The following is a 115,343-nucleotide window of genomic DNA, read 5'->3' on the forward strand; positions in this document are numbered from 1 at the left end:
TGCGATCCTCGACCCGGTCGCGCAGCACCTGCAGGCCATAGATCTCGCCGGCGAGGCTGGAGGCGATCGACGCCTGCGTCTTGTCGCCAAGCTCGGCAATCATCTTCGCCGATCCCGCCGTGTCCGCGTGGACCATCGGCACCAGGTTGAAATCATGAATGAGCCCGCGGCACTGCGAGAGCGCCTGTTCGTGGCTGTGCACAATCTTCACATCGCCAAGCGTCGCGCCCGGCACGCCGAGGAGCTGATGCTGGACGGGCTGGAAATGTTCGCCGATGATGTAAAGTCCGGATTCGGGAAGCAGATGGTGAATGTCCGCGACGCGCCCGCCGAGCGAATTCTCGATCGGGATCATTGCAAGCGCCGCATGCCCGTCGCGCACCATCGCCAGCGTGCCCGAAAATGTGTCGCACGGGGTCGCATCCATTTCCGGATATACCGTCATGCAGGACAGATGGCCATAGGCACCGGGGACCCCCTGAAAGGCAATACGATTGTCAGGATCAGTCTCGGACATTTTCAACTTCTCAAATTATCAGGAAACAAACATGCGGCGGATGCGCGCCAGATCTTCCGGAGTATCAACGCCAAGCGGCACCGTGTCAACGACAGCCGCATCAATTCTCATGCCGGCTTCGAGCGCGCGGAGCTGCTCCAGCCGCTCCCGCTGTTCGAGCGGTGCGGGCGGCAGCGACACGAATTTGGCGAGCGACGCGCGGCGATAGGCGTAGAGGCCGATATGGTGATAATGCGGCCCCGCGCCGCCCGGACTTTTCAGGCGGCTGAACCAGAGCGCGCGGCCGATTGTTGCGCCTTCGCCGAGCGAGACGACCGCCTTCACGGCATTTTCATCGTCAAGTTCCGCCGGATCGGTAATCACGGCGACGAGCGTTGAAATATCAACTGCGACATTTTGTAGCGGGCGAAAAATGGCGCCAACGGCCGCGGGATCGAGCGCCGGCAGATCGCCCTGGAGATTCACGATGGCATCGAAACTCCCGTCCGGATCAAACCGCTCGGCCGCTTCGAATACCCGGTCGGAGCCCGACGGGTGATCGGGGCGGGTCAGGATCGCCGTTCCGCCGGCGGCGCTCACCACGTCGGCAATTTCCTTTTCAGCACAAGCGACTATGACGGGACCGATGGCGGCCTCCTCGGCGCGGCGCAGGACCTGGACAATCATCGGCAGGCCGCCGATCTCGGCCAGCGGCTTGCCCGGCAGTCTGGTCGAGGCCATGCGGGCCGGAATGACGATCAGCGGTTTTTGCGGTGCAGATCCCATGATTTTGATCCAAAAGACGAATTTTCCGATGAAATGAGTATATACGTCTTGCGCCCGGCAGGACAAAGCAGTTAATTTCCGCTCGCAATTTTTTATTGCCGCTGGTAAGAGGTACCGCTAAGGATATAAAAAGCTGAGGGCAGCAATGAATAGTTTCGAAATAAACAAAATTATCGGTGCCGTTCTGGCGGGCGTTCTGATTATGCTGGTTATAAACGAGGTCGCCAAGCTGGCGGTGAGCCCGACCTATCCAGAATCTCCCGCTTATGCGATTGACACGAGCGCCTTTACTTCGACCGACGTTGCCGGCGGTGAGGAAGTGGATGCGGGCCCGTCTCTCGCAGCCCTGCTGGCCTCCGCCGACGCTGACCGCGGCGCGAACGCGTTCAAGAAATGCAGCACCTGCCATACGGCCGAAGAGGGCGGCGCCAACAAGACCGGCCCCAACCTTTATGGCATTCTGGATCGTGCCAAGGGCGCGGTTGACGGCTTCAGCTACTCGAGCGCGCTGCTGGAAAAGGGCGGTGAGTGGACGTATGAAAATCTCGATCACTTCATCGCCAAGCCGAGTGACTATATCAAGGGCACCAAGATGGCCTTCGCCGGTATCCGCAAGGCGGAAGAGCGGGCTGACCTGATTGTCTATCTCCGCACCCTCGGCAAGAGCGATGTCCCGCTGCCGACGGTCGAGGAAGAAACGCCGGCCGAAGCAACGGAAGGCGCAGAGACGCCGGCTGAAGGGGAACAGGAACCGGCTGCATCCAGCGAAGAACAGCCGACGAGCCAGTCCGACTGATGCATCGAGCGCGGAGTTCGCTCCGCGCGCCGCACCCCAGCTCAACAGACACACCGGATGGCACCCCGTCCGGTGTTTTTGTTCGCCCCGCCGCGCGAACTGCCCTCCACTTCACGGCTTTTTTTCTTGATGTCCCCCGGCAAACCGCCCATCTTGAAACACATATTCCGACAAGTGTATCGAGTGAGGATATTTATGGGTTTTCTGAAATCAGCCGCGTCGGCACTTCTGCTATTCAGCCTCACGTTTTCCGCTGCCAATGCCGCTGACGGGATCAAAACCATCAAAAGCCATGGATTGTCGCTGGCCGGCCCGCTGAAATACGGCCCTGATTTCTCGCATCTTGACTATGTGAACCCCGATGCGCCGAAAGGCGGCACCCTGCGTCTCTCGGCAGAAGGCGGCTTCGATAACCTCAATCCCTTTATTGCCCGCGGGCAGTCCGCCAACGGGCTCGGCCTTACCTTTGAAACGCTTCTCAGCCAGTCCTATGACGATCCAAGCGCTGAATACGGGCTCGTTGCCGAAAGCGTCGAGGTGGCGGAAGATCTCTCCTTCGCCATCTTCAATCTCCGCCCCGAAGCGCGTTTTCACGATGGCACGCCCATAACGCCGGAAGACCTGATTTTCAGCTTTGAGGCGGTCAAGGAGAAGGGAACGCCGCTTTTCCGCTACTATTATGCGGATGTGCAGTCGGCCGAAAAAATCGGTGATCACCGGATTAAATTCGTCTTCTCCGGCCCGCCCAATCGCGAATTGCCGCAGATCGTCGGCCAGCTTCTACCGGTGCTGTCGAAGGCGCATTTCGAGACACGCAATTTCGACGAGACCACGCTGTCGCCGATACTCAGCTCGGGCCCCTACCGCGTCAAACAGTTTGAAGCCAACCGCTACATCGAATTTGAGCGTGTGCCGGATTACTGGGGAGCGGATATCCCCATCAATAAAGGGCGCTATAATTTCGACACCATCCGCTATGATTTCTATCGCGACTCTGCGGTCCGGCTCGAGGCGTTCGCCGCCGGTGAATATGACTATCGCGCGGAAAACAGCGCCAAGAACTGGGCAACCGGCTATGACTTCCCCGCAGTCCGCGAAGGGCTTGTCATCCGCGAGGAGATCGACAATGAGCGCTCCGCCGGAATGCAGGGTTACGCCTTCAATCTCCGGCGGGAGAAATTTCAGGATCCCGCCGTGCGCGAAGCGCTCGGATATGCGTTCGACTTCGAATGGCTGAACAGGAACATCATGTTCGAGCAGTACAGCCGGACCAGCAGCTATTTTGAAAATTCGGTCATGGCGGCGGAAGGCGAGCCATCGGACGCCGAACTTGCGATACTGGAGCCCTATCGCGACCAGTTACCGCCGCGCGTCTTCGGACCGGCCTACAAAGCCCCGGTAAGCGACGGCTCGGGGCAGGATCGCGCCGCGCTTCGCACCGCGATGAAGATCCTTGAAGACGCGGGCTGGAAAGTGATTGACGGAAAACTCACCGATCCGAAAACGGGCCAGCCGCTCACGATCGAATTCCTGATGTATGATCCGAACGGACTGCGCATCACAGGGCCGTTCATCCGCAACCTGAAGAAACTCGGCATCGATGCCTCAACCCGCGTCGTCGACACCTCGCAATATACGGAACGCCTGCGCAATTACGATTTCGATATCACGACGGCGGTTTTCCCGCAGTCCATCAGTCCCGGGAACGAGCAGCGGGAGTTCTGGGGCAGCGCCGCCGGCAAGCGGCCCGGCAGCCGCAACGTCATGGGGATCGACAGCCCGGTCGTTGACGCGCTGATCGAAAATCTAATCGCGGCGCCGACCTATGAGGAACTCATTCCGGCCGTTCGCGCGCTCGACCGTGTGCTGACATGGAATTTCTATGTCATTCCGCAGTTCCATGCCGCCTATGACCGAATTGCCTATTGGAACAAGTTCGGGCATACCGATATCAATCCGTCGCAGGGGCCGGACATCATGAGCTGGTGGGTTGATCCGGAGAAGGAAGCAAATCTGCGCGCAGGACTGCAACGGCTGAAAGAAAAATAGTCGTCGGACGCCCGACAGAGAGGTGAGATGATAAAGGCCCTGCCCGCGCTTGTTGCGACATTTCTGCTCGTTACCATCGCCGCCTATGCCGAACCGCAGCCGAGCCACGGGTTTTCCGCCTTTGGCGAACTGAAATATGGCGCCGATTTTACGCATTTCGATTATGTCAATCCGCAGGCGCCGAAGGGTGGCACGATCAAGCTGCGCGATCTCGACAGCTTCGATACCGTCAATCCCTTTCTGCTGAAGGGCAATGCCGGCCTGCTCAACGGCGATCGCGGCGGCGATCTTTATTTCAACTTCACCTCGCTCATGACCCCGTCCTTCGATGAACCGGATGCCGTCTACGGCCTGCTCGCGAGAAGCGTGACCGTCGATCCGGACGGGCGATGGGCGGAGTTTCGCCTCCGCCCCGAAGCACGCTTTCATGACGAGAGTCCGATCACCGCTGAGGACGTTGCCTTCACCTTCAACCTGCTGAAGGAAGAGGGACATCCGCGCTATGCCCTCAACTTCCGCGACATCGTCGCCGCAAATGTCCTCGCGCCGGACCGTATCCGCTTCGAGTTTCGCGACGGCGCCCTGACCCGCGACCTGCCCGGAGTGGTCGGTACGATGCCTGTGCTGTCCAAAGCATCCTTCACAACCCGGCCCTTCAATGTGACGAGCATGACCCCGTTGCTCGGCTCCGGCCCGTACCGGCTCGCGCGGGTAGATCCCGGCCGCACCCTTGTTTACGAGCGCGTTCGAAACCACTGGGCGAAGGACCTTCCGGTCTCCCGGGGGCGGTTCAATTTCGATACCATCCAGGTCGACTACTACCGCGACCGCACGATTGCGCTCGAGGCGTTTTTCGCCGGCGAGTATGATTTTCGCGAGGAGTTCACCTCCCGCTCCTGGGCCACGGAATATGACGATAAGCCGGCGGTCAAAAACGGCTTCATCAAGCGCGATATTCTTCCCGATGCCAGCCTGACCGGAATGCAGGCGTTTTTCCTCAACACCCGCCGCGCGCCATTCGACAACATCAAGGCGCGTGAGGCGTTCGGGCTGCTTTTTGATTTCGAATGGACCAACCAGAATCTCTTTCATGGCCTTTATAAGCGCCTTGGCTCGGTGTTTGAGAACTCCGACCTGAAGGCGACGGGGCTTCCGGGCGCGGAGGAGCTTGCGCTTCTCGAACCTTATCGGGACATCCTGCCGGCGGCACTGTTCACGGAGGAGTTCACGCCCCCGAAGACGGACGGATCGGGCAATATGCGCAGCCAGATCCAAAAGGCGCTGGCGCTTTTTCGCGAGGCAGGCTGGACAATCTCCGGCAATCGCCTGGTTAACAATGAGGGCCAGCAGATGAGTGTCGAGTTCCTGCTCTATGAGCAAACTATGGCGCGCGTCATCAACCCCTACATCGCCAATCTGAAGCGCGCCGGCATCAATGCATCGATCCGCGTCATCGATGTCGCGAGCTGGCAGAACCGGGTGCGGGAGTTTGATTTCGACATTGTTATCCGCCGCGTCTCGCAGCCCGAGCTGCCGGGCGTCGAACAGCGCAACTGGTGGGGCTCCGCGGCGGCGGACGTCATCGGCGGCCTCAACATCGCCGGGGTCAAAAACCCCGTTGTTGATGCGCTGATCGAGAAAATTATCGAGGCCAAAACGCGCAGTGAGCACAGGTCCGCCGCGCGTGCGCTCGATCGCGTGCTGATGTGGAATTATTATTTTATTCCGCAATGGTACAAAAGCTCCCACTTCATTGCCTATTGGAATAAATTCGGCCGGCCGGATGCAGAGAAGCCGGGTTTTGACCGTGCGGTTCTGCAAAGCTGGTGGTATGATCCGGAGAAAGCCGAGGACCTTGCGAGACGGCAAGGAAAGTAGTTCGCATCTCGGACAGGGGGAAGTCGCCGTTGTTTGCCTATATATTGAGACGCATCCTGCTCATGGTACCGACTTTGTTCGGCATCATGGTTCTCAATTTTGTGGTTATCCAGTTCGCTCCGGGCGGGCCGATTGAGCAAATAATCGCGGAAATTCAAGGCACTGCAGTCAGCGCCACGGCCCGCATCGGCGGCAGCGGCGGCGGCGATACGGCAAGCGGCGCCGCGTCTTCATCCTTTGGTACGGAGAGCGCCTATCGCGGCGCGCAGGGGCTGGATCCCGAGTTCATCAAGCAGCTCGAGATCCAGTTCGGTTTCGACAAACCGGCGCATGAACGCTTCTTCCTGATGATGAAAAATTACCTGATGTTCGATTTCGGCAGCAGCTATTTCCGCGACGAGACGGTCGTCAATCTGGTGATCGAAAAGCTGCCGGTCTCCATTTCCATCGGGCTCTGGACGACGCTGCTGATCTATCTCATCTCCATCCCGCTCGGCATCGCCAAGGCGGTGCGCGACGGATCGAAATTCGATATCTGGACCAGCAGCCTCGTGATCGTCGGCAACGCCATCCCGAGCTTTCTCTTCGCCGTCGCGCTGATCGTGCTGTTCGCGGGGGGCTCCTATTTCAACTGGTTCCCGCTCCGCGGTCTCACGTCTGATAACTGGGAGGAGCTCAGCCTGATCGGCAAGATCCTCGATTATTTCTGGCATCTCGCCCTGCCGATCACGGCGCTTGTCATCGGCGGGTTCGCGGCGCTGACGCAGCTTACCAAGAACTCCTTCCTCGACCAGATCAGCCAGCAATATGTTTTGACCGCGCGCGCCAAAGGATTGAGCGAGCGGCGCGTCCTTTACGGGCATGTGTTCCGGAACGCCATGCTGATCGTTATCGCGGGCTTCCCGAGCGCCTTTATCGGCATCCTTTTCACCGGATCCTTGCTGATCGAGGTGATCTTCAGCCTCGACGGCCTTGGCCTGCTCGGTTTTGAAGCGGCGATCAACCGCGACTATCCGGTGATTTTTGCGACCGTCTATGTGTTCGCCCTGCTCGGGCTGATCATGAACCTGATCGGCGATCTCACCTACACGCTGGTCGATCCAAGGATCGACTTCGAAGCGCGGGAGGTGTAGCATGGCACTCTCTCCCATCAACCGGCGCAGATTGCAGAATTTCAAGGCCAACCGGCGCGGTTACTGGTCGATGATCCTGTTTGTGATCCTGTTCCTTCTCTCGCTTTGCGCCGAGCTCATCGCCAATGACAAGCCGCTTGTCGTCTCCTATGAGGACAAGCTCTATTTCCCGTTCGTTATCTCCTATCCCGAGACGACCTTTGGCGGCATCTTCGAGACGGAGACGGATTACCGCGACCCCTATGTTGTCGAGCTCATAAACGAGAAGGGCTGGCAGATCTGGCCGCTGATCCGCTACAGCTATAACACCATCAACTACAATCTGACATCGCCCGCCCCCTCACCGCCGGATGCGGAGAACTGGCTCGGCACCGACGATCAGGGGCGCGATGTACTCGCGCGCGTTATTTACGGCTATCGCATCTCGGTCGCGTTCGGCGTCATCCTGACCGTCATCAGCTCCATCATCGGCGTTGCGGCGGGCGCGGTGCAGGGATATTTCGGCGGCTGGGTCGATCTAATTTTCCAGCGCTTTCTGGAAATCTGGGGCGGGATGCCGAGCCTTTACATCCTGATCATCCTCGCCGCGCTGATCGAGCCGAGCTTCCTCATCCTGCTGTTTCTGCTGCTGCTCTTCAGCTGGCCGAGCCTTGTCGGCGTCGTGCGGGCGGAATTCCTACGCTCGCGCAATTTCGATTATGTGCGGGCGGCGCGGGCGCTTGGCGTGCGGGACAGCGTGATCATGTTCAAGCATCTCCTTCCGAACTCCATGGTCTCGGCGCTGACCTTCCTGCCCTTTATCCTGACGGGCTCGATCGTCAGCCTGACGTCGCTTGACTTTCTCGGCCTCGGCCTGCCGCCGGGCTCCCCCTCGCTTGGCGAGCTACTGGCGCAGGGCAAGGCCAACCTGCAGGCGCCGTGGCTCGGTATCACCGCCTTTCTCACCCTCTCCATCATGCTGACGCTTGCGTTCTTCATGCAGGAAGGCATTCGCGACGCCTTTGATCCAAGAAAGACGTTTCAGTAATGGCGCTTGTCACTGTTGAAAATCTCTGGGTGACCTTTCGCTCGAACGGCAAGGAGCTTCCCGCCGTCAAAGGCGTCTCGTTCGAGATCGAGAAGGGAGAGACGCTCGCGCTCGTCGGGGAGAGCGGCTCGGGCAAGTCCGTCACCGCCCTCAGCATCCTGCAGCTGCTGCCCTATCCGATGGCGAAGCACCCCGAAGGCTCGATCCGCATCAATGGCGTCGAGGTCATCGGCCGCTCGCAGAAAGAGATGCAGAAATTCCGCGGTAACAATGTCTCGATGATCTTTCAGGAGCCGATGACGTCCCTCAACCCGCTCCATACCATTGAGAAGCAGATCAACGAGACGCTCCGCATCCACAAGGGCATGAGTCAGAAGAAAGCGGCCGCGCGGGTGCGCGAGCTTCTGGAGCTGGTCGGGCTCGATAACATCGACGAGCGGCTGAACGCCTATCCGCACCAGCTTTCCGGCGGCCAGCGCCAGCGGGTGATGATCGCGATGGCGCTTGCGAACGAACCGGACCTTCTGATCGCCGATGAGCCGACGACCGCTCTCGACGTCACCATCCAGGCGCAGATCCTTGAGCTTTTGCAGGATCTGCAGCGGCGCCTCGGCATGGCGATCCTGCTGATCACCCATGATCTCGGCATCGTGCGCAAGATGGCGAAGAAAGTCTGCGTGATGACCGACGGCGAGATCGTCGAGGCCAACACGACCGAGGAGATATTCTTCCGACCGCGCCATCCCTACACGCGGATGCTGCTGGAGGCGGAGCCGAAGGGGCTGCCGCTTCGCAAGAACCACAGCGTTCCCGACCTTATGGTCTGCAAAAACCTGAAAGTGCATTTCCCGATCCGCAAGGGGCTGCTCCGCCGCACCGTCGATCATGTGCGGGCGGTCGATGACATCACACTGCACATAAAGCAGGGGCACACCGTCGGCATCGTCGGCGAGAGCGGATCGGGCAAATCGACCCTCGGCCTTGCGCTGCTCCGCCTCATCTCCTCAGAAGGCGAGATCTACTTCAACGGCCAGCCGATCCACACTTCAGGCTGGTCGGAGCTGCGCCCGCTCCGCAAGGAGATACAGATCGTCTTTCAGGATCCCTATTCGAGCCTCAGCCCGCGTCTTTCCGTCGGGCAGATCATCGAGGAGGGGCTGATCGTCCATGAGGGACGCGGCAACCGCATGGCGCGGCGCGACCGCATCTCCGATGTGCTGCAGGAGGTTGGCATCCCGCCCGAGGCGCAGGACCGTTACCCTCATGAATTTTCGGGCGGCCAGCGCCAGCGCATCGCCATCGCCCGCGCCCTTGTCCTGCAGCCGAAGTTTATCGTGCTGGATGAGCCGACGTCGGCGCTTGATATGTCGGTGCAGGCGCAGATCGTCAATCTGCTGCGTGATCTGCAGAACCGGCACAATCTCACCTATCTCTTTATCAGCCACGACCTCAAGGTCGTGCGCGCCCTCGCCGACAGCGTCATCGTTATGCGCAACGGGAAAATCGTCGAGCAGGGGCCGGCGGCGGAAATCTTTGACAATCCGGCGACAGACTATACAAAAGCTCTGATGAAGGCGGCGTTCGATCTGGAGGCGGCCGAACCCGGCGCGGTGAATAACTAGGCTAAAGGCGAGAGATAAAAAATAATATGGCCCTGCTGTTTAAAAGCAATATCGACCGCGCCGACTGGTGGCGGCGGGAACTTAATAAATATATCCCCGATCTCGAGGTGCGCATCTGGCCGGACATTGGCAATCCCGACGAGATCGAATTCGCGCTTTGCTGGAAGATGCCGCATGGGGAGCTTGCGAAGCTTAAAAATCTGCGCGCGGTCTATTCGCTCGGCGCCGGTGTCGATCACCTGCTTGCCGATCCGGATTTCCCGCGTCACCTGCCCTTCTCGCGCGTGATCGATCCGAACCTCACGGGCCGGATGACCGAATATGTCGTGCAGCATGTGCTCAATCACCACCGCTTCTGCCAAACCTATGATGCGCAGCAGCGGGACGGTGTCTGGAAGGAGCATTTCGCCCCCTTCGCCAGCGAGCGCAAAGTCGGCATCCTCGGGATGGGCGCGCTTGGCAGTGGATCGGCGAGAGCGCTGCATCTCCTCGGGTTTGACGTTGCCGGCTGGAGCAAGTCGCGAAAGAATATAGAAGGTGTCGAAAGCTTCTTCGGCGACGATCAACGGGACGCCTTCCTTGCCCGCACCGAAATTCTTGTCTGCCTGCTGCCGCTCACCCCGGAGACCGAGAATATCCTGAACCGCGACCTCTTCGCGAAACTGCCAAAGGGCGCCGCCATCATCAATGCCGGTCGCGGTCCGCATCTTGTGGATGAGGATCTGATCGAGGCTCTCGACAGCGGGCATCTCTCGGGCGCGACGCTCGATGTATTCCGTATCGAGCCGCTGCCGGCGGACCATCCCTTCTGGCGACACCCGAAAATCCGCATCACGCCGCATGTCGCGAGCATCTCCGACCCCGCGAGCGTCGCGAAGCTGGTCGCGGAGAATATCATCCGCACGAAAAACGGCGAGCCGTTGCTTAACGCCGTCGATCCCGAAAAGGGCTACTGAGCCGGCTCCTACCGCTCAGCGCCCGTAGCGGTCCCGGATCAGCGCGAACAGGGCGCGCAGCGCAAACGCCTCTCCCCCCACCGGGCGGCCGGGCCGGGCGCGATTGTTGTAGGCCATGATGTCGAAATGGACCCAGCTTTTCGCGTTCTCGACAAATTCCTTCAGGAACAGCCCCGCCGTGATCGCCCCTGCGAAACCGCCCGACCCCGAATTGTTGATATCGGCGAATTTGCTGTCCAGCATATGCCGGTAGTCCGACCAGAGCGGCAGGCGCCACACGGGGTCCTTCTCACGCTCGGCGTGAGCGGCAATCTCGGCGTAAAGGGCGTCATCATCGGTGAAGGTCGCGGCAATCTCCGTGCCGACCGCGACCCGCGCGGCGCCTGTCAGCGTCGCCATATCGATCAGCAGCTCCGGCGCCTCCTCATCGGCGGCGGCGAGCGCATCGGCAAGGATGAGACGCCCTTCCGCATCCGTATTGCCGATCTCCACCGTTTTGCCCTTGCGGCTCTGGAGGATGTCGCCAGGCCGATAGGCATTGCCGGAGATGGAGTTCTCAACTGCCGGAATAAGGACGCGGAGACGGACCGGCAAACCCGCATCCATGATCATATAGGCAAGGCCGAGGACCGTCGCCGCGCCGCCCATGTCCTTCTTCATCATCAGCATGCCCGATGACGGCTTGATATCGAGGCCGCCCGTATCAAAACAGACGCCCTTGCCGACGAGCGTCACCTTGGGCGCGGATTTGTCGCCCCAGGTGATGTCGATCAGACGCGGCGCATCGGCGGCGGCGCGCCCCACCGCATGCACCATCGGGAAGTGGTAGGTCAGGAGATCATCGCCGACAATATTTGTCTGCTCCGCTTCAAACTCACCCGCCACCTGCGAGGCCGCCGCCTCAAGGGCGGTCGGGCCGAGATCGCCCGCGGGGAGATTGATGAGATCGCGCACCATCATCACCGCCTTCACCGTACGGGCGACCATGGCGGCATCCGCGCCGAAAGGCAGCATAAGCGTGGCGAATTTTTTCTCGTTTTTCCGGAAGCGATCGAACATGTAGGTCGCAAGCGACCAGCCAATCGCGAGATCGGTTGCTTCTTTCGGCGAAAGATCGGCGCGGAGTGTGTAAAACCCGCCGGGCAGGCGCGCCGGCAATTCGGCGAGGCTCCAGATGTTCCAGTCCCCATCCTTGATGAAGAGAACCAGCCCGATGCCGCCCGTCGGGTCCGGCAGCAACAGGCTCTTCCCGCCCGATGCATCAAATTCCTGCGCCAAAATCCAGTTTCTTACCATCTCCGGCTGGCCCTCCAGCCAGCCCGAATAGGCTTTCTTTTCAATGACTATAAGGGGGATCGGCGGAACGTCAACTTCGGTCGCGATGAATGGGATCACGGTGCACTCCTTGGCTTTTGCCCGACCATAGCAAAGGCCCGAAACGCCGACAACCGCAATTGACGGGGACGGCGGCGGTCTGCTCGATATGGCGCGAAATCGCCCCGTCAGTCGTCGAGCAGGCCGATCTGCTTGTAATAAAGCGCCGCGCCCGGATGCAGCGGCACCGTCACGCCTTTCAGCGCCGTCTCGATGTGAATGAGCAGCCCCTTCACATGCCCGCTGTCGAGCAGATGTCTATTCTTCGGGTTCCAGAGCGCCTTGGTCAATTCATAGACCAGCTCATCCGTCGAATTTTCACTGACGATCCACTGCGTATTGACGGCGAGGGTCGGGGTGACGTCGATATCCTTATAGGCCCCTTCGGGAATCCGCGAGCGCGTATAATAGCCGGTCTTTTCGATAAGCTTTTCGGCGACTTTGCCATCGATGGGGACAAGGTCGACAATGTCAAGATCGGCGAGTTCCGTGACAGCGGTAACGGGATAGCCGGCAACGAGGAAAAACGCATCAAGCTCGCCGCCGAGCATCATGCTGACCGCCTTGTTGGGGTTCGCCATCACGGCCTTGATATCCTTCAGCCGCAGCCCGTATGCGTTGAGAATTTCAATGGCATTGACCCGCGTGCCCGAGCGTTCCCCGTCGATGGACACCCTCTTCCCCTTGAGATCGGCAACGCTCTTGATCCCGGCGCCCTTGCGGACAACAAGATGGATATCCTCTGGATAGAGATTGGCGATGACGCGGATATTTTGGATCGGCTTCTGCTTTGCATAGATGCCCGTGCCGTTATAGGCAGCGGCGACAATATCCGATTGCGCGAGCGCCGTCTCAAAAATCCCTTTCGAGACGCCGTTGATGTTGTCGACGGAGCCATGCGTTGTGACCGCGGTCGCGACGAGCCCTGGAACGCCGCAGGATCCGCCACTCTCGCACCTGCCGCTTCCGGGCGGACTTGAAATGACGGACGCGATCAGGGTGCCGATGGGATAATAGGTTCCCGCCGCCGACCCCGTTCCGATGCGCAGGAAAGCGATTCCTTGCGCCCCGACAACGCCAAGCATAACAATTGTTGCGACAGTGACAGCAAGCAGCAGGAAGGCTAATTTTCTTGCACGCACAAAAGACACCTTCACTCCCTCCTTTTGCCTGCCCGGCCTTTTTCTTAATAGTAGTCGTTAAATATCCGGAGCAAAGCCGAAACTGCAAAAATTGACATTCAAGCTACCGTGAGGCTGCGGCTTTGGGAACCGCGCCGCTGGGATGCCGGCGGCAAGGCGGCGCCCGTTTCGCGAAGGCGCGCCGCAACGTCTCGAATATCAAACACCAGGCCGGCGGAGCCATGCAGTTCCTGGCAGCCGCGATGGATGGCGTAGGGAAGCTGCGTGACCAGTTCCTGATCCTTGCTGCTGAGCGGCCCTTTTTCCACAAAGAGGCGGATCAGCAAGCCGTCCAGCGCCTCGCAAAGCGAGAGGATATGTTCATAACGCGACCCCTTGACCGCCTCCATCAGCGCCAGATTTCGCGTCCGCATCACGGTGACCACCTCCTTGCGCTCACTCGTCGATCCGCTCATCTCGGAGAGCAGGATAACGGCAGAGGAAAGCCGCATGACCTGTTCGGAGTAGATGGCTATTTTCCGCTCATTGACTGCATTGAGGGCAAGCCTGATCGCTTCAGGCGTGGCGGCAAGCTCGGGCATATCCTCGACCTTCGCCCGCAGCGAATTCGGCACGATCAGCGTTGGCGCGGTTGACGGCTTGCTGATGGAAGCGCGCCGGTCGGGTCCGATATAGTCCGCGGTCACGATAAACGGTTTGCGGGCGTTTACGAGATGACGAAGCCGCGCGAATATCTGGGCCCGCGACATCGGGCGGAGGATCAGATCATCCGCCCCTGCATTGATGACGTCGCGAACAACCTCCGGCCCGGTATTCCAGATGGAAAGGACGACGTTGACGAACGGGTCCTGCCCGACTTTACTATGCCGGAGATCACGGATGATATGCTGGGTATCGGCCTTAGAGCTTGCCGTTTCGGCAAGGACGAGGTCAAAGCTTTCCTCTTCGAGCTTGCGGACAAAGTCGGCTTCATCACCGGCGGCGATCACCGCGCCGAAGCCGATGTTCAAAAGCGCGCTTCTGATACTTTGCCGCATGGATGGTTCCGGGTCGAAAAGCAGAACCGTTGCGGGCCGGAACCGCGGATCAGCCATCAGGGTAGCCGGCTGTCGAAACCGGGGAGAAGCTCCTTGAGTCGCGCATGGATCCGCTTCGGATCCTCCGAGAATTGCAGACCGATCTTGTTGCCGCGCCGCCAGACGACATCGCAGCGGACAATGCCGAGTTGCGATGATTGCAACAGAAGGTTGTTTTTCTCAAAGAACAGCCCGTCCACATCGAGACGCGCACCGTTCGCCGAGATATCCCGTATGGTACCGCTGACTTCGCGTTCCTCCTCATGGATGCAGGCGTTGCCGCTTTCCGCGCGAATAGTCGCCAGCCATTCCACATCCACTCGCTGATAGCGGCGGTCCGCCGCAGAGCCTTCTAATCTGTAATCGTCTTCGAAATTAAGTGCTCTCAACATTCTCTTGATATCATTTGCAATAATCATTTTCGCCCTCTATCTCAGATGGCCCTTTTCCGCTCACTTGCAACACCTATTGCAAACCATAGGTTGAGCTAATCAGGAATCTCTTAAGAATTCGCGAATAAATAGAACAAATCTTACCAATCGCGACAGCGGGCATGGATCTCGGCATAGGATTGCGGCGTATCTATGATATCGTTTTCCCGGAGCCGAACCGCGTTGAACTCATTGAGAAGCGCTTCGAGCTCAAAGCGCAGCCGGTTGCCTATGGACTGGCCTGCGCGCTTGATATCGGTATGGTAGAATGGGCGGATCGCGGCGGCGCGCTCCGCAAGGTCCTTTTCGATTTTCGGAATATAGTCGCGGACAAGACGCTCGTTGATCCTGACATGTTCCATTTCATGCTCGAGGATGACGTTGTAGGCGCAGCTTCCCGGCCGGTATTTCCGCGCCACGTAAACATCGGTCGAGCGCGCCCCGAAAGTGAATTTCACGCGCTCAAGCCGGACGCATAACCGCCCGTCGCTTTCCTTCCGGTATCGCGTCTCGATCGCAATGCTCGGCCCGGTGAACGCATAGGTGAGACCCAGCAGACTGGCGCGGCGAAGCGAGCGGGAGTAGCCACTCTCCCGGGCGATTATTGCGATCTGGTCGGATGACTTGCTGTTGTCAATGCGGGGCGGCGCCATAATTCCTTCGACGTCCACGGCGGGCCGCACCCAGAAGGCGCCGCAGTCAGCATCCCTTTCTCCCGCTGCGGCCGGCATGGCGAGGAGGATGAGGCAAAGGGCGAAAAGCAAGATGCAGCATCGCGCGGCCCTCATTGGGCGGCTAGTCGAAGAGCGCATTGATCGCCTCCTCGCCGAACGCCGTCTCACTATCCGCTTCTGCCCGAGGCGGCGCCTTGTCCGGCGAATAGCCATTGATAATGGCGCCGGCCCGGTCAATCAGATGACGAATGGCGCGGCACTGCTCCGTGATTCTCTCCTCTGTAGCTTCGCGCCTTTGCGCCGCCGCTGCGGAAAAATGCCGCTGCAACGCCCGTATTTCGGTATCGAGGCCGCGTGTAATCTCATCGAAGGGGGCACGATATTCCGGCGGCGACAATGGATATGCGGCAATGGCAAGATCGCGATCGGCAAGACTGCTCTGGCGGAAATGATCGACATAGCAACGGGGTTGCCAGCCCAGGAAATCCTCCAGCATCTCGGGGACGTCGGTCACCATTTCAGCCAGCATCAATGCTTCATTGAAATGGTTCAGATAGTCGGTCGCGAGAAGCGTCCGTTCATTTACGTTGGTATTCCGGGCGCGGATCCGCAAGGCCTTCCGCGCACGTGTCGCACCATCCATCTTGCACCGCATTCCATTTCGCCAGCCGGGCTACGCCGGTCGGCCAAGTATCCCGTGATTTCATTAAGGAAGTGTTTGCGGGGGGTTCTTGGCCCTCTACGCCTGGCTTTGGAGACGAGATGCGCTTCAGATAATATCGTGGAACTTCTTCAGCAGCTCGATCAGCCGCGCGTGATTTTCCGCGCCAAGCCCGGCAATCACCTTCGCCTCTATCGCCCGCACCTTTTCTTCCAGCGCGGCAAGCTCGCACTCCCCTTTCTTGGTGAGGCTAACCGCGTAGGCCCGCTTGTCGCCCTCGACCGGCTCGCGCCGGATCAGGCCCTGCTTTTCAAACTTGTTGAGGACGGGGACAAGCGAGGAGCGGTCCAGCCCCGCCGCCTCGGCAATAGCGCTTTGCGTCCGGCCGGGATTTTCCTTGATAATCGCCATGACGGAATATTGCCCGGTCATGAGCTTTTTTCCCGCCGCCGTTGCAAAACTGCTTTGCGCGCGGAGCGTCGCTTTGCGCATATGAAAACCGACGACCCCATCGAGAGTTGTCATTCCCATCGCGGAAGCGGATGGCTTACCGGACTTTATCTTTTCTTCCGACATCTTGCAGCTACCGCCCCTTCGACAAGATAAAACAGACAGACGACGCTATTCGTCTGTCTGTTATAGTCATAGAGACCGCGCAAATACAAGAAAATGCTGGTTTATTGCGCTTTCGCTTCCCGTCGGCGGGCATGCAGGATCGGTTCGGTATAGCCGCTAGGCTGCATGCGTCCCTTGAAAATCAGATCTGAGGCCGCCTTGAAGGCGACCGACGTTTCAAAATTTCCGGCCATCGGCCGGTAGCGCGGATCACCCGCATTCTGCGCATCGACAACCGCCGCCATGCGCGTCAGGGTTTCCATGACCTGCTCTTCCGTGCAGATGCCATGATGCAACCAGTTCGCGATATGCTGGCTGGAAATACGCAGCGTCGCCCGATCCTCCATCAATCCGACGTTGTGGATATCCGGAACCTTGGAACAGCCAACCCCCTGATCGATCCAGCGCACCACATAGCCAAGGATACCTTGCGCGTTGTTATCAAGCTCGGCTGCGATTTCTGCCTCCGAGAGATTGCGCCCTTTAAGAAGCGGCGGCGTCAGGATGCTGTCAAGGCTCACCCGCGGGCGGGAGGCAAGCTCCTTCTGGCGGTCCTTTACCGAGATCTCGTGATAATGCAGCGCATGCAGCGTCGCCGCCGTCGGCGAGGGCACCCAGGCGCAGTTGGCGCCGGCTCGCGGATGGGCAATCTTCGCCGCCATCATCTTCGCCATTTCATCGGGCATCGCCCACATGCCCTTGCCGATCTGGGCGTGGCCGGGGAGCCCGACCTCAAGGCCGATATCGACGTTCCAGTCCTCGTAGGCGGCGATCCACGGCTCGCCCTTCGCATCTTCCTTGCGCATGAAGGGGCCGACTTCCATGCTGGTGTGGATTTCATCACCGGTGCGATCAAGGAAGCCCGTGTTGATGAAAAAGATCCGGTCCTTCACCGCGCGGATGCATTCCTTGAGATTGACGGTGGTGCGCCGCTCCTCATCCATCACGCCGACTTTGAGCGTATTTCGCGGCAGACCGAGGCCATCCTCGACGGCGGCGAACAGATCGTTGGTGAAGGCGACTTCCTCGGGCCCGTGCATCTTCGGCTTGACGATATAGACGCTGCCAGCGCGGCTGTTGCGGTAACGGCTCCGCCCTTTGAGGTCATGCATCGCGGCGGCGGTCGTCATCAGGGCATCGAGGATGCCTTCGGCAATTTCGTTGCCTTGCCCGTCCAGCACGGCGTCCGTCGTCATCAGGTGACCGACGTTGCGGACCAGCAGCAGGCTGCGCCCGTGTAGCGTGAACTCATTTCCGGCCGGATCGCGATAGGGACGGTCGCCGTTCAGGGTGCGCGTAATCGTCTCTCCGCCTTTTTCGAAGCGATCCTCAAGATCGCCCTTCATGAGGCCGAGCCAGTTACGATAGACGAGCGCCTTGTCGGCCGCATCGACCGCCGCCACCGAATCCTCGCAGTCCTGAATGGTGGAGAGAGCGGATTCAAGCACGATATCCTTGACGCCCGCCGGATGATCGCGACCGACGGGATGCGCAGGATCTATTTCGATCTCAATATGGAGGCCGTTTTTCCGCAGAAGGATCGCCCCCTTCGTCGCATCGCCGGTATAGCCTGCGAACTGCGCGGGATCGGCAAGGGTCGTCTCGGACCCGTTGCCAAGCGCGACAACAAGGCCCTTCCGCCCCGCCTCTTCCTTGAGGCGATAGGCCACGACATCCCGATGGCTGCCGGCGGCAAGCGGGACCGCGCGGTCGAGCACGTCAAAGCCATAGTCGATCACTTTCGCGCCGCGCACGGGGTTGTAGCTGCTGCCTTTTTCCGCGCCGTCCGTCTCAGGCAGGATATCGGCGCCATAAAGCGCATCATAGAGGCTGCCCCAGCGCGCATTCGCCGCATTCAGCGCATAGCGCGCGTTCATCACCGGAACGACAAGCTGCGGGCCGGCCACATCGGCGATTTCCGGATCGACATTGCTTGTCGTCACTTTAAACGCCGGCCCTTCGGGAACCAGATAGCCGATCTCTTCAAGAAACGCCCGGTACGCGGCGGCATCGTGCGGTTTGCCCCTCGCAGCAAGGTGCCATGCGTCGATTTTCTCCTGCAGGTCCGCACGCGTCTCCAGAAGGGCGCGATTGCGCGGCGCAAAAGTGGTGACCGTATCGGCGAGAAGTTTCCAGAATTTCTCCGCCGGGATATCAAGCCCCGGCAGCATGTCCTTTTCCACAAGATCGACAATTTCCGGCGCTACCTGAAGCCCGGCTTTCTTAACATATACAGCCATTCAATCTCTCACATTTCGGGAAACAGCAATTCAGCAGGCCTCGGCGCTGCTGGATCAATGCTGCCATATTGACATATGGCGCGTCCGGATTAAATTAAAATGGAATTAATTTCACAATATGGAAATCACGCACGTCAGGATCAGGATGCAATGAAAACTGCCACAAAGAGCAATGCACCGGCGCGCACGGGGCAGGTGCAATCACTGACGCGCGCCCTCTCAATCCTGAATGTGATTGCCGACAATCCGCCCGGCCTTTCGCTGACGGCAATCGCGCGCGCCCTCGGCCTTGCTCCGTCAACGGTTCACCGGCTGCTCACGACACTGCAGGAAGAGCGCTACGTGCAATATGACCGGGACAGCAGCCACTGGCAGATCGCCATGCGCGCGTTCGTTACCGGCAACGGGTTTCTTGTCTCGCGCGATCTTGCAAGCGTTGCCCGCCCCTATATGCGCCGCCTCATGGATTTGAGCGGCGAGACGGTGAACCTCGCCATCCCCGACGGCGGCAAGGCGATTTACCTCGCGCAGGTCGAGAGCCGCGAGATGATGCGCGTGTTCTCAAAACCAGGCAACAGCGTTCCGCTGCATTGCTCCGGCGTCGGCAAGGCGCTGCTGATGGGGATGTCCGACACAGAGATTGAGCGGATTGTCAGCGAACGGGGCCTTGCCAAACTGACCGAGCGCACGATTACGGACGCGGCACGGCTGCGCCAGGAGCTGATCGAGGCGCGCCGCCGCGGCTTTGTCCTCGACGATGAAGAGCATGCCATCGGCCTTCGCTGCGTCGCCGCCCTCATCTATGACGAGCATGCGGAACCTCTCGCCGGGCTTTCCATTTCCGGTCCGGCAGTCCGGATCTCGAAAGAGCGGATGAAAAAACTTGGCGAAATTACCCGCGGCATCGCGCGCGAAATAACCGCCGCGCTCGGCGGCCGGCTACCCGACGGCGCGGCGCCATGAATGGCTGCGCATTTCTCACGAACGGGCCGGCCTTCACGCTCCCTGCGGCTTCAAAAGGCCGCTAAGCGGGAGGGTCACCTCGTCCTTGACCACTTCCATGACAACGTAAGTGTGGGTCTGCTGCACGTGCGGCAGGCGGGAAATCCTGGTGCCGAGCAATTCCCGATAGGCCGCAATATCGCGCGTGCGCACTTTAAGAAGATAGTCAAAACCCCCCGCCATCATCATGCAGGACTGAATCTCCGGGACATCCTGAACGGCGGCGTTGAAGGCTTCGAGATCCGCCGCGGTGGTGCGTTCAAGCTGAACCTGCACCATCACCACATGCCCGGCGTCGATTGTCGCGGGATCGAGCGCGGCGAAATAGCCCCGGATCACGCCCGCTTTCTCGAGCCGCCTGACCCGCTCCGCACAGGGCGTCTTCGTCAGATGTACGCGCCTTGAAAGCTCGACCATGGAAATACGGCCGTTTTCCTGAATCTCCCGCAAAATGCGGAAATCTGTTCTATCCAACCCATGATCGACCATCCCAATTTCCTACCCTGAGCCCTATCGGAAGTTTCCGTCATCTAACCAAATTGCCGCAATCTTGCCCAGAAAATTCTAGTGTGGCGAATATATCTTCCGGGAATATGCGCGACATGAAATAGGTGCGGACGGGCCGGTAAGTTTTCGTTAGGATGATCCTGACGTCAATCGCCCTACCGACAGGATCCGAGATATGATGAGCCGTCGCTTCAGCGTCCCCTTTGGTCAGTTCTTTCACCTGCTGCTGATGACAGGTGCGCTGATATTATCACCTCTCGCGGCGCATGCCGGAGAGCCGGACTATGCAAGCTGGGATGATGTTGTCGCAGCGGCGAAAGGCGGCACGGTCAATTGGTTCATGTGGGGCGGCGCGGACAATATAAACGCCTATGTATCCGGATTTGTCGGGGCGGAGCTTAAGAAAAGATACGATATTACGCTCAATCGCATCGGCGTCAGCGATACCGCGGAAGCGGTTACTCTGGTGCTTGGCGAGAAGCAGGCGGGACGCGACCGGGACGGGTCGGTGGACATGATTTGGATCAATGGCGGCAATTTCCGCACCATGCGTGAGGGCGATCTGCTTTTTTGCGGTTACACCGATCTTTTGCCTAACAACCCGCTGATCGACTGGGATGATCCGTCCGTTGCCAATGATTTCGGCCTCCCCGTCAACGGCTGCGAAGTGCCGTGGAACCGGACGCAGTTTGCCTTCGCCTATGACAGCGCACGAACGACAAATCCGCCGCAAAGCATTGCCGCCCTGATCGACTGGGTGAAAGAGAACCCCGGGGAGTTCACTTATCCCGCCGCCAGTGACTTCAACGGCAGCGTTTTTATCCGCCATGTCTTTTATCATGCGGCGGGCGGGCCGGAAAAACTGCTCGGTGATTTCGACCAGGCGATCTTCGATGAGGTCGCGCCGAAGGCCTGGGAAATTCTCAACGGGATGAAACCCTATCTCTGGCGGCAGGGGACCACTTATCCGAACTCCATCGCCGCGCTCGCGCAGCTTTTCGCCAATCGCGAAGTCGCGCAATATTTCGACTATGATCCGGCGATCTTTGGCATCAATGTCGAAAATGGCATTTTCCCGGAAACGACCCGCTCCTACGGTCTTGAAGACGGGACCATCGGCAATACCAACTATGTCGCCATTCCCTATAACTCGCCCAACAAGGCGGCCGCGATGGTAACGGCCAATTTCCTGATTTCCTTTGACGCGCAGTATGAAAAGGCGAAAGCCGACGTCTGGGGCGCGGCGCCCGCGATCGACATCGAGCGGCTGGAGAGCGCGGAAAGGGAACGCATCAGCGCCCTGCCCCGCAATCCCGCCGTTGTCGCGCCGGAAATACTGGCGCGACATACGCTTCCCGAACTTCATCCCGACTGGATCAGCGCCATCGAAAAAGGCTGGCAGGAAAATGTTGCGAGATAGAATTGCCGCCTGCCCTGAGCTACCCTTTCCATACGGGCGAAAATTCGCCGGTTCGTGAAAGAGCGCGCCGTGGACCGCCTTAAAATATTCCTGATGCTGTCGCCGTCTCTTCTGGTAATTGGCGTCCTCTTTCTCGGCGGGCTTGCCGTTGGCGTCGCCGGCAGCCTTGGCTATATGCCGCTCATCGGCTTCCATGACTGGGGTTTCGATGCCTACCGCGAGATTTTTACCTCCGGGCCGTTTTATCACTCTTTCCTGCTGACGTTTCATATCGCCTTTACTTCAACGCTTCTCGCCTCGCTCCTTGCGATCGGTGCAGCGCTTCTCCTGCGGCAGAGTTTTCGCGGCCGCCGCATCATCCATTTTCTTTTTCAGATGAACCTCACGGTGCCGCATCTCGTCGGCGCCATCGGCATTCTCTATCTCTTCTCCCAGTCGGGCTTTTTCGCACGGCTTGCCTATGAGTTTCAGTTGATCGGACGGCCCGGCGACTTTCCCGCGCTTGTATATGACCCCTTCGCGCTTGGGATCATCCTTCAGTATGTGTGGAAGGAGGTGCCGTTTATCGGCCTGATCCTACTCGCCAATATGCAGACTTTGAGCGAGGATTATGAGGCGGTCGCCCGCTCGCTCGGGGCGAGCCGCTGGCAGAGCTTTCGCCATGTCCTGCTGCCGCTGCTGACGCCGGGCCTGCTCGCCGCCGGCATGATCGTCTTTGCCTTCACCTTCGGCGCCTATGAAATTCCCGCCCTGCTCGGGCAGAATTACCCGGCGGCCCTGCCGGTCCTTGCCTATCAGGCGTTTACCGAGCCCGATCTTGCCGCGCGGCCGACGGCGCTCGCGCTTGCGATGATTATCGCGGGGATGAGTGCGCTGATGATTTTCGGTTATGCGCGACTGACGCGCCACTACATGCGGGCCTGAGGCGATGGGGTCGCTGCGCGTTCAGAATAATCAATCAAAGGGACTTCCGCCTCTCGCCTGGTTGTCTGTCGCACTGCTGGTCTCATGGCTCGTGCTGCCGTTTATCCCGCTCGCGATCTGGTCGGTGAGCCGTAGCTGGTTTTTCCCCGATCTCCTGCCGGGCGCCTACAGCCTGCGTGCCTGGCGCTATGTGATCTCACCCGCATCGGACATGCTCCCGGCAATCGGCGTCACATCGCTTGTTGCGCTTGCCGTCACCTTCCTGTCCGCCCTGATCGGGGTGCCGGCCGGGCGGGCGCTCGGGCTGTACCGGTTTCGCGGCAAGGCTCTTGCCGAGCTTCTGATCCTCGCACCCCTTATTGTCCCCGGTATCGCCGTCGGTCTCGGCCTGCATGTGGTGTTCCTGAAAGCCGGTCTCGCGGGCACGATATCCGGCGTGGTGATCGCGCATCTCATCCCGGCCCTTCCCTACATGGTGCTGGTGATGGCCAGCGTCTTTTCCAACTACAACACAGCGATGGAAGCGCAGGCGCGCAGTCTCGGCGCAAGCAGATTTCAGACATTCCGGCATGTCACACTGCCCCTGATTCTTCCGGGGCTTCTGATCGGTGCCCTCTTCACGTTTCTGGTGTCCTGGAGCCAGTATATTCTGACGCTGCTGATCGGCGGCGGACGGGTTGTGACGCTGCCGCTCCTGCTGTTCAACTTTGCAAGCGCCGGACGCAACGACCTCACCGGCGCGATCGGCATAATCTATATTCTTCCAGGGCTTATATTGCTGGTATTTGTCTCCCGCCGCCTAAGTGGCCGAAATCGTTATCTTCCGGCAGCGGGGCAGATATGACGCAGCTCGAATTGCAAGATGTGAGCAAGATCTATCCGGGCGCGGCGCTCCCCGCCATCGATGGACTTTCCCTCTCCGTTGAGGAGGGCGCCTTGACCGCACTTGTCGGCCCGTCGGCATCGGGAAAATCGACAATCCTCAAAATGATTGCGGGGCTGATCGACCCCACCTCGGGGGATATTCGCCTGAGGGGACGCTCGATCGTCTCTCTCCCGCCCGACAAGCGCGATATCGTTCTCATCTTTCAGGAGCATCTCCTCTTCCCCCATCTCAATGTCGCGGAGAATATCGGGTTTGGTCTGCGCATGCGGCGGCAATCGCGCGCGGAGGTCGCGCGCGCCGTCGATGAGATGATGGATCTCCTTCGCCTAGGCGGCCTTGCGGTGCGCAAGCCGGCAGCGCTTTCCGGCGGACAGCAGCAGCGGGTCGCCCTGGCGCGCGCCCTTGTGCTGCGGCCGAAACTCCTGCTTCTCGATGAGCCTTTTGCCAATCTCGACGCCCCCTTGCGCATCGAGATGCAATCCCTTCTGAAATCGTTACAGCAGAGCACCGGAACGACGATGCTGTTCGTCACCCATGACCAGTCCGAAGCCGTTCGGCTTTGCAATTCCATTGCGCTTCTGATCGACGGGCGGCTGCGTCAGCACGGCCAGCCGGCGGACTTCTATGCCCGCCCGAACGACCGGGTGGTGGCGGAATTTTTCGGTGCGCGGAATTTTATCGCGGGGCATGTAACGGAGGGGCATTTTGACTGCGCCCTCGGCCGGCTGCAACTGCCGATGGATGCGCCGCCGGAGGGCCGCATCCTCACCATCCGGCCGGAAAATATTCTCATTAATACGCCGTCCGCCGCCGGGACCAGCGGGCGCGCGACAATCGACGATGTCGTTTTTCTCGGCGAGAAGGTGATGCTGCGCCTGAGATCCGGAGGGGTTTCGTTCGAGGCCTATGTTTCCCCTTTTTCGGCGCCTGCCCTGACCGTCGGCAGCGAGGTCGCGGTTCACTTCCCGCCCGAGGCGCTTTGGGTCCTTCCCTGACGCGGCGACACAAAAAAAGCCCCGGCAGTTGCAACCGCCGGGGCCAATATCAGTAGGCGCGTGGCTTACTTATAGTCGTACTTGCCGTCTTTCCATTCGTACCAGACATAGCCCGGCAGCGTTACGTCACCGACGTCATCAAACGACAGGTCGCCGAGAACGGTCTTGAAAGTGCCGGTGTTCAGCGCTTCAATCACTTTGTCCTCTTCGATCGACTTTGCCGCCGTCGCCGCCTGCGCCCAGGCCTGAATAGCAGCGTAGGTGTAAAGCACATAGCCTTCCGGCTCGATGCCCTTGGCGCGGAACTTCGCTACCAGCTCATCAACGCCCGGGTTCTTCCGCGGGTCCGGAGAGAAGGTCATCAGTGTGCCTTCACCGGCATCGCCCGTGATCGACCAGTATTCATCCGTGACCAGCGCATCGCCCGAGACGAGTTGCGTGCTCATGCCCTGATCGCGCATCTGGCGGACAATCAGGCCGGCTTCAGTGTGGTAGCCGCCGATATAGGCGATATCGATGCTTTCCTGCTTCATTTTTGAAACCAGCGCGGTGTAGTCCTTTTCACCGGCGGTATAGGCTTCATACATGGTTGCTTCGGCGCCATTCTTTTCCATTGCCGCCTTGGTTTCATCGGCAAGGCCCTTACCATAAGCGGTCTTGTCATGCAGGATGGCAACCTTCTTGCCAGCTTTTGCCTGCTCGGCGAGATATGCGCCGGCAACAATGCCCTGCTGATCGTCACGACCGCAGACGCGATAGACGTTATCGCCGCCTTCGTCGGTCAGCTTCGGGTTGGTGGAAGCCGGTGAGATCATGATGATCCCTTCTTCCGTATAGACGGCAGAGGCCGGAATGGACGAACCGGAGCAGAAATGTCCGGCCATAAACACGACACCTTTCGATGCCATCTGGTTGGCGACAGCGACCGCCTGCTTCGGATCGCAGGCGTCATCGCCGACTTCCAGTGTCAGCATCTCGCCATTGACGCCGCCAGCGGCGTTGATATCGGCCACCGCCTGCTCGGCGCCTGCCTTCATCTGCTGGCCGAAGCTGGCGTACTGGCCGGTCATCGGGCCTGCGGTCGCAATCGCAATATCCGCCCAGGCCGGCGCCGAGGTCATCATCATACCCAGTGATAATGCCGAGGCGGCAAATAGAAACTTTTTCATCTTCTCACTCCCAGTTGATTGAATATTAAACCTACCCTACTCTGGATTTCGCAATCTTATCAATATTTTATTTTTACGCTGATAGCGAATAGCCGGAAATATCATTCTCCTACGACTCTCTTCTCACGCCAGGAGAAAGGTCCCGCCCGCTCATAGAGCCAGCGATATTGTGTCACCATCTGACGCACCCGTGTCAAGCGGTAACCCAACAGCGAAAAGCCGATCAGGACAGCGGCATCGACCACATAATAGTGAACCGACAGCAGCGTGCCCCCAAAGAGCGCATAGTGGAAAAACCGGACGGCGCCGGCGAGCAGCAGCATGTAGAACATGAGTTTGCGGATCCTGTACCAGCTCATCGCGAGGGACCGGCCCGAGAGATAGGCGGCGCCGCCGCCGATAATGACCGTGACGAACAGGAAGGGCAGAAAGCTGTTTTCCCAAAGTATCCCCATCAGTTCCCTCCCCCTTCGAGATAGGCGGCGCGGACTTCTTCACTGGCGAGCAGCTCCTTGCCGGTCCCGCTCATGGTGATCCGGCCGTTGACCATGACATAGCCGCGGTGCGCCAGCCGGAGCGCGTGATAGGCATTCTGCTCAACCAGGAAAACGGTCAGCCCGTCCCTTTCGTTGAGTTCCTTGATCGCTTCGAAAATCTGTTTGACGACCAGCGGCGCGAGACCGAGAGAGGGCTCGTCAAGGAGCAGCAACCGTGGCCGCGCCATCAGCGCCCGCGCGATCGCCAGCATCTGCTGCTCCCCGCCCGAAAGCGTTCCGCCGCGCTGGTCCCGCCGCTCTTTCAGCCGCGGAAACAGCTCGAAGGCCCGATTCAGATCCTCGTCAAAAAATGCCGGATCCGAGGTCATGGCGCCCATGATCAGATTTTCGTAGACCGTCATCCGCGGGAAAATGCGGCGGCCCTCCGGCGACTGGGCAATATTGAGGCGAGTGATCTCATGCGTCGGCATCTTCGTGATCTCGGTTCCGTCAAAAACGATCTCACCGTCCGCCGCTCGCGGATCGCCGCATATGGTCATCATAAGCGTTGATTTGCCGGCGCCGTTGGCCCCGATCAACGTGACGATCTCGCCGCGGTTCACCTCGAGCGTTACGCCCCTGAGCGCCTGGATTTTACCGTAGAAGGTTTCGACCCCCTTCACTTCAAGGAGAGGTTGCGTGGTCATGACGATGTTCCCTCCTCGATCTCTTCAATCTCCTGTTCGACTTCGTCAACCTCCTCGTCGGGAACACCGAGGTAGGCGGCGATAACGCTGACGTCGTTGCGGATTTCCTCCGGCGTTCCGTCAGCGATTTTCTTGCCATAGTCGAGCACGACAATATGATCGGAAATTTCCATCACCACGTTCATGTCATGCTCGATCAAGAGAACGCCCGTGTCCTCTTCATTGCGAATGTACATCAGCAGCTTGTTCAGCTCCTCCGATTCGCGCGGGTTGAGGCCGGCTGCCGGCTCGTCGAGGCAGAGAAGTTTGGGCTTCGTACACATCGCCCGCGCAATTTCCAGCTTGCGCTGCTCCCCATAGGGCAGATCGCCCGCTGCGTCATCGGCGCGGTGCAGAAGGCCCGTATGCTCCATCCAGTATTTGGCCAGCTCCACCGCTTCCTTTTCCGCCCGCTTATAGCTGCCGAGGCCGAGGATGCCGCCGAACGTATAGTTGGAGGCCACCATCAAAGGGTTATGCTGCCCCACCATCAGATTCTCGAGCGCCGTCATCCCTCCAAACAGGCGAATATTCTGAAAGGTGCGGGCGACCCGGGCGTTTTGCGGAATACGGAAATCATCCATCCGTTCCAGAAGGAACTCATCGCCATTCTCATGACGTGCGGTGATACGTCCTTCCGTCGGCTTGTAAAAGCCGGTGATGCAGTTGAAAACGGTCGTCTTGCCGGCGCCGTTGGGGCCGATCAAGGCGGTAATATCGTTCCGCCCCGCCTCGAAGGAGAGATCGTCAACCGCCAGCAGGCCGCCAAAGCGCATGCTGAGATGTTCAACGGTAAGGACCGGGTTATCGGTGACATACGCCATCAGTGACCCTCCCCTTGTGCAACCATATCCGCCGAGACTTTCTTCTTCTCCTTAAGGAAAATCGAGGGCACCCGGCTGGAGATCAACCCGCGCGGGCGCCACACCATGATCATCACCATGGCAAGGCCGAAGATCAGCATGCGATACTGCTCCGCCTCACGGAACAGCTCGAAGCCGCCGATCATGACGACCGAGGCGACGACCACGCCGAGCTGCGAGCCCATGCCGCCCAGCACGACGATCGCCAGGATCAGGGCCGATTCGATGAAGGTGAAGCTCTCCGGCGAGACAAATCCCTGCCGCGTTGCGAAGAAGGACCCGGCGAAGCCCGCGAACATACCGCCGATGGCAAAGGCCGTCAGCTTGACCGAAGTGGTGTTGAGGCCAAGTGAGCGGCAGGCAATCTCATCTTCCCGCAAGGCTTCCCACGCCCGCCCGATCGGCAGCCGCCGCAGCCGGTGTGTCACCACGTTGGTGATCAGCGCGAGCGCGAGGATGAGGAAATAGAGAAAGATCATCCGATGTGACGACGAGAAGGCGAGCCCGAAGGTATCGGCGAACCCGCCTTCACCTCGCGTGAAGGGAATGCCGAAAAAGCTCGGCCGCGGAACGCCGGAGATGCCGTTCGGGCCGCCGGTGAACTGATACCAGTTCAGCAGCACGACGCGAATGATCTCACCGAACGCAAGCGTCACGATCGCAAGGTAATCACCGCGAAGGCGAAGCACCGGAAAGCCGAGAATGATCCCCCAGAACGCCGCGAGAATTCCCGCAAGCGGCAGGCACATCCAGAAGGACAAGCCGAAATACTGCGCGAGCAGCGCATAGGAATAGGCCCCGATCGCATAGAAGGCGACGTAACCAAGATCCAGCAGGCCCGCAAGGCCAACAACAATATTCAGCCCCCAGCCGAGCATGATGTAGGTCAGGATCAGAATACTGAGATCGAGAAAATATCGGTCCGTGGTCGGCAGGAACGGGAAAACCAGCGCCAGCAGAAGCAGGACGGGTCCGGCGAACCGGCCAAATTTCTCCCCGAACGCGCGAAGCGACTTCTTGACCCCGGCCGGCACCGTAACCGCCGCCTGACCGGGCGCCTTGCTCCAGAAGAATATCCACAGCAGCAGCCGCCCGAGGACGACGACAAGGATAACATAGAAGGCTGTGTCGAACCTGTAGCGCAACGAGAGCCCGCCGGCGGCGGAGACCGTTTCAAAGGCAATGGTGGAGCCGAAAATCCCGATCGCAATCAGCGTCGTGAAAAAGAGATCCTTGGCGATTTTCGGAACGTCGAAGCGACGTGCCGCGTGGGGCGCACTGTTTGTGACGACTGCCATCAGACTTTCTCCACCTCGGGTTTGCCCAGCAGCCCCTGAGGCAGGAAGATAAGCACGATCGCCAGCATCGAAAAGGCGGCGACATCCTTATATTCGACCGAGAAATAGGCCGACCAGAAAGTCTCGATCAGCCCGATCACCATGCCGCCGAGCATGGCCCCCGGAATCGATCCGATGCCACCAAGCACGGCGGCGGTGAAGGCCTTGATACCGGCAATAAAGCCGATAAAGAAGTCGATCACGCCGTAATAGAGCAGGAACATCAGGCCGGCGACGGCGGCGAGCGCCGCTCCCATCACGAAGGTCATCGAGATGGTCCTGTCAACATTGATGCCGAGCAGCGAAGCCATCTTGCGATCCTGCTCGCAGGCCCGCTGGGCGCGGCCGAGTGACGTCTTGGCGATCATCAGCGAAAAGATCGTCATCAGTACGACGGTCACCACGATGATGAGGATCTGCATATTGGAGATCTGCACGACGAAATCCCCGCCTTCGCCCGTCATCAGCGTGTATCCGTCCGAGATCAGCGGCTGCAGCGGCTTCACCCGCGCGCCCTGCGTGATCTGGATATAGTTTTGAAGCACAATGGAGATACCGATCGCGGTAATCAGCGGGGCGAGACGGAAAGAGCCACGCAGCGGCCGGTAGGCCATTCGTTCAGTAGTCCAACCGAATATCGAAGCGATCACCATCGCCGAAACCAGCGCCAGTATCAGCGCGAGAAAGATCACCCCTCCGCCTGCGGATATGGTAACGCCGAGCGCTGTCAGGACGATCAGCGCGATAAAGGAGCTCACCATGAAAATGTCACCATGGGCAAAGTTGATCATGCCAATGATGCCGTAAACCATCGTGTAGCCGATTGCGATCAGGCCATAGATGGCCCCCAGCGTGATTCCGTTTATCAGCTGCTGTAAAAAATACTCCATTATGTATGGTCCCTCCCACCGGACTGAATTCCTGCGAAAATACAAAACCCCTTATTATTGTCGTATCTTCGCAAAAGAGTTCATTGCGGGCTCCCGATCAACTCCCTCCTAAAAAGCGGACCGGAAAACCTGCTCGATTACCGTATGACAGAGATTTATTCGACGCAAGAGGGTTTAATATTAATTTGAATCATATCGATGGTATAATGGCTTAGTGTTTACACTCCGGTTACTTGGCAATCCGCGTCACGGCATCAGAATCAACCGGATGATAAAGCCGACAAGTGCTACGCTCGCAACGCCAAGAAGCCAAAGACCGACGAACCAGAGAAGCTGACGGACGCGCGTCGACATCAGTGATAGCCTCCGCCCTTGCTGACCTTGCCGCGGAAAACCCAGTAGCTGTAGGCGGTATAGGCGAGGATCGTCGGGATCAGAATAACCGCCCCGACCAGCAGGAAGGAAAGACTCGCATAGGGCGCCGCCGCCTCCCAGATGGTGATATCGGGCGGCACCATGCGCGGGAAAAAACTGATGCCGATGCCGATATAGCAGAGCAGAAAGATCCCTTGCGCGGCGAAGAAGGGGCGATAGGTATGGCCGCGGCGAAGGCCGGTAAAAAGAAGCGCGGCGCAAATCGCGAGCAGGAAGGGCACCAGCACGCTGAAGATGACGCGGGGGCCATCAAACCAGCGATGAAAATACTCAGGGTCGAGAAAGGGCGTCACAATGCTGACAACCCCGATAAGGGCGAGCGTTGCAATGCCCGCGACGGCGGCAAATTTTCGCATCCGCGCCTGCAATTCTCCCTCGGTCTTCATCACGAGCCATGTCGCACCGAGCAGCGCGTAGCCGATGACGAGGCAGCCGCCCGTCAGCACGGAGAAGGGCGACAGCCAGTCAAGCCGCCCGCCCGCATAGCTCCGATCGACAACATCTATGCCCTCGATCAGCGCGCCAAGGCAGACGCCTTGCGCAAACGCGGCCGTCACCGAGCCGAAAATAAACGACCGATCCCACCAGATTCTGTTGCTCTCACTCACCCGCCAGCGGAATTCGAAGGCGACACCACGGAAAATAAGCCCAAGCAGCATGATGATGAGGGGGATGTAAAGCGCCGGCAGAACGATCGAGTAGGCGAGCGGAAATACGGCCAGCAGGCCGCCGCCTCCCATGACCAGCCAGGTCTCGTTGCCGTCCCAGATCGGCGCAATGGAATTCATCATGTCGTCGCGATGGCCGGTCGCGGCCGGAGCGAAGGGAAAGAGGATCCCTATTCCAAGATCGAAGCCGTCGAGCGCGACATAGGCAAGAATGGCAAAGGCGATAATCGCGGCCCAGATGAGAGGTAAGTCGATGTCCATTCCGCTCCTCCCTTACTCAGTGTTGCTGCGGGTCAAAGGATGATGCCGCAGCGGTGATACCCATAAGGCGCTTCCAGTTTGCCGTTTCCGCATCCTCCGGAACCGACGGCGGCTTGTTCATCAGCCGCAGCATGTAATAGACGCCGGCGCCAAACAGGATGAAATAGACGGCGATGAAGGCAAGCAGGGTCGTTCCGACTTCGGCAGCGACAAGCGGCGATGCGCTCTCCGATGTTCGCAGCAAGCCGTAAACGGTCCAGGGTTGCCGCCCGACCTCCGTGGTGATCCAGCCGCAGAGCACAGCAATGAAGCCGAGCGGGCCTGATGCGACGACCGCCCGGGCGAGCCAGCGATCCTCGTAGAATCGGCGCTGATACCGCCGCAGAAGGCTCCAGCCGCCGATGCAGAGCATGATCAGGCCGGCGCCGACCATGATCCGGAACGACCAGAAGACAAGAAACGTATTGGGCCAGTCTTCTCGCGGAAAGGCCTCGAGCCCCTCAACCTCACCGTCCCAGCTATGGGTAAGGATCAGGGAGCCGAGGCGCGGCACCTCGATCGAATAAAGCGTCTCGGCGCGCTCATTGTCGGGGATACCGAACAGGATGAGCGGCGCGCCGGCGACCGACTTGTAATGTCCCTCAATCGCCGCGATCTTTGCCGGCTGGTGTTCAATCGTATTGAGGCCGTGCATATCGCCCGCAATAATCTGTATCGGCGTCACCAGCGCGGCCATCCACATGGCCATGGAAAACATCAGCCGCGCATTCCGGTCCGCGGCGTTTCTCAAGAGATGTACGGCGCCGACCGCACCGACGACAAAGGCCGTCGTCAGGTAAGCCGCAAGGACCATATGCACCAGGCGATACGGAAAGGACGGATTGAAAATTGCCGCGAACCAGTTATCGGGGGCATATTGTCCAACATCGTTGAGGACATATCCGGCCGGCGTCTGCATCCAGGAATTTCCCGCAAGGATCCAGAAGGCCGAGAAAAGCGTGCCGAGCGCGACCATCACGGTTGCAAAAAAATGCAGCCGTGGTCCCACCTTCTTCTGGCCGAACAGCATGATGCCGAGAAAACCCGATTCCAGAAAAAACGCCGTGAGCACCTCATAACCCATAAGCGGGCCGATGATCGGACCGGCCTTGTCGGAGAAAACCGACCAGTTGGTGCCGATCTGATACGCCATCACGATGCCCGAGACGACGCCCATGGCAAAGGCGACCGCGAAAATCACTTTCCAGTAATTGAAAAGCTCAAGATAGCGGGAATCTTTTTTCCACAGCCACATCCCCTCCAGTACGGCAAGGTAGCTCGCAAGGCCGATGGTGAAGGCCGGAAAAATGATGTGAAAGGAGATCGTGAAGGCGAATTGAAATCGCGCGAGGTCAAGAGCGCTGATATCAAACATGTCGCGTTCCCTTCACGATTTATGAACGATGGCGTTCATTAACATTGTAACATATACGCGGATGACAACTCCGTTTTGCGATAATTTCGCAAGAATCGGAGAAACGATGCGACGCCGCGCCATTGTAAAAGGGGAACTGATCGGCCGCAAAGCAATTTTTGCGGGCAAAGCGCGTCGCCCGTCAGCCCGTCTTGCGAATGGCCGATTTCCTGGTATCGGGGAGGTAACTGAGGAATGGCGGTCGGTGAGAGATTCGAACTCTCGAAGGGCTTGCACCCTTACCGGTTTTCGAGACCGGCGCATTCAACCACTCTGCCAACCGACCGCATATTCAGATCAGGTCTCGGGCCGCCTGAAGCGAGGGCCCGGCACCTGAGCTCTTTCGAAAAACGGCTTGTAGCGCAACGGATTTGGCGACGCAAGGAGAGAATGGGTTAAAAACTTCAAAATGGTCCCGGAATCATGTTGACTTCGCCCGACCCATAGATATATTGCGCCCTTCAATTAAGGTGCGCTGGAAATCGGTTCTGGCGGGCCATTCAACATGTTCGAAACGGATCAGCCATGTTTGCAGTGATCAAAACCGGCGGCAAGCAATATAAGGTCGCCAAAGACGATGTCATCAAGGTGGAACGCCTCGCGGGCGAAGCCGGCGACAGCATCCAGCTGGACCAGGTTCTGGCCATTACCGGCGATGACGGGGCGCTGACAGTCGGCGCGCCGGTCGTCGAAGGCGCCGTTGTTTCTGCAACCCTGCTGGAGCAGGCGCGGGCCGACAAGATCGTTGTCTTCAAAAAGAAGCGTCGCCAGAACTATCGCCGCAAGGCCGGTCACCGTCAGGACCTCACGGTTCTGAGAATCACCGACATTGCCGCGAAGGGCGAGAAGAAAGCTGCGCCGAAGAAGGCCGCAGCCAAGAAAACCGAGGAGTAATCTGAATGGCACATAAGAAAGCTGGCGGTTCATCCCGCAACGGTCGCGACTCGGCCGGTCGCCGCCTGGGCATCAAGAAATACGGTGGCGAGAAGGTTATTCCAGGCAACATCATTGTTCGCCAGCGCGGCACCAAGTGGCACCCGGGCGACAATGTTGGCATAGGCAAGGATCACACCATCTTCGCCGTTACCGAGGGTAATGTAAAATTTACCAGAAAAAGTGGCGGAAAGATCTATGTATCGGTAGAGCAGCAGGCCTGACGCCCGCCGAACACCGCTCAAAGATTTGAAGAAGGGGAATGGTCCGGGCCATTCCCCTTTTTTATTGGCTGGAGCATATTATCTCTTCGCCAATACTTTAGCATTAGGCAGTAAACGATGAAATTTCTCGACCAGGCAAAAGTCTATCTCCGCTCCGGCAACGGCGGTCCCGGCGCGGTGAGCTTCCGGCGCGAAAAATTCATCGAGTTCGGCGGCCCGAACGGCGGTGACGGCGGCCGCGGCGGCTCGGTCATTATCGAATGCGTCGACGGGCTCAACACCCTGATCGACTATCGCTATCAGCAGCATTTCAAGGCGAAGAACGGCGGTCACGGCATGGGGCGGGACCGGACGGGTGCGGCGGCGGCGGACGTGATCCTCAAGGTTCCCGTCGGCACGCAGGTGCTGGAGGAGGACAACGAGACGCTGATTGCCGACTTTACCGAGGTCGGCCAGCGTATGACGCTTTGCCGCGGCGGCGACGGCGGGCGCGGCAACAGCGCCTTCAAGACGGCGACCAACCGCGCGCCCCGGAAATTCGAGCCCGGCTGGCCGGGCGAGGAGCGCTGGGTATGGCTGCGCCTCAAGCTGATTGCCGGTGTCGGGCTTGTCGGCATGCCGAACGCCGGCAAATCGACCCTGCTCAGCGTGACGAGCCGTGCGAAGCCGAAAATCGCCGACTATCCCTTCACCACGCTGGTCCCGCAGCTTGGCGTCGTCGCCGTTGGCGAGCGGGAATTTGTGATGGCCGATATTCCGGGCCTGATCGAGGGCGCATCCGAAGGCGTCGGGCTTGGTCACCGTTTCCTCGGCCATGTCGAGCGGTGCCGCGTGCTTCTGCATCTGATCGACGCGACAGAGCCCGATGTCGTCGCCACTTACAAGACGATCCGGGGCGAGCTCGCGGCCTATGACGCAGATCTCGCGGCGAAACCCGAAGTTGTTGTGCTCAACAAGATGGATTCGGTCAGCGAGGATGAACTTGCCGAAAAAGTGGGTTCGCTGCAAAAAGTCACCGGCCGGCGCGTACATGTGATTTCCGCCGTCATCGGGGAGAATGTCCAGCCCCTCCTCTTCGATCTTTTGAAATATGTCGACAGGGGCAAGGCGGAAGAGCGCGCGGCGGAAGAAGAAGAACAAAGAAAAAAGTCGGGAGCAGAAGCTGAGACATGGCGTCCCTGATCAACAGATTTACCCGCGCAAAACGGGTCGTCGTCAAAATCGGCTCGGCGCTGCTCGTTGACAGCAGCACGGGCAGGCTTCGCCATGCATGGCTGAGCGCGCTTTCCGAGGATATCGCGAAAATGCGCGCGCGCGGCCAGGAAGTGCTGATCGTCTCGAGCGGGTCCATCGCCATGGGTCGCCATGTGCTCGGTCTCAAAAGCGGGCCGCTCCGGCTGGAGGAAAGCCAGGCGGCCGCCGCCGTCGGCCAGATCCAGCTCGCGCACGCCTATCAGGAGATCCTTGCGGTCCATGACATCCGCGTCGCGCAAATCCTGCTCACCCCCGGCGATACCGAGGAGCGTCGCCGCTACCTCAACGCCCGCAGCACCGTGAGCACGCTGCTCGCGCTCGGCGCTCTCCCGGTGGTCAATGAGAATGATACCGTCGCCACCAGCGAAATCCGCTATGGCGATAACGACCGGCTCGCCGCCCGCGTTGCGCAGATGATCTCCGCTGACTGCCTCATCCTGCTGAGCGACATTGATGGCCTCTATACGGCCGATCCGAAAGCCAACCCCGATGCGCGCTTTATCCGCGAGGTGACGACGCTGAACGCGGATATTTTCGGCATGGCCAGCAAGACAAAAACCGATGTTGGCCGGGGCGGCATGGAAACCAAGCTGAAAGCCGCCGAGATCGCCATGGCGGCGGGCTGCAACATGTTCATCACCAGCGGCACGGTGATGCGCCCCCTCACCTCCATGGAGAATGGCGCGAACTTCACCTGCTTCATCGCCCATGACACGCCGCGCTCGGCACGCAAGAAGTGGATCGCGGCGGGGCTCACGTCGAGCGGCCGCCTGACCATCGATGCCGGCGCCGAAAAGGCGCTCCGATCCGGCAAAAGCCTGCTCCCGGCGGGCGTCATGAAGGTGGAAGGTGATTTTCAGCGCGGTGATCTCGTGACCGTGGTCAATAGCGCCGCGTCCGAGCTCGGCCGCGGGCTTGTTGCCTACTCGTCGGAAGACGCGGCGCGGATCATCGGCCATAAAAGTGGTGAGATCGCAGAGATTCTCGGCTATTCTGGCCGCGACGAGATGATCCACCGCGACGAACTTGCTTTGAATCAACGGGAAAAAATCGGAAGTTAAGATGACTGCACAGCCTCAAATCAGCTCCGACGGCGATATCATCGCGATGATGGAAGACCTGGGCCGCCGTGCGCGCAGCGCCGCAAAAACCCTCGCTCTCGCCCCGGCGGCAGCAAAGAACGAGGCGCTGCGCGCGGCCGCCGCCGCGCTCCGCGCGCGCCGCGCCGACATTCTGGCCGCCAATGCGAAAGATCTTGCGGGCGGGCGCGCAAAAGGGCTTACGGCGGCGCTCCTCGACCGTCTCGAGCTCAATGATGCGCGGATCGAAGCCATGGCTGGCGGGCTTGAGGCCATCGCAGAACTCAATGATCCCGTCGGCGAGGTGATCGCAGAGTGGGAGCGTCCGAACGGACTTGCCATTTCGCGCGTTCGCGTGCCGCTCGGCGTTATCGGCATCATTTACGAATCCCGCCCCAATGTGACGGCGGACGCAGGCGGCCTCTGCCTGAAAGCGGGCAATGCCTGTATCCTCCGCGGCGGCTCGGAAAGCTATCATTCAAGCCGCGCCATCTGGTCCTGCCTGCAGGACGGGCTCAAGGCCGCCGGCCTGCCGGTCGATGCAATCCAGATGATCGAGACGACCGATCGCGCCGCTGTCGGCGCCCTTCTCGCCCTCTCTGATTATATCGATGTGATCGTCCCCCGCGGCGGACGCAGCCTGATCGAGCGGGTGCAGAAAGAAAGCCGGATCCCGGTTTTCTCCCATCTCGACGGGCTGGTGCATATATATATCGATAGCGCGGCGGATCCCGCCAAGGCGCGCGATGTGGTGTTCAACTCGAAAATGCGCCGGGTCAGCATCTGCGGCGCGCTTGAGACGCTGCTCGTCAACCGGTCGGTGGCAGGTGATCTGCTGCCGGGTATTCTGAATGACCTGATCGCCGCCGGATGCGAAATTCGCGGCGATGAAGGCGTCCGGAGCCTTGATGCCCGCGCCAAACTGGCAACTGAGGCCGATTGGCAGACGGAATATCTCGAACCTATCCTCGCGGTGCGCCTCGTCGATGACCTTTCCGCTGCGATCGAGCATATCGAGACGTATGGCTCGCATCATACGGACTGCATTATCACGGAAGATGCCGCGGCAGCGGCCCGCTTTATGCAAGAGGTGGACAGCGCGATCGTCCTTCAGAATGCCTCGACGCAGTTCGCCGATGGCGGCGAGTTCGGCATGGGTGCGGAAATCGGCATCTCGACCGGAAAAATGCACGCCCGCGGCCCGGTGGGTGTGGAGCAGCTGACCAGCTTCAAATATGTGGTTCGGGGCGACGGCCAGACGCGATCCTGATGCGTTTGATGCGGGGGCAGAAAATCGGGCTTCTGGGCGGCTCGTTCAATCCAGCGCATGAAGGCCACCGCCGGATCAGCGTGGCGGCGCTCCGCCTCCTTGATCTCGACGAGATCTGGTGGCTCGTCTCACCGCAGAACCCGCTGAAGCCGGCAGAAGGGATGGCCGGGTTTCGTGAGCGGTTCGAGTATGCGCGCGGCTTTGCCCGCCACCCTTGCATCAAGGTCTCCGACTTTGAGGCGCGGATCGGCGAGCGGCGAACGGTCTATACGCTGAAAGCGCTCAAGGCCGCGTACCCGCGCCATAAATTCGTCTGGCTGATGGGCGCTGACAACCTCGTGCAGCTGCCGAAGTGGCAAAAGTGGGAGCAGATCATGTCGCTGGTGCCGGTCGCCGTCTTCAATCGGCCCGGCTTCACCTATAAGGCTCTCAACGGGAAGGCGGCGACTAAGTTTCGCCGCGCGCGTGTTTTCAACAACAGTTTCGGCGATGACCGGCGTCATCTCGCCGATATGAAGCCGCCGGCGTGGGTCTTTTTGCCGGAGACGACAATCGATCTTAGCAGTACCCAGATAAGAAATTCTCGTGATACGACAGGAAATGCTTGCTCTTGTGATAAAGACTTCCCAAATTATGAAGAGTAAGGACGACTATCGTCATTTTATTGGAGATTAATTGATCCCTATTATGAAAGCTCGGAAAGCTGATGTAGCAAAACTCCGCGATCTCGTTGAAGAAATATTGAGCGACGACAAAGCGGAAAACCTCGTTTCGATCGACCTTGCCGGAAAAACCTCCTTCGCAGACTATATGATTATCGCCTCTGGCCGGTCCTCCCGCCAGGTGGTTGCGATGGCGGATCATTTGAAGGAAGGCATCAAGGAAGCGGGTTACGGTGCGGTCCGGATGGAAGGACAAACCGGCGGCGACTGGATTCTGGTCGATGCCGGAGATATCGTCGTTCACCTCTTCCGGCCCGAAGTGCGGAACTTCTATAATCTGGAGAAAATTTGGGCTCCGGATATACCGGTTGAGATGATCGGCTGACCTCGCGTCCGCCGGACCAGTAATCGAAAGGGACAGGATGCGCCTTGTGATTGCCAGCGTCGGCAGGTTTCGGGGCGGTCCGCTGCAAGAGCTTTACGCTGATTATGCAGGCCGTCTGCCGTGGTCTGTCGAACTCAAGGAAGTCGAAGAGAAGAAGCCGCTGAAGGGCGAGGCGCGAAAGACGCGCGAAGCCGCCCTTCTGATGGGCGCGGTACCGGACGGGGCGACGCTGATCGCCCTCGATGAGAACGGCCGGAGCATGAGCAGCCCTGACTTCGCCGCGTTGCTCGGCCGCTATGCCGATGACGGCGTGCAGACGCTCGCCTTTCTGATCGGCGGAGCGGACGGTCACAGCCGCGAGACGCTGGCCCGCGCGGACCGGCTGCTGTCGCTCGGACCCATGACATGGCCGCATCTGATGGTGCGCGGCCTGCTTGCCGAGCAGCTCTACCGGGCGGCCTCGATTTTATCGAATCACCCTTATCACCGCGCATGATTATAATGGAATCTTAAGCCTATCAGGACTATAAAGACAGTTATGACAAGCCATCTTAAATCATCCTCCGCCCCCCGCCCCGTCGTGCTCTGCATCCTGGACGGATGGGGTCATAGCGAGACGAGCATCGATAACGCCATCGCCGCCGGCAACACGCCGAACTGGGACCAACTGCTGGCAACGCGCCCGCACAGCCTGCTCAGCACGTCGGGCGCCGATGTCGGCCTGCCGGATGGCCAGATGGGCAACTCCGAGGTTGGTCACATGACCATCGGCAGCGGCCGGATCATTTTGCAGGATCTGCCCCGCATCAACCGGGAGATCGAAACGGGCGCGCTCGCCAAAAACCCCGAACTTGTCGACCTGATCGCCAGATTGAAAGCCTCGGGCGGCGCCTGCCATATCGGCGGCCTGCTCTCTCCGGGCGGCGTGCATTCGCATCAGGATCATATGGCCGCGCTCGCCAAAATCATGGATGACGCCGGCGTCACGGTGCATCTGCATGGCTTCATGGACGGCCGCGACACGCCGCCTAAAAGCGGCGCGGGCTATACGGAGTCGCTCCTCCAACAGATCGCCGGATTGAAGAATACCCGCCTCTCGACGCTCGTCGGGCGCTACTTCGCGATGGACCGCGATACCAACTGGGACCGTGTCGAAAAGGGCTATAACGCCATTTTCAGTGCCGAAGGCGCGCCCTTCGACGACCCCGTTGCCGCGCTTCAGGCGGCCTATGCGGCGGGCGAAACCGACGAATTTATCGCCCCGCGCGTAGCCCGCGGATATAGCGGCATCACGGATGGAGATGCGTTCATCATGGCGAATTTCCGCGCCGATCGCGCGCGTGAGCTGCTCATCGCCATTGTTGATGATGGCTTTACCGGCTTTGCCCGGAAAAAGCGCCCCGCTCTCGCGGCTGTGAAAGGCATGATCGAATATTCGGCGGATCTCAGCAAATCCGTGCCAGCCCTGTTCCCGCCGGTCGATGTCCGCGAGACGCTCGGCGAGGTTGTCGCCAAAACCGGCCGGACGCAGCTTCGCATCGCGGAAACCGAAAAATATGCCCATGTCACCTTCTTCCTGAACGGCGGGGAGGAGCGCGTCTATACCGGCGAGGAACGCATTCTGGTGCCGAGCCCAAAGGTCGCGACCTATGATCTGAAGCCGGAAATGTCCGCTTATGAGGTACTGGATAAGCTCGTTGGCGCTGTCAAATCGGAGAAATTTGACCTGATTGTTGTCAACTTCGCCAACCCGGACATGGTCGGCCATACCGGCGTGATGGAGGCGGCCGTGCGCGCCGTCGAAGTGATTGACGATTGCGTCGGCCAGCTTGCAACCGCTGTAGCGAGTGTCGGCGGCGCTCTGCTGATCACTGCGGACCACGGCAATATCGAGCTGATGCGCGATCCGGAAACCAACGCGCCCTACACCTCGCATACGACCAACCTGGTGCCGCTGGTGCTCGCGGTTGGCGGCGCGGAGAATGCACGCCTTGCCAATGGCACGCTCGCCGATCTCGCACCGACGGTCCTCGCCCTGATGGACCTCGATATCCCGTCCGAAATGGGCGGTGCGAACCTTATCCACGCGAAGGAGGGGATCGAAAAGAACCGTGTTGCGTCTTGAGTTGAGTTTGCTTGGGCTGCGTCGGACCCTTTCTCCGCTTGCTATCGGCGTTTTCGGGCTTTGCCTTGTCCTTCCCGCAAGCAGCCACGCGGGGAACCCCGATGACGAACTCAAGACCCTGCAACAGGCGCTCAAGGCCTCTGAAGCCCGCCAGCGGAATTTCACCGCCGAGCTCGAAAATCTCGACAGCGAGATAAAGGCGCTGAAGCGCAAGCTGGTGGTGGCTGCGAGTACCCTCACCCGTCTCGACGAACAGCTGATCATTGTCGAGCAGCGCCTCGATGAGATCCAGCAGGTGGAAAGTCAGACGCTGAGTGATCTCGAAAGCCGCACCGGCGAGCTTTCCGTTACGATCTCCGCACTCATCCATCTCAGCCGCCAGCCCGAAGGCACATTGATCGGCAATCCGGGCGGGCTGGTTGACAGTCTCCGGGCGTCCTCGCTGCTGCAATCCATCCTGCCCAAACTGAAAGAGGATGCCGACCAGCTTGGCGCACAGCTGAATACACTGGCGGAACTGCGGGCGCAGTATACAAAAGAACGCGAGGAATTTGCGAGCCTTCGTGATGAACGGCATAGCGAACAGGAAAAGCTCGATCAACTGCTCGCCGAAAAACACGCCGCACAAAGCAAAATCGCCGCAGAGAGCGACGCCGAGCAGAAGCGCCTCGACAAGCTGACAGCGGACATCAGTGACACAGCCGCGCTGGTCGCGCGCCTTGCGGAGGACAAGAAGCGCCGGCAGGCGGAAGAGAAAGCGCGCCTTGAGCGCGAGATCGCCGAAAAGGAAAAGGCGCGGATCGCGGCCGCTGTGGCCGCCGCCGCGGCCGAAAGGATGGCCGCGCTCGCGCAAAAATCTCCGCCGCCGCCAACAGAGACACCCGCTAAACCACAAGTCGCCGAGCGGCTCGCGAGCCTTGGCCCGGAGCGCCACATCACAGAAGCGAAAGGCCTCCTCCCCTTACCCGTTGGCGGACGGATCGTTACCCATTATGATGAGAGTGACGAGATTGGCCGCAAGAAGGGGATCGTCATCGAAACCCGATCCGGCGCGGCGGTGATCGCGCCGTTTGACGGGCAGGTCGCGTTCGCCGGGCCATTCCGGCACTATGGATTGCTGGTGATCATCGACCATGGTGACGGGTATCATTCGCTGCTCGCCGGCATGGGGTCAATCGACGCCTCGGTCGGGCAGCTTCTCCTCGCCGGAGAGCCTGTCGCGCGGATGAAAGCAGGCAGTGGTAAAGAAAACCCGATGCTCTATATGGAGCTTAGGAACAACGGTTCGCCCATCGATCCCGCTCCGTGGTTGATGGCCGAAAACAGAAAGGTTAGCGGATAATGAGAAATGTTGTAACAGGTGTATTGGCCGCAGCAGTCCTCCTGCTGTCGATTGCCATCATTACGACACCCGACAACCGCGTAGAGGCAAGTTCCGAAACCTATCGCCAGCTAAATCTGTTCGGTGATGTGTTTGCCAAGATCCGTGAAGACTATGTCGAAGAAGTTGATGACCAGAAGCTTATCGAAGCGGCCATCAACGGCATGCTGAGTTCTCTCGATCCGCATTCGAGCTATCTCAATCCCGAAAGCTACGATGGCATGAAAGTGCAGACCCGCGGCAAGTTCGGCGGCCTCGGCATCGAAGTGACCATGGAGAACGGCTTTGTGAAAGTGGTTGCCCCGATTGATGATACGCCTGCCGCCAAGGCCGGCATTCAGGCGGGCGATCTGATCACGCATCTCGACGGCGAACCGGTTCTCGGCCTCACGCTCGCGGAGGCGGTCGACAAGATGCGCGGCCTCGTTGACACTGACCTCACCCTCACAATTCGCCGCGCCGGCGAAGCGGAGCCGCTTGAGATCACGCTCACGCGCGCCATCATCACCGTGCAGTCGGTGCGCGGCCGGCTTGAAGATGATGGCATTATCTATATCCGCATCTCCAGCTTTACCGAGCAGACGGACAGCGGCCTTCGCAAGACCGTAGGCGATCTGAAGGCCGAAGCGGGCGATAGTTTCAAGGGTCTTATTCTCGATCTTCGCAACAACCCCGGCGGCCTTCTCGATCAGGCGATTGCCGTCTCGGATGATTTCCTTGAGAAGGGCGAGATCGTCTCCACCCGCGGCCGCAAGCAGGGCGATGCGCAGCGCTATAATGCAAAGCCCGATGACATTATCGACGGCAAGCCGATCGTCGTGCTGATCAACGGCGGATCGGCCAGCGCGTCCGAAATTGTCGCCGGCGCACTTCAGGATCATCGCCGCGCCGTCATTCTCGGCACCCAGAGCTTCGGGAAGGGATCCGTCCAGACCATCGTCCCGCTGCAGGGCAATGGCGCCATGCGCATGACCACCGCACGGTATTACACGCCGTCCGGCACCTCCATCCAGGCGAAGGGCATCGTTCCTGACATCGAAGTGGAGCAGGCGAAGCTGGAAGTTCTCGAGTCGGCGCGGCGGCGGTCGGAAGCCGACCTTCGAAACCACCTCGAAAATGGCGAGGAAGAGCAGTCGACCGATGTTCCGACGGCGACGACCGCAGATGGCGAGGAAATTGTCGACTATCAGCTTCTTCGCGCCAAGGACCTGTTGAAGGGCGTCTCGCTGTTCGCGAAAAAAAGCGCCCAGTAGAGCTATTGTTTGTCACCCCGGATGGCGCGGAGGCGGTAACTCTTCCGCTTCCGCGCCCCTCGGGATCATGAGTATCGGCGGATTGCAGTGGGAAATTCGGATAAAGACGACGTAACAAAACCGGCAGCGACCAACAAGGTGTCGGGTTTGTTTATCGTGTCTCTGGCGATTGCTCTCGCGATCATCGCTCTCGCCGGATGGGGGTATTTCAGCCAGAAAGCGGAGCGACCCGACACAACGGTAAGCGCAAGCGCCGCAATCACCGCCCCCGTCGAGATCCCGGCGGAGACGTCCCGCGGCGACAGCGAGATGGATCAAACGGGCGCCGTTACCCCCGACCAGCCCTCTGAGACGCCGAAGGAGGATGCAGTCGCCCAAGAACCTTCGTCCGCGACTCCCGCGCCTCCCGCCCAGAGTAATGGGGAAGCGGACCCGGCCTCTCCCACCGCCCCAACAGCAACAGACCCCGACACCATTAAGGACACGCCCCCCGCAACTGCGAGCGATCAAGCCGGGGAGCCGCTCGGCGCCCCATCCGGGGAGAGCGACGCAGCAACGGACTCAACCGCTGACGCCGATGAAGGCGCAACTTTCCCCGCAACTCCGGCAGCACCCGCCGGGAGCGACGCGGAGGATGAGGCGCCTGCGATAGCGGCTGCACCTGTGACGCCCGCACCCGCACCGGCGCCGGAAACTGAGACAGGCGAGGCCGACGTCTCCGATATCGGCGATGGCGCAGACGCAGACGCGGACTCATCACACGAAGAAATGGCAGTTCCGCCCGCCGTTCCGCCCTCGCCCGCGGAAGAGGTGGCTCCCGCCACGGACGCCGCGCCGCCTGCCGGGGCCGAGGCAGAAGAAATGGTTGAAGAAACAGGCGAGGAGACCGGCGCTTCTCCTCAGACTGCCCCTGATGAGAGTGAAGCGGCGCAGGCGACAATGGACACGCCGGCGAACGCGGGTTCGCAAGCGGCCGCAGATACGCCCGCCGCCGCGGATCGCCACGAACCGGGTGAGACGAATTCGCGATCCGCGCTGCCGCCTGAAACGGCGCCGCAGGATGCGCAAAATGCGAACGCGGAGGCCCCTCTGCCTGTTGCCCCTCTTGCCGCACCGGGCAATCTCCAGTCTGACGGCGAGATGGCCCGCGACGCACCTCCCCCCTCGCCTCAGCCTACCGGGATGAAGGCGCAAGATGCCGGCGATTTGAGACCCCGGATCGCCATCATCATAAGCGAGCTCGGCATGAGCAACGCTGCGGCGCGTCAGGCGATCGCGATGCTGCCGCCGGCCATCAGCTTCAGCTTCAACCCTTACGGCCACAATCTGCAACAGCTTGCCAATGAAGCGCGCGCCGCGGGCCATGAAGTGCTGCTGCAGGTGCCGATGGAGCCGCAGGGCTATCCGCGGCTTGATCCCGGCGTACACGGGCTTAGAACCGATCTGACAAGCGAGGAAAATCTGGCGCGGCTCGACTGGGCGCTCAATCGCTTCACCGGCTATATCGGCATCACCAACCAGATGGGTTCGAAATTCACGAAGGACGCGGACGCCCTGACCCCCGTCCTTAATGAAGTCCGCGGCAAAGAGCTGATCTATCTTGACAGCCGGACAGCGGCCGACAGCATCGCCGCCGACATTGCGCTGGACCTCGGCATACCGGTTGTCATCAACAATCGCTTTCTCGATCACCGCGCGGAAACGGCGGTGATGGATGAAAATTTCGCGGCACTCGAAACCATCGCGCGCCGGACCGGATCGGCGGTCGGTATCGCCTATCCGTCCGAGAAAAGCTATACATATTTGATCGACTGGGCCAAGGAGCTGGAGGCAAAGGGGCTCCGGCTTGTCCCGATCTCCGCACTCGCCAACAAGCAGGAAGCAAGATGAACACAACGTCGCTCCGTGAAAGCCTCCCTTATCGTGCCTGCGCCGGGATGATGATTCTCAACAAAAAGCGGCAGGTGTTCGTCGGTCGGCGAATCGATATGGTCAGCGAACACTGGCAGATGCCCCAGGGCGGCATCGATCTGAATGAGGATCCGATCGTCGCGGCGCTCCGCGAGCTTGAAGAAGAGATCGGGACCCGCAATGTCGAGCTGGTTCACATGCTCGACGAATGGCTGAAATACGACCTTCCCGATGATCTGCTCGGCAAAATATGGCAGGGAAAATATCGCGGCCAGCAGCAGAAATGGTTCCTGTTCCGCTTTCTCGGCCGGGACGATGAAATCAATATCCAAACGGAACATCCCGAATTTTCCGAGTGGAAATGGGCCGATTATTCGGATCTTCCCCGCCTCATCGTCCCCTTCAAGCGTGATTTATATGAAACAGTTTTGGAAAAATTCTCCCCTTACGTGTTGTGAACCGCTCGGTACAACCACGCCCGCGCTACCAAGTCTGGTTGATACAAATTAAAATAGCCGAAATTTCGGCTATATATAGTATTCACGCGCATTTATCGAAAATTTTAGCTTCTTCTGTTGTGTTTCCTTTTCCGTTGCGCTTATAATCCTTAACAGTTGTTAATCGCGATTAATTTTCATGGTTAATAAACAAGGTTAATTTTGCTGCGGCGCAGGAATTTGCATTGTTATTCTTGGGAATATTGCCCGGTGAATATCTGAAAAAGAGCAGATCACGCGGCGTGTTACTTTTGTTAAATAACAGTAACCGTGTTGTGGGCGTAACATGAAACATTATGAAGAGCTTTCCGGGGGAGAAGGTCGGCGCGTTTTTTACCGCGCTGAACGATTCAACGCTAAAGAACTGATGAACAGTATCACACCTGTTGTCGAGATGGATGATCAGGCGTTTGATATCTACGACATCAGTATGAGCGGCATCAGTTTTGTCAGCCCGCAAAGTTTCTCCTGGCTGGAGAATATGAATAATGACGTTCCGCTCCAGCTCAAGATCGGCGAGACGGAAGTATTTTCCGGAAACGGCAAGATCCGCCGCATTGAACCCCATGAAAATCAGCATAAAGTCGCCGTTGAACTGACGCGTGGCTTTCTCGACATCAAGAAGATCCTCGCCCAGCATGACGACCTTGCCCTGCAGCAGGCCGTCACCATCGGGCTCGCCGATCATTCCCATCTCGTTCCGGCGGCCTATAAGGAAGCGATCAGTGACGCGGTTTATATGCTCCGCTCCATTCACAGGGTGCTCGATAAAGTCGAGGCGGACCTCAGCCGCGATGACGTGCGCCGCGACGAGCGGATAAAGGACACAATCCTCGCCTGCGAAACAAAGGCAATGATGCGCTGGAGAGAAATCTCCAAAAAATGCCTCAAGATTACGGATGAGCTTGGCGATGATGTCGACGCGATCGCCGTTGTCAAGCAGTATACCGAGATGGTGCTGACGCCGGAGCTGCTGCCGGGTGCGAGTTGGCGGCGCGCCTACGAAAAGCCGCTCGGCTATCCGGGCGACTACCAGGTCATGAACTACGCCTATAACCTGACGCTCGAAGGCGATACGGCCTATGCGAAATTCTGCCACCGCCTTGGCACCTCGACAGGGGAGTTTATTGCGACCCGCATGACGATGACCAAGCAGGCCATCGCCCGTCTCTGCTCGCAGGCGGCCGCACGCGGGCGCAGCGATTTCAAGGTTGCCAGCCTCGGCTGCGGCCCGGCCCAGGAGGTTGCCAATTACCTGAAGACGCCGAACATTCCGCTTCCGGTGGAATTCACGCTGATCGATCAGGATCACGACGCGCTCTCCTACGCCTACAACAGCACCTATCCGGAAGTTGTGCGGCTCGATGGCAAGGCGTGGGTCCGCTGCCTGCACGCGACATTCCTTGAGTTTCTGGCGACGGGCCGGTTGTTCAGCAAGCTTGACAAGCAGGATTTGATCTATGCCGTCGGTCTTGCCGATTATCTCGGCAAGAAACGCTCAACGCGGCTGGTCAACGACCTTTACCGCAACCTGCGCCCGGGTGGGACTCTGATTATCGGCTGTATGCTGACGTCGGACGCCAGCCTCAAGTGGCAGGTCGAGTATGTCGTGGACTGGACGCTGGTTCACCGCACGGAAGCCGAAATGTACGAGCTTGCCGAAGAGGTCGATCCGGCGGCGAAGCGTGAGGTCATTGCCGATCCGACGAACCACTGCCATCTTTTGTTCGTCACCAAGCCTGAATAATTGGAGCTAGGAGAAACGAGCGCCGCATCGCTTGGGTCATAGGGGAAGCGGCACGCAAGCCTTTTTATGCGGAGCGGCCGCGCACCAGCTTGGTCTGCTCGGCGGGTTCCGCCGGTTCCTCGACAAGGCGTTCCTTCGGGATTTCGACGATCGCGACCGTTCCCTCGCCAAGACGGCTTTCGAGGCGGATGGAGCCGTTGTGGAGTTCCATGATATTCTTGCTGAGCGGCAGGCCGAGCCCGGTGCCTTCGTAGTTCCGCACCATCGCACTTTCAATCTGCACAAACGGATCGAAAACCTTTTCAATGTTCTCCGCATCGATACCGATACCGGTGTCGCGAATATGAACCTGCGAGTTTCCGTTCTCCATTGTCTTGAAACTGACCGAAACAGAGCCGCCTTTATGGGTGAATTTGACGGCATTGGACAGCAGGTTGAGGAACACTTGCGCGAGCAATCTCGGATCGCCGATCATACGAAGATCGCGGGCGGGCATATCGAAAATAAGACGCACACCGCGCTCCGCCGCATTGTCGCGGATAATACGGAGCGTGGAGTTTACCGTATTGACGATCGACACCTCTTCCTCCTGCAGCACCAGCTTGCCGGCTTCCGCTTTCGAGAGGTCAAGAATGTCATTGATGATGCTCAGCAGATGCTGCCCGCTGATGTTAATGTCGTGCGCATATTCCTTGTACTGCTCCCGGCCGAGCGGGCCGAACATTTCCTTGTCGAGAATTTCCGAAAAGCCGATGATTGCATTCAGCGGGGTCCGTAATTCGTGCGACATGATCGCGAGGAATTCCGATTTCGAATGGTTGGCGGCCTGCGCCTTTTCAGCCAGAATATCGCTCTTCACCCGTTCTTCGTGCAGCATCTCCATGTTGATGAAGTCGCGCCGCTGCGCAAGCTCCTGAAAATACGCCGCAAAAACGCCCATTCCCGCTGCGGTTAGCAGGAAGAAGTCATTGGCCATCAGGATCAGCAGCGGGATCGGATTATACCAGATCGCCGAGATGTGATAGGCGACCACCAGGAACACGGTCACCGACGTCGCGTACAGAAACCGTGTCGGCGGCAGGCAGCAGCAGAAGATGATCAGCGGCGTGAGCCCGGCGTAGTAGAGATAATTTCCGGGTTCGTCGGCAATGGCCGTCATCACGATGATACTGATACCGGAGGCGAGCATACAGAAAGCCGCGCCCGGTTGGGCGATGATCGGATAAAATTTCGTGTAGGTCAGTCCGAAGACGGCGAGGAAAATCGGGATCGCGAAACAGAAACGGATAACGAGCGCTTCCCAGAAAGCCTCGGGGATGACGTAGAAATCGAGGATCGTAAAGGCGGCATAGATAACAACCGCTGACAGCAGCGACAACCGCATGACGGTAAGCGAGCGCGCGATCGCCGCATCATTGTAGGCGCTTTCGACGTCGCTATCGACAAATCGCAACGAAAACCTGTTCAGCTTCGTCCCGTTGAAGATAGAGTCAATCGTCCTGAACTGACTTGGAAAGTTCAATTTCGTCGCCAACATTGAATAACTTACAAAATTCTTTATAAAAATATATCAAATGGTGGTTAATTTACTCTTAATTGAGAGAAAAGCGCAACCGTGATTCCGCCGCCCGATTGTGGGTGCCCGAATCTTGCAATTCTATTTATATTTCAAAGAGTTAGCGTCGAACCATGCCTGCGATGAGCTTCGGCCACCACTGAGGGTGATAGAAGGAATTCTCGTTTTTTACGAGATGGACCACCTGGTAAAAATTCTCAACGACATCCGTCGATGGCGAACTCATGATCAGGCTTTTAAGAGCGTTTTTAAGGGGAAGCGTCAGAGGCTTCGGCCCCACCGTTTCAGGATAACGGAAGTCCTGTCCGCGCGCGAGGTCCCAGGGTGTCGCAAATATTCGGCGAAGCGCGGTGAAGTACTGACGCCGCAATTCGTCAAGATCATGCTCCTTCCTGAAATCGACTTCTGTAGCCAGATCGCCGAGCATTGCCGCGGACAGCGCGGCAACGCTCATGCCCTGCCCGAACAACGGGTTGAGACTGGTATTGCTGTCGCCGACCGGCAGAATGCCGAGCGGGAATCTGGGTAACCGGTCATAGTGCCGCCATTGGCCGTGCGGAAATTTGTGCAATCTGATATCGCTCACGATGTGGGCATCTTTCACGGCCTCGAAGATATCGGGGCGGGGCAGCGTGCGGGCAAATTGCAAAAACCCCGCCATATCCGCCGGCGGATGGTCGTCATGATAGCCGGCAAGGGTCAGCAGCCATTTCCCGCCTTCGACCTTAACGAGGGTAGAGCCACGGATCTCGCCCGGGCCCTTCGGGTAGATCAGGATGCTTTTCCAGTCCCTTGGCGTCTCGGGAAGCTCCAGCAGGCAGCTCGCATAGCCGAGATTGACGCGGATATGATCTTCCGGGACCGTGCCGAAGCCCTCGCGCTTTAGCCAGCGGGGAAACAGGCTGCCACGCCCCATCGCATCCACAAAGAAATCAGCGGCTACTACCTCCGCCTCCCCGCCATTTCGTCTCACCACGGCCGCAACGACACGCTGCCCCGCGTCATCGAGCGTGAAATCCTCAACGCGGATATTATCCAGAACTTCAATATTTCGCGTTTCCCGCACCGCCGCGCGAAGGCATCCTTCAAGCAGCGGGCGCGTCTGGAAATAGATCCGCATGGAGCCGTCAAAGCGCGGCATCCAGCCCCCATTGATATACCAGCGCACCTCCTGGCTGAAATTGCAGGAAACGGCACCGGCGCGGATGAGACGCTCCGGCAGATCGGGAAAGAGGCGCGTCAGCACATCGCTGCCGCTTTTGAGGAGACCGTGGACGTGGTTCGCCTGCGGCGTTCCTTTGCGCGCAAATCCGTCGTGGTCCAGCTGATCCGCATCGAGCAGAAGGATGCGATCGAAGCGGGAGGAAAGCGCCCGGGCCGTGGCAAGCCCGGCAATACTTCCCCCGGCGATAAGGGCGGTTGTTGTCATGACGCAGTTACTTCATGTAATCACTCTGATTTCAGACTAAATCATTCATCGAAATTGACAATAACCTGTCGCGCTTGCCAAAAACAAAAGGGGCCCGAAGGCCCCTTTTTTTATTGGTCTGTCCTGCGATTTTATGCCATCGCGTCCAGAAGCTGCTGCAGATGATCCCGGTTCTCCGCAGCGCGGCGACGGGTCTCCTCATCCTTGGCGTCTTCCTCGTCTTCGCGCTCATTCTGGATACGCTGCTCCAGATCGGCCCGGTCGAGATCGGCCAGATAGATAGCCTCTTCCGCGAGAACGGTGATTTTGTCGTTGGAAAATTCCGCAAACCCGCCATTGACGAAAATGCGTTCCTTCTCCTTGTCCGCCTCATAGATGCTGATCACCCCGGGGCGAAGCGTGGACGTAATCGGCAAATGACCGGCGAGAACGGCGAAGTCTCCTTCGGCGCCCGGCAGCACAACCATTTCAAACTCATCCGAGAGCAGCAGTCTTTCGGGTGATACCAGATCCATGGTGATCATGTCGGCCATTTCAATACTCCTTCAGACGATGATCAAGCCGCGTCCGCAGCCAGTTTCTTCGCCTTTTCAAGCACTTCGTCGATGCCACCGCACATGTAGAAGGCGGCTTCCGGCAGCTCGTCATATTCGCCCGCGCAGATCTTCTCGAAGGCTTCGATGGTATCTTCGAGCTTCACGAACTTGCCCGGCGAACCGGTGAAGACTTCAGCAACGTGGAACGGCTGGCTGAGGAAGCGCTGGATCTTACGCGCCCGGGCAACGATGAGTTTGTCTTCTTCCGACAGCTCGTCCATACCCAGAATTGCGATGATGTCCTGCAGCGACTTGTAGGTTTGCAGCGTCTCCTGAACCTGACGGGCAACCTCATAGTGGCGCTCGCCGACGATGGCCGGATCAAGCATGCGGGAGGTCGAGTCGAGCGGGTCAACGGCCGGATAGATACCCAGCTCCGCGATCTGACGGGACAGAACGGTCGTCGCGTCCAGATGGGCGAAGGAGGTTGCCGGCGCCGGGTCAGTCAAGTCGTCGGCCGGAACGTAAATGGCCTGAACGGACGTGATCGAGCCCTTGTTGGTGGAGGTAATACGCTCCTGCAGGGCGCCCATGTCGGTCGCGAGCGTCGGCTGATAGCCCACAGCGGAGGGGATACGGCCGAGCAGAGCGGACACTTCGGAGCCGGCCTGCGTGAAACGGAAGATGTTGTCGACGAAGAACAGAACGTCCTGGCCTTCGACGTCACGGAAATATTCCGCCTGCGTGAGGCCGGAGAGAGCAACACGCATACGGGCTCCGGGCGGCTCGTTCATCTGGCCATAGACCAGCGCCACCTTGGACTTGTCGCCTTCGGTGTCGATAATGCCGCCTTCGATCATTTCGTGGTAAAGGTCGTTACCCTCACGCGTCCGCTCGCCAACGCCAGCGAACACCGAGTAACCGCCGTGGCCCATGGCGACGTTGTTGATCAGCTCCATGATCAGAACCGTCTTGCCAACGCCGGCGCCGCCGAAGAGGCCGATCTTACCGCCCTTGGCGTAAGGCGCGAGGAGGTCAACAACCTTAATACCGGTCACCAGAATTTCCGCTTCCGTGGACTGATCCGCGAAATCCGGGGCCGGCGCGTGGATGGGAGCGGACCTTTCGGTCTTGATCGGGCCGCGCTCGTCAACCGGCTCGCCGACGACGTTCATGATACGGCCGAGGGTTTCCGGACCGACCGGCATGCGGATCGCATCGCCCGTATCGACCACTTCCTGACCGCGAACCAGACCTTCGGTCGCATCCATGGCAATCGCCCGGACGGTGTTCTCGCCAAGATGCTGCGCCACTTCCAACACCAGCCGCTGGCCATTGTTGTCGCAATGCAGAGCGTTCAGGATATAGGGGAGTTCCCCTTCAAATTGTACGTCCACGACGGCGCCCAACACCTGGGTAATCTTGCCGACATTCTTTGCCATTTTCATGCTCCCTACAGGGTCACTTCAGTTCTTAACAGTCGATGAGAAGGCTAGAGCGCTTCCGCACCGGAAATAATTTCAATCAGTTCGCTCGTAATCGCGGCCTGACGTTCACGGTTGTATTGCAGGGTCAACTTGTCGATCATATCGCCTGCGTTTCGGGTCGCGTTATCCATCGCCGACATCCGTGCACCCTGCTCGGAGGCGGAATTCTCAAGGAGTGCCCGATAAATCTGCACCGACAGGTTACGCGGCAGAAGTTCTGCCAGAATTTCTTCTTCGCCCGGCTCATATTCATAAAGAATATCATTCTCGTCCGCTTCCGCCGCTTCCGGGATGGACGCCGGAATAAGCTGCTGCTCCTGCACTTCTTGGGTGAGGACGGAGACAAACTTCGCATAGAAGATCGTGCAGACGTCGAACTCGTCTTCATTGAACATCGTCAGGACGCGCTGCGCGATCGGCTGGGCGTTGCCGAAGCCAACGCGCTTGGCGCCCGACAGATCGACCAAGCCGATGATCAGGTTGCCATATTTGCGCTTCAGGGCATCGCGACCCTTCTTGCCGACGCAAAGGACTTTGACATCCTTGCCTTCGGCCAGCAGCTGATCGATCTTTCTTGACGCCGCCTTCGCGATGGAGCTGTTGAAGCTGCCGCACAGCCCGCGCTCACCGGTTGCCACGATAATCAGATGACGCTGATCCGAACCCGTCCCGGCCAGCAGCCGCGGCGCCGTATCCTCCTGGCCAACCATTCCCGCAGCGAGGGATGCCATCATGGCATTCATCCGCTCTGCGTAAGGACGGGCGGCATTGGCCGCCTCCTCCGCATGGCGCAGCTTTGCGGCTGCCACCATCTTCATGGCCTTGGTGATCTTCTGCGTCGACTTGACACTGTTGATCCGGTTTTTGAGTTCCTTAAGGTTCGCCATTTTCCGGCTGCCCCTTTCCTAAGCTCAACTTATGCAAATGCCTTGGAGAAGCCTTCGAGAATATCTTTCAGCTTCGATTCAGTTTCCGCCGACAGGGCGCCTTCGTTCCGGATCGTGTCCAGAAGCCCCTGGTGCTTCGCGTGCATTTCCGCAAGCAGTTGCTTTTCATAGTCGCCGATATTTGAGACCTCGACCGCGTCAAGATATCCGCGCACACCGGCGAAGATCACGACAACCTGCTCTTCCATGGTGAGCGGGCTGTACTGCGGCTGCTTCAGAAGCTCGGTCAGGCGCGCACCGCGGGCCAGCAGCTTCTGCGTTGCCGCGTCAAGATCGGAGCCGAACTGCGCGAAGGCCGCCATTTCGCGGTACTGCGCAAGCTCCAGCTTGATCGAGCCGGCGACCTGCTTCATGGCCTTCGTCTGTGCCGCCGAACCCACGCGGGAGACCGACAGGCCGACGTTGATGGCCGGGCGAATACCTTGGTAGAACAGCTCGGTTTCGAGGAAGATCTGACCATCGGTAATCGAGATCACGTTGGTCGGAATATAGGCGGAAACGTCGCCGGCCTGCGTCTCAATAACCGGCAGTGCCGTCATCGAGCCCGCGCCATTGGCGTCGTTCAGCTTGGCCGACCGCTCGAGCAGACGGGAGTGGAGATAGAAAACGTCACCCGGATAGGCTTCACGTCCCGGCGGACGGCGGAGCAACAGGGACATCTGACGATAGGCCACGGCCTGCTTGGACAGATCGTCATAGATGATCAGGGAATGCATGCCGTTGTCACGGAAATATTCCGCCATCGCGCAGCCGGTAAAGGGCGCGAGATACTGCAGCGGCGCCGGGTCGGAGGCCGTTGCGGCGACGACGATGGAATATTCCATCGCGTTGTTTTCCTCAAGCGTCTTCACGACCTGCGCAACGGTGGAGCGCTTCTGGCCGATCACGACATAGACGCAGTAGAGCTTCTTGCTCTCGTCTCCGCTCGCGTTGATGGACTTCTGGTTGAGGATCGTGTCGACAGCAAGCGCGGTCTTGCCGGTCTGACGGTCACCGATGATCAGCTCGCGCTGGCCACGTCCGACCGGAACGAGGCTGTCGATGGCCTTGAGGCCGGTCATCATCGGCTCATGGACGGATTTACGCGGCATGATGCCGGGCGCCTTCACGTCAACGCGGCGGGTTTCGGTTGCTTCGATCGGACCCTTGCCGTCGATCGGGTTGCCAAGGCCGTCAACAACGCGGCCAAGCAGGCCCTTGCCGACACCTGTTTCAACAATCGCGCCAGTCCGCTTGACAGTATCGCCTTCACGAATGTCGCGGTCGGAACCGAAAATCACGACACCGACGTTGTCGGTTTCAAGGTTGAGGGCCAGCCCCTTGATGCCGCCCGGGAATTCGACCATCTCGCCGGCCTGGATATTGTCCAGGCCGTACACGCGGGCCACGCCGTCACCGACGGAAAGCACCTGACCAACCTCTGAGACCTCAGCTTGCGTGTCAAACCCCGCAATCTGCTGTTTAAGAATTTCGGAAATTTCTGCGGCGCGGATGTCCATCACCCAACCCCTTTCATCGCAAACTTAAGATTTTGAAGTTTAGTCCGGATCGAACTGTCAATCATTCGCGAACCAACCCTTATGACAAGACCCCCGATCAGGCTCTCATCGACTTCCGATTCGAGACTGACATCACTGCCGATGGCAGATTTGAGGGCAGATGAAACTGCATCAAGCTGACCTTTGGTGAGCTTTTTGGCCGACGTCACCCGCGCAACCACTTCGCCGCGCTCTGCGGCCAGCAACTGACCATAGGCTTTGATCATACCGGGCAGCGCAAAAAGTCGCCGGTTCTGCGCAACAGTTCCGATAAACCGGCGGACAAGATCGCCCGTACCGAGTTTTTCAAGAACCGCGCCCATCGCCTTCGCCTGATCGGCACGGCTGATAATCGGGCTTTTCACCAGACGGGCGAGGTCTCCGCTCTCGTCCATCATTGATTTGAGTGTCGCCAGGTCGGCGGCAACGGCATCGAGTTGACCGGCTGATGACGCCAGATCAAACAGGGCCGTCGCATAACGACCCGCAATACCGGAAACTGATATGTTCTCAGCTGACAAGAAACGATCCCCAGGCCTGAAATTGGACGAGATATGCGTCCGTCTAATTTGTGAAGCCCCTTCCACGCAGGCAGCAAGGCTGCTCCCATAGTCGAGGCAGGGGGTTATTAACACAGGGAAAACCGGGTGGCAATATGCTGCACAGCAGTATGTTCACTAAAATGTTCGTTTTCCCGATTTATCCGTCAAATTTCCCGTTCTCACATGAAATTATAGGGATCGATGTCAATTTGCAGACGTATATCGCTCGGTAACCTGCACCCCTGCAGCCACTTTCCGATGATTGCCTGGATGCTGACATCTTTTGCGCATTTTATGAGAAAACGGTAGCGATGCCGCCCACGGATCATGGAAAGCGGCGCAGGGGCGGGTCCGAGAATGGCCAAACGCTCTCCGGCCGGCGCCCGCCGCGCGAGTTCAGCGGCGAAACTGGCGACTGATTCGGCTTTGGGCCCTGACAGGATCAGCGCCGCCAGACGGCCGAACGGCGGCATACCGGCGCTTTCCCGCCCCGCCGCCTCGAGGTTGAAAAACGCCTCGCTCTCCTGATGGACGATTGCGGCAATGACGGGATGTTCCGGCAGATGGGATTGCAGATAGACCTTGCCGCGGATCGATTCACGGCCGGCCCGGCCCATGACCTGCGAGAGGAGCTGGTAGGTGCGCTCGGCGGCGCGCAAATCCCCGCCGGTGAGGCCGAGATCCGCGTCAATCACGCCGACAAGCGTCAGATTCGGGAAATGATATCCCTTGGCAACGATCTGCGTGCCGATCAGAATATCAATCTCGCCCCGATCCATGGCAGCGACAAATTCGGCCGCCGCCCTCGGGCTGGTGATCGTATCGCTCGCCATCATCGCGACCCGCCGCTCGGGGAACAGGCTCGCGGCCTCTTCCGAGAGACGTTCGATCCCGGGACCGCAGGGTTTGAAACTTTCCTCCGCGCCGCAGGCGTCGCAAGCGCCGGGCAGGCGCGTCGAATAGCCGCAGTGGTGGCACTGCAGGCGGTTGATGAGACGATGTTCGACGAGCCAGGCGCTGCAGTTGGGGCATTGCAGGCGATGGCCGCAGGCATCGCACAGCGTCAGCGGCGCATATCCGCGGCGGTTCAGGAACAGCATCACCTGCTGCCCTTCGCCGAGCGTTGCCTCCATGGCGAGACGGAGAGGTTCGGATATCCAGCGCTGCGGACCCGGCCGGTGCTGCTTGAGATCGATAAGCTCCACATAGGGCAGGACTGCTCCGCCGAAACGTGACGGCAGTTTGAGATGCCGGTATTTCCCGCTTCTCGCATTCAGCATCGTCTCAAGCGACGGCGTTGCCGATGCGAGGACCACCGGACAGCTTCCGATCTTGCCGCGCACCACCGCCATATCGCGCGCGTTATAGGGGACGCCCTCATCCTGCTTGAAGGAGGTTTCATGCTCCTCATCGACGATAATCACGCCGAGATCGGCAAAGGGCAGGAAAAGGGCGGAGCGGGCGCCGATGACAATCTCCGCCCGCCCTTCAATGACCGCGCGCCAGTTGCGCCGCCGCTCGCTCTGGCCGAGGTCGGAATGCCATTCAACCGGCCGCGCGCCGAAGCGCGCTTCGAACCGGTCCAGCCATTGCGCGGTGAGCGCGATTTCCGGCAGCAGCACCAGTGCCTGCCGCCCCTCGCGCAGGCAGGCGGCAAGGGCCTCGAAATAGACCTCGGTCTTGCCCGAGCCCGTCACCCCGTCGAGGAGCGAGGCGGCAAAATTCCGCGCCGCGACATCTGCCGCCAGCGCGTCGGCCGCGGCTTTCTGATCGGGCGATAATTCAAATGCGCCGTGGCGCCAGTCCGGTCGCTCAAGCGGCGCGTCAGAGGGTAGCACGACCGGCTCCAGCGCGCCCGCCTCCGCAAGTCCCTTGACGACGGACGCGCTGACGCCGGCAAGGCTTGCAAGATCCGCCGCGCTCTGCACGCCTGCCTCGGCGGCAATATCCAGCACTCGTTGCCGGGCGGCGGTCATTCGCTCGGGCCGGGCCGCCGTCAGCCGATAGCCGATCCGCGCAGCCTTGGGGTAAAGCGCTTCCGGCACGCTCATCGCCATGCGAAGGACGCGGCCTTTTCGCTGCATCGTGTATTGCGCGACCCAGTCGATGAAACGGATGCTATCGGCCGGCAGGGGCGCGCAAGGGAGGACCGCGAGGATATCCTTCATGCGCTCTTCCGCGACGTCGGACGCAGCCGCCTCCTCCCAGACAACCCCTGTCACCTCGCGCTTGCCAAGCGGTACGGTGACGAAATGACCGATTTCTATGCCAAGCGCGGCAGGCGCGCGATAGTCATAGAGATCTTTCCCCGAGAGGGGCATCAGAACACGCACGCGACGATGTTTCATTGTACTGCTCATCTCTATGCGATAGACTATTCCGACCCTTCAAACCAGTCTTTAAGCGTCAGGATAACGTAACATCTCATGAAATTTTTTGTTGATACAGCCGACACCGAAGAGATCCGCGAGCTTGCCGATACCGGCCTTCTCGATGGTGTTACCACGAACCCGTCACTGATCGCCAAAACCGGGCGTGACTTCTTTGAAGTAATTGGCGAAATCTGCAAGATCGTTGATGGACCGGTCAGCGCCGAGGTGGCCGCGACCGAGTTCAAGACGATGCTGGAAGAGGGAAAGAAGCTGGCCGGGATTGCCGAAAATATCGCCGTCAAGGTCCCGCTTACCATGGCCGGCCTCAAAACCTGCGCCGAACTCAGCCGCGGCGGCACGAAGGTCAACGTCACGCTCTGCTTCTCGGCCGCACAGGCTATCCTCGCCGCAAAAGCCGGCGCGACTTATATCTCGCCCTTCGTCGGACGCCTTGACGATATCGGCCAGCGCGGCATGGATCTGATCCGCGACATCGTCCAGATTTATGACAATTACCCCGACCTCAAAACCGAGGTTCTGGTCGCCTCTATCCGCAATCCGACGCATATTGTCGAGGCGGCCCTGATCGGCGCAGATGTCTGCACGATCCCGCCCGCCGTTCTGAAACAGCTTGTGGCGCACCCCCTGACGGACAAGGGCCTTGCGGCTTTCCTTGCGGACTGGGAAAAAACAGGCCAGAATATCCTCTGACAACGCCGCAATGAGAGTAGCGTAGGTGAGTGAAACATCTGACAAGAAGATCGGTGACGGCGGGACAGAAACCCCGCGGCTGACCGAAGAAAGCGTCCGGAACTGGCTTCGCGCGCATCCGGAGTTCCTGGTCAATAACGCCGATCTTCTGTCGGAGATGAAGCTTCCCGGGCGCGCGGCCGACGACGGCGTCGTCGATCTGCAATCCTACATGGTGGCGCGGCTGCAAAAGAAAGTCGCCCGGCTCACCGAACTTCAAGAAAATTTCGTTGAAGCCGCCCGCAATAACAATCACACCCAGAACATGGTGCACGCGTCAATACAGGCGCTTCTCGGAGCATCCAACCTTGCCCATTTCGTTCACATCCTGACGCAGGATTTGCCGGAACTTCTCGAAATCGACGTTCTGACCCTTTGCGTTGAAGACGGGCCGATCCCGCTTCCTGATATGACGGGGTTGCAACGCCTCAAGCCCGGCAGCATCAATCGCGCCCCGTGGCACGGGCGGAACATTCTCCTTCGGGCGCGCGCGCCGCAGTCCAAGGCCATTTTCGGCCCGGCCAAGGACCTGGTGCGTTCCGATGCGCTGATCCGGCTTGATATCCCCTCGCTGCATGCGCGGGCGATGGTCGCCTTCGGCAGCCGCGAGCCCGGACATTTTGACGAAGATCAGGCGACCGATCTTCTCTCCTTCCTTGCAATAGCCATTCAATCCTGCCTGCAGATGTGGCTGGAGCAGAAATCGGCATAGGCATGCCAGAGCATCGCTCCCTCGACCGCGCGTTTGACGACTGGATGGACTGGCTGGTCCACGAAAAGAAAGCGAGTGCGCACACGCTTGAAGCCTATGAGCGGGATGTGCGGGATTTCCTCGCCTTTCTCACCGGCCATCTCGGCGGCGAACCGACGCTCAGTGATCTTGAAGCGTTGCGCGCTGCGGATTTTCGCGCCTATCTTGCGCATCGCCGCCAGGAGGGCCTCAGCGCCACGTCGCTCCGCCGTGTCCTCTCGTCGATCCGCAGTTTTTTCAAGCGTCAGGAGCGCGAAGGCGCATTCCACAACCCCTACCTCAAATCCCTCCGCACCCCGAAAGCGCCGACGCGGCTGCCGCGCCCGCTCGCCGTGACCGATGCAAGAAAGCTGTTGCAGGGGACGCCGGATGCGCGTGAGCCGGACTGGATACAGTATCGCGACCTTGCGGTGCTGACGCTGCTCTACGGCTGCGGCCTGCGCATTGGTGAAGCCCTCGGGCTTAATATGGCGGATCGTCCGAAAGGCGACATTCTCACCCTGATCGGCAAGGGCAACAAGGAACGGATGGTGCCTGTACTGCCCGCGGTGCGCGAGGCCATCGACCTATATCTCAGGCATTGCCCGTTTCCATTGGAGGGGACCGGCCCCCTGTTCGTCGGCCGGCAGGGAAAGCGGCTGAACGCGCGGGCGATACAGCTCAAGATGCAGACGCTCCGCCGCGGCCTCGGCCTGCCTGAGACGGCAACGCCGCACGCGCTTCGCCACAGTTTTGCAAGTCATCTGCTCGGCAGCGGCAGCGATCTTCGCTCCATTCAGGAACTCCTCGGCCATGCCTCGCTTTCCTCGACCCAGCGCTATACGGACCTCGATATGGAGAAGCTTCTCGCCGTCTATGATCAGGCGCACCCGAAAAGCTGACTGTCCGCCTATTTACGGGTGAGGCGAAGGGCGAAGGGTGCAATCAGGGTGACCGCCCCCATCGAGACAAAGAGAAGCCCCCAGGCCGTGATCGACGTGGGGCCTCCGGAATGATCGAGGACGGCGCCTGCAACCACCGGGCCGACGATACCGCCGCTAAAGCCGAGAAAGCTGTGAACCGCCATCGTCGCACCGCGAAATTCCGGCCGCGCGCTGCCGACCGACCCGGCCGTGAGTGAGGACGAGTCTGCGGCGATCAGGAAGCCGTAAAGAACACTCATCACTACAACGATAATAAATGGCAGGCTCGCCATAAAGCCGATGCTCAACGACACGCAGAGACAGGCGAGCACGACCAGGGTGATCGCGCGCTGCCGCCCGATCTTGAGGGAAAGCTCGTTGCCAAGGACGCTTGCCGGCAGCCCGACGAAAACGGCAATCGCGGTAATCGTCGAGACATCCATCCAGACGGGCGCGCTCGTCAGCATATGGGAGAAGGCGAGAAACGCCATCATGAAGGAGCGCATCGTCACCAGCTCCCAAGTGTGGCAGGTATAGGCGATGATATAGCCCATACTGAACCGATTTCGCAGCACCGGCAGGTAGTTGAAGATCTGCGCCCACGCCCGCGGCTGCTCCAGCGCTTTCGGCCGGGTGAAGATATAGGTGAGAGCCAGCGAAATCGGTGGGCCGAGCATGGCGGAGACCAGCGCCTCTTCCCAGCCGAACCAGAGATGCACCTGCCCGATCAACAGAAAGGAGACCGCGGAGCCGGTTGAAAAGCTCGCCGTGTAAAAGGCGATGAACCGCGACTGATCGCCGGCGGGAAGCCGGTCGGTAAGCGCCTTCAGTCCCGGCATATAGGTGCAGCCGAGCGCCGCGCCTGAAATAAACCGCCACGGCAACGCCGAATAAAAATCATGCGCGAGATAGGCAAAGCCGAATGCCCCGATAATGGCGAGAAAACTGCCAAGGAGGAAAACGCGCCGCGCATCGATCCGGTCGGTCATCGAGGTAACGACCGGGCCAAACAGCGTAAAGCCGATGAAAAAGACCGAGTTGATCCAGCCGGCATCCGATCCCGTCAGGGACCAGTGATCGAAAAAGAAAGGGATCATCGCCGGAAAGGTGGCGAAGGGGGTCATTGCCGTGATTTCCGCCAGGCACAGCACCAGCGTCAGCTTTGGCCCCGACAGATTCTGTCGCAAGGTCAGCCTGGCAGTGTTTCGGAAATGGATGTATGCTTCAGCATTTTCTCATACCACCGCGTGAGCGCCGGTCGGCCGTTGCGCCATTGCTCATACCCGAGCCGGAAATCATGATAGCCAAGCGCGCAGGCGACCGTAATTGTTCCGATATTGAGCGCCTCCCCATAGCCGTCCGCCTGCCGCTCCATCTCATCCAGGCAGTTCTCGATCCCGAAGCGCAGCCGTTCCATCCAGCTCGGCGAGCCCTCCCCTTCCGGAAGGAGACTGTTGACACGCCGCTGCAGCGTGTTGTCCATCATGCCATCCGCCATCGTGTGGAGCGTCAGGACGCGCCAGCGTTCCGGCCCTGCGGGCGGAAACAGCTTCGGCCCCTTGCCAATGCTGTCGAGATATTCACAGATCACAATGGAATCATAGATCAGATCGCCATTGTCGAGTTCGAGGCTCGGAATTTTACCGAGCGGATTTGCCCGATTGAACCCTTTGAACATGTCGCTGGTATCGGGATCGACCTTTTCCAGTTGATCCATCAGCCCGTGCTCGATTGCGGTAACCCGGACTTTCCGGGCGAAGGGAGAGAGGGCGCTATAGCAGAGCTTCATGACGTCTCCTTGAGATTACAGTGCAAATGAAACGGGCCGGAAAATTCCGACCCGTTATTCTGCTGACCGATTGATGAAAAGATCAACTGTTTATTGTGCGCCCCAGAACGGCGAGCGCCGCTTCCTTGACCGCTTCGTTGAGCGTTGGGTGCGCATGGCAGGTGCGGGCGATATCCTCGGACGAGGCGCCAAACTCCATCGCCAACACGCATTCATGGATGATCGTTCCAGCATCCGGGCCAATGATGTGAACGCCGAGCACCTTGTCCGTCTTTTTGTCGGCGAGAATTTTCACAAACCCTTCGGTGAAGCCATTTGCGCGGGCGCGGCTGTTCGCGACGAACGGTACCTTGCCGACATTATAAGCGATATTCGCTTCCTTCAGCTGCTCTTCCGTCTTGCCGACGGTTGCAACTTCGGGCCAAGTATAGACGACAGCCGGAATGGTGTCGTAATTGATATGCGGCTTCTGGCCGGCCATTTTTTCGACGCAGACGACGGCTTCATCTTCCGCCTTATGCGCGAGCATCGGCCCTTCAATGACGTCACCGATCGCGTAAACCCCATCGACGGTGGACTTAAAGTTCTTATCGACAATGATGCGCCCGCCGCGGTCTCGCTCGACACCGAGATCGTCAAGCCCGAGCCCTTCGGTATAGGGACGCCGGCCGATCGCAACCAGCACGACGTCGGCTTTCAAGGTTTCCGCATCACCGCCCTTGGAGGGTTCAAAAGTCAGCGTGACGCCGGATTTCTCCTTCTTCGCGCCTGTCACCTTCTTGCCGAGCAGGAATTCGATCCCCTGTTTTTTGAGGATCCGCTGCGTTGCCTTGGCAACTTCGTTGTCAGTACCGGGCAGAATGCGATCGAGGAATTCGATAACCGTCACCTCGGCCCCGAGGCGGCGCCAGACGGTCCCGAGTTCAAGCCCGATGACCCCTGCGCCGATGACGATCATCTTCTTCGGCACTTTGGGAAGTTCAAGCGCGCCGGTGGAGGAGACGATTTGCTTCTCGTCCACCTCGACATTGGGAAGCGGCGTCACGTCCGAGCCCGTCGCGATGAGGATATTCTTCGCCTTCAGCGTTCTCGCCTCCGCGCCCGTCACCGCGATCCGCCCGCCGCCTTCCAGCGTTGCCGTGCCTTTTACGTGAGTGACCTTGTTCTTCTTGAAGAGAAACTCGATCCCCTGCGTCAGACCCTTCACCGTCTCCTGCTTCACACCCATCATCTTGCCAAGATCGAGCTTCAGCGAGCCGATGGTTATCCCGCGGCGTTCAAAATCGTGTCCCGCCTCTTCATATAGCTCCGACGATTTGAGCAGCGCCTTCGACGGGATACAGCCGACATTCAGGCAGACGCCGCCGAGCGTCTCGCGCTTTTCAACGCACGCCGTCTTCATGCCGAGCTGGGAGGCCCGGATGGCGGCCGTATAGCCGCCCGGCCCACCGCCGATTACGACCAGATCGAAAGTATCGTCACTCATAATATGCCTCTATCCTTCTGGATTGATCAGAGGTCCAGCAACAACCGCTGCGGATCCTCCAGCGCGTCTTTCACCCGCACAAGGAACGTCACCGCTTCCTTGCCGTCGATAATCCGGTGATCATAGGTGAGCGCGAGATACATCATCGGCCGGATCTTGATTTCGCCCTTCACGACCATCGGCCGCTCCTGGATTTTATGCATGCCGAGAACGCCCGCCTGCGGCGGGTTCAGGATCGGCGAGGACATCAGCGAGCCATAGACACCGCCATTGGTGATGGTGAAGGTACCGCCCTGCAGGTCGGCCATGCTGAGTTTGCCGTCCCGGGCGTTCGCGCCGAGCGCGGCGATCCCCTTTTCCACTTCCGCAAAGCTGAGTTGATCGGCGTCGCGCAGAACCGGCACCACAAGACCGGCGTCGGTGCCAACGGCAATGCCGATATTGTAGTAGTTCTTGTAGACTAAATAGTCGCCGTCAATCTCCGCATTCACAGCCGGAAGTTCCTTGAGGGCAGCGATACAGGCCTTCGTAAAGAAGGACATGAAGCCGAGCTTCACGCCGTGTTTCTTGATGAAAAGATCCTGATATTCCCGGCGCAACTCCAGCATCGCGGTCATATCCACCTCGTTATAGGTGGTGAGCATGGCCGCGGTATTCTGCGCATCTTTAAGGCGGGTCGCAATGCTCTTGCGAAGACGCGTCATCTTGACCCGCTCCTCGCGCGCCTCCTCGGGGCGCGGGCCGGAGGGCGCGGCCGGAGCCGCAGGCGCCGCCGCTGCGGGGGCCGGAGCCGGGGCTGCGGCAGGGGATGCGCCACCATGCTCAAGCGCTTCCAGAACATCGCCCTTGGTGATGCGGCCATCCTTACCCGTGCCGCGGATGCGGCGGGCGTCGAGATTGTTTTCATCGATCAGCTTTTGCGCCGCCGGAAGAATTTCTGCAGGCGCGCCCGGTGCCGGTGCCGCCGCAGCAGGTGCCGGAGCCGCCGCAGGCGCTGCCGCAGGTGCCGGCGCGGGTTGCGGCGCCGGCGTCGCCTCGGGCGAGGCTGCGGCCGGGGCGGAGACGTTACCGCTTGCGCCCGCCGTGATCAGGCCGAGCAGGGCGCCAACCTCCACATCGGTGCCTTCGGGGGCCGAGATTTCATCCAGCCGCCCGGATTCCTGCGCATTGATTTCAAGGGTGACCTTGTCCGTTTCCAGCTCAAGGAGCGGTTCATCTTTGGTGACCGAGTCGCCGACTTTTTTATACCATTGGCCTACCGTTGCTTCCGTCACTGATTCCCCGAGTGCGGGAACACGAATTTCCACCGTCATTTTGACTTCCCTATTCCGATTTGATACCGAACGCGTCGTCCAACAATGCGTTTTGTTCCTTGATGTGCTTTTTCAGCAGGCCGGTTGCCGGCGATGCGGCTTCCTTGCGCCCGGCGTAGCGCGCGCGCTTCACCTTCTGCATTTTTACATTCGCAAAAACGCGTTCCAGATGCGGCTCCACAAATGTCCAGGCACCCATGTTTTTCGGCTCCTCCTGACACCACACCACATCTTCCACATGCCTGAAGTTCTGCAACTCTTCCTCCAGCGCCTCGCAGGGGAAGGGATAGAGCTGCTCAAGCCGAAGGAAATAGGTGTGCTTGTCGCCGAGTTCCTCCCGCTTCGCATGCAGGTCGTAATAGACCTTGCCGGAGCACAGGATAACACGTTTGACATCCTTGTCAGGGCACAGTTTTTCGTTGTCGTAGAGCACACGGTGGAAGCTCGAGCCGGGGCCCATTTCCTCCAGCGTCGAGACCGCCAGCTTGTGGCGCAGCAGCGACTTTGGCGTCATCACCACCAGCGGCTTGCGGAACTTGCGGTGGATCTGGCGGCGAAGGGCGTGGAAATAGCTCGCCGGCGTCGTGCAGTTGACCACCTGCCAGTTATCTTCTGCCGAAAGCTGCAGATAGCGCTCGAGACGGGCGGAGGAATGCTCCGGCCCCTGTCCTTCATAGCCATGCGGCAGCAGCATCACGAGGCCGCTCATACGCAGCCACTTCGCCTCGCCGCTCGAGATGAACTGGTCGATGATGATCTGCGCGCCGTTGGCGAAGTCGCCGAACTGCGCCTCCCAGAGGACGAGCGCATTCGGCTCGGCGAGCGTATAGCCATACTCATAGCCGAGCACGGCGGCTTCCGACAGCATGCTGTCGATCACCTCATAATGCGCCTGCTCCCCGCCGAGATTGTTGAGCGGAATGTAGCGCTCTTCCGTCACCTGATCGACGATCACCGAATGACGCTGCGAGAAGGTGCCGCGCCCGGAGTCCTGGCCCGACAGGCGGACCGGATAATTCTCCTTCAGGAGCGAGCCGAACGCCAGCGCTTCCGCCGTCGCCCAGTCGATGCCCTTGCCGGTCTCGATCATCTCCTTCTTGGCTTTGAGGACCCGCTGCAGCGTCCGATGCACGTTATGCGTCGGCGGAATATTCGTCAGCGCCCGGCCGATTTCCTTCAGCCGGTCGATCTCGACCGCCGTCGAACCACGCCGCGCCCCTTCATCGGCGCGGCCAAAGCCCTGCCAGCGGCCTTCAAACCAGTAGGCCTTGTTCGGTTTGAAGCTGTTGGCAGCTTCATACTGCTTTTCAAGATAATCGCGGAACTCGGCGATCCAGCCCTCGACCTCTGCCTCGGTCGTGACGCCTTCGGCGATCAGCTTCTTGGCATAGATCTGCATCGTCGTCGGATGCTGCGCGATGGTGCGGTACATGAGCGGCTGGGTGAAGGCCGGCTCGTCACCCTCGTTATGGCCGTGACGGCGGTAACAGAACATGTCGATCACGACATCGATCTGGAACAGCTGGCGGAACTCCGTCGCAATCTTGGCGACATGGCAGACCGCTTCCGGATCATCGCCATTGACGTGGAAAATCGGCGCCATCACCATCTTGCCGACGTCGGACGGATAGGGGCTGGAGCGCGAATATTTCGGGCTCGTCGTGAAACCGATCTGGTTGTTGACGACGAAATGGATGGTGCCGGAGGTGCGATAGCCCTTCAGCTCGGACAGGCCAAAGCACTCGGCGACGATCCCCTGCCCTGCGAAGGCGGCATCGCCATGCAGCAGCAACGGCATGACCTGGCCGCCCACATCGCGGCCAAGCTGCGCCTGCTTGGCGCGCGCCTTGCCGAGCACGACGGGGTTTACGGCTTCGAGGTGCGACGGGTTCGCGGTCAGCGAGAGATGCACCTCATTGCCGTCAAACTCGCGATCAGAGGACGTCCCGAGGTGATACTTCACGTCACCCGAACCTTCGACGTCTTCGGGATGGGCGGGGTTGCCCTGGAACTCCGAGAATACGGCGCGGAAGGGTTTCGCCATCACGTTGGTCAGCACGTTGAGGCGGCCACGGTGCGCCATGCCGAGGACGATCTCACGCACACCGAGCTGCCCGCCGCGCTTGATGATGCCTTCCATGGCGGGGATCAGCGCTTCGGCGCCGTCAAGGCCAAAGCGCTTCGTGCCCGTATATTTCACATTGAGGAACTGTTCAAAGCCTTCCGCCTCGATCAGCTTGCGCAGGATCGCGATCTTGCCCTCGGTCGTGAAAGTGATTTCCTTGTGGCGTCCTTCGATACGCTCCTGGATCCAGGCTTTCTGCTCCGGATCCTGAATATGCATAAATTCGACGCCGACCGTGGAGCAGTAGGTGCGCTTCACGATGGAGAGGATTTCCCGGATGCTCCCCGTCTCGAGGCCGAGGACGTTGTCGAGGAAAATCTGTCGGTCCCAGTCTTCTTCCTTGAAGCCATAGGTCGCCGGATTAAGCTCCGGATGCTCCTTCGGGATTTCAAGCCCGAGCGGATCGAGGTTCGCCTTGAGATGGCCGCGCACCCGGTAGGACCGGATCAGCATCAGCGCGCGGATCGTATCGATCGCCGCCATGCGGACTTCGGAGACGGTCGCCCCCTTCTCTTCCGCGCGCTCGATCGCACGGTTGGCGGCGTCGCCGAGAATGCCGTAGTCATCCTCGGGATCGAGGCCATTGGTCGCGGGCGCCCAGGGCGCGCCGCGGGCCTCTGCAAGGACGGTCTCGGCATCATCGCCGAGCGAGTTGAAATACTGCTGCCAGCTTACATCAACCGAAGTGGGATCATTCAGAAAACGCGTGTAGAGCTGCTCAATGAATCCGGCGTTAGATCCAAAGAGGAAAGAAGAAGTTTCCAATTGCTGAACCATCCTGCATTACGGGCGGGATTTCTCCCGCCCCCTATAAGAGTCAATACAACAAGTAATAGCTAACCCTACAAGGTCAACCTTTCAAAACCCTTACCAATGTCGAGCCGAGAGCGGCCGGACTGTCCGACACGGTGATGCCGGCGCTGCGCATGGCTTCCATCTTGTCTTCCGCGCCGCCCTTGCCGCCGGAAATGATTGCCCCGGCATGGCCCATGCGACGACCAGGAGGTGCCGTCACGCCTGCGATAAATCCGACCACCGGCTTCTTGACCTTGGAGGATTTCAGGAACTCTGCTGCTTCCTCCTCGGCCGAGCCGCCAATCTCGCCGATCATGATGATGGATTCCGTTTCATCATCGGCAAGGAACATCTCCAGGCAGTCGATGAAGTTGGTGCCGTTGACCGGATCGCCGCCGATGCCGATGCAGGTGCTCTGTCCAAGGCCTGCAGCCGTCGTCTGCGCAACTGCTTCATAGGTCAGCGTGCCCGAACGGGAAACGATCCCGACATGGCCGCGGCGGTGGATGTGACCGGGCATAATGCCGATCTTGCACTCATCCGGCGTAATGACGCCCGGGCAGTTCGGACCGATGAGACGGGACTTGCTGTTGCGCAGCGTCCGCTTGACGCGCACCATATCGAGGACCGGAATGCCTTCGGTGATGCAGACAATCAGCTCAACCTCGGCATCGATCGCTTCCAGAATGGCGTCGGCCGCGAACGGCGGCGGAACATAGATCACGCTCGCATTGGCGCCGGTAACGTCGCGCGCTTCGGCGACCGTATTGAAGATCGGGAGACCGAGATGCTTCTCCCCGCCCTTGCCGGGGGTGACGCCGCCGACCATCTTGGTGCCATAGGCAATGGCCTGCTCGGAATGGAACGTCCCTTGCGAGCCGGTAAAGCCCTGGCAAATGACCTTCGTATCCTTATTCACGAGAACCGACATTACGCTGCCTCCTTCACTGCTTTAACAATTTTCTCGGCAGCGTCGCCAAGATCATCTGCGGACAGAATGGGCAGGCCCGATTCTGCAAGAATTTTCTTTCCAAGTTCGACGTTCGTCCCTTCGAGACGGACAACCAGCGGCACGCTGAGGGCGACTTCCTTCGCCGCAGCGACAACGCCCTCGGCAATCACATCGCAGCGCATGATGCCGCCGAAGATGTTGACGAGGATGCCTTCGACATTCTCATCCTTCAGGATGATCTTGAAGGCTTCCGTGACCTTCTCGCGCGTGGCGCCGCCGCCAACGTCGAGGAAGTTTGCCGGCTCGCCGCCGTTCAGCTTGATGATATCCATCGTCGCCATGGCGAGGCCTGCGCCGTTCACCATGCAGCCGATATTGCCATCGAGCTTGACGTAGCTGAGATCGTACTGCGCCGCTTCCCGCTCGGCCGGATCCTCTTCGTCCGGATCGCGCAGCTCGGCAATATCCTTGTGCCGGTAAAGCGCGTTGTCATCGAAGTTCATCTTCGCATCCAGCGCGATCACATCGCCGCTGCCGGTCACGACCAGCGGGTTGATTTCAACAAGGCTCGCGTCTGTATCGATAATGGCGTTGTAAAGCGCCATGATGAACTTGACCGCGGCATTGATCTGCTTGCCTTCGAGGCCGAGGCTGAAGGCAATCCGGCGCGCATGGAACGGCATAATGCCGGACGCCGGATCAACGCTTACCATGAGGATTTTTTCCGGTGTCTTTTCGGCGACTTCCTCGATGTCCATTCCGCCTTCGGTGGAGGCCATGAAGGTCACGCAATCCTTGGCGCGGTCGATGATCGCGCCAAGATAGAGTTCACGGGCGATATCGCACCCTTCCTCGATATAGACGCGCTTGACTTCCTTGCCTTCCGGACCGGTCTGATGCGTCACGAGCTGCATGCCGATCATGGATTTTGCCGTATCGGCTACCGCGTCGAGGGACTTGACGACCTTGACGCCGCCGCCCTTGCCGCGACCGCCTGCATGGATCTGCGCCTTGACGACCCAGACCGGGCCACCCAGCCCCTCCGCGACGCCTTTTGCCTCATCGGCCGTATAGGCTACTCCCCCTCGCGGTACGGTCACGCCGTATTTCGAGAGCAGGCCTTTCGCCTGATATTCATGAATATTCATCGTTTTCCGTTTATTGCTGTATTAGAAACATCAAAAAGTGGAGCATCTACCCCTCAAAAAGCCATTCGAGCTACGGTATCGCACCACAAAAATGGGCACAACCGGTTATTGCTGTGCCCTTTCATTTTTGCCGCCTATTTCAGGCTCGGATCCAGACCGATACACGCATCAACCAGTCCCTTCACCGCGTTGACCGAATTATCGAACATGGCCTTCTCTTCCGAATTCATGTTGATCTCGACAACCCGCTCTACACCGCCTTCACCGATGACAGTCGGCACGCCGACGTAGATGCCGTCAAGACCATACTGGCCCTTCACATAGGCGGCGCAGGGCAGGACGCGCTTCTTGTCCTTGAGATACGCTTCGGCCATGGTGATCGCGCTGGAGGCCGGCGCATAGAAGGCCGAGCCGGTTTTCAGCAATGCCACAACCTCGGCGCCGCCGTTGCGGGTGCGATCGACGATCGCATCGATTTTCTCCTGCGTGCTCCAGCCCATCTTGATGAGGTCCGGAACCGGGATACCGGCAACCGTCGAATAGCGGATCAACGGCACCATGGTGTCGCCGTGGCCACCCAGAACGAAGGCCGTCACATCTTCAACGGAGACATTGAATTCCTCGGCGAGGAACAGGCGGAAACGGGCACTGTCGAGAACACCGGCCATGCCGACGACCATGTTATGCGGCAGGCCGCATTTCTCGCGCAGGACCCAGACCATGGCGTCAAGCGGGTTGGTGATGCAGATGACGAAGGCGTTCGGCGCATATTTCTTGATGCCTTCGCCAACCGACTGCATGACCTTGATATTGGTGCCGAGCAGGTCGTCGCGGCTCATCCCGGGCTTGCGGGCGATTCCGGCGGTGACGATGCAGACATCAGCGCCCGCGATTGCGCTATAGTCATTGGCGCCGGAAAAATTGGCATTAAACCTGTCAACCGGGGCGGACGATGCAATATCAAGCGCTTTACCCTGCGGCAGACCCTCCGCGATATCGAACAGGACCACATCACCAAGTTCTTTCAGGCCGGCGAGATGCGCGAGCGTGCCGCCAATATTCCCGCTTCCAATAAGGGCAATCTTTTTTCGAGCCATTAATATTCTCCGAAGTCAAAAGAGGGGGGAGGACCATCAGGGATTTGAAGAGCCCCCTTGTGAATATTATTGCCGGTACTAGACCTTTTTAGGCGCAAGAGCAAGATCAGGCATGTATTTGCAGGCAAATTTTTGTGGGCCGGCTTCTATCATCACGAAAAATTAGCCGGAATTAATATTGATCCGCCCGGGCAAGGATAATTTGCCGCCGATCTCACTCCCGGCAAACGCGAAGGGGCGCGGAAAAAATGAATCATTGGGCTTCGCATCATTGCCAGAGCGGCTGCATATCTGTAGAGATCATGGGAACTTGTTTATCGTGCATTTTGCTTACTCTCTGACCCCTGCAACTTAATGACTGATCAATCCGGCCCTCAAGAAGCCTATCGCAAGCTGCTGGCGAGCAATCATATTCAGGACGATCCGGAACAGCGGCTTGCCGTTGAAAAGCTGGAGACGCTGCATCGCCGCCTGCAGGACTATAACCCCAAGACCAGCACGCGTTGGACGCAGATCTTCCGTCTCGGCGCGCGCAAGCCCCGGGTTGAGCCGCCGCAGGGGCTTTATATCTACGGCGATGTCGGGCGCGGCAAATCCATGTTGATGGATCTTTTCTTCGACACCGCGCCGGTCAGGCAGAAGCGGCGGGTCCATTTTCACGCTTTCATGCAGGAGGTGCACGCCTTCATGCATCGCGAGCGCAAAAAGACGGAAGGGCGCAACAACGATCCCGTGGCGGCGCTCGCCAATTCCATCACCGAGACCGCGTGGCTGCTCTGCTTCGATGAATTCCAGATCACCGATGTCGCCGACGCCATGATCCTCGGACGGCTTTTTGAGATGCTGTTTGAAAGCGGCGTCGTTGTTGTCGCAACGTCGAACCGCGTGCCCGACGATCTTTACAAGGACGGCCTCAACCGGCAGCTTTTCCTGCCCTTTATCGCCATGCTGAAGGAACAGCTCGACGTGCTGCATCTTGCCGGCGGGAAAGACTATCGCCTCAACCGGCTTGCCGAACATCCGGTATATTTCAGCCCGCTTGATGATCACGCAGCGGCGGAGATGGACCGGATCTATGCGGAAATGACGGAAGGCTATGAGAATAACCCGCAAACCCTGGTGACGCAGGGTCGCAAGTTGAAGGTAAAAACATCCGCGCGCGGCGTCGCGCGCTTTCGCTTTGCGGAGCTCTGCGCTGTCGCGCTCGGCGCCGCCGACTATCTCACCCTCACCGAGCATTTTCACACCATTCTTCTCGAGGGGGTTCCCCGCCTGACGCCGGCACGGCGCAACGAGTCGAAGCGCTTCGTCACCCTCGTCGATGTGCTTTATGAAGCCAGGGCGAACCTCGTCATCTCCGCCGAGGTCGAGCCGGAGGAACTCTACACCGCGGGCGATGGCAGTTTTGAGTTTGCGCGCACCGTATCACGGCTGATGGAAATGCGATCGGAAGACTATCTGACGGGCCGCGAGGCGGCGGAGTAGCGTCGCGCCCCTGAAATGCATCAGTCCCACAGGCGGCCGATGGCGGTCGTCATCGACGCCTGATCGGCTGGCGATTTGTTCTGGCCGAGCTTCGCTTTCGCGTCGATGCGCTGAATTTCGATCTCGAAAACCGTGACACCGCGGAGCAGCGCCTGATAGCGCGCCGGATCAAGTCCTTCCGGGTTCCAAGGAGTCGGCATCGCTCGCTCCTGCTCCGCCGTCTGGCGTTCCAGAACGGCGCGAACGGCGGCGTCATCGCGAAGGATGACCGGTGTCCCATAGGCATGGGCGGCGACATAGTTCCATGTCGGCACATTGCCGTCGGTAACGTAATAATTGGGCGAGATATAGTGATGCGGCCCGAGAAAGACGACGAGCGCTTCGTCCTCCTCAAGAATGTCGGCATGGGGATTGCTCCGGGCCATATGCGCGATGAGCGTCCCGAATTCGCCCCGCCCTGCATCATAGGCGAAGGGAAGATGCGTCGCAACAAGACCATCCGCCCCGCCCCTGGAAATCAGCAGGCCGAAGTTCGCCGTCTGCATCAGACGGGTCAGTGTTTCTTTTTCGGGAGCTTTGAACGAGGGCGGAACATACATTGCAGTCAATCCAATAAAAAAGACCGCCTTTAGGAGGCGGTCTTAATCTAGCGTAAATTGGCTCTTAAAAAAGGACCACTTTCCGGAAACTTATGGGGCCACTTAGCGGCGCTCCACCATCAGCTTTTTGATCTCTGCAATCGCCTTCGCGGGGTTCAGACCCTTCGGGCAGGTGTTGGTGCAGTTCATGATCGTATGGCAGCGATAGAGCCGGAACGGATCCTCGAGGTTGTCGAGGCGCTCGCCCGTATGTTCATCGCGGCTGTCGATGATCCAGCGATAGGCCTGCAGCAGGATGGCCGGGCCGAGGAACCGGTCGGAGTTCCACCAGTAGCTCGGGCAGGAGGTGGAGCAGCAGGCGCAGAGAATGCACTCATAAAGTCCGTCGAGTTTCGCGCGATCCTCCTTCGACTGTAACCGCTCGCTCGACGGAGCCGGGGATTCCGCCTGCAGCCACGGCTTGATCGAGGCATACTGCGCGTAGAAATTGGTGAGGTCAGGCACCAGATCCTTCACGACCGGCTGATGCGGCAGCGGGTGGATCTTGATCTCTCCGTCGAACTCATCCATGCCCGTCGTGCAGGCCAGCGTGTTCGTGCCGTTGATGTTCATCGCGCAGGAGCCGCAGATTCCCTCGCGGCAGGAGCGGCGGAACGTCAGCGTCGGGTCAATCTCGTTCTTGATCTTGATCAGGCCGTCGAGGATCATCGGCCCGCAGTCATCCAGATCGACATAGTAGGTGTCGATGGCCGGATTTTTGTCATCATCGGGCGACCAGCGATAGACGCGGAAGACTTTGACGTTCTTCGCATCCTTCGGCTTTTCATGTGTCTTGCCAACGCCAACTCTTGAATTTTTAGGTAATGTCAGTTCAGCCATGGTTCATCCCCAACGCGCTTAGTAAACGCGCGCTTTTGGTTTGATATAGTCAATTTCATCGGTCAGCGTGTAGTTATGCACCGGACGATAGTCGATCTTCACGCCTTCCTCATCGCTGTGATAGGTGAGCGTGTGCTTCATCCAGTTCTCGTCATCCCGCTCCGGATAATCCTCATGCGCATGGGCGCCGCGGCTCTCTTTGCGGTTTTCCGCTGCCGTCATCGAGACGACTGCCTGCCGGATGAGGTTGTCGAGCTCCAGCGTTTCGACAAGATCGGAGTTCCAGATCAGAGACCGGTCCGTCGTCTTGATATCGGGCATCTGCTTCCACACCTCGTTGATCCGCTCAACGCCTTCAAGCAGCGTCTTGCTGGTGCGGAAGACGGCGCAGTCGTCCTGCATCACCCGCTGCATATTGTCGCGGATGGTGGCGGTGGAGAGGCTGCCGTTCGCATAGCGGAAGTGATCGAGACGGGCAATCGCCGCGTCACAGGCATCTTTCGCGATCGGCGCGTGCGCCTGACCGGGCTTGATGATCTCCTTCGCGCGGAGAGCAGCGGCCCGGCCAAAGACGACAAGGTCGATGAGCGAGTTCGAACCGAGACGGTTGGCGCCGTGAACGGAGACGCAGGCCGCTTCGCCAACGGCCATCAGGCCGGGGACGATCGCATCGGGGTTGCCGTCCTTCAGATCGACAACTTCGGCGCGGTAGTTGGTCGGAATACCGCCCATATTGTAGTGAACGGTCGGCAGAACCGGGATCGGTTCCTTATGCACATCGACACCGGCAAAGATGCGGGCGCTTTCGGAGATGCCCGGCAGCCGCTCGTCGATCAGGTCGGGATCGAGGTGATCAAGATGCAGGTAAATATGGTCCTTGCGCGGTCCGACGCCGCGGCCTTCGCGAATTTCCATCGTCATCGAACGGCTGACAACGTCGCGGCTCGCGAGGTCTTTCGCATGCGGCGCATAGCGCTCCATGAAGCGCTCGCCCTCGGAGTTGACTAGGAACCCGCCTTCGCCGCGCACCCCTTCGGTGATCAGACAGCCGGCGCCGTAGATCCCGGTCGGGTGGAACTGGATGAATTCCATATCCTGGAGCGGCAGACCGGCCCGCAGCACCATGCCACCGCCGTCGCCGGTGCAGGTGTGGGCAGAGGTGCAGGAGAAGAACGCCCTGCCGTATCCCCCGGTCGCGAGAACGACCATGTGCGAGCGGAAGAGATGCAGCGAGCCATCTTCGAGCGAGAGGCAGAGGACGCCGCGGCAGGCGCCGTCTTTATCCATGATGAGATCGAGCGCGAAATATTCGACGAAGAACTGCGTGTCATATTTCAGGCTCTGGCTGTAGAGCGTATGCAGCATGGCATGGCCGGTCCGGTCCGCCGCCGCGCAGGTGCGCTGCGCCGCCGGGCCTTCGCCGAACTGCGTGGTCATGCCGCCGAAGGCGCGCTGATAGATCTTGCCCTCTTCGGTGCGGCTGAACGGCATGCCGAATTGTTCGAGCTCAAGCACCGCCGCCGGCGCTTCGCGGCACATATATTCGATTGCGTCCTGATCGCCGAGCCAGTCGGATCCCTTGACGGTGTCATACATATGCCACTGCCAGTTATCCTCGCCCATGTTGCCGAGGGAAGCGGAAATACCGCCCTGCGCGGCAACCGTGTGGCTGCGGGTCGGGAAGACTTTGGTCACCGCCGCGGTTTTCAGACCGGCGGCTGCCATGCCCATGGTTGCGCGGAGGCCCGCACCGCCAGCGCCGACAACGACGACGTCATATTTATGTTCTGTAATTGGATAGGCTTGTGACATGTTGCTACTTTAACCCCCGAACGCTAGCTTCAGAACAGCAAGCGCCGCAGCCAGCCCAACGGCTGCGCAGACAAAACTGTTGAGCAGCAAGAGAATGAACTTGGTGCTTTCCGTGTGGATATAATCTTCGATCACCACCTGCAGGCCGAGCTTCAGATGATAGAAGGTGGCGACAATCAGCAGCAGCAGGATGAGCGAGGCAAACGGCTGGCTGAGGGTTTGGCGGACTTCCGTATAATCGGCGCCAAGCAGGCAGAGGACATAGGCGAGACCGATGACAAAGAGCGGGACGAGCGCGAGCGCCGTCACCTTCTGATGCCACCAATGCGTCGTGCCGTCCTTCGCCGAACCAAGGCCGCGAACTTTCTTAAGCGGGGCTCTCATATCCATGGCTCAGGCTCCCATCGAAAAGGCGATAATCCAGGTGATCACCGTCAGAACCACCGAGGCGATGATCGCGGTCATGCCGCTTTTGCGCATGGTCGGCAGTTCAAAACCCTGCCCTGCGTCCCAGAACAGATGCCGGATGCCGTTGCAGAGGTGGTAAAACAGCGCCCAGCTGAAGCCGAAGAGAACCAGCAGGCCGAACCAGGAGGAAAGGAAGGCGCTGACGGTCCCATAGGCCTCCGGACCGGCGGCGATGGCGATCAGCCACCAGGCCAGTAACAGGGCCCCCGCTCCAAGCGCAATGCCCGTCGCCCGATGCAGAACCGAGGTCACCATCGTAATCTGCCATTTGTAAATCTGCAGATGCGGCGAGAGCGGTCTATCAATTTTCGCCATGGGGAAGTCTTTCTTGATGATAATTTTCCATAATTATTCTAATTTTAACCGAGGAGTTTAAGCCTCCTCTTTGGCAAGTCAATAGAACTGTTCCTTTTTATACTCCGTTAGATCTTTTTGGCAAGATCACCCAGTAATCAAGATCAAGAACGACCGACGGATCGCGCTTGCCGTCTTCGAGCTTATCCGGGAAGCTGTCGCACGGCTTGTCCTTGGTTGCGAGGGTGCGAACGCGAAGCGCGCCTGCCGTCGCATTTCCGGCAAGCTCGGCTTTCTCCACCACCTCGCTCCAGGCATAGATGGTGTGGCCGGCGAAGGTCGGCGCGGTGTGCGAGCCGCCATTGATCGCGGCAACAAGCTGCGCATTACCGAGGCCGTTGAACGAGAGGGCGCGCGCCAGGCTGATGATATGCCCGCCATAGATCAGCCGGCGACCGAAGCGGTCATCCTTCATCTGGTGCTGGTTGAAATGCACCTTGGCGGTATTCTGGTAGAGCCGCGTCGCCATCATATGCTCGGCTTCCTCGATCGTCATGCCATCGACATGGTCAATCTTTTCGCCGACCTGATAATCCTCGAAATAATGCGGCGAGCCGGCCAGGGTCGCGTTATAGGAGGAGAAATCAAGCCCGTCCGGCAGGGAGAGGAGCGAAGGATCAACGCGTTCGGGAAGATCCGGCACGACTTCCGCCGGCGCGGGCGCGCTCTCATCCTTCTTTCTCACCATCACCCAGCGGACATAGTCGAGGACAATCGCGCCCATCTGGTTGGTGCCGATGGAGCGGACATAGACAACCCCGGTTTTGCCGTTGGAATTCTCTTTAAGGCCGATAACCGTCGAGGTCGTCTTAACGGTATCGCCGGGGTAGACCGGCGATTTAAACTGCACATCGGCATAGCCAAGGTTGGCGACCGCGTTCAGCGATACATCCGGCACGGTCTTGCCAAAGACGACGTGAAAGACGAGAAGATCATCGACCGGCGCGGCCTCAAGACCGCAGTCCATAGCGAAGCTATCGGCGGATTGCAGCGCGAAACGGTTGCCGTAGAGCGCCGTATAGAGCGACACGTCGCCTTCCGTGATGGTGCGCGGTGTCGCATGATCGATCACCTGGCCGATCCGGAAATCCTCGAAATAGTTACCGGGGTTGGTTTTGCTCATGATCCTCTTCCTTTACTTCGCGGCTTCGGCAATGGCATCGGCCATGGCGACCTTCGCCTTGGCGATCTCGACATGTAGATTCTCGATCAGCTTGCCATCGACAAGGACGACGCCCTTGCCTTCCTTCTGCGCGGCCTCGAACGCCTCGATGATGCGCCGCGACAGGGCGACTTCGTCCGCAGACGGTGCGAACACTTCATTGGCCGCATCGAGCTGCTTCGGATGGATCAGCGTCTTGCCGTCAAAGCCGAGTTCCAGCCCCTGCACGCAGGCCGCACGATATCCATCGTCATCATTGAGATCGAGGTAAACGCCATCAAGAACGGTGAGGCCATAGGCCCGCCCGGCGAGAAGGCAAAGGCCGAGCGAGGTGATGACGGGGAGCCGCATCGGCGTATGCTGTGCCTGCAGTTCCTTCACGAGATCGGAGGTTCCCATGACGAAGCAGTCAACGAGCGGGCTTGCACTCGCAATCTCCTCGGCCCGGAGAATGCCGAGCGGAGTTTCCATCATGCACCAGATCGTCGTTTTGGCAGGCGCGCCCGCCTCTTTCATGATCTTTTCCATCTCCTGCACCTGCGCCGCGCTTTCGACCTTCGGCAGCAGGATGGCGTCCGGACCGGCCTTCGCGGCGGCGATAAGGTCATCGCGGCCCCACGGCGTATCAAGCCCGTTCACGCGGATGATAATTTCGCGCTTGCCATAACCGCCGGCGGCGGCGTTGCCGCAAACAATCTCGCGCGCCTCAACCTTGGCATCGGGCGCAACGGCATCTTCCAGATCGAGAATGAGCGCATCGGCGGCCAGTGTTTTCGCTTTTTCCTGGGCCCGCGCATTGGAACCCGGCATATAGAGGACGGAGCGGCGGGGGCGAATAGTTTTTGTCATGGTTTATCCCTCGGGCAAGAAGCCCTTTTCGGTTGCTCGAAGCTAATTAAAGAAATGCGTGCCGCATCATAATAAGTTTTTGTTGCGACGCAATGGAAAGGGCGCCGCTTTTGCGGCTTTTCTGCGTGTCGGAAGTCCGTGCTCAGTTTGCCCGCGCGACGGCCCCAGCATCCGCCCCGGATCCGGCGGCTCGCGGCCTCCCGAAGAAATCGGTCGTCACCTTGCTGAAGGGGACACCCGCGCTGATCACATCGCTTCCTTTCGGAAGGCGATAGTCTCCCGCATCGACATCCTCAAACACATCATCAAGGTCATCGAGCTCGATATTGCCCGCGGCATCGACGCCGTCCCCCTCGATGTTGATCTCGTTGGCGACATTGTTGATCAGCAGATTGCGCCCCGCCGGCGCCTCTCCGGCGAGGGAAATAATCGTGATCGCGGCCGGTCCCGGCGGAAAATAGTCGATATCCATGACGGTGTTGTGGGCGATGCGGCTCGCCCGCATCCCGAAAGCGGAAATACCATGCCAGTTATTGACGATGACGATGTTGTTTTCGATCGTCCATCCCTCATAGACGCCGTTGAAAAGGCCGATGCCTTCCATCTTGCAGGGATAGCGCTGATGGAAATCCTCGTAATTGAGAAATAGATTGCCGCGGAGCGTCACGTTGCGGATTGTGCCTGTGCCCGGCCGGCCATCCGCCCCCGTCGACCAGGACTGGAAGCCATCGGCGTGGTTGTCATTCACCTGATAGCAGTTCTTGACGATATTGCCTTCAAAGAGGCTGTCATCGCCGAGGCCGCGAAGACCGTCGCCGGCAAAATTGACGACTTCATTGCCCGCGACCACGCTGCGCCGCCCGAGCGTCGAGATCCCGAAGCGGATGTTGCGGAGGCGATTACCCCGAATCTCGGCATTCTCGGCTTCCGAAAAAATCCCGTCGAGCGACTTTTCATCCCATTCGCCGGCCGACCAGTCGGAGCTGTCGCTGATTGTATAGATCTCCAGCCCCTCGACGGTGATATCGCGCGACTGCTTGTCGATCCGGACATGCGCACGGTCGCCGGGCTGGCGGTTGCCGCCTGTCGTGACGGTAAGACCTTTAAGGGTGACGTTGCGGCTGCGCATGATTTCAATCATCTCGAAGACGGCCGGCGTCTCGCCTGCCGCCTCAATCACCACGCGCTCCGGCGGGGCGAGATCGTTGATTCTGACGCGCCCGTAGTTCCCGCCCTTCAGAAGCAGGCGATCGCCCGGTGCGATGAGCTTCTGATCGAGGACATGCTGGATATCCCGCCATGGCGCCTCATGGCTGCCCTCGCCGCCGGGCGCCGCCGCCGGATCGACAAAGCGATCCGCGGCAAAGCCGCTTGCCGTTATCGCTGGGAGAAGCAGGAGAATGGACCCAAACCATAGCCCCAATCGGATCATGCCGCGCATCGTCATTTCATCCTCCCGGTCGCAATTGAGGGCGGAGCCGCCGCTTGCAGTGCAGAGTAAAGGAGAGCGCGGAAATGAACAAGCCGGAGAAAGGTTTTCCCCTCTCCGGCTCAATTTAGTTTCTTGTGGTGAAGCGGGCGGCTTATGCGGCCTTTTTCAGATACTCCCGCCCGACCAGCTCGGCAATCTGCACGGTGTTGAGCGCCGCGCCCTTGCGAAGGTTGTCGGAGACGCACCAGAGATTGATACCAAACTCGACCGTCGTATCATCGCGAATACGCGAGATGAAGGTCGCATAGTCCCCGACACACTCGACCGGCGTGATATAGCCATTTTCTTCCGGCTTATCGACGACCATGATGCCCGGGGCCTCGCGCAGGATTTCCCGTGCCTGATCCGCGGTCAGCTCGGATTCAAACTCGATGTTCACGCTTTCCGCATGGCCGACGAAGGTCGGGACGCGGACGCAGGTCGCCGTCAGCTTGATGGCCGGATCGAGAATCTTCTTGGTCTCGACCGTCATCTTCCACTCTTCCTTCGTATAGCGGTCTTCCATGAAGACGTCGATATGCGGGATCACGTTGAACGCGATCTGCTTGGTAAATTTCTGCGGCGTCGGCGTGTCATTGACGTAGATGCCCTTGGTCTGGGTGAAAAGCTCATCCATCGCCTCATTGCCGGCGCCCGACGTCGACTGATAGGTCGAGACCACGACGCGCCTGATCTTCGCCACGTCATGCAGCGGCTTCAGCGCAACAACGAGCTGCGCCGTCGAGCAGTTCGGGTTGGCAATGATATTCTTCCGCGTGTATCCGCCGGCCGCAGCCGCGTTCACTTCGGGCACGATCAGCGGCACGTCCGGATCCATCCGGAAGTTCGACGAGTTGTCAATCACGATGCAGCCCTGGGCCGCTGCGCCCGGGCCATATTTGGCCGCGATGGTACCGCCCGCCGAGAACAGCGCGAAATCAACACCGGTGAAATCAAAATCATCCAGCGCCTTGACCTTGAGGCGTTTGTCGCCAAAGGCAACTTCCCGCCCGACGGACCGTTTAGACGCGAGCGCGATAACTTCCGTCACCGGAAATTGTCTTTCATGCAAGATGTTCAGCATTTCGCGGCCCACATTGCCCGTGGCGCCGACTACCGCAACTCTGTATCCCATGATTCTGATCTCTTCTCTAATCCGGCGAACCGGAGGTTAACTCACACACGCCTGCCAGCGTCAGCCATTGGCCTCATCCAGTGCGCGAATGATGGCATTGCCCATTTCCGTCGTGGAAACCTGCGTCATGCCGGGCGACATGATATCGCCAGTGCGGATGCCGCTAGCAAGTACTTTCTGCACCGCGCCTTCAACAAGATCCGCTTCTGTGCCCATATCGAAACTATAGCGCAGCGCCATGGCATAGGAAAGGATCGTCGCGATCGGATTGGCGATCCCTTTACCCGCGATATCGGGGGCCGAGCCATGAACGGGCTCATAAAGCGCCTTGCGCCGCCCGGTAGCATCGACATCGCCAAGCGAAGCGGAGGGCAGCATGCCGAGCGAGCCGGTCAGCATCGCCGCGCAGTCGGAGAGGATATCGCCAAAGAGATTATCGGTGACGATGACGTCGAACTGCTTGGGCTTGCGCACCAGCTCCATCGCCGCCGCGTCAGCATACATATGGCTGAGCTCGACGTCCGGGAATTCGCTGTCGTGGATTTTCTGCACTTCCTCGCGCCAGAGAACGCCCGATTCCATGACGTTCGCCTTCTCGCTCGAGCAGACGCGGTTACCCCGCTTGCGCGCCAGCTCAAAGGCGACGCGGGCAACGCGGTGGATTTCCGGGGTGGTGTAAACCTGCGTATTGACGCCGCGGCGGATACCATTGCCAAGATCCTGAATGCCGCGCGGCTCCCCGAAGTAAACGCCGCCTGTCAGTTCGCGCACGATCATGATGTCGAGCCCGCTGACCAGCTCCGGCTTCAGGCTCGAGGCATCGACCAGCGCATCGAAGCAGACGGCCGGGCGGAGGTTGGCGAACAGCTCGAGATCTTTGCGAAGGCGCAGCAGGCCCCGCTCCGGCTTGATGGAAAAATCGAGCTTGTCCCACTTCGGACCGCCCACAGCGCCGAGCAGGACCGCGTCCACATTCATCGCCTTCTCGACCACTTCATCGGTGATCGGAATGCCGTGCTTGTCAATTGAACTGCCGCCAACGAGATCTTCATCCACATCGAAAGAGACCGCCCGGTTCTTTTCCATCCAGTTGACGATGCGGCGGACTTCGCCCATCGCTTCAGGACCGATACCGTCGCCAGGGAGGATCAGCAAAGATTTGTTTGATGCCATTTTTATTACTTTCTTGCTATTGCTGGACCGCTGATTTCAGAGCCACGGCTGGGTAAGCTTGCGGGTGTCCTCATACTCCGTGACCTTGTTCGCTTTGCGCAGCGTCAGGCCGATCTCGTCGAGACCTTCCAGCAGGCACTGCTTGTTGAACGGGTCGATGTCGAAGTGGATCACGCCGCCGTCGGGGCCGCGAATTTCCTGCGCTTCGAGATCAACGGAAATGGTCGCGTTGGAACCACGCGCGGCATCGTCCATCAGCTTCGCGAGATTTTCCGGCGACACGACGATCGGAAGAATGCCGTTGCGGAAACAGTTGTTGTGGAAGATATCCGCAAAGCTCGTCGAAATGACGCAGCGAATGCCGAAATCGAGCAGTGCCCAGGGCGCATGCTCACGGCTCGAGCCACAGCCGAAGTTATCGCCCGCGATCAGGATCTGGGCGTTCCGGTAGGCCGGCTGGTTCAGCACGAAATCGGGGTTCTCGTTGCCGTCCCGATCGTAGCGCAGTTCGGCAAAAAGATTCTTGCCAAGGCCCGCGCGCTGAATGGTCTTCAGAAACTGCTTGGGGATGATCATGTCGGTGTCGATATTGACAAGCGGCATGGGCGCGGCAACAGCCGTCAGTTTATTGAATTTTTCCATTTCAGTTCCCCTTGTACATGTCACGCACATCGGTCAGGCGACCGGTCACGGCCGCTGCGGCCGCCATTGCCGGGCTCACCAGATGGGTGCGCCCGCCGCGTCCCTGCCGCCCCTCGAAGTTGCGGTTCGACGTGGAGGCGCAGCGATCGCCTTCTTCCAGCTTGTCCGCATTCATGGCAAGGCACATCGAGCAGCCGGGCTCGCGCCATTCAAAACCGGCATCCTGAAAGATCTTGTCCAGCCCCTCTTCTTCCGCCTGAAGCTTGACGAGGCCCGAACCCGGAACGATGAGGGCGCGGACGCTCTCCTTCACCTTGCGGCCTTCGACGACCTTGGCGACGGCGCGCAGATCCTCGATACGACCGTTCGTGCAGGAGCCGATAAACACATGATCAACCTCGATATCCGAGAGCTTCATACCTGCCGTCAGACCCATATATTTGAGGGCCCGCTCAGCCGCCGCCCGCTTGCCGGCATCGGCGTAGCTCTCCGGCGCCGGGACGTTTGCGGTGATCGGCAGCGCATCTTCCGGGCTCGTTCCCCAGGTGACGTAAGGGACAAGCTCGCTTGCGTTGATCTCAACTTCCTTGTCGAAATGCGCGCCGTCATCGGTCTTCAGCGTCTTCCAATAGGCGACCGCCTGCTCGAAGAGGGCGCCCTTCGGAGCGTAAGGCCGGCCCTTGATATAGTCGAAGGTTGTTTCATCCGGCGCAATCAGGCCGGCGCGCGCGCCCGCCTCGATCGTCATGTTGCAGAGCGTCATCCGCCCTTCCATGGAAAGGGCGCGGACCGCATCACCGGTGTATTCGATCACGTGGCCGGTGCCGCCGGCGGTGCCGATCTTGCCGATGATGGCAAGGGCGATGTCCTTTGCGGTGACACCGAACGGGATCTCACCCGTCACGGTCACGCGCATATTCTTCGCCTTCTCCTGAACCAGCGTCTGCGTCGCCAGAACATGCTCGACCTCGGACGTGCCGATCCCATGCGCGAGCGAGCCGAATGCGCCGTGGGTGGAGGTATGGGAATCGCCGCACACAATCGTCATGCCCGGCAGGGTCAACCCCTGCTCCGGACCGATGATATGCACGATCCCGCGCCGGTCGTCGGTCATCGAGAAATAGGGAATGCCGAAGTCCGCCGTATTGGCTTCAAGCGTCTCGATCTGCAGCTTGCTTTCAGGGTCGGTGATGCCCTTGTCGAGATCCTTGGTCGGGACGTTGTGGTCGGCAACGGCAAAGGTCGCGTCGGGCCGGCGAACCGTGCGCTTGGCGGCGCGCAGTCCTTCGAACGCCTGCGGGCTCGTGACCTCATGAACAAGATGACGATCAATGTATAGAATGTAGGTCTCGTCCTGTAATTTATCTACAACATGACTGTCCCAGATCTTGTCATACAAGGTTTTCGGAGTTCCCATTATTCTATCCTCATGAAAGCCAGTTATTCTGCCTGTATTATTCCGTGTTTCGTGCCCGTGGGGAGCGGGGCGGCTTACTTGCCGCCCTTTTCCGCATACCGGTCTTCGCGGCGCTCGCGGATGCGGGCCTTCTTGCCGCGCAGTTCGCGGAGGTAGTAGAGTTTCGCGCGGCGAACGACGCCCTGACGGACGAGTTCGATGCGGTCGATCCGCGGCGAATACAGTGGGAAGATACGCTCAACCCCTTCACCGTAGGAAATCTTGCGGACCGTGAAGTTGGCGTTGATACCGCCGCCGGCACGGGCAATACAGATCCCTTCGAATGCCTGCACACGCTCCCGCGCGCCTTCGACAACCTTCACATGCACGCGCACGGTGTCTCCGGGACGAAACTCGGGAACGGGACGTTCCGCAGTCAGTTTATCGATTTGCTCCTGCTCAAGCTTTTCAACCATGTTCATTGGCGTTCACCCTTTCAAAATTTACGCTCGCGGCGGTCCCACAGGTCCCGCCTTCTGTTCTTCGTCAATTCCTCGGACTGACGTTGCCGCCAGTCCCTGATCTTCTCGTGATGGCCCGAGAGCAGAACGTCCGGAACCGCGCGCCCTTCCCAGACCGGTGGTCGGGTGTAATGGGGATATTCCAGCAACCCGTCCGCAAAACTCTCTTCCTCCAGCGACGCGCTGTTGCCGGTTACCCCGGGCAGCAGCCGCACCACCGCATCCATCAGCGCAAGCGCCGCAATCTCGCCGCCCGACAGGATGAAGTCGCCGAGGCTGACTTCCTCCACCTCGCGGGCCTCGAGAACCCGCTGATCGACCCCTTCAAAGCGACCGCAAAGCAGGATAACCCCCGGCTCCGCCGCCAGCTCCCGAACCAGAGCCTGATCCATCACCCGGCCGCGCGGACTGAAATAGATCACTTTCGTGATCCCGTCCGCCTTGTGCCTGGCCGCATCGATCGCCGATGCCACCACATCCGGCCGCATCACCATCCCGGCGCCGCCACCAAACGGGCTGTCATCCACCGTGCGGTGCCGATCGGTTGCGAAGTCACGGATATCCGTCACCGTCATCGCCCAGTCGCCCCGCTGCAGCCCTTTTCCCGCCAGGCTCTGCCCGAGCGGTCCCGGAAACATCTCCGGAAAAAGACTGAGGACATGGGCCGTCCACACCATCTGCTCTCCTCATCCCGGCCAGCGCGGCCCTTAAACGTCGGACCCTTCCGCCCGGCGATCGGGAACAGAGAAAAACCCGTCTTCCAGATCGACGACAACCCGGCCGCCCGCGACATCAACCACCGGCACCCGCTCCGCCGTAAAGGGAACCAGAACAGCCTCCCTGACATCGCTTGACGTCGGGTCAGGACGGACATCCAGCATATCTCCGGCACCAAAGTCGAATACACGCTCAATGGTGCCGAGCTTCGTCCCGTCCCGGAAGAATACCGCAAGACCGATCAGATCAGCATGATAGTATTCTTCCCCGTCCTCTGTCTCGGGCAATCGCTCGCGGGCGACGTAAAGCTCCGTTCCTTTCAGGGCCTCCGCCGCGGTGCGGTCCGATATACCCGCAATCCGCGCCACGGGCAAACCTTTGCTGAAGCCGACGACCTTCACCTTGAAGGTCGTCTTCCCGGACGCGTCTTCCAAGGGGCCATAGGCGGCGATATTTTCGGGATCTTCGGTGAAGCTTTTGATCTTCACCTCGCCCCTGATGCCCTTCGCCCCGACGATCACGCCCAGCAGCACCCGCTCTGCCACAGGCACGTACCCTTTCCTTAGGCCTCGGCCGGCTGTTCCGAATCGTCGGATGCTTCCTCCGCCGGAGCCTCAGCCGCCGCAGCAGCTTCTTCCTCAGCGGCCTTGCGGGCCTCTTCCTGCTCGCGCAGACGCTCCTGCGCCTTCGCCTTCGGCTTCGCTTTCTCGGGGTTGCTCCGCACCGGTGCCTCGCTCAGACCCGCCGACGCCATCAGACGCACAACGCGGTCGGTCGCCTTCGCGCCGTTGCTGATCCAATGCTGGATCCGCTCGCCGTCGAGCGAGACACGATCCGCATGATCTTTCGGCAGCATCGGGTTGTAGGTGCCCAGACGCTCGATATAGCGGCCATCGCGCGGGCTGCTGGCTTCGGCAACAACGACGCGGTAGAATGGACGTTTTTTCGCACCCTGACGAGTAAGGCGAATTTTAAGTGCCATAGTAGGTTCTTTCCTCTAACAAACTTGATTTCGGTTAAAACTTCATGCCGGGAGGAAGAAGGCTCTGCATACCCCCGCGGGCAATGCCCTTCTTTCCCAGCTTTTTTACTTTCTTCATCATATCGGCCATCTGCTTGTGTTGTTTCAGCAGACGGTTGACATCCTGCACGGTCATGCCCGAGCCCGCCGCGATGCGCTTCTTGCGCGAGGCGGCAATGATCTGGGGATTGCGCCGTTCCTTCGGGGTCATCGACTGGATCATCGCTTCCTGACGGATCAGCAGCCGATCATCAAGATTGGCGCTGTCGAGCTGCTTTTTCATCTTGCCGATACCCGGCAGCATCCCGATCAGGCTGCTCATCCCGCCCATTTTGCGCATCTGACGAAGCTGGCTCGCAAGGTCATCAAGATCGAAATGACCCTTCTGCATCTTTTGGGCGAGACGTTCCGCCTCTTCCTTCTCGATGGTTTCCGCCGCCTTCTCGACCAGCGACACGATATCGCCCATGCCGAGGATGCGGTTGGCGATCCGGTCCGGATGGAAGGCCTCAAGGGCATCGAGCTGTTCGCCGGTGCCGAGCAGTTTGATCGGGCAGCCGGTCACCTCCCGCATGGAGAGAGCGGCGCCGCCGCGGCCATCGCCGTCGATTCGCGTCATCACGATGCCGGTCACGTTGACGCGGGCCTTGAACTGTTCCGCGACGTTGACGGCATCCTGACCGGTCAGGCTGTCGACAACGAGCAGCGTTTCGGTCGGCGCGGTTTCGCGGTGGACCGCCTCCATCTCCGCCATGAGAGATTCGTCCACATGCAGGCGGCCGGCGGTATCGAGCATGACCACATCGATACCCTGCAGCTTCGCCGACTGGACGGCACGCCTGGCGATATCGACGGGCATCTGGCCGGCGATGATCGGCAGCGTCGCGATGCCGGTCTGCTCGCCGAGCACTTTAAGCTGCTCCTGCGCGGCCGGACGGCGCACGTCGAGCGACGCCATCAGAACCTTCTTGTTCTTCTTCTCGGTCAGCCATTTGGCGATCTTCGCGGTCGAGGTGGTTTTACCCGAACCCTGCAGGCCGACCATCATGTAGACGACGGGCGGGACCGCGACGAGATTAAGCTCCTGCTGTTCGGAGCCCAGCATTTCGACGAGTTGGTCGTGAACGACCTTGATCACCATCTGCGCCGGGTTGACGGATTTCAGAACCTCCGTCCCGACGGCGCGGGTCTTGACGCGCTTGATAAAGCTCTTGACGACCGGCAGGGCCACGTCCGCTTCAAGCAGTGCCACGCGCACTTCGCGCAGCGCTTCCGAGACATCCGCCTCGGTCAGTGCACCGCGTTTGGTGAGGCGCCCTAAAACGTCGCCCAGCCTGCCTGTCAAATTTTCGAACATATGGTTTACGGCCCGTTCAAAATCCGGTGAAAATCCTGACCCCGACCCTCAAATGCACAACGCAAAAAACGTCAGGGCGCGAAACTCGCGGGCTGACGGATACCGGTAACGGTACTTTATATGTGCGACTCAATTGCCGTGATGGGGCGGAATTAGCCACAGCCCCTCGCATAAGTCAAGCAGAACCGCCGATCTCCCCTGATAAATCTCTGGACCGGAGGCGTTGAAACGCCTATATCGCGGGATATGGAACAAATACCCTTCATCAAGATGCACGGCCTTGGCAATGATTTCGTCATTATTGACGGGCGAGCGCGCGTGCCCGAGCTTTCGCCGGATGCGCTGCGCGCCATTGGCGACCGGCATCGCGGCGTCGGGTATGACCAGCTGATCGTCATGGAACCTGCAAATGGCCCTGCCGACATCTTCATGCGGATTTATAATTCCGACGGCACGGAAGCGGAAGCCTGCGGCAACGCCACCCGCTGCGTCGCCTCGCTGCTGATGGAAGAGGCGGACCGCAACAATGTTCTGATCGAGACCCGCGCCGGGCTTCTGAAGGGCGAGAGCGCAGATCGCCAGCATATCGTGATCGACATGGGCGCGCCGAAGACGAGCTGGCGCGATATCCCGCTCGCCCGCGAGGAAGATACGGCGCATATCAATCTTACCATCGGGCCGCTCAGTGATCCGGTCGGCGTCAATATGGGCAATCCGCACGCGGTGTTCTTTGTCGAGGATGCCGATGCGATCGATCTTGCGAAATGGGGACCGATCGCGGAGACCGATCCGATCTTCCCGCAGAAGGCCAATATCAGCGTCGCAAGCAAAATGGCGGACGGTGACTTTCGCCTCCGCGTGTGGGAGCGCGGCGTCGGCATTACGCTCGCGTGCGGCTCGGCGGCCTGCGCGACCATGGTGGCGGCCAACCGGCGCGGCCTTGCGGGCAACGCGGCGCGGCTCCATCTCGACGGCGGCGCGCTTGATCTCAGCATCGGCGAGGACGGACATGTCTTTATGGCCGGGCCGGTCGCCACCGCCTATCACGGCGTGCTTGGCCCCGCCCTCCTCCGGGGTGCGTCGTAATGGGAGAAATCAAGCCGCTTGCCGCCCCCGAGATCGTCACTTTCGGCTGCCGCCTCAACACATACGAATCGGAAGTCATGCGCGGTAACGCCATCGCGAACGGCATGACCAATGCGGTGATCATCAACAGCTGCGCGGTGACCAAAGAGGCCGAGCGACAGGCGCGGCAGGCCGTTCGCCGCGCCCGGCGCGAGCATCCGGACGCCACAATCATCGTCACCGGCTGCGCCGCCCAGACCAACCCGGCTCAATTTGAGAAAATGCCGGAAGTCGACAAGATTCTCGGCAACATGGAAAAGCTGGCGCGGGACGCTTTCTCGCTTGAGGGCAGCGAGCGTGTCCAGGTCAACGACATCATGTCGGCCGAGGAGACAGCCGGGCATCTGATCGAAGGGTTTGACGGGCGCGCCCGCGCGTTCCTGCAGATCCAGAACGGCTGCAACCATCGCTGCACCTTCTGTATCATCCCCTACGGGCGCGGCAACAGCCGCTCCGTCCCGCTTGGCGCGATCGTCGATCAGGCGCGCTCCCTCGCCCGCAACGGCTATAAGGAATTTGTTCTCACCGGCGTTGACATCACGGCTTACGGCGAGGACCTGCCGGGCCAGCCGACGCTTGGCCAGATGTGCCGCCGGCTTCTCGCGGCGGTGCCGGAGATCGAGCGCCTCCGCCTCTCCTCACTCGATCCCGTAGAGGTGGACGACGATCTCTGGCGGCTTGTCGAGAGTGAGCCAAGGCTGATGCCGCATCTGCATATCAGCCTGCAGGCGGGCGATGACATGATCCTGAAACGGATGAAGCGCCGGCATTTGCGGGGTGATGTCTATGCTTTCGTTGACAAGGCGCGGCGGCTGCGGCCCGATATCGTGTTCGGCGCCGACATCATTGCCGGCTTCCCGACGGAGACCGACGAGATGGCCGCCAACAGCCTCCGCCTTGTCGAGGAATGTGACATTGCCTATATGCATGTCTTCCCCTACTCCGCGAGGCCCGGTACGCCGGCGGCGAAAATGCCTCAGGTTCCGGGGGATATTCGGAAAATCCGCGCCGCCGCCCTTCGCGACGCGGGAGAGCGCAACCTGCGGCGCTTCCTTGAAACCCTCATTGGCAGCGAGCAGTCGGTTCTTGTCGAGAATGAAACGACCGGACGCACTATTCACTATGCGCCCGTGGATTTTGACTTCACGGCGGCGGGCGGGGATATCATCCCTGTGATAATTACCGCGACCGATGGCCGGAAACTGTTCGCCCGGCGTTTGTAGAAGATGAAGTTGGCATGAGTGAAACACAGGAAAAGAAAGGCTGGTTCAGTCGTCTTCGCGACGGGCTGAAGCGATCCTCTTCCGCTATTTCAGGCGGCATCACGGACATCTTCACCAAGCGCAAGCTCGATGATGACGTGGTCGAGGAGCTTGAAGAACTGCTGATCGGCGCCGATCTTGGCGTCACGACCGCCGCACGGATTTCCGCCAATATTGCCCGCAACCGGTATGACAAGGAGATCTCCCCCGACGAAATCCGAACCGCGCTTGCCGACGAGGTTGCCGCCATTCTGGAGCCCGTCGCTCATCCCTTCACACTCAATGAGAGCCTGAAGCCCCATGTCGTGCTTGTCGTCGGCGTCAACGGATCGGGCAAGACAACAACGATCGGCAAGCTCGCCAAGCAGTACAGCAGCAAAGGCAAAAAGGTGATGCTGGCGGCGGGCGATACCTTCCGCGCCGCTGCCGTTGAGCAGTTGCAGATCTGGGGCGAGCGGACCGGCGCCGAGGTGATGACGACGAAAGTCGGCGGTGATGCGGCGGGGCTCGCTTTCGGCGCGTTTGAAAAGGCAAAGGCGAGCGGCGTTGATCTCCTGCTGATCGACACGGCCGGGCGGCTCCAGAACAAGTCGAACCTGATGGCGGAGCTTGAAAAAATTCTCCGCGTTCTCAAGAAAATGGACCCCGAAGCGCCGCATTCCTGCCTTCTCGTGCTGGATGCAACAACGGGTCAGAACGCGCTGAACCAGGTCGAGATCTTCGGCAAGACCTGCAACGTCAGTGGCCTTGTCATGACCAAGCTTGATGGCACAGCGCGCGGCGGCGTGCTGGTCGCCATCGCCGATCGCTTCGGCCTTCCCGTCCATGCCATCGGTGTCGGCGAGGGGGAAGACGACCTGCAGCCCTTCACGGCAAAAGACTTCGCCCGCGCCCTTGCCGGGGTTGCCGACAACAAAAACTGAAAAGAGAGACAGAATGGCTGAAGAAAGATCAATGCCCAAAGGATTGAAGCCCGCAACCGACCTCGGGCCGATCCTGATTTTCTTCGCCGCCTATTATTTCGGCGATCTCTACATCGCGACCGCGGCGATCATGGTCACCACTCTGATTGCGCTCGCCATTTCCTACTATTATACGCGCAGCCTGCCGATGATGCCGATGGTGACGGCCGTCGTTGTGATGGTGTTCGGCGGCCTCACGCTCTACCTCAACGATGAGACCTTCATCAAAATGAAGCCGACGATCATCTATGCGATTTTCTCGGTCATCCTGTTCGCCGGGCTCGCGCTCGGCAAGTCGTTCATCAAAATTCTGTTCGACAATTTCTGGGATCTCTCCGACGACGGCTGGAAAAAGCTGACGATTCGCCTCGCGGTCTTTTTCCTCGCGATGGCGATCGCTAATGAGATTGTCTGGCGCAACTTCTCAACGGACCTTTGGGTCAATGTGAAGGTGTTCGGCTTTACGGCCGCCACGTTCCTCTTCTTCATCGCCCAGGTTCCGATGATCACCCGCCACCAGAAGCCGCAGGATCCCGACGGGAGCGCGTGAGCGCCTATTTCCCGAAGACGGTTTTGAGAATTTCGGTGGTGCGTTTCACCGGATCCTTCCGGATGGCCGCCTCTTCAACGGCGAGATAGTGAAACAACCCCTCGAGCGCCATCCCGGTTGCATAGTCGGTGAGATCGGTGCGGATATCCGGCACCAGCGGAATATCCCGATATTGCGAGATCAGGCTGTCGTAGGTGGTGAGCGCGCCGACATCCTGAAGCGTCTCCTCCATGACCGGGCGGATCGTCTCCGTCAGCTCGGCGGTCGAGACTTTCCGGAAATATTGCGTCGCCGCGTCATCGGGCCCGTTATAGATCCCTTGCGCATCGTCAAGCGTCATCGAGGAAATGGCGTTATAGATGATTTCCTTGGTCTTCGGCGCCGCCGCCTCCGCGCCGCGGTTCAGCTTCTCCTCCAGCTGGTCGGCAAGGCCGGAGAGGCCAAATTTCCGAAGCAGCGCCTGCGCCTGCTGCATCTTTTCCGGCAGCGGGATATGGATTGCTGGATCGGCGTTATAGCCATCGACCGCACCAACCTGATTGACAACGGCTTCTGTCCCGACGCGAAGCGCCTCTTTCAGGCCCTGAATAATCTCGGAGGTGGAGAGACCGCTGACCGCGCCGCTGCTCCCGCTCCCCTTGCCGCCGCCGGTGACCGAGGAAGTTGTGCTCTCGATTGTTTTTTGCAGCTTGTCGAGAAAGCTCGCCTCGGCGACAAGGCTGAGACCCGTGAGCGCAGCGGCACCCGCAACGGCCGCAATCATCATTTTTTTCATCAGCGTTCCTAACCAGAAAGTCTATCGACGTAACATTTTAAGTGACTTTTCGAGCAACTCTCCGCTCGGGTTGGTGAAAGGGGTGAAGCTGTCGCGATCCATTACCTCTCTAAACTGATGCAGCGCCCAGTAGACAGACGGGAAAGCAAGGTCATCCCACGGAATTTCCGCCCAGTCGAACAGCCGCACCTCGAGGGATTCCGGCCCAACCGCAAAATCCGGCGTATCCAGCACGGCGCGATACATGATCTGTACCTGGCTTATATGGATCACGCTGTAAACCGCGAGGAGGTCACGGATGCGAATTTTCGCCGTCGCTTCCTCCATCGCCTCGCGTTTCGCGCCGTCCTCGACGGCTTCCTTCTGTTCAAGAAACCCGGCGGGCAGCGTCCAATAGCCGCGGCGCGGATTGATGGCGCGTTTGCAGAGCAGAAATTTGTCGCCATAGGTAACGACGGAGCCGACAACGATTTTGGGATTGTCATAGTGAACCCAGCCGCAATCGGCGCAGACGTGACGCTCCATCGTGTCGCCGTCAGGAACTCGGCGCTCAAAGCCGTAATCGTCTGGGTTTGTCGATACCACCGGTCTCGCCTGTCGTTCTTATTATAAGGGACAGGTCAGGCTATCAATTTTTAGCGACCTCGGGAAGGTTCTTTATTGCTTCGCCCGCGGCCGCATGAAGCGGATCGTCCGCCGCTGTCGCCGCCTGCAGGCGGGTCCACAGCCCGCGCGCCGCTTGCTCATTCCCCGCCGTCGCCTCCGCAACGCCGAGATACCAGAGCGCCTCGGGATGATCGGGATCCTTTGTGAGCAATTCGCGATAAAGCCGGACAGCGGAGGCGGGGGGGACGCCGCCCGCCCCTTCTGCGCGCACATGAGCGAAGGCTTCCCCCGCAAGGGCCGCGATATCATCGGGGCGCTCCTCGCGCGCCCGTGCAAAGGCATCCGCGGCCTCTGCATCTTTGCCAAGAACCCGGTAGGCCTCGGCGAGTCGCATCAGACCGTCATAGTCCGGCGTCTCCGCCATGCGCACGGCGAGGCCTTCCACCATTGCCGTGATCATCTCCTGCCGCTCCTGCGCCGTCATGCCGGCAGCATTGGCCATATCTTCACTGGTCGGGCCGCGCGGGCGCTCGGTCGGTGTTTTTACGGCAAATACCGCGCTGACGTCTCTGCCGAGCTCTTCGGCCGCCTGTTCAATCCGGTTCTTGAGAATGGGCATAAAGGGCGCATCGGCGGGGCTGTCCTCATAGAGCGCGATCCACTGATCGAGCGCCGCGCTCATCTCGCCCTGCTCCGCCGCGCGAAGCGCGAGGTAATAGCGCGCGCCCGGATGCGCTGCATCTATCGCCCGGGCCTTTTCAAACGCCGAGGCGGCGGCATCGGTCACATGTCCGCCCGCCGCAAAATAGAAATTCTCACCGGCGCTGACGAACAGCTCGGCCGCATTCGGCGCAAGGATTGTCGCCTTGAGATAGGTCTCGGCCGCCTGCTCATATTGCTCCATCCGGCTGAGGGTGGTGGCAAGCGCCACCCAGCCGTCGAGATTTTCCGGCTGCGCTTTCAGCGCGTCGACCAGACGCTGAACCAGCGCCGCGCCGCTCTGCTGCTGCAGCGCCATCCGCTCCGCCGCAATGTCGCGGGCGGCGAGCGGGCGCGACGGCTGATCCGGCGAGCCAAGCGCCGCGTAAAGGCCAAGGCTCACGACGGGCACGGCAATGATCAGGGCAACGGCAAGCGGCCGGTAACGCCTGTCATCACGCACGGCCTTCCCCGTTCTCTCCGCCGTCCGACCGAGCCGCAGCATCCGCCGCTTTATCTCGATCTCCATGCTTTCGGCATCGCTCCGGCTGATGGTGCCGCGCGCGGAATCGGTCGCGATCTCGTCAAGCTGCTGGCGATAGACATCGAGACTCTGGTCGATATGACGCCGCTCGGGGCTGGCCGGGCGCAGGAAAGGCCAGACAAGAATAGCGACGGCAACCAGCAGGATAACGCCGAGAACAAGCCAGATCATGAAGGATCCTCGCGCCGGTCATCGCCGAGCAGCCGCTCAAGCTCCGCCTCTTCCTCGCGCGTGAAGGCGGCAGGCGCGGCTTCCGTCGCCGGCCGGCTGCGGCCGCGCAGGAAAAGAAAGGTGACGATAAGACCCCCGATGAAAATAATCGCCGGCCCTAGCCAGAGGAGAAGCGTCGTCAGTTTGAACGGCGGATCGAGCAGCACCCAGTCGCCATAGCGGCTGACGAGATAGGCCCTCACGTCGCTATCGCTGTCGCCAAGGGCGATTCGCTCTCGTACGATCTGGCGGAGATCCTTCGCGAGATCGGCATTGCTGTCGAGGATCGACTGGTTCTGGCAGACAAGACAGCGGATCTCCGCCGAGACAGCCCGCGCTCTCGCCTCCAGCGCGGGATCCTCAAGCTGCTGATCGAGAAAGACAGCCGCCGCCGGCAGAGCGGGAAGCGGCAACATAAAGAGGACAAGCAGCATTGTGCGGCAAAGGGCCATCAACTCTCCGCCCTTTCCAGAAATGGCCGGATGCGCATTTCAAATATCGGCGGGGTCAGCGGCCCGATCACCTTGTCGAGAATGGTTCCGTCGGGCCCGATGACGAAGGTTTCCGGCACGCCATAGACGCCGAAATCAATGCCGACGCGCCCCTTAATATCCATCCCCGTCCGCTTGAACGGATTGCCATGCTGGGCGAGCCACTTGGCGGCCGCATCGGGGGTATCCTTGTAGTTCAGCCCGTAGATATCGACAACGTCCTTCTCGCGGAGCTCCATGAAATAGGGATGCTCGACCATGCAGGCGACACACCAGGAGGCAAAGACGTTGAGCAGCACCACCTTCCCCGTCGCAAGATCGGTTTTCGCAAGATCCGGCCCGTAACCCGGCACGGCCTCAAGCGCGAATTCAGGCGCCGGCCGGCTCACCAGCTCGGATGGGATCTCCGTCGGGTTGAGGTTGAAGAGCGCATACCACATGATCGCGGCGATCGCCGCAAAGGTGAGGACGGGGACAAGGAACCGCAACCGCATGATTATCCCTTTGCTTCCGTGAGGCCAGAGGCGAGCGCTTTTTTCTCGCGGCTCCGCCCTGGTGCGCCAAGGCGGAGACGGCGATCACTGAGGCTGAGCGCGCCGCCCGCGAACATAACAAAGGACCCGATCCAGATCCAGGAGACGAAGGGCTTGTGATAGATCCGCACCGCATAACCGTCCGCGCCGTCACTCTCGCCGACCACCGCGTAAAGATCCGCGCTCAGCATGGGGCGGATCGCGGCTTCGGTCGTTTCCATCGGCGGATTGCTGTAACGGCGCTGCTCAGGGTAAAGACGAATGCCTTTGTCACTCCCTCTCGTGACAAAGAAAGTGCCGCGATCGGACTGGTAGTTCGGCCCGGCGATCGTCTCGACGCCATCAAAGCGGAAATCATAGCCGCCGACGGTGACCGTCTCGCCGGGCGTCATAACGCCGAGATGCTCCGACTGCCACGTTTCCGAGGCCGTGATGCCGAGGACAACGAGTGCGACGCCGATATGGGCGACGGTCATGCCATGCGCGCTTCGCGGAAGCTGCCGCCAGCGTCGCCAGCTGCTGGCAAGGGACGCGCGGAAAAGTTTGATCCGGTCGGCATATTCAAAGAGCGATCCCAGCAGCAGCCACGCAAAAATTCCCATCCCGACAAGCGCCATCACCGGTGTCTCAAACCGCCACCAGAGGAGAGCGCCAACCATCCCCAATGTGAGAAGGGCCACGAACTTCAGGCGCGACAGGACACCCGCAAGATCGGCGCGCTTCCACGACAGAAACGGCCCGATGGCCATCACGACGATAAGCGGAATCGCGAGCGGCAGGAAGGTCGCCTCGAAAAACGGCGGGCCGACGGAGACTTTCGCGCCCGTAAAGGCATCGAGAAAGATCGGATAAAGGGTGCCAAGAAGAATGGTCGCCGTAGCCGCCGAGAGCAGCAGGTTGTTCAGCACCAGCGCGCCTTCGCGGCTGATCGGTGCAAACAGCCCGCCGCCTTTCATCATCGGCGCACGAATGCCGTAGAGGAGGAGCGAGCCGCCGATCACAACGATCAGGAACATCAGGATAAAAACGCCGCGCGCCGGATCCGTCGCGAAAGCATGCACGGAGTTGAGCACACCGGAGCGGACAAGGAAGGTCCCGAGCAGGCTGAGGCTGAAGGCGACAATCGCAAGCAGGATCGTCCAGTTCTTGAGCGCGTCGCGCTTCTCCACCACGATGGCGGAATGCAAGAGCGCCGTCGCTGCGAGCCACGGCATGAAGGAGGCGTTCTCCACCGGATCCCAGAACCACCAGCCGCCCCAGCCGAGCTCATAATAGGCCCACCAGCTCCCGAGCGCGATGCCGATGGTGAGAAAGCCCCAGGCGGCGAGCGTCCACGGGCGCACCCAGCGCGCCCAGGCCGGATCAACGCGCCCTTCAATCAGCGCCGCGATGGCGAAGGAGAAAGTGACCGAAAGCCCGACATAGCCGAGATAGAGGAACGGCGGGTGAAAGGCGAGCCCCGGATCCTGCAGCAGCGGGTTCAGCCCGTTGCCATCGAGGGGCACCGGGCTTAACCGCTCGAACGGGTTGGAGGTGAACAGGATAAACAGCAGGAAACCGACGCCGATCAGCCCTTGCACAGCCAGCACCCGCGCTTTCAGCGTGTCGGGCAGCTTGCGTCCGAACAGGGCGACTGCGAGGCCGAACAGCGCGAGGATCCATGCCCAGAGCAGCAGCGATCCCTCGTGATTCCCCCATACGCCGCTGATCTTGTAGAGCATCGGCTTCAGGGAGTGGGAATTCTGCGCGACATTCAGGATGGAAAAATCGCTCGTCACATAGCCATAGGTCAGGCAGGCAAAGGCGACGGTGATCGCGAGAAACTGGACAGCGGCGGAATTGCCGGCAAATCCCATCATCGGCTGGCTGCCCCGCGCCGCGCCAGCAAGTGGCACCGACCCTTGAAACAGCGCTGTCACCAGCGCGAGGATAAGGGCGAACTGTCCGATTTCCGCGACCATAGATCAGTTATCCGTCCCGGGTTTCCATTCCCCGGATTTCTTGAGCGCATCGGCGACTTCCGGCGGCATATAATTCTCATCATGCTTGGCGAGCACGTTCTGCGCGACGAACACGCCCTCTTCATTGAAGGCGCCTTCCGTCACCACGCCCTGTCCCTCGCGAAAGAGATCGGGCAGCATGCCTTCAAACGTCACCGGCACGGTCTCATTGAGATCGGTCACCGAGAAGCTGACGCGCACGCCTTCCTTTTTGACGCTCCCCTCTTCAACGAGGCCGCCAAGGCGGAAATTGCGCCCTGCCGGCATCGGACTCTCGACGAGGTCCGTCGGGCTTCGGAAAAAGACGAGGCTGTCCTGGAAAGAGGTGAGCACCAGAGCCACCGCAACCGCAAGGACGCTCATCCCGGCGAGGACGAAATAAAGCCGACGCTGCTTGCGGGTCATGAGAGGCTATCCTCCGCTGTCCCCCGCGTCGCGCGCGACGGCCTGCGGTCGCTGCGGGCGGCTTCGGCGAGCGCGAGTTCGCGCTCAACGGTTTTCAGCCGCTGTCGGCTCTGCAGATAGAGTGCGAGCAGCGTCACGGCAGAGATGACAAAACAGGGCCAGACATACAGCGCGTAACCGCCCATCTGAAAAAAAGTCATAACCTGGTCCAAAATGCCCTCTAAATTTTTGCTCCGGCAAAGATATAATGTCTTTACCGCTAAAATACAGAAGTCCGCGCCCCTGATGCGTCACAATGCCGCGATCCGGGAGCGCCGGATATTACTGCTCTCTCACCTCGGAAATCTGCAGGATCCGCAGGCGCCGCGTGAGGATTTCCGCCCGGACGCGCATAATCAGCAGCATCACGAAGAAAGCCGTGTAGGCAAGCGCCATGACCAGCAGGGGAATAAGGATCGAGCTGTGGATCTTCGGCCCCGCCATGGTCGCGACGCTCGCCGGCTGGTGCAGCGTATTCCACCAATCGACGGAGAATTTGATGATCGGGACATTGACGATGCCGACAAGCGCAAGGATTGCCGCCGCCTTCGCCGCCTTGGTCTGATCATCAAAACTCTCCCACAGCGCCATATAGCCGAAATAGAGAAAGAGCAGGATCAGCATGCTGGTCAGCCGCGCGTCCCACACCCAGAAGGTGCCCCACATCGGCTGCCCCCACAGCGCGCCGGTGACCAGCGCGAGGAAAGTAAAGCAGGCGCCGATCGGCGCGGCCGCCTTGGCCGTGAGGTCGGCGACCGGATGCTTCCAGATCAGCCCGACGGCGGACGAGATCGCCATCATTGTATAAACCATCAGCCCCATCCAGGCAGCCGGCACATGCACGAACATGATCCGCACCGTCTCGCCCTGCTGATAATCCGGCGGGGCGACAAAGAGAGCGAGATAAAGGCCGGCACCTAGCAGGACGACCGTGAGAGCGACACTCCACGGATAGATCGCGCCGATGATCGACAAAAACCGGCGCGGGTTGGCGTACTTGTGCAGATTGATGGCCATGCCTTGTCTTGTTCCGTTTTCCCTATATAGCCTCTAGATGAGGGACAGCCGCAAGGCCGCCGCTGCTGCGAGGGGCCCCATAACCAATGCGCCGAGTGAAATGCCGCCGAGCAACAGAAGATGCGGCGCCACCGGCAACAGGGCAATGGCCGCCTCAACAGCCGCCACGCCGAAAATCAACACCGGTATATATAACGGAAGCACCAGCAGTGACAATAACACACCGCCGCGTCGCATTGCCACAGTCAGCGCCGCGCCAACGGCCCCGATCAGGCTGAGCGTCGGCGTGCCGATCAGCAGCGCAAGCACCAGCGCGAGAACGCCGTCGAGCGGGATGTTGAGCGACAGGGCGAGAATGGGGGCGATCAGAACAAGCGGCAGAACAGAGGTCAGCCAGTGCGCGATCACCTTCGCGAGCACCAGCATTTCAATCGGCAGCGGCCCGATCAAAAGCAGATCGAGCGAGCCATCCTCGAAATCGGCCTGAAACATCCGATCAAGCGTCAGCAGACAGGCGAGCAAGGCGGCAACCCACATGACGCCCGGTCCGATCCGCGCCAGCACCGCAAGCTCCGGCCCGACGCCGAGCGGAAAGAGCACGATGGTAATCACGAAAAAACACAAGCTCAGCGCAACCGCGCTGCCCTGGCGGATCGCCAGTGTGATATCGCGGCGTATGACGCTCAGGAACCGCCTCATCTGACATCACCCATCCAGATCGATGCTGCGGACATTCTCAAGCCCGAGATCCTGATGTGTGGCAAAAAGCGCCATTCCGCCGGCCGCGAGATGCTCGGCCAAACGATTGCGGAAGAGATCGATAAAATGCCGGTCGAGCGCGCTTACCGGTTCATCAAGGATCCAGAACGCGGCTTTCGAGGCGGCGAGACGGGCGAGATTGGTGCGCTTCTTCTGCCCCTGGGAGAGCAGCCCCGCGGGCATGTCGGCAAGACCCCCGAGTTCAAACTCCCCAAGCCCCTTCTCGATATCGGCATCGCCGTGATAGCCGGCCCAGAAGCGGATATTCTCCCGCACGGTGAGGACGGGCTTCAGGGCATCCTGATGGCCGACATAATGACAGTCCGCGCCGTAACTCTCCGATGCGGTGAAAATATCTTCGCCCCGCCAGGTGATCCGTCCCCCGGCCGGGCGCAGCAGCCGCGCGCAGATGCGCAAGAGTGAGGACTTGCCGGCGCCGTTTCGTCCCCTGACCCAGATCGCCTCCCCCGGCGACAGGGCAAAAGAGAGATCCTTGAAAATCAACTGGTCCGCCCGCTGGCAGGCGAGATTGTCGACGGAAAATTCCATAGCGGCAGCAGTCACTCCAACGGGACAGGGTCGGGCAGGCGCCCGCCTCTCTGACTACAGCAAGTTGGGCGCACAGGCAAATATTTGCATCCCTCGCGCGACTTGAAAGGGCGATTGGCCGATTTCATGCGCCTCTTGCAGAGGAAGGGACAGACAATTGACAGCTTTCCACCTTAGTACTTGAGAATTTTTCAAAATTAGGGCACATACCGAACTATAATTATGGATGCCGGGCAACCCGGCATTTCCCGTTCCCCCTACCTCTCAAGGAGCGAAACGTTGACAATAACTGGTCACGACAGCCTTAAAGTTCGCCGCACTCTCGAAGTTGATGGCGAAACATATGCATATTATAGCCTTCCGGAAGCTGAAAAAGCCGGGCTTGGGGATTTGTCCCGCCTCCCCTTCTCTCTGAAAGTGCTCCTCGAAAATCTGCTCCGCCACGAAGACGGTCGCACCGTCACGTCTGATGACGTCACCGCCCTTGCCGGCTGGCTAAAAGAACGCAAGGCGGACCGCGAAATTGCCTATCTCCCGGCCCGCGTCCTGATGCAGGACTTCACCGGTGTTCCGGCTGTCGTCGATCTCGCCGCCATGCGCGATGCGATGGTCGCCCTCGGCGGTGATCCGGAGAAGATCAATCCCCTGGCGCAGTGCGATCTCGTCATCGACCACTCGGTCATGGTTGACAGATTTGGCACCGCCACCGCGTTCCGGCAGAACGTCGAGATTGAGATGGAACGGAACGGCGAGCGCTATGCCTTCCTCCGCTGGGGCCAGAAAGCGTTCAACAATTTCCGCGTCGTACCGCCCGGAACCGGCATCTGCCATCAGGTAAACCTTGAATATCTGGCGCAGACTGTCTGGACCAGCAAGGACCAGAACGGCACGGCAATCGCCTATCCCGACACGCTGGTCGGCACCGACAGCCATACGACGATGGTCAACGGCCTTGCCGTTCTCGGCTGGGGCGTCGGCGGTATCGAGGCGGAGGCCGTCATGCTCGGCCAGCCGATCTCCATGCTGATCCCCGAAGTCGTCGGCTTCAAGCTGACCGGCAAGCTGCGCGAGGGAACGACGGCAACCGACCTCGTTCTCACCGTAACGCAGATGCTCCGCGCCCACGGCGTTGTTGGCAAGTTTGTCGAATTCTACGGCCCCGGCGTTGCCGAACTCAGCCTCGCCGACCGGGCGACCATCTCCAACATGGCCCCCGAATATGGCGCGACCTGCGGCTTCTTCCCGATCGACGCAGAGACGATCAACTATCTTACCTTCACCGCGCGCGATCCGAAGCGAGTCAAACTGGTTGAAGCCTACGCCAAGGCGCAGGGCATGTGGCGGGACGAGAAAACGCCGGATCCGGAATTTTCCGCGACGCTGCATCTCGACATTTCCACCGTCGAGCCGAGCCTTGCCGGGCCGAAGCGGCCGCAGGATCGCGTTCAGCTCACGAACGCAGCCCGCGCCTTCAAGGAAGCTCTTCCCGATCTCGCAGATGCCGACAGCACCATCGAGGCGAAATACCAGGTACCGGGCAAGGATTACAAACTCGGCCACGGCGATGTGATCATCGCCGCGATCACCTCCTGCACCAACACCTCGAACCCGAACGTGATGCTGGCGGCCGGTCTCGTTGCGCGCAACGCACTCGCCAAGGGCCTGACCGTCAAGCCGTGGGTCAAGACCTCGCTCGCACCCGGCTCGAAGGTGGTCACCGACTATCTGACGAGGGCCGGCCTGCAGGATGATCTCGATGCACTCGGCTTTAACCTTGTCGGTTACGGCTGCACGACCTGTATTGGTAACTCCGGCCCGATCGATCCGGCCATCGCCGATCTGATTTCCGAAAAGGAGCTCGTTGCCTGCTCGGTTCTCTCGGGCAACCGCAACTTCGAAGGCCGCATCAGCCCGCAGGCGAAAGCGAACTATCTCGCCTCCCCGCCGCTGGTCGTTGCCTATGCAATCGCCGGCTCCATCAATATCGACATCACGAAGGATCCGCTTGGCACCGACAAGGACGGCAAGCCGGTTTACCTGAAGGATATCTGGCCGACCAACGCCGAAGTCCAGCAGACCGTTCGCGAGGCCGTTACCCGCGAAATGTTCGAAACGCAGTATGCGGACGTTTTCTCGGGCGACGCGACATGGCAGTCGATCGAGGTGGCCGAGGGACAGACCTATGACTGGGACGCCTCCTCCACCTATGTCCAGCATCCGCCTTATTTCGAGGGGATGCAGAGGGAGCCGGGCGTTCCCTCCGACATTCGGGGCGCGCGCATCCTTGCGCTGCTCGGAGATTCAGTGACCACCGACCATATTTCTCCGGCGGGCGCCATCAAGGCGGACGGACCGGCGGGCGAATATCTCAAGGCCCACAATGTTGCGCCGAAGGATTTCAACTCCTATGGCTCGCGTCGCGGCAACGACAAGGTCATGACCCGCGGCACCTTCGCCAACATCCGCCTGCGCAACGAAGTCGCGCCCGGCACCGAGGGCGGCATCACCCGCCACATGCCGGACGGAACGCAGATGTCAATTTATGACGCGTCCGTCAAATATCGCGAGGAAGGCGTCCCGCTGGTCGTCTTCGCCGGCGAGGAATATGGCACCGGCTCCAGCCGCGACTGGGCCGCGAAGGGCACGCTGCTGCTCGGCATCAGGGCCGTCATCGCCGAAAGCTTTGAGCGTATTCACCGTTCCAACCTCGTTGGCATGGGCATTCTGCCCCTGCAGTTCCCCGAGGGGATGAGCCGCAAGACGCTGAAGCTCGACGGCAGCGAAGTGATCGACCTGATCGGCATCGAAAATGGCATCAAGCCGCGGATGAATGTTCTCTGCCGGATCACGCGCAAGGACGGATCGACCGAGGAAGTCAATCTGCTTTGCCGAATCGATACGCTGGACGAAGTGGAGTATTACCGCCACGAAGGTATCCTGCAGTATGTTCTGCGGAACCTTCTAGCAAGCTGATATATTTGCTTGACGCAAAACAAACGGCGGCTTTCAGGCCGCCGTTTTTCATTCACTTCTCTCTCACTGACAGGTGATTTGTCTGTGAATGGGGATTGGTTTAGTTACACCATATGCACAAACTCCGGGTCAGACAGTTCGTATTCAACGCGGCGATCGCCCTCTTTATTCTGACGGGCGCGAACGAGGCGGCCTCCGAAAGCGCCCATCAGCCGCAAATGGTGGTGGAGCTTTTCACCTCGCAAGGCTGCAGCTCCTGCCCGCCCGCTGACAAGTTCCTCGGCGAGCTTGTCCGCAACACGGATATTCTCGGCCTTTCGTTTTCGGTCACCTACTGGGATTATATCGGCTGGAAGGACGTTTTCGCGAGCGAGGCGAACGATGCCCGCCAGGACGCCTATCGCGATCATCTCCGCTCACGCTATGTGTATACTCCGCAAATGGTGATCGGCGGCGTCAAACATGTTGTCGGATCTGACCGGAGCAGCGCGGAAGCCTTGATCAAGAAGCTCAGCGGACAAATGACTCGGCTGCCGCTGGAATGGTCCTTTGACGGCGATCAGTTGAACATCGTCCTGCCGGACGGCTCGGGCGACGCGACGCTCTGGCTGTTCGATCTCGACCACGAAGAGAACATCGATATCCGCCGCGGCGAGAACAAGGGCCGGGTCGTCACCTATCATAATATCGTGCGCAAGATTCGCTCCCTCGGCCAATGGGACGGCAAGGAGAAAATCATCCGTCTCGATCTCGCCGACATCCGCGCGCAGGGCCGTGAAGGTTGCGCCCTTGTCGTGCAGCAGCGGGGATATGGCCCTATTCTCGCGGCGCTTGAAGTCTCATTTTGAGAGAAACTCCTATTTGGTTGATCCCGCTCTCGCTCTCGGGCACAATGTTCCAAAAGAAGAATAATGGTGCCCTATGACAGATAAAACAGCTCCCCTTAAACCTGCCGCAACTGTCCTACTCGTTCGCGATTGCGCGAAGCCGAGCGACAGGCTCGAAGTGTTCATGGTGGTCCGCCATCATCAGATCGACTTCGCGTCCGGTGCGCTCGTCTTTCCGGGCGGCAAGGTGGATGACGCGGATATGGACCCGGCCCTTGCCGACTTTCTGCCCGATCACGATCAGAAGGACGATCCGCTCCGCCCGTTCAAGGTTGCATCAATCCGCGAGAGCTTCGAAGAGGCGAATATTCTCCTCGCGCGGAACCGCAGCACCGGGGAGCTGGTGACCCATGAGCGGCTGCTTGATCTTTCGAAATACCGTATGCCGCTGCAAACAGGCGAGTTGCCGCTCCTTGAGATGATCCGGAACGAAAACCTTGAACTCGCGACGGACCTGCTCGGCCATTATGCGCACTGGATCACGCCGTCCTATATGCCGAAGCGCTTCGATACGCATTTCTTTATCGCCGAAGCGCCGCCGCACCAGCTTGGCGCCCATGACGGAACGGAATCGGTTGATTCGGTCTGGGTCGGGCCCAACGAGGTTCTCGAGGAAGCAGATAAGGGCCGCTATACGGTGATTTTCCCGACCCGCATGAATGTTGAGGCGCTCTGCCGCTTCGGAACTTCCGAGGATGCCCTTCTCCACGCCAAAAGACACAAGCCTTTCACGGTTGAGCCGAAGGTCGAAGTCACGGAGGAAGGCAGATTTTTGCTGATCCCGAAGGAAGCGGGCTATAGCGTCACGCGCAATCCCGTCGACAGGATCATGGACAAGTCGCGCTAAGATCGCCCCCCGCGGCGGCGCAATACTGGCTCACACCAGCAGGGAAAGGACGATCCCTATCCCTTTCGAGAGCATTGTGAAGACCGCGCGGTCTTCCGCCTCCCGTTCGGCGATCCAGCCCGAGAGAGCCGTGAGATCCGCCTTGCTGTTGCGAAGCGCCGCCGTCACGACGGCATAGTCCGCATCCCGCTCTTCAATCTCGCGCGCCTGCAGATGCTGGATCTCGCCGTAGAGGGCGGTTTTCGATTTTTCCACCATGGCAAGCTGGCGGGCGGGAAGATGCGATACATCCTGCGCGTTCAGCATATCGAGACCGGCTTGCAGCTTTTGAAGCGCCTCGGCAAATGTTTCAGTCATTGTGGCATCTCCTTATCGCCGGCTGCTGCAATTTGCCCCGCCGGCGCATCTGGCGCGGCACCCGCAAGCGCCGCGAGGGTGGATCTCGCGCCGTCGATACGTTCCTTGAGAGCGGCCGTCTCCTCGTGAAAGAGCAGGGAGCGGGACGCCGCCAGCAGGGACGCGGATGCCTCGCCCGCATTGCTCTCACGAACAGCCGTCTCAAAGGCGCTATGGGTTGCGACCATCGCGATCAGCGCGGACTGGGTTTGCGCGAGCAGCGTATCGACGGACGCTGCAAACTTCTGCAGCGTGACAAGATGCGTCACCACAGCGCGGCGCGCGATGCTACTCTCCGCCTGCGTCGTCAAATGGGCCAGACGGTCCTTCCAGACCGTGACGTTGAAGGCGATTGCGGTTGCGACAATGGAGCGAAGGCCACCCCGGCAGAGCTTCAGGCTGCGCATATCATCATCAATGTCGTTGGCCGGCGCCGTGAAGCTGCATTTGGCTGACTGATCGCTCGGCGCACCGATATCGACATAAAGCAGCAGCGCTGATTTTCGCACGGCCTCGCCCCCCTTCTCCAGGATGGGTGCGAGCCGCCGATCCCGCTCGGGCAGCAGGAAGAACTCGTCGAATAGATCGAGGTCATTGATAAGCTGATCCGATTGCAGGAGCGAGAGAGAATGCGACAGGCTGAAACTGTCGGCAGTGAGCGATTTAAGCCCCGCCGCCGCGCCGGAGACGCCAGAATAGACGGCGCTCGCGCTCTGCCCCTTGCCGATTGCCGCCAGACCCGAGACATAGCCTTCAAGGGCGGCGAGCAGATCCTGCCGCGCAGCGATATCGCGGGCGCTGAAGAGCGGCTTCAGATCCGTATCGGGCGTCCCGCCAAGCTCAAGCTGGAAGAGCAGGCTGTCGGTGAAGCCAAGGGTGTTGATTTCCTCCGCAAGCTCAAATTCCTCGGCGATCACCGCAGAGAGCACCGTCACATCCTCGGCGAACCGTGTCATCTCCTCCGCAACGAACACATCCTTGACCGCCGTGCAGGCGGACGCGCCGGGCAGAATACAGATGATCAGGAGAAGTTTGCCAAGTCGGATCATTCAAGTCGTCATTCCATGGGGTCACAGCTTCTCATGTAAGAGTAAAGTGTATTTTTTCAATTAATATATCGCTATAGTTGTTTTTAGCTATAAAAAAACTGCCGGATTATGTTTCCGGCAGTCTTTTTTCAGTCACGCAGAGGCGTGGGACCCTCGCCGTCCAGCAGGTCAGGCAGAGATGCCCTCGACCATGAAGTTCGCCATGCGCCGCGAAAAGGCGGCCGGATCCGGCACCGGATCCCCTTCAATGATCCTCGCCTGATCGAGCAGCAGAAGCGCGGCGTCACTCACGGCATCGGACGCGCCATTCTGCTTCACCTTTGCGGCGAGCTTGCGGATCAGCATATGGCGCGGGTTCAATTCGAGAATGCGCAGGCTTTCCAATCCGCCGCCAAGCTGCCGGTTGGCTTTCAGGATTTTCTCCAGATGAATATCCATATCGCCGTCATCGGCCACGAGACAGACCGGGCTTCCCGTCAGCCGAGACGAGGTGCGGACATCCTTCACCTTGCCATCGAGCGCCGTTTTGAAGGCGGCGATCAGGCTGTCCATCTCGGCGTCATCCGCTTTGGGTTCAGTCTTTTCATCCGCTTCCTTCGTTGCCGCCAGCTTGTCGAGATCGGCGGCGCCGCGGGTGACGGACTTGAACGGCTTGCCGTCAAACTCGGTAATGCGGTTCAGCCAGAAGCTGTCGATGGCATCGGCGAGCAGCAACACTTCCACGCCTTTGGCCGCAAACCCTTCAAGCTGCGGGCTCGTTTTCAGCGTCTCGACATCCTCGCCGGTGATATAGTAGATCGCATCCTGCCCCTCCTTCATGCGCGAGATATAATCGGCAAGACTGGTCCGCTTCTCCGATGCGGTGCTGTTGAACAGCGCCATCTTCAGAATGCGCTCGCCGTTGACGACATCCTCATAAATGCCTTCCTTGAGAACAGCGCCGAAATTGTCCCAGAAGCTGTTGAACCCGTCGGCGTCTTTCGCGGCTTTGCGCTCCAACTCGCCCAGCACCTTCTTGATCAGGCCGCTGCGGATTTTCTGCAGGACGGGATTATGCTGCAGCATTTCCCGGCTGACGTTGAGCGGCAGGTCCTCGCTATCCACGACGCCGCGGAGAAAGCGGAGATAGGCCGGGACAAGCTCTTCGCAGTCATCGGTAATGAAGACGCGCTTGACATAGAGCTTGAGACGCGATTTCCGTTCCGGGTTGAACAAGTCAAACGGCGGATGCCCGGGCACGAACAGGAGCATTGTATATTCGATGCGACCTTCGGCGCGGCTGTGCAATGTCAGCCAGGGCGTATCGAACGCCTGTCCGACATGGCGATAGAATTCCGCATACTGCTCGTCGGTGATTTCCGATTTCGGACGGGTCCAGAGCGCGCTCGCCGAATTGAGCGTCTCCGCCTCGGCTTTCTCGCCGGTTCCCTGCAAGATCACCGGAATGGCGATATGATCGGCATAGGTCTTGACGATCTGGCGAAGCCGCACCGGCTCAAGAAATTCCTTCGCGTCCTTTCGCATGTGAAGGACGATAGTTGTCCCCCGCCCATCCCGCGTCGCGGGCTCGACCGAGAACGTGCCGCGCCCTTCCGACGTCCAGACGGTTGCCCCCTCTTCTCCCGCCCGGCGGCTGGTGACGGTGACTTTATCTGCTACCATGAAAGCGGAGTAGAAACCAACGCCGAACTGCCCGATCAGGGTCACATCCTTGGCGGCATCGCCGGTCAGCTGCTCCGAGAAGCGCGAGGTGCCCGAGCGCGCGATTGTCCCGAGATTGTCGATCATTTCCTGCTCGGTCATACCGATACCGTTATCGGCGATTGTCAGCGTGCGCGCCTTTTCATCAACAGAGATAGAGACCTTGAATTCGGGATCATCCTTGATGAGTTCCGGACGGGTCAGCGCTTCATAGCGGAGCCGGTCACAGGCATCAGACGCATTGGACACGAGCTCGCGGAGGAAGATTTCCTTCTCGCTGTAGAGGGAATGCGTCACAATATCCAGAAGCTTGGCAACTTCTGCCTGAAATTCATGTGTATGTTCTGTCATATCCATCCTGCATGTCATAAACTGCTTTGGCGTTTATATGAACAATGCAACAATATGGTTCAAGGGTAAAAGACGGACGACAGGGGGAGAGATGCGAAATCGGCCCACCCCGAGGGGCGCAATAATCGGGGCAGGCCATTCACAGATCATTATCAACTTTTCAGAGATAGAGCTGATCAGTACAGATATCATATAGGCATCTGGAACGATCGTTCAAGAATTATTTTCAAGTTTCTGCATTTTCCTGTCCGCCGCCGCGTCACATCGCGGGCGGTACCGGCGTCCTCCTGCTAAGACAAACAGCGGAGAGGGAGCTCGACATGCCTCATATCACCCTGGCGCCCGAAGAGGGCGGCTTTGCGCCGCCCAAGCCACTCTATGAACAGGTCAAATCCTACGTCCTGCAGAATATCGAAGGCGGTGGCTGGCCCGCCTATTTCCAGATACCTTCCGAGCATGCGCTGGTCCGGGAGATGGGAATTTCGCGCATGACCATTCACCGGGCATTGCGGGAGCTGACACAGGCCGGATATCTTGAGCGGATACAGGGCGTCGGCACATTCGTCGCCGCACCGAAGAAACAGCCCAAGCTCCTCGAAATCCGCGAGATCGACGATGTCATCCGCGACCGCGGCGGGCGGCATCAGTGCGATATCCATTTCCTGCAAGGGGAAGAGATCGAACCCAAGGCGGCCATCATGATGGGCATGAAGGCAGGGGAGAAGGTGTACCGCTCCTACATCGTGCATCGCGAGAACGGATTGCCGGTCATGCTGGAGGACCGCTACGTCAATCCGGCGCTGGTGCATGATTTTCTGGAAACGGATTTCCGCCAGATGACGACCGATACGTTTCTTGCCCGGAAATACGCCCAGCTCTCACATCGGCACGTGATTCAGGCCGCCGTCTCCAACGCCGAGATCAATCATTTTCTCGAACTTGACGCGACCACCGCCTGCCTCGTCATCAACCGGACGAGCTGGCTTGGCACCAGCATCATCTCTGCGGCCCGGCTTGTCCTGCCGGGCAACCGCGCGCAGCTCAGCTAGGCGACAGGCGGATCAGATCGCGGCAATCGAAGCTTTTGATGTCGCGCCCGTCTCCAACGCCTTCGCCGCCGTCTTGCCCGCCCCCTTCGCAGAGGTGGTGTAGAGATTCTTCAGAGCATCAATGACCAGCTCGCGGCTGACCGCCGGGTCCCGCCCCTGATATTTGCAGGCCGCGATGATCTGCTCGACGATAAATTTCGGCTGGTAGCAGGCAAGCTCGAAACTGTTGTTCACCTGAAGCTCTTCGATCACGATATCGAGGATATCTTCGGTAATCTCCAGCCCGCGCGATGCCCCGACCATCTTGAAGATCTCGAAATACTGCTCGCGCGTCGGCCCCACCGTCTCAAGCTTGTAGGGAATACGGCGCAGAAATGCCGGATCCATCAGATCGTCCGGCGAGAGGTTGGTTGAGAATATGACAAGCTCGTCAAACGGCAGCGAGAAGCTCTTGCCGGTGTGCAGTTTCAGATAGTCGATCCGGCTTTCAAGCGGAACGATCCAGCGATTGAGCAGGTCTTCGGGGCTGACAAGCTGGCGACCGAAGTCGTCGATGATGAAGGTGCCGTTGGACGCCTTCACATGCAGCGGTGCCTCATAATATTTGGCATGGGCGTTGAAGCTGAGATCAAGCATCTCGAGCGTCAGTTCGCCGCCCGTAATCACAACCGGTCGTTCGCACGGCACCCAGCGCCCGTCGAACTCCTCCCGGCGGAGGCCAGAACTTTTCGTCTTTTCGCTGTAGGATGCCCCGAACCGCGGCTTGTGGATGGCCGGATCGAACACCTTGATGATCTGGCCGTCGACTTCGAAACAATAGGGAATATAGATCACGTTGGCGAAGATATCCGCGACCTTTTCCGCGACTGTCGTCTTGCCGTTACCGGGCGGACCGTAGAGCAGGATACTCTTCCCCGCGTTGATGCCGGGACCCAGACGACGCACGAAATCATCAGCGATGATAAGGTTCTTGAAACTCTCCTCAATCTTCTGCTGGCTGATCCGCTCGTTGGTGATCTTCTGCTGATTGATGCGCGACTGATAGGCGGAAAGCGAGACCGGCGCCGGGCCGACATACTGGTTCTGATCCAGCGACTCGATCGCATAGCGCTTGCCCATTTCCGTCATCACATAGCGTGTTTCGGAAAAGGTCGAATTATCCACATTGCCGAGCGACTCCAGAAACTTGCGGTCGCCCGCCTCCTGAATGAGGCGATTGACGACGCCAAGCGGCAGCTTGATGGCCGCTGACATTTCCGATGCCGTCTCAAGGCTGTTCACATAGATGAGCTTGAATAGAATGCGCAGCAGGTTGGAGCTCGGGATCCCTGTGTCTTCGATGGTCTTTGGCGCGCGCGGCGCCTCGTAAACGGCACGATCAAGCTGCTCCTGGGTCAGGGCGCCAAGCGCAACGAGGTTTTCGCCAAGCCGGCCGCCATTTTCCTTCTGCCGGTGCAGGGCGATCTTTATATCCTCCGGCGTCACCAGATTCTGCGCCAACAAGATATCACCGATGAGCATTCATCTATCTCCAGTTTTCTCCCGCAATTTCCTGCCCGACGCCGGAAATGGCCGAGAATCGCAAATAGTTTCAATCCGATTGCGCCATCATAGCGTCTTTTCGTTAACGCAAGGTTATCCGCCTTTGCGAATATATGCCGTTTGCGAAGGCGCAAAAAAGCTGGTGTAATAGAGGATGATGCCGCTCCCGGTATCTGCAGCCACAGAACAGCGAGGTCCCATGTCCACCTACAAAGCGCTTCTGTCCGTCTTTTCAAAGGATCGTATCGGTCTGATTTCACTGCTGAGTGGGCATCTATTCGACAAGGGGGTCAATCTTGGCGATACCTCCTTTGCGATTCTCGGAAAGGGCTGCGCCTTTACGTCTATCATCGAAATCCCATCGGAGATTTCCGAGAGCGAACTCGCAGGCGAGCTTGCCTCGCTTGAGGGGCTGGAGCAGGCAGACGTCGATCTTCGCCGCTTCGTTCTTGACGACGTCGAAACGCCGCCAAGCCGCATCACCCATCACATCCGCTGCGAGGGGGAAGATCAGCCGGGACTGCTGGCCCGGCTGACCGAGGTCTTCATCGATTTCGAAGCAAATATCGTCCGCCTGAAATCCGACCAGGTGAAAGAGAATGACCAGACATGGTTTATCACGCTCTTCTCCGTCTATATTCCGCCCGAGCGCGCAGAGAACTGTCTCGCCGCGCTTGGCAACACGGCGGGCCTGCTCGGGCAGACGCTGACCTTCGAGGCCGAAGGCTGACGCTCAGATCTTTCGGTACAGCAGGCCGGCGAACAGAATGATATTCACGATCACCACAATCGCCGAAATGGCCGCGATGGGCTCATACTCCTCGTGCCCCGAAAAGAGCAGGAACAGCCCCACCGTCATGCCGATCACCGAGATATGCGCGAGCCAGTAGGTGACGGTGGCGAGTTTCCCCGCCGCGGCCTGCGGCCAGCTTTTGTAGACGACGCCCATCAGCGCCATCGTCACCCAGCCGAGCATATTGAGATGCGCGTGGGTCGGCATCTGGGAATGATCCGTGGATATTCCCATGTAAAGGCCAAGGCAGAGGCCGATCAGCAGATAGATAACAGATGATTTGATAAATTTTTCCGCAAGCATTTGTCTTGAACCCCCTCCAAAAAAACGACAAATGCAGAATCACGATGATTTTGCGCGAAATAGAAAGCTCCCGATCGCGAAAAAAAACAACAGAAAAATTATCTTTGTCTAATATTTTTCGGATGCCCGCTAGAGACGGTCAAACAATCTGTAGATGACATCGAGAACCGATGCGCCAAGCCGTTTCGCGCGCTCCGGGGACCAGCCGACCTCTGGAAACGGGCGGTCCGCCGTATCTTTGAACGGCATTTCGAGCGTCATCGCGAGACAGCCGAAATATTCGCTCACATGATTGACGCAGATCGACATGTTCGCCTTTCCCTTGCGCGCAATCGGATAGCCATGCTGCGTCTGGAAGTCGGGATTGACCTGCTGCCAGCTCCGCTTGAAATCGGTCAGCAGGCGGTCGCGGGTCGCATTCCAGCTCGGGATACCGTGCGCGCCGGCGATGAAATTATAGGGAAGCGCCTCATCGCCATGAACATCGAGACAGAGATTGACGCCGCTCTCGCGCATCTTCGCCCGCACATGATAGACCTCAGGGCTGCGCTCCGGGTCGGGTGCGTCCCACTCCCGGTTCAGATTGGCGCCGGCGGCATTGGTCCTGAGATGCCCGAGCCGACTGCCGTCGGGATTCATGTTGGGCACGACATAAAAGCAGGCGTTCTCCAGAAGGGCGCGGGAGACGGCATCGGCGCGATCGAGCAGGCGTTCCAGAAAACCTTCGGCCCACCATTCAGCCATGGTTTCTCCCGGATGCTGCCGGGCGATGATCCAGAAGCTTTTCTTCGCCTCGCCGGCATCGCCAATGGTGAGAAGATCAATATCCTGCCCGTGGGCGGTCAATCCGAGCGATGAATGCCGCACGAGCGGCGATTGCCCTGCGCACGCGAGCAGGTCAAGGTGCCGCTCCATCGTGTAGGGCGCGAAATAGGCATAATAGACGGTATCGCGCTCCGGCCGGTGGCGGAGGATCAACTCACCGTCCCGATAGTCCGTCGCGATCCGAAACCAGCTTTGCCGGTCATAGGAGGCGACGGCGCGATATCCGTCCCACCCTTGTGGATAGGAGGCCGCCCCCGCATTCAGGATGCGCATAACGCAATCGGTGTCTCGCGCGCCGTTCAGGCGAAAGTAGAACCACTGGAAAAAATCCGCATTCGTATCTGGCCGGATACGCAGCCGAATATCGGCGGGCGCGCGACAGTCATCGCAAATGATATTCCCGCCATCGAAGGCCGCGCTGATGCGTATCATGCGATTGCTTCCCTGATCAGAACCATTTCAGCTTCTTGAAGATAAAAATCTGCACGGCGACGAGGATCACCAGAACCCCGCAAAATATCGCGAATGCATAAGGGGACTGATCGCCCGGAATTCCGCCTACATTGATCCCGAACAGCCCCGTCAGAAACGCGAGCGGCAGGAATATCGCGGCGATAACCGACAGGATATAGAGATGACGGTTCAGCTTGTCGGCAATGATATTGGCGAGTTCGTCCTTCATAATCTGCGAGCGTTCGCGAATGGCGTCGAGATCTTCGATGTAGCGCAGGAGATGGTCGAAATTCTCCTGTAGAAGGCGGCGATGCTGCCCGTCCAGCCAGGAAAACTCGGCAAGCAGCAGCTGGCCGATGGCATCTCGCTGCGGCGCTATATAGCGGCGAAGCTTGATCGCGGTCTTGCGGATGCTGATGATCCGCTCCCGCAAGGAACTGTCAGGATCTTCAAGGATCCTCTCCTCGACATCGTCGGTTTCGTCATCGAGATCGGCGATCAGGGACGTCATGCCATCGGAGAGCCGTGCGAGCAGCAAATTGACGAACTCGCCCGGGTTGCGCGGCCCCTTGTTTGCGCTGATCCGCTCTTCGACGTCAAAGATCGCCATCGAATTCCGCAGCTGCACGCTGATAATCCGCGTCTTGTCGATCCACAGGCGGATGGACACCATATCTTCGGGATCGGCATTTTCATCATGGTTGATGCCGCGAAGGATCAGAAGCGCGCCATCATTAATCTCCGCCATACGCGGCCGGGTTTCCTCGGCGAGCAGGGCATCAACGACAAAGGGATCGAGTGACGAAATTTCCCTGTCCAGCCACAACCGCGCATCGGGGTGCTTTCCGTCAAGGTGAACCCATGCGAGCACATCGCGCCGGAGCTCCCTCCCGATGACCCGGTCGCTGACGGGCTTCCCCCCGCCCTCACCGTCGAGATCATAGGCAAGCAGGATAGGACCGCTCATTTCCGCGCTTCCCGACAACCGATGGATGCAACATCGGCACCGCCGCCGTCAAGGCGCGGCGGGATCAGAGAAATGTTGTAGTCAGGCGCAGCCACTCGATTATCCCCCCCGGTTCACAGGAGGATAATACTTCGAACCGGCTGCTTGGCTATCATTTTTCTGACGCACGCCGCTGCAGGGCGTCCTGTCAGCGCTGCAGCTCCACCATCAGTTCCGGATATTTCGAGACGAGACGCAGCAGGTTATTCATCGACTGCGAGATGGTGACTTTACCCGTCTCATATTTCTGAAAGGCATTTGGTCCGCCGCCAAAAATCTGGCCGGCGCGACGCTGCGACAGATTGAGCCTGGTTCTGAGATCGCGGATTTTGTCGGGCGTCATCACACCGAGATATT

General features: G+C 59.5%; 109 protein-coding genes, 1 tRNA gene and 1 pseudogene (2 of these 111 cut by a window edge). 39 read left to right on the forward strand and 72 right to left on the reverse strand.

Annotated features, from left to right (window positions below; all coding sequences use genetic code 11):
* Window positions 1-517: the 5' portion of a prephenate dehydratase gene (locus V7Z56_RS05320; protein WP_334128326.1), read on the reverse strand. Its footprint begins 344 nt before the window's first position; the window shows 517 of its 861 coding nt (coding positions 1-517); the start codon lies at window positions 515-517; its stop codon lies beyond the left edge, outside the window.
* Window positions 518-535: 18 nt separating this feature from the next.
* Window positions 536-1,282 (reverse strand): 3-deoxy-manno-octulosonate cytidylyltransferase, encoded by a 747-nt coding sequence (locus tag V7Z56_RS05325; protein ID WP_334128327.1) that lies wholly within the window; start codon window positions 1,280-1,282, stop codon window positions 536-538.
* A gap of 145 nt (window positions 1,283-1,427) precedes the next feature.
* Between V7Z56_RS05325 and V7Z56_RS05330 the strand changes: the two genes are divergently transcribed.
* The 7 genes from V7Z56_RS05330 to V7Z56_RS05360 all read left to right on the forward strand — a co-directional run bounded on the left by V7Z56_RS05330 (window position 1,428) and on the right by V7Z56_RS05360 (window position 10,743).
* Window positions 1,428-2,078 carry a c-type cytochrome gene (locus V7Z56_RS05330; RefSeq protein WP_334128328.1) on the forward strand — a complete coding sequence of 217 codons (651 nt, stop codon included), beginning with the start codon at window positions 1,428-1,430 and terminating at the stop codon, window positions 2,076-2,078.
* Between the two features lie 195 nt (window positions 2,079-2,273).
* Window positions 2,274-4,127, forward strand: a complete 1,854-nt coding sequence (locus V7Z56_RS05335) for an extracellular solute-binding protein (protein WP_334128329.1) — start codon at window positions 2,274-2,276, stop codon at window positions 4,125-4,127.
* Window positions 4,128-4,154: 27 nt separating this feature from the next.
* Window positions 4,155-6,005: an extracellular solute-binding protein gene (locus V7Z56_RS05340; RefSeq protein ID WP_334128330.1), complete on the forward strand. Its 1,851-nt coding sequence runs from the start codon at window positions 4,155-4,157 to the stop codon at window positions 6,003-6,005.
* A 29-nt stretch (window positions 6,006-6,034) separates the two neighbouring features.
* Window positions 6,035-7,138 (forward strand): microcin C ABC transporter permease YejB, encoded by a 1,104-nt coding sequence (locus tag V7Z56_RS05345; RefSeq protein ID WP_443023749.1) that lies wholly within the window; start codon window positions 6,035-6,037, stop codon window positions 7,136-7,138.
* A 1-nt stretch (window position 7,139) separates the two neighbouring features.
* On the forward strand, window positions 7,140-8,165 hold the full coding sequence (locus V7Z56_RS05350) for an ABC transporter permease (protein ID WP_334128331.1): 1,026 nt from the start codon (window positions 7,140-7,142) through the stop codon (window positions 8,163-8,165).
* Window positions 8,165-9,787: an ABC transporter ATP-binding protein gene (locus tag V7Z56_RS05355; RefSeq protein ID WP_334128332.1), complete on the forward strand. Its 1,623-nt coding sequence runs from the start codon at window positions 8,165-8,167 to the stop codon at window positions 9,785-9,787. The genes V7Z56_RS05350 and V7Z56_RS05355 overlap by 1 nt, the downstream gene beginning before the upstream one ends.
* Before the next feature lie 26 nt (window positions 9,788-9,813).
* Window positions 9,814-10,743, forward strand: a complete 930-nt coding sequence (locus V7Z56_RS05360) for a 2-hydroxyacid dehydrogenase (RefSeq protein WP_334128333.1) — start codon at window positions 9,814-9,816, stop codon at window positions 10,741-10,743.
* 15 nt (window positions 10,744-10,758) lie between these two features.
* Here the strand turns inward: V7Z56_RS05360 and V7Z56_RS05365 are convergent, their stop codons facing one another.
* From V7Z56_RS05365 to V7Z56_RS05400, 8 genes are all read right to left on the reverse strand, one after another.
* Entirely contained in the window at window positions 10,759-12,135 is a 1,377-nt protein-coding gene (locus tag V7Z56_RS05365; RefSeq protein WP_443023759.1) for a leucyl aminopeptidase family protein, read from the reverse strand.
* 110 nt (window positions 12,136-12,245) lie between these two features.
* Window positions 12,246-13,268 carry a TAXI family TRAP transporter solute-binding subunit gene (locus tag V7Z56_RS05370; protein WP_334128335.1) on the reverse strand — a complete coding sequence of 341 codons (1,023 nt, stop codon included), beginning with the start codon at window positions 13,266-13,268 and terminating at the stop codon, window positions 12,246-12,248.
* A gap of 89 nt (window positions 13,269-13,357) precedes the next feature.
* Window positions 13,358-14,353: a response regulator gene (locus V7Z56_RS05375; protein ID WP_334128336.1), complete on the reverse strand. Its 996-nt coding sequence runs from the start codon at window positions 14,351-14,353 to the stop codon at window positions 13,358-13,360.
* Window positions 14,353-14,727 (reverse strand): PilZ domain-containing protein, encoded by a 375-nt coding sequence (locus V7Z56_RS05380; RefSeq protein ID WP_334128337.1) that lies wholly within the window; start codon window positions 14,725-14,727, stop codon window positions 14,353-14,355. Before V7Z56_RS05380 ends, V7Z56_RS05375 begins: the two co-directional genes overlap by 1 nt.
* 140 nt (window positions 14,728-14,867) lie before the next feature.
* Window positions 14,868-15,530 carry a hypothetical protein gene (locus tag V7Z56_RS05385; RefSeq protein ID WP_334128338.1) on the reverse strand — a complete coding sequence of 221 codons (663 nt, stop codon included), beginning with the start codon at window positions 15,528-15,530 and terminating at the stop codon, window positions 14,868-14,870.
* 31 nt (window positions 15,531-15,561) lie between these two features.
* Window positions 15,562-16,083 (reverse strand): hypothetical protein, encoded by a 522-nt coding sequence (locus tag V7Z56_RS05390; RefSeq protein ID WP_334128339.1) that lies wholly within the window; start codon window positions 16,081-16,083, stop codon window positions 15,562-15,564.
* A 126-nt stretch (window positions 16,084-16,209) separates the two neighbouring features.
* Window positions 16,210-16,626, reverse strand: a complete 417-nt coding sequence (locus tag V7Z56_RS05395) for a MarR family winged helix-turn-helix transcriptional regulator (RefSeq protein WP_334128340.1) — start codon at window positions 16,624-16,626, stop codon at window positions 16,210-16,212.
* A gap of 152 nt (window positions 16,627-16,778) precedes the next feature.
* A complete protein-coding gene (locus tag V7Z56_RS05400; RefSeq protein WP_334128341.1) occupies window positions 16,779-18,956 on the reverse strand; it encodes a malate synthase G in 2,178 nt (725 codons plus the stop codon).
* 150 nt (window positions 18,957-19,106) lie between these two features.
* On the opposite strand from V7Z56_RS05400, the gene V7Z56_RS05405 reads away from it, so the two are divergent.
* Window positions 19,107-19,919 carry an IclR family transcriptional regulator gene (locus V7Z56_RS05405; protein ID WP_334128342.1) on the forward strand — a complete coding sequence of 271 codons (813 nt, stop codon included), beginning with the start codon at window positions 19,107-19,109 and terminating at the stop codon, window positions 19,917-19,919.
* Window positions 19,920-19,952: 33 nt separating this feature from the next.
* On the opposite strand, the gene V7Z56_RS05410 is transcribed toward V7Z56_RS05405, so the two are convergent.
* Window positions 19,953-20,432, reverse strand: a complete 480-nt coding sequence (locus tag V7Z56_RS05410; protein ID WP_443023760.1) for an Lrp/AsnC ligand binding domain-containing protein — start codon at window positions 20,430-20,432, stop codon at window positions 19,953-19,955.
* A 208-nt stretch (window positions 20,433-20,640) separates the two neighbouring features.
* Between V7Z56_RS05410 and V7Z56_RS05415 the strand changes: the two genes are divergently transcribed.
* The 4 genes from V7Z56_RS05415 (at window position 20,641) to V7Z56_RS05430 (ending at window position 24,690) form a co-directional block, all read left to right on the forward strand.
* Entirely contained in the window at window positions 20,641-21,885 is a 1,245-nt protein-coding gene (locus tag V7Z56_RS05415; RefSeq protein WP_334128344.1) for an ABC transporter substrate-binding protein, read from the forward strand.
* Window positions 21,886-21,954: 69 nt separating this feature from the next.
* Entirely contained in the window at window positions 21,955-22,809 is an 855-nt protein-coding gene (locus V7Z56_RS05420) for an ABC transporter permease (RefSeq protein WP_334128345.1), read from the forward strand.
* Window positions 22,810-22,813: 4 nt separating this feature from the next.
* Window positions 22,814-23,653, forward strand: a complete 840-nt coding sequence (locus tag V7Z56_RS05425) for an ABC transporter permease (RefSeq protein WP_334128346.1) — start codon at window positions 22,814-22,816, stop codon at window positions 23,651-23,653.
* Entirely contained in the window at window positions 23,650-24,690 is a 1,041-nt protein-coding gene (locus V7Z56_RS05430; protein WP_334128347.1) for an ABC transporter ATP-binding protein, read from the forward strand. Before V7Z56_RS05425 ends, V7Z56_RS05430 begins: the two co-directional genes overlap by 4 nt.
* A 65-nt stretch (window positions 24,691-24,755) precedes the next feature.
* Here V7Z56_RS05430 and V7Z56_RS05435 read toward each other — a convergent pair whose 3' ends face one another.
* The 9 genes from V7Z56_RS05435 to V7Z56_RS05475 form a co-directional block, all read right to left on the reverse strand.
* Entirely contained in the window at window positions 24,756-25,859 is a 1,104-nt protein-coding gene (locus tag V7Z56_RS05435) for a branched-chain amino acid ABC transporter substrate-binding protein (protein ID WP_334128348.1), read from the reverse strand.
* Between the two features lie 101 nt (window positions 25,860-25,960).
* Window positions 25,961-26,317, reverse strand: coding sequence for a DUF6867 family protein (locus V7Z56_RS05440; protein WP_443023761.1), 357 nt, complete (start codon window positions 26,315-26,317; stop codon window positions 25,961-25,963).
* Window positions 26,314-27,042, reverse strand: a complete 729-nt coding sequence (locus V7Z56_RS05445) for an ABC transporter ATP-binding protein (protein WP_334128350.1) — start codon at window positions 27,040-27,042, stop codon at window positions 26,314-26,316. Before V7Z56_RS05445 ends, V7Z56_RS05440 begins: the two co-directional genes overlap by 4 nt.
* Complete coding sequence (locus V7Z56_RS05450; RefSeq protein ID WP_334128351.1) at window positions 27,039-27,905, reverse strand: ABC transporter ATP-binding protein; 867 nt, start codon at window positions 27,903-27,905, stop codon at window positions 27,039-27,041. The genes V7Z56_RS05445 and V7Z56_RS05450 overlap by 4 nt, the downstream gene beginning before the upstream one ends.
* A complete protein-coding gene (gene livM / locus V7Z56_RS05455) occupies window positions 27,905-29,242 on the reverse strand; it encodes a high-affinity branched-chain amino acid ABC transporter permease LivM (protein ID WP_334128352.1) in 1,338 nt (445 codons plus the stop codon). The genes V7Z56_RS05450 and livM overlap by 1 nt, the downstream gene beginning before the upstream one ends.
* Entirely contained in the window at window positions 29,242-30,171 is a 930-nt protein-coding gene (locus V7Z56_RS05460) for an ABC transporter permease subunit (RefSeq protein ID WP_334128353.1), read from the reverse strand. Before V7Z56_RS05460 ends, livM begins: the two co-directional genes overlap by 1 nt.
* 353 nt (window positions 30,172-30,524) lie before the next feature.
* On the reverse strand, window positions 30,525-31,535 hold the full coding sequence (gene cydB, locus V7Z56_RS05465) for a cytochrome d ubiquinol oxidase subunit II (protein ID WP_334128354.1): 1,011 nt from the start codon (window positions 31,533-31,535) through the stop codon (window positions 30,525-30,527).
* A gap of 16 nt (window positions 31,536-31,551) precedes the next feature.
* The gene (locus V7Z56_RS05470) at window positions 31,552-32,949 is read right to left on the reverse strand and encodes a cytochrome ubiquinol oxidase subunit I (RefSeq protein ID WP_334128355.1); all 1,398 of its coding nucleotides are present in this window, start codon (window positions 32,947-32,949) and stop codon (window positions 31,552-31,554) included.
* A 235-nt stretch (window positions 32,950-33,184) separates the two neighbouring features.
* Window positions 33,185-33,274: transfer RNA gene (locus tag V7Z56_RS05475), tRNA-Ser, on the reverse strand.
* 239 nt (window positions 33,275-33,513) lie between these two features.
* Between V7Z56_RS05475 and rplU the strand changes: the two genes are divergently transcribed.
* From rplU to V7Z56_RS05545, 14 genes are all read left to right on the forward strand, one after another.
* The gene (rplU, locus tag V7Z56_RS05480; protein ID WP_334128356.1) at window positions 33,514-33,882 is read left to right on the forward strand and encodes a 50S ribosomal protein L21; all 369 of its coding nucleotides are present in this window, start codon (window positions 33,514-33,516) and stop codon (window positions 33,880-33,882) included.
* A gap of 5 nt (window positions 33,883-33,887) precedes the next feature.
* The gene (gene rpmA / locus V7Z56_RS05485) at window positions 33,888-34,145 is read left to right on the forward strand and encodes a 50S ribosomal protein L27 (protein ID WP_334128357.1); all 258 of its coding nucleotides are present in this window, start codon (window positions 33,888-33,890) and stop codon (window positions 34,143-34,145) included.
* Window positions 34,146-34,262: 117 nt separating this feature from the next.
* Window positions 34,263-35,327, forward strand: a complete 1,065-nt coding sequence (gene obgE / locus V7Z56_RS05490; protein WP_334128358.1) for a GTPase ObgE — start codon at window positions 34,263-34,265, stop codon at window positions 35,325-35,327.
* On the forward strand, window positions 35,315-36,460 hold the full coding sequence (gene proB, locus V7Z56_RS05495; protein ID WP_334128359.1) for a glutamate 5-kinase: 1,146 nt from the start codon (window positions 35,315-35,317) through the stop codon (window positions 36,458-36,460). Before obgE ends, proB begins: the two co-directional genes overlap by 13 nt.
* 1 nt (window position 36,461) lies before the next feature.
* On the forward strand, window positions 36,462-37,748 hold the full coding sequence (locus tag V7Z56_RS05500; protein WP_334128360.1) for a glutamate-5-semialdehyde dehydrogenase: 1,287 nt from the start codon (window positions 36,462-36,464) through the stop codon (window positions 37,746-37,748).
* On the forward strand, window positions 37,748-38,392 hold the full coding sequence (locus tag V7Z56_RS05505) for a nicotinate-nucleotide adenylyltransferase (RefSeq protein WP_334128361.1): 645 nt from the start codon (window positions 37,748-37,750) through the stop codon (window positions 38,390-38,392). The genes V7Z56_RS05500 and V7Z56_RS05505 overlap by 1 nt, the downstream gene beginning before the upstream one ends.
* A gap of 43 nt (window positions 38,393-38,435) precedes the next feature.
* Window positions 38,436-38,795 (forward strand): ribosome silencing factor, encoded by a 360-nt coding sequence (gene rsfS, locus V7Z56_RS05510; RefSeq protein WP_334128362.1) that lies wholly within the window; start codon window positions 38,436-38,438, stop codon window positions 38,793-38,795.
* 37 nt (window positions 38,796-38,832) lie between these two features.
* Window positions 38,833-39,291 carry a 23S rRNA (pseudouridine(1915)-N(3))-methyltransferase RlmH gene (gene rlmH / locus V7Z56_RS05515; RefSeq protein WP_334128363.1) on the forward strand — a complete coding sequence of 153 codons (459 nt, stop codon included), beginning with the start codon at window positions 38,833-38,835 and terminating at the stop codon, window positions 39,289-39,291.
* Between the two features lie 42 nt (window positions 39,292-39,333).
* The gene (gene gpmI, locus V7Z56_RS05520) at window positions 39,334-40,920 is read left to right on the forward strand and encodes a 2,3-bisphosphoglycerate-independent phosphoglycerate mutase (RefSeq protein WP_334128364.1); all 1,587 of its coding nucleotides are present in this window, start codon (window positions 39,334-39,336) and stop codon (window positions 40,918-40,920) included.
* Window positions 40,921-40,927: 7 nt separating this feature from the next.
* Window positions 40,928-42,262, forward strand: coding sequence for a murein hydrolase activator EnvC family protein (locus V7Z56_RS05525; protein WP_334128365.1), 1,335 nt, complete (start codon window positions 40,928-40,930; stop codon window positions 42,260-42,262).
* Window positions 42,262-43,554 (forward strand): S41 family peptidase, encoded by a 1,293-nt coding sequence (locus V7Z56_RS05530; RefSeq protein WP_334128366.1) that lies wholly within the window; start codon window positions 42,262-42,264, stop codon window positions 43,552-43,554. The genes V7Z56_RS05525 and V7Z56_RS05530 overlap by 1 nt, the downstream gene beginning before the upstream one ends.
* A gap of 861 nt (window positions 43,555-44,415) precedes the next feature.
* Window positions 44,416-45,444, forward strand: a complete 1,029-nt coding sequence (locus V7Z56_RS05535) for a divergent polysaccharide deacetylase family protein (protein ID WP_334128367.1) — start codon at window positions 44,416-44,418, stop codon at window positions 45,442-45,444.
* On the forward strand, window positions 45,441-45,923 hold the full coding sequence (locus V7Z56_RS05540; protein ID WP_334128368.1) for an RNA pyrophosphohydrolase: 483 nt from the start codon (window positions 45,441-45,443) through the stop codon (window positions 45,921-45,923). Before V7Z56_RS05535 ends, V7Z56_RS05540 begins: the two co-directional genes overlap by 4 nt.
* Window positions 45,924-46,329: 406 nt before the next feature.
* Window positions 46,330-47,709: a hypothetical protein gene (locus V7Z56_RS05545; protein ID WP_334128369.1), complete on the forward strand. Its 1,380-nt coding sequence runs from the start codon at window positions 46,330-46,332 to the stop codon at window positions 47,707-47,709.
* A gap of 64 nt (window positions 47,710-47,773) precedes the next feature.
* Here the strand turns inward: V7Z56_RS05545 and V7Z56_RS05550 are convergent, their stop codons facing one another.
* From V7Z56_RS05550 to V7Z56_RS05585, 8 genes are all read right to left on the reverse strand, one after another.
* A complete protein-coding gene (locus tag V7Z56_RS05550) occupies window positions 47,774-49,231 on the reverse strand; it encodes a sensor histidine kinase (RefSeq protein ID WP_334128370.1) in 1,458 nt (485 codons plus the stop codon).
* 154 nt (window positions 49,232-49,385) lie between these two features.
* On the reverse strand, window positions 49,386-50,714 hold the full coding sequence (locus tag V7Z56_RS05555; protein ID WP_334128371.1) for an FAD-dependent oxidoreductase: 1,329 nt from the start codon (window positions 50,712-50,714) through the stop codon (window positions 49,386-49,388).
* A gap of 131 nt (window positions 50,715-50,845) precedes the next feature.
* Window positions 50,846-51,247, reverse strand: a complete 402-nt coding sequence (locus V7Z56_RS05560) for a F0F1 ATP synthase subunit epsilon (RefSeq protein WP_334128372.1) — start codon at window positions 51,245-51,247, stop codon at window positions 50,846-50,848.
* A gap of 23 nt (window positions 51,248-51,270) precedes the next feature.
* Window positions 51,271-52,692: a F0F1 ATP synthase subunit beta gene (gene atpD, locus V7Z56_RS05565; protein ID WP_334128373.1), complete on the reverse strand. Its 1,422-nt coding sequence runs from the start codon at window positions 52,690-52,692 to the stop codon at window positions 51,271-51,273.
* Window positions 52,693-52,742: 50 nt separating this feature from the next.
* Window positions 52,743-53,624, reverse strand: coding sequence for a F0F1 ATP synthase subunit gamma (locus tag V7Z56_RS05570; RefSeq protein WP_334128374.1), 882 nt, complete (start codon window positions 53,622-53,624; stop codon window positions 52,743-52,745).
* Window positions 53,625-53,653: 29 nt separating this feature from the next.
* Window positions 53,654-55,183, reverse strand: a complete 1,530-nt coding sequence (gene atpA, locus V7Z56_RS05575) for a F0F1 ATP synthase subunit alpha (RefSeq protein ID WP_334128375.1) — start codon at window positions 55,181-55,183, stop codon at window positions 53,654-53,656.
* Window positions 55,183-55,743, reverse strand: a complete 561-nt coding sequence (locus V7Z56_RS05580; protein ID WP_334128377.1) for a F0F1 ATP synthase subunit delta — start codon at window positions 55,741-55,743, stop codon at window positions 55,183-55,185. Before V7Z56_RS05580 ends, atpA begins: the two co-directional genes overlap by 1 nt.
* Before the next feature lie 200 nt (window positions 55,744-55,943).
* Window positions 55,944-58,112, reverse strand: coding sequence for a primosomal protein N' (locus tag V7Z56_RS05585; protein ID WP_334128378.1), 2,169 nt, complete (start codon window positions 58,110-58,112; stop codon window positions 55,944-55,946).
* A gap of 78 nt (window positions 58,113-58,190) precedes the next feature.
* On the opposite strand from V7Z56_RS05585, the gene fsa reads away from it, so the two are divergent.
* From fsa to V7Z56_RS05600, 3 genes are read left to right on the forward strand one after another with little or no spacing between them, the layout of a single operon-like run.
* Window positions 58,191-58,847 carry a fructose-6-phosphate aldolase gene (gene fsa / locus V7Z56_RS05590; protein ID WP_334128379.1) on the forward strand — a complete coding sequence of 219 codons (657 nt, stop codon included), beginning with the start codon at window positions 58,191-58,193 and terminating at the stop codon, window positions 58,845-58,847.
* A gap of 25 nt (window positions 58,848-58,872) precedes the next feature.
* On the forward strand, window positions 58,873-59,598 hold the full coding sequence (locus V7Z56_RS05595) for a DUF484 family protein (RefSeq protein WP_334128380.1): 726 nt from the start codon (window positions 58,873-58,875) through the stop codon (window positions 59,596-59,598).
* Between the two features lie 2 nt (window positions 59,599-59,600).
* Window positions 59,601-60,518, forward strand: coding sequence for a tyrosine recombinase XerC (locus tag V7Z56_RS05600; RefSeq protein WP_334128381.1), 918 nt, complete (start codon window positions 59,601-59,603; stop codon window positions 60,516-60,518).
* Between the two features lie 8 nt (window positions 60,519-60,526).
* Here the strand turns inward: V7Z56_RS05600 and V7Z56_RS05605 are convergent, their stop codons facing one another.
* The 8 genes from V7Z56_RS05605 to mdh form a co-directional block, all read right to left on the reverse strand.
* Window positions 60,527-61,726, reverse strand: a complete 1,200-nt coding sequence (locus V7Z56_RS05605) for an MFS transporter (RefSeq protein ID WP_334128382.1) — start codon at window positions 61,724-61,726, stop codon at window positions 60,527-60,529.
* Between the two features lie 2 nt (window positions 61,727-61,728).
* The gene (locus V7Z56_RS05610; protein WP_334128383.1) at window positions 61,729-62,328 is read right to left on the reverse strand and encodes a glutathione S-transferase family protein; all 600 of its coding nucleotides are present in this window, start codon (window positions 62,326-62,328) and stop codon (window positions 61,729-61,731) included.
* Window positions 62,329-62,410: 82 nt separating this feature from the next.
* Complete coding sequence (lpdA, locus tag V7Z56_RS05615) at window positions 62,411-63,814, reverse strand: dihydrolipoyl dehydrogenase (RefSeq protein WP_334128384.1); 1,404 nt, start codon at window positions 63,812-63,814, stop codon at window positions 62,411-62,413.
* A gap of 26 nt (window positions 63,815-63,840) precedes the next feature.
* On the reverse strand, window positions 63,841-65,127 hold the full coding sequence (odhB, locus tag V7Z56_RS05620) for a 2-oxoglutarate dehydrogenase complex dihydrolipoyllysine-residue succinyltransferase (protein WP_334128385.1): 1,287 nt from the start codon (window positions 65,125-65,127) through the stop codon (window positions 63,841-63,843).
* Window positions 65,128-65,137: 10 nt separating this feature from the next.
* Window positions 65,138-68,029, reverse strand: coding sequence for a 2-oxoglutarate dehydrogenase E1 component (locus V7Z56_RS05625; RefSeq protein ID WP_443023750.1), 2,892 nt, complete (start codon window positions 68,027-68,029; stop codon window positions 65,138-65,140).
* A gap of 73 nt (window positions 68,030-68,102) precedes the next feature.
* Window positions 68,103-68,978: a succinate--CoA ligase subunit alpha gene (sucD, locus tag V7Z56_RS05630; protein WP_334128387.1), complete on the reverse strand. Its 876-nt coding sequence runs from the start codon at window positions 68,976-68,978 to the stop codon at window positions 68,103-68,105.
* Window positions 68,978-70,147, reverse strand: a complete 1,170-nt coding sequence (gene sucC / locus V7Z56_RS05635; protein WP_334128388.1) for an ADP-forming succinate--CoA ligase subunit beta — start codon at window positions 70,145-70,147, stop codon at window positions 68,978-68,980. The genes sucD and sucC overlap by 1 nt, the downstream gene beginning before the upstream one ends.
* 134 nt (window positions 70,148-70,281) lie before the next feature.
* On the reverse strand, window positions 70,282-71,244 hold the full coding sequence (gene mdh, locus V7Z56_RS05640; RefSeq protein WP_334128389.1) for a malate dehydrogenase: 963 nt from the start codon (window positions 71,242-71,244) through the stop codon (window positions 70,282-70,284).
* A gap of 354 nt (window positions 71,245-71,598) precedes the next feature.
* Between mdh and zapE the strand changes: the two genes are divergently transcribed.
* The gene (gene zapE / locus V7Z56_RS05645; protein ID WP_334128390.1) at window positions 71,599-72,729 is read left to right on the forward strand and encodes a cell division protein ZapE; all 1,131 of its coding nucleotides are present in this window, start codon (window positions 71,599-71,601) and stop codon (window positions 72,727-72,729) included.
* Window positions 72,730-72,749: 20 nt separating this feature from the next.
* On the opposite strand, the gene V7Z56_RS05650 is transcribed toward zapE, so the two are convergent.
* The 17 genes from V7Z56_RS05650 to ffh all read right to left on the reverse strand — a co-directional run bounded on the left by V7Z56_RS05650 (window position 72,750) and on the right by ffh (window position 88,285).
* On the reverse strand, window positions 72,750-73,328 hold the full coding sequence (locus V7Z56_RS05650) for an FMN-binding negative transcriptional regulator (RefSeq protein ID WP_334128391.1): 579 nt from the start codon (window positions 73,326-73,328) through the stop codon (window positions 72,750-72,752).
* A gap of 102 nt (window positions 73,329-73,430) precedes the next feature.
* Complete coding sequence (locus V7Z56_RS05655) at window positions 73,431-74,207, reverse strand: succinate dehydrogenase iron-sulfur subunit (protein ID WP_334128392.1); 777 nt, start codon at window positions 74,205-74,207, stop codon at window positions 73,431-73,433.
* 18 nt (window positions 74,208-74,225) lie between these two features.
* Window positions 74,226-76,019 carry a succinate dehydrogenase flavoprotein subunit gene (gene sdhA / locus V7Z56_RS05660; RefSeq protein ID WP_334128393.1) on the reverse strand — a complete coding sequence of 598 codons (1,794 nt, stop codon included), beginning with the start codon at window positions 76,017-76,019 and terminating at the stop codon, window positions 74,226-74,228.
* Window positions 76,020-76,028: 9 nt separating this feature from the next.
* Window positions 76,029-76,409, reverse strand: a complete 381-nt coding sequence (sdhD, locus tag V7Z56_RS05665) for a succinate dehydrogenase, hydrophobic membrane anchor protein (protein ID WP_334128394.1) — start codon at window positions 76,407-76,409, stop codon at window positions 76,029-76,031.
* A gap of 3 nt (window positions 76,410-76,412) precedes the next feature.
* Window positions 76,413-76,802: a succinate dehydrogenase, cytochrome b556 subunit gene (gene sdhC / locus V7Z56_RS05670; protein ID WP_334128395.1), complete on the reverse strand. Its 390-nt coding sequence runs from the start codon at window positions 76,800-76,802 to the stop codon at window positions 76,413-76,415.
* 97 nt (window positions 76,803-76,899) lie between these two features.
* Window positions 76,900-77,964 (reverse strand): MaoC family dehydratase, encoded by a 1,065-nt coding sequence (locus tag V7Z56_RS05675; protein ID WP_334128396.1) that lies wholly within the window; start codon window positions 77,962-77,964, stop codon window positions 76,900-76,902.
* Window positions 77,965-77,976: 12 nt separating this feature from the next.
* Window positions 77,977-78,852: an HpcH/HpaI aldolase/citrate lyase family protein gene (locus tag V7Z56_RS05680; RefSeq protein WP_334128398.1), complete on the reverse strand. Its 876-nt coding sequence runs from the start codon at window positions 78,850-78,852 to the stop codon at window positions 77,977-77,979.
* 142 nt (window positions 78,853-78,994) lie between these two features.
* Entirely contained in the window at window positions 78,995-80,299 is a 1,305-nt protein-coding gene (locus V7Z56_RS05685) for a hypothetical protein (protein WP_334128399.1), read from the reverse strand.
* A gap of 136 nt (window positions 80,300-80,435) precedes the next feature.
* Window positions 80,436-81,458 carry an aspartate-semialdehyde dehydrogenase gene (locus V7Z56_RS05690; RefSeq protein ID WP_334128400.1) on the reverse strand — a complete coding sequence of 341 codons (1,023 nt, stop codon included), beginning with the start codon at window positions 81,456-81,458 and terminating at the stop codon, window positions 80,436-80,438.
* 60 nt (window positions 81,459-81,518) lie between these two features.
* The gene (gene leuB, locus V7Z56_RS05695) at window positions 81,519-82,631 is read right to left on the reverse strand and encodes a 3-isopropylmalate dehydrogenase (RefSeq protein WP_334128401.1); all 1,113 of its coding nucleotides are present in this window, start codon (window positions 82,629-82,631) and stop codon (window positions 81,519-81,521) included.
* Between the two features lie 36 nt (window positions 82,632-82,667).
* The gene (leuD, locus tag V7Z56_RS05700) at window positions 82,668-83,273 is read right to left on the reverse strand and encodes a 3-isopropylmalate dehydratase small subunit (protein WP_334128402.1); all 606 of its coding nucleotides are present in this window, start codon (window positions 83,271-83,273) and stop codon (window positions 82,668-82,670) included.
* Window position 83,274: 1 nt separating this feature from the next.
* Window positions 83,275-84,690 (reverse strand): 3-isopropylmalate dehydratase large subunit, encoded by a 1,416-nt coding sequence (leuC, locus tag V7Z56_RS05705; RefSeq protein WP_334128403.1) that lies wholly within the window; start codon window positions 84,688-84,690, stop codon window positions 83,275-83,277.
* 74 nt (window positions 84,691-84,764) lie between these two features.
* A complete protein-coding gene (gene rplS / locus V7Z56_RS05710; RefSeq protein WP_334128404.1) occupies window positions 84,765-85,151 on the reverse strand; it encodes a 50S ribosomal protein L19 in 387 nt (128 codons plus the stop codon).
* Between the two features lie 14 nt (window positions 85,152-85,165).
* Window positions 85,166-85,867, reverse strand: coding sequence for a tRNA (guanosine(37)-N1)-methyltransferase TrmD (gene trmD / locus V7Z56_RS05715; RefSeq protein ID WP_334128405.1), 702 nt, complete (start codon window positions 85,865-85,867; stop codon window positions 85,166-85,168).
* A gap of 30 nt (window positions 85,868-85,897) precedes the next feature.
* Window positions 85,898-86,458 (reverse strand): ribosome maturation factor RimM, encoded by a 561-nt coding sequence (rimM, locus tag V7Z56_RS05720; protein ID WP_334128406.1) that lies wholly within the window; start codon window positions 86,456-86,458, stop codon window positions 85,898-85,900.
* Window positions 86,459-86,469: 11 nt separating this feature from the next.
* Window positions 86,470-86,889: a 30S ribosomal protein S16 gene (gene rpsP / locus V7Z56_RS15670; protein ID WP_443023751.1), complete on the reverse strand. Its 420-nt coding sequence runs from the start codon at window positions 86,887-86,889 to the stop codon at window positions 86,470-86,472.
* A gap of 34 nt (window positions 86,890-86,923) precedes the next feature.
* On the reverse strand, window positions 86,924-88,285 hold the full coding sequence (gene ffh, locus V7Z56_RS05730; RefSeq protein ID WP_334128407.1) for a signal recognition particle protein: 1,362 nt from the start codon (window positions 88,283-88,285) through the stop codon (window positions 86,924-86,926).
* 246 nt (window positions 88,286-88,531) lie between these two features.
* Here ffh and dapF point away from each other — a divergent pair, with 246 nt between their 5' ends.
* The 4 genes and pseudogenes from dapF (at window position 88,532) to V7Z56_RS05750 (ending at window position 92,184) form a co-directional block, all read left to right on the forward strand.
* On the forward strand, window positions 88,532-89,371 hold the full coding sequence (dapF, locus tag V7Z56_RS05735; RefSeq protein WP_334128408.1) for a diaminopimelate epimerase: 840 nt from the start codon (window positions 88,532-88,534) through the stop codon (window positions 89,369-89,371).
* Window positions 89,371-90,633 carry a tRNA (N(6)-L-threonylcarbamoyladenosine(37)-C(2))-methylthiotransferase MtaB gene (gene mtaB / locus V7Z56_RS05740; RefSeq protein ID WP_334128409.1) on the forward strand — a complete coding sequence of 421 codons (1,263 nt, stop codon included), beginning with the start codon at window positions 89,371-89,373 and terminating at the stop codon, window positions 90,631-90,633. Before dapF ends, mtaB begins: the two co-directional genes overlap by 1 nt.
* Window positions 90,606-91,595 (forward strand): annotated as a pseudogene (gene ftsY / locus V7Z56_RS05745) (signal recognition particle-docking protein FtsY); the annotation flags it as partial. The gene mtaB and the pseudogene ftsY, both read left to right, overlap by 28 nt.
* A gap of 13 nt (window positions 91,596-91,608) precedes the next feature.
* Entirely contained in the window at window positions 91,609-92,184 is a 576-nt protein-coding gene (locus tag V7Z56_RS05750; protein ID WP_334128411.1) for a septation protein A, read from the forward strand.
* A gap of 4 nt (window positions 92,185-92,188) precedes the next feature.
* Here V7Z56_RS05750 and V7Z56_RS05755 read toward each other — a convergent pair whose 3' ends face one another.
* The 11 genes from V7Z56_RS05755 to ccmA form a co-directional block, all read right to left on the reverse strand.
* Entirely contained in the window at window positions 92,189-92,959 is a 771-nt protein-coding gene (locus tag V7Z56_RS05755; RefSeq protein WP_334128412.1) for a DUF4197 domain-containing protein, read from the reverse strand.
* Between the two features lie 21 nt (window positions 92,960-92,980).
* A complete protein-coding gene (locus V7Z56_RS05760; RefSeq protein WP_334128413.1) occupies window positions 92,981-93,544 on the reverse strand; it encodes an NUDIX hydrolase in 564 nt (187 codons plus the stop codon).
* A 43-nt stretch (window positions 93,545-93,587) separates the two neighbouring features.
* Window positions 93,588-94,979, reverse strand: a complete 1,392-nt coding sequence (ccmI, locus tag V7Z56_RS05765; RefSeq protein WP_334128414.1) for a c-type cytochrome biogenesis protein CcmI — start codon at window positions 94,977-94,979, stop codon at window positions 93,588-93,590.
* Window positions 94,976-95,470 (reverse strand): cytochrome c-type biogenesis protein, encoded by a 495-nt coding sequence (locus V7Z56_RS05770; RefSeq protein WP_334128415.1) that lies wholly within the window; start codon window positions 95,468-95,470, stop codon window positions 94,976-94,978. The genes ccmI and V7Z56_RS05770 overlap by 4 nt, the downstream gene beginning before the upstream one ends.
* Window positions 95,470-96,003 carry a DsbE family thiol:disulfide interchange protein gene (locus V7Z56_RS05775; RefSeq protein WP_334128416.1) on the reverse strand — a complete coding sequence of 178 codons (534 nt, stop codon included), beginning with the start codon at window positions 96,001-96,003 and terminating at the stop codon, window positions 95,470-95,472. The genes V7Z56_RS05770 and V7Z56_RS05775 overlap by 1 nt, the downstream gene beginning before the upstream one ends.
* Before the next feature lie 2 nt (window positions 96,004-96,005).
* Window positions 96,006-98,003 carry a heme lyase CcmF/NrfE family subunit gene (locus V7Z56_RS05780; protein WP_334128417.1) on the reverse strand — a complete coding sequence of 666 codons (1,998 nt, stop codon included), beginning with the start codon at window positions 98,001-98,003 and terminating at the stop codon, window positions 96,006-96,008.
* A 3-nt stretch (window positions 98,004-98,006) separates the two neighbouring features.
* Entirely contained in the window at window positions 98,007-98,447 is a 441-nt protein-coding gene (gene ccmE, locus V7Z56_RS05785; RefSeq protein WP_334128418.1) for a cytochrome c maturation protein CcmE, read from the reverse strand.
* Window positions 98,444-98,647: a heme exporter protein CcmD gene (ccmD, locus tag V7Z56_RS05790; protein WP_334128419.1), complete on the reverse strand. Its 204-nt coding sequence runs from the start codon at window positions 98,645-98,647 to the stop codon at window positions 98,444-98,446. Before ccmD ends, ccmE begins: the two co-directional genes overlap by 4 nt.
* A 121-nt stretch (window positions 98,648-98,768) precedes the next feature.
* Window positions 98,769-99,491: a heme ABC transporter permease gene (locus V7Z56_RS05795; RefSeq protein WP_443023762.1), complete on the reverse strand. Its 723-nt coding sequence runs from the start codon at window positions 99,489-99,491 to the stop codon at window positions 98,769-98,771.
* Window positions 99,492-99,536: 45 nt separating this feature from the next.
* Complete coding sequence (gene ccmB, locus V7Z56_RS05800; protein ID WP_334128421.1) at window positions 99,537-100,202, reverse strand: heme exporter protein CcmB; 666 nt, start codon at window positions 100,200-100,202, stop codon at window positions 99,537-99,539.
* 6 nt (window positions 100,203-100,208) lie between these two features.
* On the reverse strand, window positions 100,209-100,811 hold the full coding sequence (gene ccmA / locus V7Z56_RS05805; protein ID WP_334128422.1) for a heme ABC exporter ATP-binding protein CcmA: 603 nt from the start codon (window positions 100,809-100,811) through the stop codon (window positions 100,209-100,211).
* Between the two features lie 222 nt (window positions 100,812-101,033).
* Here ccmA and acnA point away from each other — a divergent pair, with 222 nt between their 5' ends.
* From acnA to V7Z56_RS05820, 3 genes are all read left to right on the forward strand, one after another.
* Entirely contained in the window at window positions 101,034-103,784 is a 2,751-nt protein-coding gene (gene acnA / locus V7Z56_RS05810) for an aconitate hydratase AcnA (protein ID WP_443023752.1), read from the forward strand.
* A gap of 113 nt (window positions 103,785-103,897) precedes the next feature.
* On the forward strand, window positions 103,898-104,632 hold the full coding sequence (locus V7Z56_RS05815) for a DUF1223 domain-containing protein (protein ID WP_334128424.1): 735 nt from the start codon (window positions 103,898-103,900) through the stop codon (window positions 104,630-104,632).
* Between the two features lie 73 nt (window positions 104,633-104,705).
* Window positions 104,706-105,518 carry an NUDIX hydrolase gene (locus tag V7Z56_RS05820; RefSeq protein WP_334128426.1) on the forward strand — a complete coding sequence of 271 codons (813 nt, stop codon included), beginning with the start codon at window positions 104,706-104,708 and terminating at the stop codon, window positions 105,516-105,518.
* Between the two features lie 30 nt (window positions 105,519-105,548).
* Here the strand turns inward: V7Z56_RS05820 and V7Z56_RS05825 are convergent, their stop codons facing one another.
* The 3 genes from V7Z56_RS05825 to htpG all read right to left on the reverse strand — a co-directional run bounded on the left by V7Z56_RS05825 (window position 105,549) and on the right by htpG (window position 109,015).
* Window positions 105,549-105,875 carry a hypothetical protein gene (locus V7Z56_RS05825; protein WP_334128427.1) on the reverse strand — a complete coding sequence of 109 codons (327 nt, stop codon included), beginning with the start codon at window positions 105,873-105,875 and terminating at the stop codon, window positions 105,549-105,551.
* Entirely contained in the window at window positions 105,872-106,963 is a 1,092-nt protein-coding gene (locus V7Z56_RS05830) for a hypothetical protein (RefSeq protein ID WP_334128428.1), read from the reverse strand. Before V7Z56_RS05830 ends, V7Z56_RS05825 begins: the two co-directional genes overlap by 4 nt.
* Before the next feature lie 168 nt (window positions 106,964-107,131).
* Window positions 107,132-109,015 (reverse strand): molecular chaperone HtpG, encoded by a 1,884-nt coding sequence (gene htpG / locus V7Z56_RS05835; RefSeq protein ID WP_334128429.1) that lies wholly within the window; start codon window positions 109,013-109,015, stop codon window positions 107,132-107,134.
* Window positions 109,016-109,335: 320 nt separating this feature from the next.
* On the opposite strand from htpG, the gene V7Z56_RS05840 reads away from it, so the two are divergent.
* Window positions 109,336-110,064 (forward strand): UTRA domain-containing protein, encoded by a 729-nt coding sequence (locus tag V7Z56_RS05840; RefSeq protein ID WP_334128430.1) that lies wholly within the window; start codon window positions 109,336-109,338, stop codon window positions 110,062-110,064.
* 12 nt (window positions 110,065-110,076) lie between these two features.
* Here V7Z56_RS05840 and V7Z56_RS05845 read toward each other — a convergent pair whose 3' ends face one another.
* Complete coding sequence (locus tag V7Z56_RS05845) at window positions 110,077-111,585, reverse strand: hypothetical protein (RefSeq protein WP_334128431.1); 1,509 nt, start codon at window positions 111,583-111,585, stop codon at window positions 110,077-110,079.
* Window positions 111,586-111,805: 220 nt separating this feature from the next.
* Between V7Z56_RS05845 and V7Z56_RS05850 the strand changes: the two genes are divergently transcribed.
* On the forward strand, window positions 111,806-112,336 hold the full coding sequence (locus V7Z56_RS05850; protein WP_334128432.1) for a glycine cleavage system protein R: 531 nt from the start codon (window positions 111,806-111,808) through the stop codon (window positions 112,334-112,336).
* Window positions 112,337-112,339: 3 nt separating this feature from the next.
* On the opposite strand, the gene V7Z56_RS05855 is transcribed toward V7Z56_RS05850, so the two are convergent.
* The 4 genes from V7Z56_RS05855 to V7Z56_RS05870 all read right to left on the reverse strand — a co-directional run.
* Window positions 112,340-112,702, reverse strand: a complete 363-nt coding sequence (locus V7Z56_RS05855) for a hypothetical protein (RefSeq protein WP_334128433.1) — start codon at window positions 112,700-112,702, stop codon at window positions 112,340-112,342.
* A gap of 129 nt (window positions 112,703-112,831) precedes the next feature.
* A complete protein-coding gene (locus tag V7Z56_RS05860; RefSeq protein WP_334128434.1) occupies window positions 112,832-113,959 on the reverse strand; it encodes a M14 family metallopeptidase in 1,128 nt (375 codons plus the stop codon).
* Window positions 113,960-113,975: 16 nt separating this feature from the next.
* Window positions 113,976-114,947, reverse strand: coding sequence for a zinc transporter ZntB (locus tag V7Z56_RS05865; RefSeq protein WP_334128435.1), 972 nt, complete (start codon window positions 114,945-114,947; stop codon window positions 113,976-113,978).
* Between the two features lie 187 nt (window positions 114,948-115,134).
* Window positions 115,135-115,343 carry the 3' portion of a type II toxin-antitoxin system MqsA family antitoxin gene (locus tag V7Z56_RS05870; RefSeq protein WP_334128436.1) on the reverse strand. Its footprint extends 187 nt past the window's final position, so the window shows 209 of its 396 coding nt (coding positions 188-396); its start codon lies off the right edge, out of view; its stop codon occupies window positions 115,135-115,137.

It is taken from the genome of Sneathiella sp., from assembly GCF_036844445.1.
In the GTDB taxonomy this organism is placed as follows: Bacteria; Pseudomonadota; Alphaproteobacteria; order Sneathiellales; family Sneathiellaceae; genus Sneathiella.

Coding starts and splice junctions, on each gene's coding strand:
- gpmI (WP_334128364.1), top strand. CDS start 39,334: ATGACAAGCCATCTTAAATCATCCTCCGCCCCCCGCCCCGTCGTGCTC.
- V7Z56_RS05380 (WP_334128337.1), bottom strand. CDS start 14,727: ATGTTGAGAGCACTTAATTTCGAAGACGATTACAGATTAGAAGGCTCT.
- leuC (WP_334128403.1), bottom strand. CDS start 84,690: ATGGGAACTCCGAAAACCTTGTATGACAAGATCTGGGACAGTCATGTT.
- V7Z56_RS05400 (WP_334128341.1), bottom strand. CDS start 18,956: ATGGCTGTATATGTTAAGAAAGCCGGGCTTCAGGTAGCGCCGGAAATT.
- V7Z56_RS05330 (WP_334128328.1), top strand. CDS start 1,428: ATGAATAGTTTCGAAATAAACAAAATTATCGGTGCCGTTCTGGCGGGC.
- V7Z56_RS05685 (WP_334128399.1), bottom strand. CDS start 80,299: ATGACGATGCGCGGCATGATCCGATTGGGGCTATGGTTTGGGTCCATT.
- dapF (WP_334128408.1), top strand. CDS start 88,532: ATGGAACAAATACCCTTCATCAAGATGCACGGCCTTGGCAATGATTTC.
- atpD (WP_334128373.1), bottom strand. CDS start 52,692: ATGGCAAAGAATGTCGGCAAGATTACCCAGGTGTTGGGCGCCGTCGTG.
- V7Z56_RS05850 (WP_334128432.1), top strand. CDS start 111,806: ATGTCCACCTACAAAGCGCTTCTGTCCGTCTTTTCAAAGGATCGTATC.
- mdh (WP_334128389.1), bottom strand. CDS start 71,244: ATGGCTCGAAAAAAGATTGCCCTTATTGGAAGCGGGAATATTGGCGGC.
- V7Z56_RS05865 (WP_334128435.1), bottom strand. CDS start 114,947: ATGAGCGGTCCTATCCTGCTTGCCTATGATCTCGACGGTGAGGGCGGG.
- V7Z56_RS05355 (WP_334128332.1), top strand. CDS start 8,165: ATGGCGCTTGTCACTGTTGAAAATCTCTGGGTGACCTTTCGCTCGAAC.
- ccmB (WP_334128421.1), bottom strand. CDS start 100,202: ATGAGGCGGTTCCTGAGCGTCATACGCCGCGATATCACACTGGCGATC.
- cydB (WP_334128354.1), bottom strand. CDS start 31,535: ATGGACATCGACTTACCTCTCATCTGGGCCGCGATTATCGCCTTTGCC.
- ccmD (WP_334128419.1), bottom strand. CDS start 98,647: ATGACTTTTTTTCAGATGGGCGGTTACGCGCTGTATGTCTGGCCCTGT.
- V7Z56_RS05530 (WP_334128366.1), top strand. CDS start 42,262: ATGAGAAATGTTGTAACAGGTGTATTGGCCGCAGCAGTCCTCCTGCTG.
- V7Z56_RS05415 (WP_334128344.1), top strand. CDS start 20,641: ATGATGAGCCGTCGCTTCAGCGTCCCCTTTGGTCAGTTCTTTCACCTG.
- livM (WP_334128352.1), bottom strand. CDS start 29,242: ATGGCAGTCGTCACAAACAGTGCGCCCCACGCGGCACGTCGCTTCGAC.
- V7Z56_RS05390 (WP_334128339.1), bottom strand. CDS start 16,083: ATGGATGGTGCGACACGTGCGCGGAAGGCCTTGCGGATCCGCGCCCGG.
- V7Z56_RS05545 (WP_334128369.1), top strand. CDS start 46,330: ATGAACAGTATCACACCTGTTGTCGAGATGGATGATCAGGCGTTTGAT.
- mtaB (WP_334128409.1), top strand. CDS start 89,371: ATGGGAGAAATCAAGCCGCTTGCCGCCCCCGAGATCGTCACTTTCGGC.
- rpmA (WP_334128357.1), top strand. CDS start 33,888: ATGGCACATAAGAAAGCTGGCGGTTCATCCCGCAACGGTCGCGACTCG.
- V7Z56_RS05755 (WP_334128412.1), bottom strand. CDS start 92,959: ATGAAAAAAATGATGATTGCGGCCGTTGCGGGTGCCGCTGCGCTCACG.
- V7Z56_RS05445 (WP_334128350.1), bottom strand. CDS start 27,042: ATGACCACGCAACCTCTCCTTGAAGTGAAGGGGGTCGAAACCTTCTAC.
- ffh (WP_334128407.1), bottom strand. CDS start 88,285: ATGTTCGAAAATTTGACAGGCAGGCTGGGCGACGTTTTAGGGCGCCTC.
- sdhD (WP_334128394.1), bottom strand. CDS start 76,409: ATGGATATGAGAGCCCCGCTTAAGAAAGTTCGCGGCCTTGGTTCGGCG.
- V7Z56_RS05335 (WP_334128329.1), top strand. CDS start 2,274: ATGGGTTTTCTGAAATCAGCCGCGTCGGCACTTCTGCTATTCAGCCTC.
- V7Z56_RS05460 (WP_334128353.1), bottom strand. CDS start 30,171: ATGGAGTATTTTTTACAGCAGCTGATAAACGGAATCACGCTGGGGGCC.
- V7Z56_RS05350 (WP_334128331.1), top strand. CDS start 7,140: ATGGCACTCTCTCCCATCAACCGGCGCAGATTGCAGAATTTCAAGGCC.
- V7Z56_RS05555 (WP_334128371.1), bottom strand. CDS start 50,714: ATGACAACAACCGCCCTTATCGCCGGGGGAAGTATTGCCGGGCTTGCC.
- V7Z56_RS05470 (WP_334128355.1), bottom strand. CDS start 32,949: ATGTTTGATATCAGCGCTCTTGACCTCGCGCGATTTCAATTCGCCTTC.
- rplU (WP_334128356.1), top strand. CDS start 33,514: ATGTTTGCAGTGATCAAAACCGGCGGCAAGCAATATAAGGTCGCCAAA.
- V7Z56_RS05815 (WP_334128424.1), top strand. CDS start 103,898: ATGCACAAACTCCGGGTCAGACAGTTCGTATTCAACGCGGCGATCGCC.
- V7Z56_RS05770 (WP_334128415.1), bottom strand. CDS start 95,470: ATGGCCCTTTGCCGCACAATGCTGCTTGTCCTCTTTATGTTGCCGCTT.
- rpsP (WP_443023751.1), bottom strand. CDS start 86,889: ATGGCACTTAAAATTCGCCTTACTCGTCAGGGTGCGAAAAAACGTCCA.
- ccmE (WP_334128418.1), bottom strand. CDS start 98,447: ATGACCCGCAAGCAGCGTCGGCTTTATTTCGTCCTCGCCGGGATGAGC.
- V7Z56_RS05855 (WP_334128433.1), bottom strand. CDS start 112,702: ATGCTTGCGGAAAAATTTATCAAATCATCTGTTATCTATCTGCTGATC.
- V7Z56_RS05820 (WP_334128426.1), top strand. CDS start 104,706: ATGACAGATAAAACAGCTCCCCTTAAACCTGCCGCAACTGTCCTACTC.
- rsfS (WP_334128362.1), top strand. CDS start 38,436: ATGAAAGCTCGGAAAGCTGATGTAGCAAAACTCCGCGATCTCGTTGAA.
- acnA (WP_443023752.1), top strand. CDS start 101,034: ATGGATGCCGGGCAACCCGGCATTTCCCGTTCCCCCTACCTCTCAAGG.
- leuB (WP_334128401.1), bottom strand. CDS start 82,631: ATGGCATCAAACAAATCTTTGCTGATCCTCCCTGGCGACGGTATCGGT.
- htpG (WP_334128429.1), bottom strand. CDS start 109,015: ATGACAGAACATACACATGAATTTCAGGCAGAAGTTGCCAAGCTTCTG.
- ccmA (WP_334128422.1), bottom strand. CDS start 100,811: ATGGAATTTTCCGTCGACAATCTCGCCTGCCAGCGGGCGGACCAGTTG.
- V7Z56_RS05425 (WP_334128346.1), top strand. CDS start 22,814: ATGGGGTCGCTGCGCGTTCAGAATAATCAATCAAAGGGACTTCCGCCT.
- V7Z56_RS05540 (WP_334128368.1), top strand. CDS start 45,441: ATGAACACAACGTCGCTCCGTGAAAGCCTCCCTTATCGTGCCTGCGCC.
- leuD (WP_334128402.1), bottom strand. CDS start 83,273: ATGGAAAAATTCAATAAACTGACGGCTGTTGCCGCGCCCATGCCGCTT.
- V7Z56_RS05680 (WP_334128398.1), bottom strand. CDS start 78,852: ATGACAAAAACTATTCGCCCCCGCCGCTCCGTCCTCTATATGCCGGGT.
- V7Z56_RS05560 (WP_334128372.1), bottom strand. CDS start 51,247: ATGGCCGACATGATCACCATGGATCTGGTATCACCCGAAAGACTGCTG.
- V7Z56_RS05610 (WP_334128383.1), bottom strand. CDS start 62,328: ATGAAGCTCTGCTATAGCGCCCTCTCTCCCTTCGCCCGGAAAGTCCGG.
- V7Z56_RS05625 (WP_443023750.1), bottom strand. CDS start 68,029: ATGGTTCAGCAATTGGAAACTTCTTCTTTCCTCTTTGGATCTAACGCC.
- V7Z56_RS05860 (WP_334128434.1), bottom strand. CDS start 113,959: ATGATACGCATCAGCGCGGCCTTCGATGGCGGGAATATCATTTGCGAT.
- V7Z56_RS05535 (WP_334128367.1), top strand. CDS start 44,416: ATGGTTGAAGAAACAGGCGAGGAGACCGGCGCTTCTCCTCAGACTGCC.
- atpA (WP_334128375.1), bottom strand. CDS start 55,183: ATGGACATCCGCGCCGCAGAAATTTCCGAAATTCTTAAACAGCAGATT.
- V7Z56_RS05395 (WP_334128340.1), bottom strand. CDS start 16,626: ATGACAACTCTCGATGGGGTCGTCGGTTTTCATATGCGCAAAGCGACG.
- V7Z56_RS05655 (WP_334128392.1), bottom strand. CDS start 74,207: ATGGCTGAACTGACATTACCTAAAAATTCAAGAGTTGGCGTTGGCAAG.
- sdhA (WP_334128393.1), bottom strand. CDS start 76,019: ATGTCACAAGCCTATCCAATTACAGAACATAAATATGACGTCGTCGTT.
- V7Z56_RS05430 (WP_334128347.1), top strand. CDS start 23,650: ATGACGCAGCTCGAATTGCAAGATGTGAGCAAGATCTATCCGGGCGCG.
- sucD (WP_334128387.1), bottom strand. CDS start 68,978: ATGTCGGTTCTCGTGAATAAGGATACGAAGGTCATTTGCCAGGGCTTT.
- V7Z56_RS05570 (WP_334128374.1), bottom strand. CDS start 53,624: ATGGCGAACCTTAAGGAACTCAAAAACCGGATCAACAGTGTCAAGTCG.
- obgE (WP_334128358.1), top strand. CDS start 34,263: ATGAAATTTCTCGACCAGGCAAAAGTCTATCTCCGCTCCGGCAACGGC.
- fsa (WP_334128379.1), top strand. CDS start 58,191: ATGAAATTTTTTGTTGATACAGCCGACACCGAAGAGATCCGCGAGCTT.
- V7Z56_RS05845 (WP_334128431.1), bottom strand. CDS start 111,585: ATGCTCATCGGTGATATCTTGTTGGCGCAGAATCTGGTGACGCCGGAG.
- V7Z56_RS05650 (WP_334128391.1), bottom strand. CDS start 73,328: ATGTATGTTCCGCCCTCGTTCAAAGCTCCCGAAAAAGAAACACTGACC.
- V7Z56_RS05585 (WP_334128378.1), bottom strand. CDS start 58,112: ATGAAACATCGTCGCGTGCGTGTTCTGATGCCCCTCTCGGGGAAAGAT.
- proB (WP_334128359.1), top strand. CDS start 35,315: ATGGCGTCCCTGATCAACAGATTTACCCGCGCAAAACGGGTCGTCGTC.
- V7Z56_RS05825 (WP_334128427.1), bottom strand. CDS start 105,875: ATGACTGAAACATTTGCCGAGGCGCTTCAAAAGCTGCAAGCCGGTCTC.
- sdhC (WP_334128395.1), bottom strand. CDS start 76,802: ATGGCGAAAATTGATAGACCGCTCTCGCCGCATCTGCAGATTTACAAA.
- V7Z56_RS05780 (WP_334128417.1), bottom strand. CDS start 98,003: ATGGTCGCGGAAATCGGACAGTTCGCCCTTATCCTCGCGCTGGTGACA.
- lpdA (WP_334128384.1), bottom strand. CDS start 63,814: ATGAGTGACGATACTTTCGATCTGGTCGTAATCGGCGGTGGGCCGGGC.
- V7Z56_RS05360 (WP_334128333.1), top strand. CDS start 9,814: ATGGCCCTGCTGTTTAAAAGCAATATCGACCGCGCCGACTGGTGGCGG.
- V7Z56_RS05675 (WP_334128396.1), bottom strand. CDS start 77,964: ATGAGCAAAACCAACCCCGGTAACTATTTCGAGGATTTCCGGATCGGC.
- V7Z56_RS05505 (WP_334128361.1), top strand. CDS start 37,748: ATGCGTTTGATGCGGGGGCAGAAAATCGGGCTTCTGGGCGGCTCGTTC.
- V7Z56_RS05325 (WP_334128327.1), bottom strand. CDS start 1,282: ATGGGATCTGCACCGCAAAAACCGCTGATCGTCATTCCGGCCCGCATG.
- trmD (WP_334128405.1), bottom strand. CDS start 85,867: ATGGTGTGGACGGCCCATGTCCTCAGTCTTTTTCCGGAGATGTTTCCG.
- sucC (WP_334128388.1), bottom strand. CDS start 70,147: ATGAATATTCATGAATATCAGGCGAAAGGCCTGCTCTCGAAATACGGC.
- V7Z56_RS05375 (WP_334128336.1), bottom strand. CDS start 14,353: ATGGCTGATCCGCGGTTCCGGCCCGCAACGGTTCTGCTTTTCGACCCG.
- V7Z56_RS05340 (WP_334128330.1), top strand. CDS start 4,155: ATGATAAAGGCCCTGCCCGCGCTTGTTGCGACATTTCTGCTCGTTACC.
- V7Z56_RS05435 (WP_334128348.1), bottom strand. CDS start 25,859: ATGAAAAAGTTTCTATTTGCCGCCTCGGCATTATCACTGGGTATGATG.
- ccmI (WP_334128414.1), bottom strand. CDS start 94,979: ATGATCTGGCTTGTTCTCGGCGTTATCCTGCTGGTTGCCGTCGCTATT.
- V7Z56_RS05830 (WP_334128428.1), bottom strand. CDS start 106,963: ATGATCCGACTTGGCAAACTTCTCCTGATCATCTGTATTCTGCCCGGC.
- V7Z56_RS05500 (WP_334128360.1), top strand. CDS start 36,462: ATGACTGCACAGCCTCAAATCAGCTCCGACGGCGATATCATCGCGATG.
- V7Z56_RS05405 (WP_334128342.1), top strand. CDS start 19,107: ATGAAAACTGCCACAAAGAGCAATGCACCGGCGCGCACGGGGCAGGTG.
- V7Z56_RS05775 (WP_334128416.1), bottom strand. CDS start 96,003: ATGCGGTTGCGGTTCCTTGTCCCCGTCCTCACCTTTGCGGCGATCGCC.
- V7Z56_RS05840 (WP_334128430.1), top strand. CDS start 109,336: ATGCCTCATATCACCCTGGCGCCCGAAGAGGGCGGCTTTGCGCCGCCC.
- V7Z56_RS05750 (WP_334128411.1), top strand. CDS start 91,609: ATGGCTGAAGAAAGATCAATGCCCAAAGGATTGAAGCCCGCAACCGAC.
- odhB (WP_334128385.1), bottom strand. CDS start 65,127: ATGACGGTGGAAATTCGTGTTCCCGCACTCGGGGAATCAGTGACGGAA.
- V7Z56_RS05600 (WP_334128381.1), top strand. CDS start 59,601: ATGCCAGAGCATCGCTCCCTCGACCGCGCGTTTGACGACTGGATGGAC.
- V7Z56_RS05690 (WP_334128400.1), bottom strand. CDS start 81,458: ATGGGATACAGAGTTGCGGTAGTCGGCGCCACGGGCAATGTGGGCCGC.
- V7Z56_RS05450 (WP_334128351.1), bottom strand. CDS start 27,905: ATGGCGTATGTCACCGATAACCCGGTCCTTACCGTTGAACATCTCAGC.
- rplS (WP_334128404.1), bottom strand. CDS start 85,151: ATGAACATGGTTGAAAAGCTTGAGCAGGAGCAAATCGATAAACTGACT.
- zapE (WP_334128390.1), top strand. CDS start 71,599: ATGACTGATCAATCCGGCCCTCAAGAAGCCTATCGCAAGCTGCTGGCG.
- rlmH (WP_334128363.1), top strand. CDS start 38,833: ATGCGCCTTGTGATTGCCAGCGTCGGCAGGTTTCGGGGCGGTCCGCTG.